Annotated in this window: 104 protein-coding genes, 1 tRNA gene, 1 other RNA gene and 1 pseudogene (2 of these 107 cut by a window edge); 47 read left to right on the top strand and 60 right to left on the bottom strand. The window is 49.3% G+C overall.

Annotation, left to right across the window (positions count from 1 at the left end; genetic code table 11):
• Positions 1 to 296, bottom strand: the 5' portion of a protein-coding gene (grcA, locus tag ACF8OF_RS07490) for an autonomous glycyl radical cofactor GrcA (RefSeq protein ID WP_004237002.1). It extends 88 nt beyond the left edge of the window; 296 of the gene's 384 nt are visible here — the first part of the coding sequence; the start codon lies at positions 294 to 296; its stop codon lies beyond the left edge, outside the window.
• 345 nt (positions 297 to 641) lie between these two features.
• Here grcA and ung point away from each other — a divergent pair, with 345 nt between their 5' ends.
• Positions 642 to 1340 (top strand): uracil-DNA glycosylase, encoded by a 699-nt coding sequence (gene ung / locus ACF8OF_RS07485; protein ID WP_279796252.1) that lies wholly within the window; start codon positions 642 to 644, stop codon positions 1338 to 1340.
• 55 nt (positions 1341 to 1395) lie between these two features.
• Here ung and grpE read toward each other — a convergent pair whose 3' ends face one another.
• Positions 1396 to 1974, bottom strand: coding sequence for a nucleotide exchange factor GrpE (gene grpE, locus ACF8OF_RS07480; RefSeq protein ID WP_349466080.1), 579 nt, complete (start codon positions 1972 to 1974; stop codon positions 1396 to 1398).
• Positions 1975 to 2074: 100 nt separating this feature from the next.
• Here grpE and nadK point away from each other — a divergent pair, with 100 nt between their 5' ends.
• The 4 genes from nadK (at position 2075) to ACF8OF_RS07460 (ending at position 6932) form a co-directional block, all read left to right on the top strand.
• On the top strand, positions 2075 to 2974 hold the full coding sequence (gene nadK, locus ACF8OF_RS07475) for an NAD(+) kinase (protein WP_025152040.1): 900 nt from the start codon (positions 2075 to 2077) through the stop codon (positions 2972 to 2974).
• A gap of 88 nt (positions 2975 to 3062) precedes the next feature.
• Positions 3063 to 4724: a DNA repair protein RecN gene (gene recN / locus ACF8OF_RS07470; protein WP_392496192.1), complete on the top strand. Its 1662-nt coding sequence runs from the start codon at positions 3063 to 3065 to the stop codon at positions 4722 to 4724.
• 122 nt (positions 4725 to 4846) lie between these two features.
• Positions 4847 to 5233: an outer membrane protein assembly factor BamE gene (bamE, locus tag ACF8OF_RS07465; protein WP_025152038.1), complete on the top strand. Its 387-nt coding sequence runs from the start codon at positions 4847 to 4849 to the stop codon at positions 5231 to 5233.
• A gap of 427 nt (positions 5234 to 5660) precedes the next feature.
• Positions 5661 to 6932 (top strand): MFS transporter, encoded by a 1272-nt coding sequence (locus ACF8OF_RS07460; RefSeq protein WP_262861241.1) that lies wholly within the window; start codon positions 5661 to 5663, stop codon positions 6930 to 6932.
• 85 nt (positions 6933 to 7017) lie between these two features.
• On the opposite strand, the gene ACF8OF_RS07455 is transcribed toward ACF8OF_RS07460, so the two are convergent.
• From ACF8OF_RS07455 to ACF8OF_RS07445, 3 genes are read right to left on the bottom strand one after another with little or no spacing between them, the layout of a single operon-like run.
• Positions 7018 to 8613, bottom strand: a complete 1596-nt coding sequence (locus ACF8OF_RS07455; RefSeq protein ID WP_392496190.1) for a UxaA family hydrolase — start codon at positions 8611 to 8613, stop codon at positions 7018 to 7020.
• A gap of 48 nt (positions 8614 to 8661) precedes the next feature.
• Positions 8662 to 9948 carry an MFS transporter gene (locus ACF8OF_RS07450; RefSeq protein WP_392496189.1) on the bottom strand — a complete coding sequence of 429 codons (1287 nt, stop codon included), beginning with the start codon at positions 9946 to 9948 and terminating at the stop codon, positions 8662 to 8664.
• Positions 9949 to 9997: 49 nt separating this feature from the next.
• Positions 9998 to 10891 carry a dihydrodipicolinate synthase family protein gene (locus tag ACF8OF_RS07445; protein ID WP_279796270.1) on the bottom strand — a complete coding sequence of 298 codons (894 nt, stop codon included), beginning with the start codon at positions 10889 to 10891 and terminating at the stop codon, positions 9998 to 10000.
• A 331-nt stretch (positions 10892 to 11222) separates the two neighbouring features.
• Here ACF8OF_RS07445 and ACF8OF_RS07440 point away from each other — a divergent pair, with 331 nt between their 5' ends.
• A complete protein-coding gene (locus ACF8OF_RS07440) occupies positions 11223 to 11996 on the top strand; it encodes an IclR family transcriptional regulator (RefSeq protein WP_349466078.1) in 774 nt (257 codons plus the stop codon).
• A gap of 360 nt (positions 11997 to 12356) precedes the next feature.
• Complete coding sequence (locus ACF8OF_RS07435) at positions 12357 to 14003, top strand: methyl-accepting chemotaxis protein (RefSeq protein ID WP_392496187.1); 1647 nt, start codon at positions 12357 to 12359, stop codon at positions 14001 to 14003.
• A gap of 372 nt (positions 14004 to 14375) precedes the next feature.
• Here ACF8OF_RS07435 and ACF8OF_RS07430 read toward each other — a convergent pair whose 3' ends face one another.
• The 3 genes from ACF8OF_RS07430 to smpB all read right to left on the bottom strand — a co-directional run bounded on the left by ACF8OF_RS07430 (position 14376) and on the right by smpB (position 16455).
• Positions 14376 to 15116 (bottom strand): protein NO VEIN domain-containing protein, encoded by a 741-nt coding sequence (locus tag ACF8OF_RS07430; protein WP_392496185.1) that lies wholly within the window; start codon positions 15114 to 15116, stop codon positions 14376 to 14378.
• A gap of 444 nt (positions 15117 to 15560) precedes the next feature.
• Positions 15561 to 15924, bottom strand: a transfer-messenger RNA (tmRNA) gene (gene ssrA, locus ACF8OF_RS07425).
• 48 nt (positions 15925 to 15972) lie between these two features.
• A complete protein-coding gene (gene smpB / locus ACF8OF_RS07420; protein WP_025153347.1) occupies positions 15973 to 16455 on the bottom strand; it encodes an SsrA-binding protein SmpB in 483 nt (160 codons plus the stop codon).
• Positions 16456 to 16755: 300 nt separating this feature from the next.
• On the opposite strand from smpB, the gene ACF8OF_RS07415 reads away from it, so the two are divergent.
• Together ACF8OF_RS07415 and ACF8OF_RS07410 are read left to right on the top strand one after the other, a co-directional pair.
• The gene (locus ACF8OF_RS07415; RefSeq protein ID WP_025153345.1) at positions 16756 to 17190 is read left to right on the top strand and encodes a type II toxin-antitoxin system RatA family toxin; all 435 of its coding nucleotides are present in this window, start codon (positions 16756 to 16758) and stop codon (positions 17188 to 17190) included.
• Positions 17183 to 17482 (top strand): RnfH family protein, encoded by a 300-nt coding sequence (locus tag ACF8OF_RS07410; protein WP_262860655.1) that lies wholly within the window; start codon positions 17183 to 17185, stop codon positions 17480 to 17482. Before ACF8OF_RS07415 ends, ACF8OF_RS07410 begins: the two co-directional genes overlap by 8 nt.
• 55 nt (positions 17483 to 17537) lie before the next feature.
• Here the strand turns inward: ACF8OF_RS07410 and ACF8OF_RS07405 are convergent, their stop codons facing one another.
• The 5 genes from ACF8OF_RS07405 to ACF8OF_RS07385 form a co-directional block, all read right to left on the bottom strand.
• On the bottom strand, positions 17538 to 18482 hold the full coding sequence (locus ACF8OF_RS07405) for a hypothetical protein (RefSeq protein ID WP_392496184.1): 945 nt from the start codon (positions 18480 to 18482) through the stop codon (positions 17538 to 17540).
• A 58-nt stretch (positions 18483 to 18540) separates the two neighbouring features.
• Positions 18541 to 21087: a fimbria/pilus outer membrane usher protein gene (locus tag ACF8OF_RS07400; protein ID WP_392496183.1), complete on the bottom strand. Its 2547-nt coding sequence runs from the start codon at positions 21085 to 21087 to the stop codon at positions 18541 to 18543.
• 52 nt (positions 21088 to 21139) lie between these two features.
• Positions 21140 to 21814 carry a molecular chaperone gene (locus tag ACF8OF_RS07395; RefSeq protein ID WP_392496181.1) on the bottom strand — a complete coding sequence of 225 codons (675 nt, stop codon included), beginning with the start codon at positions 21812 to 21814 and terminating at the stop codon, positions 21140 to 21142.
• 59 nt (positions 21815 to 21873) lie between these two features.
• Positions 21874 to 22392: a fimbrial protein gene (locus ACF8OF_RS07390; RefSeq protein ID WP_279800025.1), complete on the bottom strand. Its 519-nt coding sequence runs from the start codon at positions 22390 to 22392 to the stop codon at positions 21874 to 21876.
• Positions 22393 to 23154: 762 nt separating this feature from the next.
• Positions 23155 to 23682 carry a histidine phosphatase family protein gene (locus ACF8OF_RS07385; protein WP_262883265.1) on the bottom strand — a complete coding sequence of 176 codons (528 nt, stop codon included), beginning with the start codon at positions 23680 to 23682 and terminating at the stop codon, positions 23155 to 23157.
• A 357-nt stretch (positions 23683 to 24039) separates the two neighbouring features.
• Between ACF8OF_RS07385 and ACF8OF_RS07380 the strand changes: the two genes are divergently transcribed.
• The 6 genes from ACF8OF_RS07380 to ACF8OF_RS07355 all read left to right on the top strand — a co-directional run bounded on the left by ACF8OF_RS07380 (position 24040) and on the right by ACF8OF_RS07355 (position 28824).
• Positions 24040 to 24543, top strand: coding sequence for a GNAT family N-acetyltransferase (locus ACF8OF_RS07380; RefSeq protein ID WP_279800028.1), 504 nt, complete (start codon positions 24040 to 24042; stop codon positions 24541 to 24543).
• 37 nt (positions 24544 to 24580) lie between these two features.
• Positions 24581 to 25090, top strand: coding sequence for a DUF2569 domain-containing protein (locus ACF8OF_RS07375; RefSeq protein ID WP_392496178.1), 510 nt, complete (start codon positions 24581 to 24583; stop codon positions 25088 to 25090).
• A 15-nt stretch (positions 25091 to 25105) separates the two neighbouring features.
• Positions 25106 to 25546 carry an STM0539 family protein gene (locus ACF8OF_RS07370; RefSeq protein WP_262860647.1) on the top strand — a complete coding sequence of 147 codons (441 nt, stop codon included), beginning with the start codon at positions 25106 to 25108 and terminating at the stop codon, positions 25544 to 25546.
• Position 25547: 1 nt separating this feature from the next.
• Positions 25548 to 26360, top strand: a complete 813-nt coding sequence (locus ACF8OF_RS07365) for a DUF2145 domain-containing protein (protein ID WP_025153335.1) — start codon at positions 25548 to 25550, stop codon at positions 26358 to 26360.
• Between the two features lie 278 nt (positions 26361 to 26638).
• Positions 26639 to 28045, top strand: a complete 1407-nt coding sequence (locus ACF8OF_RS07360; protein WP_279800033.1) for a cytosine permease — start codon at positions 26639 to 26641, stop codon at positions 28043 to 28045.
• Entirely contained in the window at positions 28045 to 28824 is a 780-nt protein-coding gene (locus ACF8OF_RS07355) for a creatininase family protein (RefSeq protein ID WP_392496176.1), read from the top strand. Before ACF8OF_RS07360 ends, ACF8OF_RS07355 begins: the two co-directional genes overlap by 1 nt.
• A gap of 33 nt (positions 28825 to 28857) precedes the next feature.
• Here the strand turns inward: ACF8OF_RS07355 and ACF8OF_RS07350 are convergent, their stop codons facing one another.
• Positions 28858 to 29595, bottom strand: a complete 738-nt coding sequence (locus tag ACF8OF_RS07350; protein WP_279800087.1) for a phosphatase — start codon at positions 29593 to 29595, stop codon at positions 28858 to 28860.
• A 257-nt stretch (positions 29596 to 29852) separates the two neighbouring features.
• Between ACF8OF_RS07350 and ACF8OF_RS07345 the strand changes: the two genes are divergently transcribed.
• Complete coding sequence (locus ACF8OF_RS07345) at positions 29853 to 30515, top strand: HAD family hydrolase (RefSeq protein ID WP_262864678.1); 663 nt, start codon at positions 29853 to 29855, stop codon at positions 30513 to 30515.
• A 49-nt stretch (positions 30516 to 30564) separates the two neighbouring features.
• Here ACF8OF_RS07345 and ACF8OF_RS07340 read toward each other — a convergent pair whose 3' ends face one another.
• The 6 genes from ACF8OF_RS07340 to ACF8OF_RS07315 form a co-directional block, all read right to left on the bottom strand.
• Positions 30565 to 30855, bottom strand: coding sequence for a DUF5339 domain-containing protein (locus ACF8OF_RS07340; protein ID WP_274369244.1), 291 nt, complete (start codon positions 30853 to 30855; stop codon positions 30565 to 30567).
• A 147-nt stretch (positions 30856 to 31002) separates the two neighbouring features.
• Positions 31003 to 31458, bottom strand: a complete 456-nt coding sequence (locus ACF8OF_RS07335) for a GNAT family N-acetyltransferase (protein WP_392496174.1) — start codon at positions 31456 to 31458, stop codon at positions 31003 to 31005.
• 5 nt (positions 31459 to 31463) lie between these two features.
• A complete protein-coding gene (nifJ, locus tag ACF8OF_RS07330; RefSeq protein ID WP_392496293.1) occupies positions 31464 to 35018 on the bottom strand; it encodes a pyruvate:ferredoxin (flavodoxin) oxidoreductase in 3555 nt (1184 codons plus the stop codon).
• 118 nt (positions 35019 to 35136) lie between these two features.
• Entirely contained in the window at positions 35137 to 35379 is a 243-nt protein-coding gene (locus ACF8OF_RS07325) for a putative Se/S carrier-like protein (RefSeq protein ID WP_392496173.1), read from the bottom strand.
• On the bottom strand, positions 35376 to 36179 hold the full coding sequence (locus ACF8OF_RS07320) for an acyl-CoA dehydratase activase (RefSeq protein WP_392496172.1): 804 nt from the start codon (positions 36177 to 36179) through the stop codon (positions 35376 to 35378). The genes ACF8OF_RS07325 and ACF8OF_RS07320 overlap by 4 nt, the downstream gene beginning before the upstream one ends.
• Positions 36180 to 36188: 9 nt before the next feature.
• Positions 36189 to 37346 carry a double-cubane-cluster-containing anaerobic reductase gene (locus tag ACF8OF_RS07315; protein WP_262860639.1) on the bottom strand — a complete coding sequence of 386 codons (1158 nt, stop codon included), beginning with the start codon at positions 37344 to 37346 and terminating at the stop codon, positions 36189 to 36191.
• 247 nt (positions 37347 to 37593) lie between these two features.
• Here ACF8OF_RS07315 and ACF8OF_RS07310 point away from each other — a divergent pair, with 247 nt between their 5' ends.
• On the top strand, positions 37594 to 38019 hold the full coding sequence (locus tag ACF8OF_RS07310) for a VOC family protein (protein ID WP_262860638.1): 426 nt from the start codon (positions 37594 to 37596) through the stop codon (positions 38017 to 38019).
• Positions 38020 to 38045: 26 nt separating this feature from the next.
• Here ACF8OF_RS07310 and ACF8OF_RS07305 read toward each other — a convergent pair whose 3' ends face one another.
• Together ACF8OF_RS07305 and ACF8OF_RS07300 are read right to left on the bottom strand one after the other, a co-directional pair.
• Positions 38046 to 38477 (bottom strand): carboxymuconolactone decarboxylase family protein, encoded by a 432-nt coding sequence (locus tag ACF8OF_RS07305; protein WP_279800047.1) that lies wholly within the window; start codon positions 38475 to 38477, stop codon positions 38046 to 38048.
• A gap of 143 nt (positions 38478 to 38620) precedes the next feature.
• Positions 38621 to 38965, bottom strand: a complete 345-nt coding sequence (locus ACF8OF_RS07300) for a DMT family protein (RefSeq protein WP_262883274.1) — start codon at positions 38963 to 38965, stop codon at positions 38621 to 38623.
• 244 nt (positions 38966 to 39209) lie between these two features.
• On the opposite strand from ACF8OF_RS07300, the gene ACF8OF_RS07295 reads away from it, so the two are divergent.
• Complete coding sequence (locus ACF8OF_RS07295; protein WP_262860635.1) at positions 39210 to 39650, top strand: hypothetical protein; 441 nt, start codon at positions 39210 to 39212, stop codon at positions 39648 to 39650.
• A gap of 3 nt (positions 39651 to 39653) precedes the next feature.
• Here the strand turns inward: ACF8OF_RS07295 and ACF8OF_RS07290 are convergent, their stop codons facing one another.
• Positions 39654 to 40547 carry a LysR family transcriptional regulator gene (locus ACF8OF_RS07290; protein WP_072870792.1) on the bottom strand — a complete coding sequence of 298 codons (894 nt, stop codon included), beginning with the start codon at positions 40545 to 40547 and terminating at the stop codon, positions 39654 to 39656.
• A 94-nt stretch (positions 40548 to 40641) separates the two neighbouring features.
• On the opposite strand from ACF8OF_RS07290, the gene ACF8OF_RS07285 reads away from it, so the two are divergent.
• The gene (locus tag ACF8OF_RS07285; protein WP_392496171.1) at positions 40642 to 41178 is read left to right on the top strand and encodes a DMT family transporter; all 537 of its coding nucleotides are present in this window, start codon (positions 40642 to 40644) and stop codon (positions 41176 to 41178) included.
• 18 nt (positions 41179 to 41196) lie between these two features.
• Here ACF8OF_RS07285 and ACF8OF_RS07280 read toward each other — a convergent pair whose 3' ends face one another.
• Entirely contained in the window at positions 41197 to 42111 is a 915-nt protein-coding gene (locus tag ACF8OF_RS07280; RefSeq protein ID WP_392496170.1) for a DMT family transporter, read from the bottom strand.
• Positions 42112 to 42208: 97 nt separating this feature from the next.
• On the opposite strand from ACF8OF_RS07280, the gene ACF8OF_RS07275 reads away from it, so the two are divergent.
• A complete protein-coding gene (locus ACF8OF_RS07275) occupies positions 42209 to 43111 on the top strand; it encodes a LysR substrate-binding domain-containing protein (protein ID WP_392496169.1) in 903 nt (300 codons plus the stop codon).
• 11 nt (positions 43112 to 43122) lie between these two features.
• Positions 43123 to 43572: an aminoglycoside 6'-N-acetyltransferase gene (gene aac(6') / locus ACF8OF_RS07270; protein ID WP_392496292.1), complete on the top strand. Its 450-nt coding sequence runs from the start codon at positions 43123 to 43125 to the stop codon at positions 43570 to 43572.
• Between the two features lie 26 nt (positions 43573 to 43598).
• On the opposite strand, the gene ACF8OF_RS07265 is transcribed toward aac(6'), so the two are convergent.
• From ACF8OF_RS07265 to ACF8OF_RS07250, 4 genes are all read right to left on the bottom strand, one after another.
• Positions 43599 to 44159: an SMI1/KNR4 family protein gene (locus tag ACF8OF_RS07265; protein ID WP_392496168.1), complete on the bottom strand. Its 561-nt coding sequence runs from the start codon at positions 44157 to 44159 to the stop codon at positions 43599 to 43601.
• Entirely contained in the window at positions 44156 to 46330 is a 2175-nt protein-coding gene (speC, locus tag ACF8OF_RS07260; RefSeq protein ID WP_392496166.1) for an ornithine decarboxylase, read from the bottom strand. Before speC ends, ACF8OF_RS07265 begins: the two co-directional genes overlap by 4 nt.
• A 113-nt stretch (positions 46331 to 46443) precedes the next feature.
• Positions 46444 to 46977, bottom strand: a complete 534-nt coding sequence (locus tag ACF8OF_RS07255) for a GNAT family N-acetyltransferase (protein WP_262883281.1) — start codon at positions 46975 to 46977, stop codon at positions 46444 to 46446.
• Between the two features lie 91 nt (positions 46978 to 47068).
• The gene (locus ACF8OF_RS07250; protein ID WP_392496164.1) at positions 47069 to 47857 is read right to left on the bottom strand and encodes an SDR family NAD(P)-dependent oxidoreductase; all 789 of its coding nucleotides are present in this window, start codon (positions 47855 to 47857) and stop codon (positions 47069 to 47071) included.
• Between the two features lie 71 nt (positions 47858 to 47928).
• Here ACF8OF_RS07250 and ACF8OF_RS07245 point away from each other — a divergent pair, with 71 nt between their 5' ends.
• The gene (locus ACF8OF_RS07245; RefSeq protein WP_262883283.1) at positions 47929 to 48297 is read left to right on the top strand and encodes a MerR family transcriptional regulator; all 369 of its coding nucleotides are present in this window, start codon (positions 47929 to 47931) and stop codon (positions 48295 to 48297) included.
• Between the two features lie 6 nt (positions 48298 to 48303).
• Here ACF8OF_RS07245 and ACF8OF_RS07240 read toward each other — a convergent pair whose 3' ends face one another.
• A complete protein-coding gene (locus ACF8OF_RS07240; RefSeq protein WP_262883284.1) occupies positions 48304 to 49863 on the bottom strand; it encodes a methyl-accepting chemotaxis protein in 1560 nt (519 codons plus the stop codon).
• Between the two features lie 345 nt (positions 49864 to 50208).
• Here ACF8OF_RS07240 and ACF8OF_RS07235 point away from each other — a divergent pair, with 345 nt between their 5' ends.
• From ACF8OF_RS07235 to ACF8OF_RS07195, 9 genes are all read left to right on the top strand, one after another.
• On the top strand, positions 50209 to 51123 hold the full coding sequence (locus ACF8OF_RS07235; protein WP_262860627.1) for an effector binding domain-containing protein: 915 nt from the start codon (positions 50209 to 50211) through the stop codon (positions 51121 to 51123).
• A gap of 1106 nt (positions 51124 to 52229) precedes the next feature.
• Positions 52230 to 52466 carry a helix-turn-helix domain-containing protein gene (locus ACF8OF_RS07230; RefSeq protein WP_262860626.1) on the top strand — a complete coding sequence of 79 codons (237 nt, stop codon included), beginning with the start codon at positions 52230 to 52232 and terminating at the stop codon, positions 52464 to 52466.
• Between the two features lie 145 nt (positions 52467 to 52611).
• Positions 52612 to 53160: a type 1 fimbrial major subunit FimA gene (fimA, locus tag ACF8OF_RS07225; protein ID WP_262860625.1), complete on the top strand. Its 549-nt coding sequence runs from the start codon at positions 52612 to 52614 to the stop codon at positions 53158 to 53160.
• Positions 53161 to 53414: 254 nt separating this feature from the next.
• Positions 53415 to 54062, top strand: a complete 648-nt coding sequence (locus tag ACF8OF_RS07220) for a fimbria/pilus periplasmic chaperone (RefSeq protein WP_262860624.1) — start codon at positions 53415 to 53417, stop codon at positions 54060 to 54062.
• 43 nt (positions 54063 to 54105) lie between these two features.
• Positions 54106 to 56694, top strand: coding sequence for an outer membrane usher protein FimD (fimD, locus tag ACF8OF_RS07215; protein ID WP_262883286.1), 2589 nt, complete (start codon positions 54106 to 54108; stop codon positions 56692 to 56694).
• 7 nt (positions 56695 to 56701) lie between these two features.
• Positions 56702 to 57703 (top strand): fimbrial protein, encoded by a 1002-nt coding sequence (locus tag ACF8OF_RS07210; RefSeq protein WP_262860622.1) that lies wholly within the window; start codon positions 56702 to 56704, stop codon positions 57701 to 57703.
• Positions 57704 to 57714: 11 nt separating this feature from the next.
• Complete coding sequence (sfmF, locus tag ACF8OF_RS07205) at positions 57715 to 58248, top strand: fimbria assembly protein (protein WP_262860621.1); 534 nt, start codon at positions 57715 to 57717, stop codon at positions 58246 to 58248.
• A gap of 161 nt (positions 58249 to 58409) precedes the next feature.
• The gene (locus tag ACF8OF_RS07200) at positions 58410 to 58742 is read left to right on the top strand and encodes a DUF1971 domain-containing protein (RefSeq protein ID WP_262860620.1); all 333 of its coding nucleotides are present in this window, start codon (positions 58410 to 58412) and stop codon (positions 58740 to 58742) included.
• 7 nt (positions 58743 to 58749) lie between these two features.
• On the top strand, positions 58750 to 59091 hold the full coding sequence (locus ACF8OF_RS07195) for a DUF1869 domain-containing protein (protein ID WP_392496162.1): 342 nt from the start codon (positions 58750 to 58752) through the stop codon (positions 59089 to 59091).
• Between the two features lie 51 nt (positions 59092 to 59142).
• Here ACF8OF_RS07195 and ACF8OF_RS07190 read toward each other — a convergent pair whose 3' ends face one another.
• From ACF8OF_RS07190 to ACF8OF_RS07180, 3 genes are all read right to left on the bottom strand, one after another.
• Entirely contained in the window at positions 59143 to 59424 is a 282-nt protein-coding gene (locus ACF8OF_RS07190; RefSeq protein ID WP_004241818.1) for a GNAT family N-acetyltransferase, read from the bottom strand.
• Positions 59425 to 59441: 17 nt separating this feature from the next.
• Positions 59442 to 60374, bottom strand: a complete 933-nt coding sequence (locus tag ACF8OF_RS07185; protein WP_392496161.1) for a nucleoside recognition domain-containing protein — start codon at positions 60372 to 60374, stop codon at positions 59442 to 59444.
• A 226-nt stretch (positions 60375 to 60600) separates the two neighbouring features.
• The gene (locus ACF8OF_RS07180) at positions 60601 to 61296 is read right to left on the bottom strand and encodes a DUF554 domain-containing protein (protein ID WP_279800069.1); all 696 of its coding nucleotides are present in this window, start codon (positions 61294 to 61296) and stop codon (positions 60601 to 60603) included.
• Between the two features lie 562 nt (positions 61297 to 61858).
• Here ACF8OF_RS07180 and ACF8OF_RS07175 point away from each other — a divergent pair.
• Positions 61859 to 63793: a methyl-accepting chemotaxis protein gene (locus tag ACF8OF_RS07175; RefSeq protein WP_392496160.1), complete on the top strand. Its 1935-nt coding sequence runs from the start codon at positions 61859 to 61861 to the stop codon at positions 63791 to 63793.
• Between the two features lie 53 nt (positions 63794 to 63846).
• Here the strand turns inward: ACF8OF_RS07175 and ACF8OF_RS07170 are convergent, their stop codons facing one another.
• The 8 genes and pseudogenes from ACF8OF_RS07170 to ACF8OF_RS07135 all read right to left on the bottom strand — a co-directional run bounded on the left by ACF8OF_RS07170 (position 63847) and on the right by ACF8OF_RS07135 (position 73694).
• Positions 63847 to 64758 (bottom strand): hypothetical protein, encoded by a 912-nt coding sequence (locus ACF8OF_RS07170; RefSeq protein ID WP_392496159.1) that lies wholly within the window; start codon positions 64756 to 64758, stop codon positions 63847 to 63849.
• A gap of 157 nt (positions 64759 to 64915) precedes the next feature.
• Positions 64916 to 65842, bottom strand: a complete 927-nt coding sequence (locus tag ACF8OF_RS07165) for a hypothetical protein (protein WP_392496158.1) — start codon at positions 65840 to 65842, stop codon at positions 64916 to 64918.
• A gap of 114 nt (positions 65843 to 65956) precedes the next feature.
• Complete coding sequence (locus ACF8OF_RS07160; protein ID WP_392496156.1) at positions 65957 to 66226, bottom strand: PAAR domain-containing protein; 270 nt, start codon at positions 66224 to 66226, stop codon at positions 65957 to 65959.
• On the bottom strand, positions 66219 to 67151 hold the full coding sequence (locus ACF8OF_RS07155) for a hypothetical protein (RefSeq protein WP_392496155.1): 933 nt from the start codon (positions 67149 to 67151) through the stop codon (positions 66219 to 66221). Before ACF8OF_RS07155 ends, ACF8OF_RS07160 begins: the two co-directional genes overlap by 8 nt.
• Positions 67148 to 69733 (bottom strand): hypothetical protein, encoded by a 2586-nt coding sequence (locus ACF8OF_RS07150; RefSeq protein WP_392496294.1) that lies wholly within the window; start codon positions 69731 to 69733, stop codon positions 67148 to 67150. The genes ACF8OF_RS07155 and ACF8OF_RS07150 overlap by 4 nt, the downstream gene beginning before the upstream one ends.
• A 12-nt stretch (positions 69734 to 69745) precedes the next feature.
• Positions 69746 to 70381, bottom strand: a pseudogene (locus ACF8OF_RS07145) (toxin VasX); the annotation flags it as partial.
• Positions 70382 to 70434: 53 nt separating this feature from the next.
• On the bottom strand, positions 70435 to 71661 hold the full coding sequence (locus ACF8OF_RS07140; RefSeq protein WP_392496154.1) for a DUF4123 domain-containing protein: 1227 nt from the start codon (positions 71659 to 71661) through the stop codon (positions 70435 to 70437).
• Positions 71658 to 73694, bottom strand: a complete 2037-nt coding sequence (locus ACF8OF_RS07135) for a type VI secretion system Vgr family protein (RefSeq protein WP_392496152.1) — start codon at positions 73692 to 73694, stop codon at positions 71658 to 71660. Before ACF8OF_RS07135 ends, ACF8OF_RS07140 begins: the two co-directional genes overlap by 4 nt.
• A 904-nt stretch (positions 73695 to 74598) precedes the next feature.
• Here ACF8OF_RS07135 and ACF8OF_RS07130 point away from each other — a divergent pair.
• Positions 74599 to 74997, top strand: coding sequence for a DUF805 domain-containing protein (locus ACF8OF_RS07130; protein ID WP_392496150.1), 399 nt, complete (start codon positions 74599 to 74601; stop codon positions 74995 to 74997).
• Positions 74998 to 75173: 176 nt separating this feature from the next.
• Positions 75174 to 76316: a glycosyltransferase gene (locus tag ACF8OF_RS07125; protein ID WP_392496149.1), complete on the top strand. Its 1143-nt coding sequence runs from the start codon at positions 75174 to 75176 to the stop codon at positions 76314 to 76316.
• Positions 76317 to 76588: 272 nt separating this feature from the next.
• On the opposite strand, the gene ACF8OF_RS07120 is transcribed toward ACF8OF_RS07125, so the two are convergent.
• Positions 76589 to 76882, bottom strand: coding sequence for a helix-turn-helix transcriptional regulator (locus ACF8OF_RS07120; RefSeq protein ID WP_262860958.1), 294 nt, complete (start codon positions 76880 to 76882; stop codon positions 76589 to 76591).
• An 801-nt stretch (positions 76883 to 77683) separates the two neighbouring features.
• Positions 77684 to 77771: transfer RNA gene (locus ACF8OF_RS07115), tRNA-Ser, on the bottom strand.
• A gap of 191 nt (positions 77772 to 77962) precedes the next feature.
• Here ACF8OF_RS07115 and tusE point away from each other — a divergent pair.
• Positions 77963 to 78292 carry a sulfurtransferase TusE gene (gene tusE, locus ACF8OF_RS07110; RefSeq protein ID WP_004241806.1) on the top strand — a complete coding sequence of 110 codons (330 nt, stop codon included), beginning with the start codon at positions 77963 to 77965 and terminating at the stop codon, positions 78290 to 78292.
• A gap of 7 nt (positions 78293 to 78299) precedes the next feature.
• On the opposite strand, the gene ACF8OF_RS07105 is transcribed toward tusE, so the two are convergent.
• A complete protein-coding gene (locus tag ACF8OF_RS07105) occupies positions 78300 to 78578 on the bottom strand; it encodes an acylphosphatase (protein ID WP_262861172.1) in 279 nt (92 codons plus the stop codon).
• 202 nt (positions 78579 to 78780) lie between these two features.
• Between ACF8OF_RS07105 and hspQ the strand changes: the two genes are divergently transcribed.
• The gene (hspQ, locus tag ACF8OF_RS07100; protein WP_025153288.1) at positions 78781 to 79101 is read left to right on the top strand and encodes a heat shock protein HspQ; all 321 of its coding nucleotides are present in this window, start codon (positions 78781 to 78783) and stop codon (positions 79099 to 79101) included.
• A 45-nt stretch (positions 79102 to 79146) separates the two neighbouring features.
• Here hspQ and ACF8OF_RS07095 read toward each other — a convergent pair whose 3' ends face one another.
• Positions 79147 to 79560 (bottom strand): CoA-binding protein, encoded by a 414-nt coding sequence (locus tag ACF8OF_RS07095; RefSeq protein WP_262861173.1) that lies wholly within the window; start codon positions 79558 to 79560, stop codon positions 79147 to 79149.
• Positions 79561 to 79690: 130 nt separating this feature from the next.
• On the opposite strand from ACF8OF_RS07095, the gene ACF8OF_RS07090 reads away from it, so the two are divergent.
• Positions 79691 to 80149 carry a methylglyoxal synthase gene (locus tag ACF8OF_RS07090; RefSeq protein WP_262861174.1) on the top strand — a complete coding sequence of 153 codons (459 nt, stop codon included), beginning with the start codon at positions 79691 to 79693 and terminating at the stop codon, positions 80147 to 80149.
• 44 nt (positions 80150 to 80193) lie between these two features.
• Here the strand turns inward: ACF8OF_RS07090 and helD are convergent, their stop codons facing one another.
• Positions 80194 to 82248, bottom strand: coding sequence for a DNA helicase IV (helD, locus tag ACF8OF_RS07085; RefSeq protein WP_392496148.1), 2055 nt, complete (start codon positions 82246 to 82248; stop codon positions 80194 to 80196).
• 156 nt (positions 82249 to 82404) lie between these two features.
• Here helD and yccS point away from each other — a divergent pair, with 156 nt between their 5' ends.
• Positions 82405 to 84621 (top strand): YccS family putative transporter, encoded by a 2217-nt coding sequence (gene yccS / locus ACF8OF_RS07080; RefSeq protein ID WP_392496147.1) that lies wholly within the window; start codon positions 82405 to 82407, stop codon positions 84619 to 84621.
• Positions 84622 to 84668: 47 nt separating this feature from the next.
• On the opposite strand, the gene ACF8OF_RS07075 is transcribed toward yccS, so the two are convergent.
• Positions 84669 to 85280 carry a TfoX/Sxy family DNA transformation protein gene (locus tag ACF8OF_RS07075; protein WP_262861177.1) on the bottom strand — a complete coding sequence of 204 codons (612 nt, stop codon included), beginning with the start codon at positions 85278 to 85280 and terminating at the stop codon, positions 84669 to 84671.
• A 224-nt stretch (positions 85281 to 85504) separates the two neighbouring features.
• Between ACF8OF_RS07075 and sulA the strand changes: the two genes are divergently transcribed.
• Together sulA and ompA are read left to right on the top strand one after the other, a co-directional pair.
• Positions 85505 to 86011, top strand: a complete 507-nt coding sequence (gene sulA / locus ACF8OF_RS07070) for an SOS-induced cell division inhibitor SulA (RefSeq protein WP_279800763.1) — start codon at positions 85505 to 85507, stop codon at positions 86009 to 86011.
• 350 nt (positions 86012 to 86361) lie between these two features.
• On the top strand, positions 86362 to 87423 hold the full coding sequence (gene ompA, locus ACF8OF_RS07065; protein ID WP_262861179.1) for a porin OmpA: 1062 nt from the start codon (positions 86362 to 86364) through the stop codon (positions 87421 to 87423).
• 57 nt (positions 87424 to 87480) lie between these two features.
• On the opposite strand, the gene matP is transcribed toward ompA, so the two are convergent.
• Entirely contained in the window at positions 87481 to 87939 is a 459-nt protein-coding gene (matP, locus tag ACF8OF_RS07060) for a macrodomain Ter protein MatP (protein ID WP_279800764.1), read from the bottom strand.
• Between the two features lie 260 nt (positions 87940 to 88199).
• On the opposite strand from matP, the gene ACF8OF_RS07055 reads away from it, so the two are divergent.
• Both ACF8OF_RS07055 and fabA read left to right on the top strand, forming a co-directional pair.
• The gene (locus ACF8OF_RS07055) at positions 88200 to 89945 is read left to right on the top strand and encodes a Lon protease family protein (RefSeq protein ID WP_262861181.1); all 1746 of its coding nucleotides are present in this window, start codon (positions 88200 to 88202) and stop codon (positions 89943 to 89945) included.
• 86 nt (positions 89946 to 90031) lie between these two features.
• Entirely contained in the window at positions 90032 to 90550 is a 519-nt protein-coding gene (gene fabA / locus ACF8OF_RS07050; protein ID WP_025155194.1) for a bifunctional 3-hydroxydecanoyl-ACP dehydratase/trans-2-decenoyl-ACP isomerase, read from the top strand.
• Between the two features lie 68 nt (positions 90551 to 90618).
• Here fabA and rmf read toward each other — a convergent pair whose 3' ends face one another.
• The 6 genes from rmf to rlmKL all read right to left on the bottom strand — a co-directional run bounded on the left by rmf (position 90619) and on the right by rlmKL (position 98717).
• On the bottom strand, positions 90619 to 90786 hold the full coding sequence (gene rmf / locus ACF8OF_RS07045) for a ribosome modulation factor (protein WP_015422581.1): 168 nt from the start codon (positions 90784 to 90786) through the stop codon (positions 90619 to 90621).
• Positions 90787 to 91132: 346 nt separating this feature from the next.
• Positions 91133 to 91723, bottom strand: a complete 591-nt coding sequence (gene pqiC, locus ACF8OF_RS07040) for a membrane integrity-associated transporter subunit PqiC (RefSeq protein WP_279798160.1) — start codon at positions 91721 to 91723, stop codon at positions 91133 to 91135.
• Position 91724: 1 nt separating this feature from the next.
• Positions 91725 to 93374 (bottom strand): intermembrane transport protein PqiB, encoded by a 1650-nt coding sequence (gene pqiB / locus ACF8OF_RS07035; RefSeq protein WP_025155192.1) that lies wholly within the window; start codon positions 93372 to 93374, stop codon positions 91725 to 91727.
• On the bottom strand, positions 93364 to 94641 hold the full coding sequence (gene pqiA / locus ACF8OF_RS07030; protein WP_392496146.1) for a membrane integrity-associated transporter subunit PqiA: 1278 nt from the start codon (positions 94639 to 94641) through the stop codon (positions 93364 to 93366). Before pqiA ends, pqiB begins: the two co-directional genes overlap by 11 nt.
• Positions 94642 to 94674: 33 nt before the next feature.
• Entirely contained in the window at positions 94675 to 96594 is a 1920-nt protein-coding gene (locus ACF8OF_RS07025) for an ABC transporter ATP-binding protein (RefSeq protein WP_279798158.1), read from the bottom strand.
• 8 nt (positions 96595 to 96602) lie between these two features.
• On the bottom strand, positions 96603 to 98717 hold the full coding sequence (gene rlmKL, locus ACF8OF_RS07020) for a bifunctional 23S rRNA (guanine(2069)-N(7))-methyltransferase RlmK/23S rRNA (guanine(2445)-N(2))-methyltransferase RlmL (protein WP_392496290.1): 2115 nt from the start codon (positions 98715 to 98717) through the stop codon (positions 96603 to 96605).
• A 196-nt stretch (positions 98718 to 98913) separates the two neighbouring features.
• On the opposite strand from rlmKL, the gene ACF8OF_RS07015 reads away from it, so the two are divergent.
• A complete protein-coding gene (locus tag ACF8OF_RS07015) occupies positions 98914 to 99984 on the top strand; it encodes an MOSC domain-containing protein (protein WP_392496289.1) in 1071 nt (356 codons plus the stop codon).
• A gap of 132 nt (positions 99985 to 100116) precedes the next feature.
• Here ACF8OF_RS07015 and ACF8OF_RS07010 read toward each other — a convergent pair whose 3' ends face one another.
• The 4 genes from ACF8OF_RS07010 to pepN form a co-directional block, all read right to left on the bottom strand.
• Positions 100117 to 100662 carry a cell division protein ZapC gene (locus ACF8OF_RS07010; protein ID WP_025155187.1) on the bottom strand — a complete coding sequence of 182 codons (546 nt, stop codon included), beginning with the start codon at positions 100660 to 100662 and terminating at the stop codon, positions 100117 to 100119.
• 187 nt (positions 100663 to 100849) lie between these two features.
• The gene (gene pyrD / locus ACF8OF_RS07005) at positions 100850 to 101860 is read right to left on the bottom strand and encodes a quinone-dependent dihydroorotate dehydrogenase (RefSeq protein ID WP_392496144.1); all 1011 of its coding nucleotides are present in this window, start codon (positions 101858 to 101860) and stop codon (positions 100850 to 100852) included.
• 204 nt (positions 101861 to 102064) lie between these two features.
• Positions 102065 to 103294, bottom strand: coding sequence for a TPM domain-containing protein (locus ACF8OF_RS07000; protein ID WP_392496142.1), 1230 nt, complete (start codon positions 103292 to 103294; stop codon positions 102065 to 102067).
• Positions 103295 to 103571: 277 nt separating this feature from the next.
• Positions 103572 to 106190, bottom strand: a complete 2619-nt coding sequence (gene pepN / locus ACF8OF_RS06995; RefSeq protein WP_392496140.1) for an aminopeptidase N — start codon at positions 106188 to 106190, stop codon at positions 103572 to 103574.
• A 274-nt stretch (positions 106191 to 106464) separates the two neighbouring features.
• Between pepN and pncB the strand changes: the two genes are divergently transcribed.
• From pncB to ACF8OF_RS06975, 4 genes are all read left to right on the top strand, one after another.
• Positions 106465 to 107679 (top strand): nicotinate phosphoribosyltransferase, encoded by a 1215-nt coding sequence (gene pncB, locus ACF8OF_RS06990; RefSeq protein ID WP_262863013.1) that lies wholly within the window; start codon positions 106465 to 106467, stop codon positions 107677 to 107679.
• Between the two features lie 225 nt (positions 107680 to 107904).
• Positions 107905 to 109305, top strand: coding sequence for an asparagine--tRNA ligase (asnS, locus tag ACF8OF_RS06985; protein ID WP_262864344.1), 1401 nt, complete (start codon positions 107905 to 107907; stop codon positions 109303 to 109305).
• Between the two features lie 293 nt (positions 109306 to 109598).
• Positions 109599 to 110714, top strand: a complete 1116-nt coding sequence (locus ACF8OF_RS06980) for a porin (protein WP_279798152.1) — start codon at positions 109599 to 109601, stop codon at positions 110712 to 110714.
• Positions 110715 to 111074: 360 nt separating this feature from the next.
• Entirely contained in the window at positions 111075 to 112265 is a 1191-nt protein-coding gene (locus ACF8OF_RS06975; RefSeq protein ID WP_274369291.1) for an amino acid aminotransferase, read from the top strand.
• Between the two features lie 64 nt (positions 112266 to 112329).
• On the opposite strand, the gene ACF8OF_RS06970 is transcribed toward ACF8OF_RS06975, so the two are convergent.
• The 3 genes from ACF8OF_RS06970 to ldtD all read right to left on the bottom strand — a co-directional run.
• Positions 112330 to 112977 (bottom strand): MBL fold metallo-hydrolase, encoded by a 648-nt coding sequence (locus ACF8OF_RS06970; protein ID WP_392496138.1) that lies wholly within the window; start codon positions 112975 to 112977, stop codon positions 112330 to 112332.
• A gap of 38 nt (positions 112978 to 113015) precedes the next feature.
• Positions 113016 to 113564: a YcbK family protein gene (locus ACF8OF_RS06965; protein ID WP_025155178.1), complete on the bottom strand. Its 549-nt coding sequence runs from the start codon at positions 113562 to 113564 to the stop codon at positions 113016 to 113018.
• A 465-nt stretch (positions 113565 to 114029) separates the two neighbouring features.
• Positions 114030 to 115343, bottom strand: partial view of a L,D-transpeptidase gene (gene ldtD / locus ACF8OF_RS06960; RefSeq protein ID WP_392496137.1) — the 3' portion only. 420 nt of this gene lie beyond the right edge of the window; 1314 of the gene's 1734 nt are visible here — the last part of the coding sequence; the start codon falls outside the window, past its right edge — the gene reads right to left on this strand; the stop codon is at positions 114030 to 114032.

Here is a 115343-nt window from a genome sequence, read left to right as displayed (position 1 = left end):
CGGATAGTTAACTGCGGGTATTTTTCCGGATGGTTAACAGCATCTTCCAGAGTTTCACGACGCAGAACGTTCACGTTCAGGTGCTGACCACCCTCAACACGAACGGTAGGCTGAACCTGTAAATTCACTTCACGGTACTCGAAAGGACCTAATGCGGCACGGGAAACAACATCACCGTCTGCATATTGTTCTTTTGCACAGATGCAGCGTACTTCGTCTTTGCTGTCATCCAGCAGCCAGAAAGAGTTAACCAGTGCAGCGTTTTCGGATTTAGTAATTTGAATACCAGTAACCATGATGACCTCCGGGTGATTCGTTATCAATTTATTGATTGTCATTTAACTTGGAATATTGGTCTAACCAATGTCTCTGCATCTTATATACCAAGAATACAGGGGCGATTCTTTGATATATATCAATAAAAATCATATCAATTTTTAACCATCATGATAAAAGCCTGTTTTAAATCAAAATTTCATTTTGGCTATTTTCAGGTTTTTTTGCAAAAAATCAGCCGTTTTCGCACTGTCGTTGTGGATATCAGAACCGGACCCGCAAAAAAATCCCTTCTTATTTCCTAACAACGGATAAGTCAGGTAAGCTGAATGCAACTCTTGTAATAAATGAAGGATAACGACACGATGTCTGCATCACTGACCTGGCATGATGTCATCGGCCATGAGAAAACCCAGCCCTATTTCATTGAAACACTCCGTGTTGTCGCCCATGAGCGAGAAATTGGTAAGACCATTTACCCACCACAGAAAGATGTCTTCAACGCATTCCGTTATACGGCGCTGTCTGATGTGCGGGTGGTGATTCTGGGACAGGATCCGTACCACGGACCAAATCAGGCGCACGGCCTCTCTTTCTCTGTGCTGCCGGGTATTCAGCCGCCGCCGTCACTCGTGAATATGTATAAGGAACTGGAAGCGGATATCCCCGGATTTACCCGGCCAAATCACGGCTGCCTCGTCAGCTGGGCACAACAGGGGGTGCTGCTGCTTAATACCGTGCTGACCGTTGAACGCGGGCAGGCGCACTCTCACGCCAAACTGGGCTGGGAAACCTTTACTGATAATGTGATTGCGGCAGTCAATGCCCATTGCGACGGTGTGATTTTCCTGCTTTGGGGCGCACATGCCCAGCGGAAAGGCCAGTATATTGATCAGCAAAAGCATGTGATACTGAAAGCACCGCACCCGTCACCGCTGTCCGCACACCGGGGTTTCCTGGGCTGCGGTCACTTCTCAAAAACCAACGCCATACTGACAGAGCGTGGTCAGGCAGCCATCGACTGGCAGCCGGTGATCCCGGCAGAGCTTCAGCCCGGCGCATAGTACACAAACAAAAATGCCGCCTCTGCGGCGGCATTCCGTTGCGGATGAAAAATCCTTATTTAGAGACCATCACCATCGCCGGACGCAGCAGGCGACCGTTTAAGGTGTAGCCTTTCTGCATCACGTTCACCACATGGTTGGACTCGTGATCTGCAGCATCCACCATACTGATGGCCTGATGCACATCCGGATTGAACGGCACTTTGGTCTCTTCAACCACTTCGATACCGAATTTTTTCACCGCATCCAGGAAGGATTTCAGTGTCAGTTCCAGCCCTTCCAGCATACTTTTCTGTGCTTCATCTTCCGGATCCACCGCACTCAGTGCGCGCTCCAGGTTATCAATCACAGGTAATAATTCATTAGAAAAACGTTCTAATGCAAACTTATGGGCTTTTTCAACATCCTGTTCCATACGGCGGCGGTTGTTTTCAATCTCCGCTTTGGCGCGCAGCATGGCTTCGCGTTCCGTTTTACGGGACTCTTCCAGTTCATGCTCCAGCTCCGCAATACGGGCCTGTGCCGCTGCGGCAGCATCCGCCTGCGCCGTTTCCGGCTGCTCTGCTGCCGTGTTCAGGGTCTCCGCTGCATCTGCAACAGGTTCTTCGTGCGTTTTTTGTTCGTGACTACTCATAAAATCTCCGCGTATTTCGCAATAATCCTGATTCTTGTTTATTATGGGGATCAAACTCAGAGATTCAAGGGAATGGCGATTAAGTGAGGCTAAAACGCACATGCTGACGGACAATACCGCAAAAAACAAATCGTTCCGCTGTATCGGAATTGTCGGCCATCCGCGCCATCCTGAAGCGCTGGCAACCCACGAGCTGCTTTATCGCTGGCTGCTGAAAAAAGGTCTGCGTGTGATTGTGGAAAGTGATGTTGCCGCTGAAATGCGGCTGACTGATGCCGTCACCGGCACACTGCCGGATATCGGGCAACAGGCCGACCTGGTGATTGTGATCGGCGGGGACGGCAATATGCTCGGTGCCGCCCGGGTGCTCTCCCGCTATGGTGCGGATGTGATCGGTGTGAACCGGGGAAACCTCGGCTTTCTGACTGACCTCGCGCCGGACAATGCACTCCAGCAGCTCGACCGCGTACTGACCGGGGAATATCACGTCGAAAAACGGTTTCTGCTGGATGCCGGCGTACTCAGCCCAAACGGTAAACTACGCCGCAGCACCGCGCTCAACGAAGTGGTACTGCACCCGGGAAAAGTCGCACATATGATTGATTTTGAAGTCTATATTGATGAGCGCTTTGCATTCTCCCAGCGTTCCGACGGCCTGATCATCACCACCCCGACCGGCTCCACCGCCTATTCGCTTTCCGCGGGCGGGCCGATCCTGACACCGAATCTTGATGCTATCGCCCTGGTGCCGATGTTCCCGCACACCCTCTCCTCACGGCCGCTGGTGATCAGCAGTCACAGCACCATTACCCTGAAATTCCCGCAGACCAACATTGATTATGAAGTCAGCTGTGACAGCCAGATAGCGCTGCCGATACAAGAAGGGGACGTGGTCAGGATCAAACGCAGCAGCAAAACACTCGATCTCATACACCCGATTGACTATAACTATTTCAATACGTTAAGCACGAAACTCGGCTGGTCTAAAAAAATGTTCTGATTTTTTTCATTCCGCCTCTTTACCGGATACAAATCCTGATTATACTGTATGAAAAAACAGGTATGTGTATATCCACAGGAGAGGCGGCATGTTAACCCAGCTCACCATCAGTCAGTTTGCTATTGTCCGCGAGTTAGAAATAGACTTCCGCGCCGGTATGTCTGCCATCACAGGAGAAACCGGTGCCGGTAAATCCATTGCCATTGATGCACTTGGTTTGTGCCTCGGCAACCGCGCGGATGCCAATATGGTGCGCCCCGGCGCCAACCGTGCTGATATCTGCGCCCGCTTCTCCCTGAAAGATACCCCTGCCGCCCGTCTCTGGCTGGAAGAACATCAGCTGGATGATAATCAGGAATGCCTGCTGCGCCGCACCATCAACAGCGACGGACGTTCCCGTGGTTTTATCAACGGCACAGCCGTACCGCTGTCACAACTGCGCGAGCTCGGCACACTACTGATCCAAATCCACGGACAACATGCCCACCAGCATCTGCTGGAAAGCAGCCACCAGAAAATCCTGCTGGATACCTACGCTAACCAGGGCTTACTGCTCGGTGAAATGAAAAAAGCCTGGCAACAATGGCACAATGCCTGTCAGGCACTGGCGCACTATCAGCAGCAGGCACTGGAACGTGAAGCCCGTCAGCAGCTGGTTGATTATCACCTGAAAGAGCTCGGTGAATTTGAACCCCGTGAAGGGGAATTTCCGGATATTGATGCAGAATATAAACGCCTGGCGAATGCCGGTCAGTTTCTGAGCCTGAGTCAGGGCACCTTAAACATTCTCAGTGAACATGATGAAAACAACATCATCAGCATGCTCAATCATGCCCGTCATGAACTCAGTGAACTGATCTCCCTGGATGAAAGCCTGTCTCCGTTACTGAACATGCTGGAAGATGCTGCCATTCAGGTGGATGAAGTCAGCAATGAACTGCGTCACTACAGTAACCGGGTGGATCTCGATCCGAACCGGCTGTATGAACTCGAGCAACGTATCTCCCGTTACATCAGCCTGAGCCGTAAACACCACACTACACCGGAAGAGTTATATGTCCTGTATGCACAGTTGCAGGAAGAGCAGCAGATGCAGCAGGAAAGTGAACAACACAGCGAAGAGCTGAGCCGCGAAGCGGAACAGTATTATCAGCAGGCGCTGACAATAGCACAGCAGTTACATATGGTCAGAGAACACTACGCCGCTGAACTGAGTGAGCTTATCACACAGAGTATGCACCATTTATCGATGCCGCACGGCCGCTTTACCGCCGATGTGATTTTTACCCCGGAACAACTGAGTATGGATGGCGCAAGCAGAGTTGAATTTAATGTCACCACCAACCCGGGACAACCTCATCAGGCACTGGCGAAAGTGGCATCCGGCGGGGAGTTATCCCGTATTGCATTGGCAATTCAGGTGATCACCGCGAAGAAAATGGACACACCGGCACTGATTTTCGATGAAGTGGATGTGGGGATCAGCGGTCCGACAGCCGCTATCGTCGGGAAACTGCTGCGTGAGCTGGGCGAATCCACGCAGGTCATGTGTGTGACTCACCTGCCGCAGGTTGCGGGTTGCGGACATCAGCACTACTTTGTCAGCAAACACACCAACGGCACGGAAACCGAAACCGCCATGCAGTTGCTGGATAAAAAAGCGCGGGTACAGGAACTGGCCCGGTTACTTGCCGGTGCTGCCGTTACCAAAAATACCCTTGCCAGCGCAAAAGAATTGCTGGCAGCATGACAAACAAGCTGATTTCATCTAACTTTTATGCGATCCTGCGGTCATAGAAAAATGTAAAGGTTTTCAATTTGATTATTGTCGATTATCATCGTCACAAAGAATCCTAAAGGAATGAAATCACCATGCGTTGTAAATTGCTGATTGCCGCAACGACATCTTTGTTGCTGTTAACTGCCGGTTGTTCCACTCTGGAGCGTGTTGTTTACCGCCCGGATATCAACCAGGGTAACTACCTGACACCGGCAGACGTGGCGAAGATCCAGAAAGGAATGACCCAACAGCAAGTCGCTTATACACTCGGTACCCCGATGTTACGTGACCCGTTCGGAACACAGACCTGGTACTATGTCTTCCGTCGCGAACCGGGCCATGAGCCGGTGAAACAGGAAACACTGACACTGGTCTTTGACTCCGCCGGTACACTGAGCCAAATCACGAACACCGATTACAAACCGGATGGCGGTGACGAAACAGCAAGTGAAATCGCCAGTCAGACTGTCACTGACTGATTCTCTGTGGTCACGCTGAAACAACGTGTGGTTAGTAACAAAAACCCGCTGATACATTATGGATTAGCGGGTTTTGTTTATTTATCTGTTCCGGTTTGGTGCTACCAGCTTATTATTATATCTCGTGCCCGCAACACCCAACCCATTAGTTAAGTTTATAACGAATAATTATTCATAACCATGACTTATCACTCTCTGCTATTTTTGCTGTTCCGCCCTGGTAATAATCATGATACTCAAACATTACTTTGCTTATATTTCCGTAAATTAGCCGGAGACAGTTTACTTCCCGGGGTAGTCACATTAAAAAATAGATATAAATCATTAATATAATTAACTTTTCAGAAATATCTCACTGACCGATAGTATCGTGCTAGTATTCACGATTATTTCATTTTCACGCATGTTTATAAGTAAGGTTAATGGCATGTCTAATCGCTTAAAGCTACAGGACGGAAAAACGCTGACTCTTGCGTCTTTGGGTGGTGCGCTGGAATTTTACGACTTTATCGTATTCCTCACCTTCGCACCCTTTTTGCAGACACTCTTCTTCCCGAGTGACTCACCGCTGCTTTCGAGCATCATGACCTATCTGACCTACGCGGTCGCTTATTTTGTCCGCCCGCTCAGCGGCGTAATAATGGCACATTTCGGTGACCTGATTGGCCGCAAAAAAATGTTTATGCTTTCCCTGTTCCTGATGGCGATCCCGACTCTGCTGATCGGCCTGTTGCCGACCTATGAGCAGATTGGCTATGCCGCACCGGTACTGCTGCTGCTGATGCGTCTGTTGCAGGGTATCGCATTAGGCGGGGAAGTACCGAGTGCCCACGTCTTTGTCACCGAGCATGTCCCGCAGAACCGTATCGGTCTGGCGAACAGTATGATTGCCAGCGGCCTGACATTCGGTGTGGTTATCGGTCACTTCGCGGCTTACCTGATTTACACTAATTTCAGCAATGACCAGATCTTAAGTTTCGCATGGCGTTATCCGTTTATCTGCGGCGGGGTTTTAGGTCTGATTGCCGTGTATTTACGCCGCTATCTGCGTGAAACACCGGTATTCCTGGAAATGAAAAAGCGCAAAGAACTGATTGATATGCCAATCAAAGAGGTATTAAAGAGCTATAAACCGGCCACTATGATCTCTATTCTTGCCACCTGGCTGCTGACCACCGGTGTGGTTCTGGTTGTCCTGGCACCAAACCTGATGAAATCCGATATCTTTAAAATCGACCCGGAATTTGTCAGTAAAATTGCGATCCTCGCCACCGTCATGAATATGGCCGGCAGTATTATCGCGGGGATTGTGTCCGACAAACTCGGCATCCGTAAAACCGTTGTGATATACAGCATCCTGCTGGCTGCAACCAGCTACGCCTTCTTTAATTCCCTGGGCAGCGGTGACCACACCACTATCGGCTTCCTGTATTCCCTGGCCGCCCTGTTCTTAGGTCTGGTTGCCTGTGTGCCGATTATTATCATCAAACTGTTCCCGGCCAATATCCGCTTAAGCGGCATCGGGTTCTCTTATAACATCGGTAATGCCCTGTTCGCCGGGCTGACCACCTTCACCGTACCGGTCATTGCCGAACATGTTAACCCGATGTTTATCGCCTATTATATTCTGTTCCTCTGTGCTCTCGGCTTGTTTATCAGTTTCTGCCTCGGCAAAAAATCCATGAAGTTTTATGTCTGATAACCATATCTGATAACAACGCACAGCAATAAAAAAACGGGGAATAATCCCCGTTTTTTTATTTACCTGTATGGCAATACGCTTTTTATAAATCCAGTGACCGCTTCCACAACAGAAAATCAAACTGCTCCAGACGGTCCGCTTTCACCTTATATTCCCCGCCCGCCGTTTCAATCACCCGCTCAAACAGCCCTTTACTGATTTCCGGTAATGGCACACCGTCTATTACCGGCCCGCAGTCGTAATCGATCATGTCTGACAGGCGCTGCGCGATGGCACTGTTGGTGGAAATCTTGACTACCGGCACGATAGGGTTTCCCGTTGGCGTCCCCAATCCCGTGGAAAAAATAACGATATTGCACCCGGCAGCCACCAGACCGGTCACGGCATCCACATCGTTTCCCGGTGTACAGACCAGAGACAAACCGTGATCCGGCATCGGTTCCGCATAATCACACACCGCAGTGATTGGTGATTTTCCGCCTTTTTTTGCGGCACCGGTTGATTTAATTGCATCTGTAATTAATCCGTCTGCAATATTTCCGGGACTCGGGTTATCCGCGATAGTGGTGTTAAAGAAGTTCGCGGTTTTCTCATATTGCCCCATCAGATCGAGGAATTTCTTCTTATCCTCAACGCGGATGCAGCGCTTTACCATATCCCCTTCCGCACCACACAATTCCGGGAATTCCGCCAGACCGGAAGCGCCGCCGAGCGTCACCAGCCAGTCCGACACCAGCCCCATCGCCGGATTGCCGGAAATGCCCGAAAACCCGTCAGATGCCCCGCACTTCACACCGAGCTTAAGATAAGACAGCGGTACATCCGTGCGGCTCTGAGGCTTCACCGCTTTCATACACTCATAGGTTTGCTTCAGCGCGGTCTGCATCATCTCTTCTTCGCTGTTCCATTCCTGCTGCCGGAAATAAAGCGCCGGTTTATCAAACGCCGGATTACGTGCCGCCAGCGACTCTTTGAACATCCTGCGCTGTGCTTTTTCACATCCCAGACTAAACACGGTAATACCGATCACATTCGGGTGATCTGCATACGCCGCCAGTACATCACACATGGTTTTACTGTCAGAAGTGGCACCACCGCAGCCGCTGGTCACCGTAATACAGCGCACACCTTCAATATGCGGAAACAGTTTAGGTTTTGCAGTCTGCGCCTGTTCACCGGCGGTCAGATCGAGAGCGAAGCTTTTCAGGCTGTTATTGGTGTAACCCAGCGCCTCATTCAGCGCATCCGTCAGTTTGGTGACATTGCGGTTTTCACAGAACACCAGCGGGAAAATCAGCCAGTAATTTGCCGTACCTACCCGGCCATCATCACGGACATAACCTTTAAATGTCCGCTCCTTCCAGGGCGATACATCCGGGATCTGCCATTCATAATTTCCGCTCTCCTCCAGTGACACCGGGGCGGCATAATGGCGGATATTATCCACGGTAATCACTTCCCCGCAGGCAATCGGTTTTGTTGCTTTCCCGACAGCGGTTCCGTACATGGAAACAATACCGCCTTCCGGTACCGCTTCCAGAGCAAACTTGTGTTTGGCTTTCACATCTGTGACCAGGGTGATTGATTCATCACCCCACTGACAGACCTCACCGGCATATAAATCCTTCAGTGCCACGATTAAATTATCGGTTTCATCAATACGTAATATCTTTTGCATAACTCACCTTCCGGTTATTACCGCCAAAATAACGGCAATGAATCAGGGTTATTTTTGTGTGTTCTTTTTCAGTAAGGCAATCAGGAGCGCACAGCCGGCAGTGATCACCGCAAGTGTGATAATCCCTGCCGTATTACTGTTCATCAGTTTATCCATTTCCACACGGATAATCGGTGCGAGGAAAGAACAGAATGCCCCCATGGTGGTACAGAACCCGATACCGGCAGCCAGCGCCGGGCCGCTCAGTAACTGCGGCGGGAATGTCCAGAATACCGGCTGCACCGACAGGAAACCGACGGCGCTGAGACACAGTGCGGCGATCGCAAAGACCGGGCTGGCAAAGGCGGATAATGCCAGGCCAACTGCCGCCGCCAACATACACATCACAGAGATAGCCACACGGCGCGACGGATTTTTATCCGCCAGGCGCGGGATGTAATACACACCGAACGCCGAGCATGCCCACGGAATAGCCGCCACCAGAGACGCTTTAAACCCGAGACTTTGTCCCATCAGGGAAGCCACCTGCGACGGCAGGAAAAACATCAGCCCGTAGACCGAAATCTGGATGGTGCCGTAGATAAGTGCCAGATGCCAGACCCTGATATTTTTCAATGCGGACAACACCGACGTGGTTTCTGTTTTCGCATTCTCACTGGCCAGTTGCTCTGTCAGGGCTTTCTTCTCTTCCGCTGTCAGGAAGCGGGCTTTCTCCGGGCTGTCATCCAGCCAGAAAAAGGCGAAGATCCCGATAACAACCGCCGGTAAACCTTCAATCACAAACATCCAGAACCAGCCCGGACGTCCCATCCAGCCGTGCAATTCCAGCAATGCGCCGGATAACGGCGAACCGAGTGTAAGTGCCAGCGGTACGCCGAGAACGAAAATACCAATCACCGAGCCACGGACTTTATTCGGGAAATAGATAGAGGCCAGCAATAAAATCCCCGGATAAAAACCCGCCTCACCCAGTCCCAGCAGGAAACGCAGCACAATAAATTGCGTCTCGTTGGTCACGAACCCGGTCATTGCGGATAACACACCCCAGATAACCGTTGTCATACTCAGCCACTTTTGTGCGCCGATTTTATTGAGGATCAGGTTCGCCGGGATCCCGAACAGAGCATAAGCAGCGAAGAAAATCCCCGCCCCCAGTGCAAAGGCGGAATCGGACAGCCCGATATCCAGTTGCATAGCATCTTTTGCAAAGCCCACATTCACACGGTCAATAAATGCCACAAAGTACAAAATAAACATCAGGGGTACTAAACGCTTCCACGATTTTTTAATCGCGGAATTTAAAGCAGGATTGTCATAAGCTGTGATAGTCGCCATGATAATATTCCCTGTCGGTAAGATGTTCTGTCGTTATAATCAGGAAAAATCAGCGTGCTGTTTCAGCATCCGCCAGTATCTGCATCAGCTGTTCAGTCTGCTCCGCATTCAGGCGGCTGAATGGCGCTGTGCAGTAGTCTGACTGAATAATGCCCCGCATCTGTAAGGCTTTTTTAAAGGTCGGGATAAACGGTGAGTGCACGCCGTAAACTGCCATCAGCTGATCCACTTTGCGCTGATGTGCCGCTACAGCAGCCATATCACCCTGTGCAAATGCCGCCATCCAGGAAGCGAAAAACTCAGGCACAATATTGGATAACCCGCCGATACAGCCATTTCCCCCCGCCAGCACAACATGGGCGAAGTTATTGTCATAACCGGCATAAACCTCAAAATGCGGGATCTCTTTTTTTACCGTCTGAATAATCTGCGACGTATGTAATGTATCGGGGATCGTATCTTTCAGCCCGATAATATTCGGATAGCGATCCGCCAGACGCAGACAGACCTCCGGCGACACCGAGTAACCGGTACGTTCCGGGAAGTTATAGATAAAAATATTGGCTGATGTTTTTTCCGCAACCGCACTGTAAAACCGGTAAACACCCTCATCATCCAGCGGGAAATAGTACGGGCTGATAATCATGACCCCGTCCACGCCCTGCTCATGGGCATAGTTCGCCAGCGCGGCAGACTCATTCACATCCGGGCGGCTGGTCCCGGCATACACTTTCATTTCCCCTTTGTCATAACTGCCGCATAACCTGATCAGTGTTTTTGAGCTGTCCATATCCAGTGAAAAAAACTCGCCGGTACTGCCCATGACCACAAATCCGGAAACATGTCCCTTCAGCGAGTCATACACCTGCTGGTTTTGTTCCGTATCAATCCGGCCTTTATCATCAAAAATTGTTACCGCCGGTGTGATGTAACGGCTTTCCATACCTACATTGTTCATATATACAAACCTCGTTAATAAATAAAAACACAAGTAAGTAATCATGAAACTCTGAGTGAGTCAAATTTTGTACAACTGCTGAAAAAAACAGGCTAACAGACTGTTTTTATTGTCGTTGAAAACACCATTTGCGGAAAAAACCGATCCGGATTGCGGTTATTTATTATTTATCTGTGAGGAGAAGCACATTACGGGGACAATAAAGCGGATTGCCGTGACACCGGCGGGCAATGTCACAAACGGACACCCGGACATGATTTACTTAGCGGGGCTTTGTACCTAGAATAGCGTCATAAACTGTCAGGGAGGTGAATTGATGTCAACGGAGCATATGCCGACAATACGGGTGTTAGAAGTACTCAGTGTTCTGGCGGCAGAAAACACCGGGATTTCCCTCACGCAGCTGTCCGGGAAAACCGGGATATTAAAAGGCACGCTTTATCCGATTCTGAAAACCCTGGCAGAACGCCGTTATATTAATTATGACGAAAATACCCAGCTTTATTTTCTGGGTATCGCCTGTTCAATTCTTTCCCGCTCCTTCTTTGAAAAATCCTACTGGCTGAAAATGGTTCACCGCGAGATGAATAACATTGTCAATGAGTGCAACGAAGTGTGCCAGATGGGAATATTAGACGGTCCGGATGTGCTGTATATTGATAAAGTACAATCTGCACAGAAAGTTCAGTTAGTCTCCAATATCGGCACCCGCTTACCGGCGGTTTATTCGGCATTAGGTAAAGCGATGATATGCCATTACAGCGATGACGATATTCTCCGCCTATATCCTGACGGTTTTACCCCGCTGACAAAATACAGTATCACCACTATTGCTGAATTACGTCAGCAGCTGGAAGATGTCAAAATAAATCATTACGCCACGGACAACCGGGAAATAAACGAAGAAACCCGCTGCTATGCCGTTTCATTACGTCAGCGCAATAAAATTATCGCCGCCATCAGTGTCTCCGTCCCGGCATTTCGCAGCAATGATGAAAAAAACAACCAGATTATCAGTGTATTACTCAGCAGCCGTGAACGCATCGAGCAGGAATTGAATACATTGCAGGATGTGGAGTTTTATCAGTAAAGAAGAATAAACGTAAATTATCTTACAGACAAAAATAACATTCGATACCAACAAACTCATTGATGGTCATCGCTGTACCTTCCGACTGCTCCGGAAAAACATCCGGAGTTTAGTTATTCATTGATATTAAACAAAAAAACAGACCAACAGCAAGGTGTTTATCAAACAAACCTCCATATGACCGGGCTGTTTTTCTGCTGCCCGCACCGTTTTTCTACAGCCGGAAAAATAAAATAACAGTGAATAACAGCATAATCCATTTACTTATCAACAGATGGGAATGATATAAATGATATTCATTATATTATAAAATAACACATCCGGGTTTAAAATGAAACATTGATGCAAAGAGAGAAACAAATGTTCAGCCGTTTGAAAATCACAACAATTTTGATTACAACATTACTTATATTTTGTGCATTGCAGCTATTAACGAGTGGTTTATTTCTTAATACCATGCAAAATAACACAACATCCTTTAAACAATTACATAACCTGAGCTCACGTGACAATCTGCAATCCAGTGTCTGGTCAGAGTTATTAAATACCAGGGTATCACTCAATCGGGCACTCATTGATATCGTTACCAATGATAATAAATTAAACGAATCGTCAACGCAGTTATTAAATGATGCGATTAAAAATCTGAAACAAGCTGAACATTACTGGGCACTCTTCGATTCACTGCCAAGTCACTCAGGCACAAAAATACAAGAACTGGAAGATGCCTATAATCAATATCACACAACACTGACCCAACTTATACAATTGATACGCAATGGTGATTTCGCCGCTGCAATATCACAGAATACACAAGCCAGTCAGGATATTTATCAAAAACAGTACACTATTTATAACCAGTCGAATAACCATTTTATTGAAGGCGTGGTAAAAGAAGATAGCGAATCCGATGCGCGGTCAAAATGGATACTGGCCACCATGCTCTGTATCATTCTGCTTATTGTAATTGGTATCTGGGCAAGTATTAAGCGCACACTGATTACACCGCTGAATAACGTGCTTGACAATATCCGGCATATTGCCGGAGGAGACCTGACCAGAACCATTAATATGGCCGGTTGTGATGAAGTCAATAAGCTGGCTGATACTCTGCGCTATATGCAGGGTGAACTGGCAGGGACAGTCAGTAATGTCCGTGACGGCGTTAATGCGATTTACAACGGTGCCAGTGAAATTGCGGCCGGTAATAATGACCTCTCTTCACGGACCGAACAACAGGCTGCGTCTCTTGAAGAAACCGCCGCCAGTATGGAAGAACTGACCGCGACTGTTCGCCAGAATGCTGATAACGCCCGTCAGGCCAGTCATCTGGCATTAACCGCCTCTGAGACCGCAGAGCGCGGCGGAAAAGTGGTGGATGATGTTGTGGATACCATGCGCGGCATCGGCGATAGCTCGAAGAAAATTGCCGATATCATCAGTGTGATCGACGGTATCGCCTTCCAGACCAATATTCTGGCGCTGAATGCCGCCGTGGAAGCCGCCCGTGCCGGTGAACAGGGACGCGGGTTTGCGGTTGTTGCCGGTGAGGTGCGTAACCTGGCCCAGCGCAGTGCGCAGGCTGCCCGGGAAATCAAAACCCTGATCGAAGATTCAGTCGGCAGAGTCGATACCGGTGCGGTACTGGTTGAGCGCGCCGGTGAGACGATGAATGAAATTGTCAGCGCCGTCACCCGCGTCACCGATATTATGAGCGAGATAGCGTCCGCCTCGGATGAACAAAGCCGCGGGATTGACCAGATTGGTGTGGCGGTGACAGAAATGGACAAAGTCACCCAGCAGAATGCCGCGTTAGTAGAGCAGTCAGCAGCGGCAGCCGCATCACTGGAAGATCAGGCGAGCAAACTGACTCAGGCAGTGTCTGTATTTCATATACAGTCCGGAGAACTGAAGAACAGCATTAAAACCAGCACTGTAGTACCGTTACAGCGACCCGATATTAAAAAACCAACAGATAATTCCGATGATGACTGGGAAACCTTTTAATGTCTGCAAACTAAAATAAAAAAACGGAATTATTACTGCATTTTACCTGGTACTACTGAATGACTTCCGCCTCTGTTTGCCCATGTTTCATGGGCATTTTTTTAATGGTAATCTGTCCCGGTGATTTAACGGATTACTTTATAAACAAAAAAATAATCAATTTTTTGTTGAGATACTTACACAGGTAAAAGTGTAACTATATTATATTAATATAAGTAATCAGCACTATGACTACGTCAGCAACAACAATTGAAAATTGGTGAACTTCGGATCAAGATTTCTTTGAGTAATACTTTTCTTATTAGTTGCCGCAATTTTGCAAAGGAAAAATGAGTATAAGCCAGACTTTTACATTCTGTCTTAACAGCCTCATCATACCTGCTTTGTTGTACACTTCCAACATAGCGTATCAAAATTAAACATATTTTCCATTTCATCAGTGGTTAACACTGATAATTCCGGATTGATTAATGCATTTGTAACAATCGCTAAACGCCATAACGGGTCGACGGATTTATTTCGTTCATTTCTTGAAAGAAAAAAACACTGTTCCTCAGATGAAGTACCTTTAACTTCAATTTTTAATATTTCTTTTTTGTTTTCAATAAATAAATCATAACCATAATTATTTTTCTGATGATCGGTAACTGTGTAACCAAGCTCCTGATAATAAGTTGTAACAAGATTAATTGCTGCTAACTCTATTTTACGTCTGGTTTCCGAATCCGGAAACTCAGGAGATGAAATTTTAATATCAAATTGTTCACGTGGAGATAAAAACAAGATCCCATCAACCTTACTTGCCAGTCTATGTTTTCTATGCTTCTCAATCACATCAATATCTTGTACATATTTATCTGCTTTAAATTCACCTAAATACTTCCAGGAATTCACAGCTTGTTTAACATAAACAGGAACATACTGTTGTTGTCTGATGAATAACATTGCATTTGCTATGATCCGTGGCCCTTTACCAACTACTATTATTTCTGGTGCTTCAGGATTTAAACTTGTCTTAATAGCTAACCCTTTTACTATATTACCTTTTGTACGAATATAAGAATCACCACCAGCCAATTCTTGAGCAAGTTCATCTGTCGTTAATGTTTTCAAAATCCCTCCAATTCTAAAATAGTAAATATAATGCCCGTATTTAGCTAATTTGTAACGTAACTAAAAGCAGCTGAAAATGCACTTATTATTTGCTGTACTTTATATTTCAGCCAACACATTTTCACTTGACTCAGCCGGTATCAATTATAAGTGAGGTAAGTATATCACGCTTGTTAAGATGACAAAACTTAGTATACCGCTATACCTAATTACACTGTAAGCACACTCGTTTTAGTTCCGCTGCTTTTGAGATTTCGTTATTTTCTGCTATTAGACAATATTCTTCCAATATCATATTATTCAGAATAATCATGCCAACATCGTAGCTATCAGAACCAACACCGCAAGCTAAAGGATAAACTCACTTAGTAAAAAGCAATGGACGATAAGTGGACACTTGATAAGACAAAGGGGTTACGCTTTCGCGTAACCCCTTGTTTTATTTGGTGGAGCTGGCGGGAGTTGAACCCGCGTCCGAAATTTCTACACCTTCGGTACTACATGCTTAGTCTGGTCTTTACATTCGCTTGCCAGCTGCGGACAGACACGCCACTAACAAACTAGCCCGATTCGTTTTAATGCTTTCTCCCCGGGCAGGAAGTCCACACGATCTCTTTTGGGTTTGACCTCTCTTGATCCCCGTCCTAAGAGCGGAGGCTAGGGAGAGAGGGCTCTGAGCAGGTTATTAAGCTGCTAAAGCGTAGTTTTCGTCGTTTGCGACTATTTTTTTGCGGCTTTTATCGTGGCCAACCGCCCCACGGCATGCACCTTGGGTTTCGCAAATCCCGTCGAATCCAGAATCAGCCCCAAGTTGTGAAACACAGTATATCAGAAAATCAGTACGGAATACCAGTACTTAACGTCCTGCGTGCTTCATAATTCTTGCTTTGTCTAATTTCCACTCACGTTCGCGGATGTCATCCCGTTTGTCGTGTTCTTTCTTACCTTTGGCAATGCCGATTTTGACTTTGCACCAGGCGTTTTTCCAGTACAGCGACAGTGCGACCACCGTATGTCCGTCACGGTTGATTTTGCCGTACAGGCTGTCCAGTTCACGCTGGTTGAGCAGCAGTTTGCGTGTCCGGGTCGGGTCGCAGACAACGTGGGATGATGCCACGCTGAGCGGTGTGAAGTTGGCACCAAACAGGAAAGCTTCGCCGTCACGGAGGATGACGTAGCTGTCCCCCAGGTTGGCTTTACCTGCACGTAATGATTTGACTTCCCAGCCCTGCAGCGCCAGACCAGCTTCTATCTCTTCTTCGATAAAGTAGTCGTGGCGGGCGCGTTTATTCAGCGCGATAGTGGCAGAGCCTGGTTTGTGAGCTTTTTTCTTTGTCATAATGTTCACTATTATACGTTATGCACACCCGAAATAAATTGCTTATTTATCCGTCGCACGGTAAATGCTGATATTTTAAGCGCCGTTACGGGTTTTCTGTCCCTGTACGCTGTTTTTAACATGTCAGCGGGATTTGGCAAGTGCTTTTTGTGACAAACATCTTTGTTGTCATTAAGATACATTCTGTCATCAGTACGTGCCGCATTGTGCATTTATCTCCGCGCCGCAGCACAGTATAATACGATTTGACAGGCGGCGATAATTTCCGCCGTTTCGTGATTTTTGACCGCAGGATATGTTATGCCGCAAATTAGCCGCTCCGCACTGGTTCCGTTCAGTGTGGAACAGATGTACAACCTTGTGAATGATGTCCGTGCGTATCCGGAATTTTTACCGGGTTGCGTGGGAAGCCGTATTATCAGCCATGATCAGGATGAGATGACTGCGTCGGTGGATGTGTCCAAAGCCGGTATCAGTAAAACCTTTGTCACCCGCAATCAGCTGACCAGTAATGAGTATATCCGTATGCAGTTAGTGGAAGGCCCGTTCCGCAAACTAATGGGCGGCTGGTCGTTTATTCCGCTGAGCCAGGATGCGTGCAAAGTTGAACTGAATCTGGATTTTGAGTTTACCAATAAACTGGTTGAGCTGGCTTTCGGTCGTATCTTTAAAGAGCTGGCCGGTAATATGGTGATGGCATTTACCAAACGGGCAAAAGAGGTTTACCGTGTCTGATATTTCCGCTGAAGTCTGCTACGCCCTGCCGGATAAACAATTTCTGATCCCGGTGAAAATAAACGAAGGGGCCACCGTGGAGGCCGTTATTCTCGCATCCGGTATTTTATCATTGCGGGATGATGTGGATTTAACAAAGAATAAAGTCGGTATTTTCAGCCGCCCGGCAAAACTGACCGATATTGTCAGTGATGGTGACCGCGTGGAAATATACCGCCCGTTGATTGCGGACCCGAAAGAAATGCGCCGTAAACGGGCGGAAGAAGCCAGCCGCAAAAAGAAAGAGGGCTGATCACCGCCCTTTCTGACGGATCATGACGGGAAAAATGCGGATATCAGTCCATCCGTCAGTCAAAACGGATAATATATTCCGCTGTTCCGGAGAATTGACCGGGCTCAATCCGGCTTTTCAGTTTATAGATATATGCCGTAACAGAAGCGTTTAACTGTTTTTGCATATTGCCGAGATACACCTTGTTCCCCGCCGTAATTTGTTCATCATTATAATAAAGCGCAAACCCGATAGCCGGGTTCGTTGAGGCAATAATCGCCCTGTCTGCCAGTGCAAAGCGTGTTGCCTCACTTAATACAATCGAAGCACGTTTGGTTGTTTTATCATTGCTGCAACTGACTGAAATCGTATTATCAGCGCGGATAGCTGTTCTGCCCGTTTCGGCCGGAAAATCTGACAGTTCCAGATTATTGAAGTCATAGACTATCTGCGGGGTATTAATGACACATGTTTCAACGGTATCAATATTAGCCGATAATTTAAGTCTTGCGATCGTTTCATGCCGGTTGTTCTTTATGAGTCCGGCCTGTGCTGACGCTAACCTCAGCGGTTCCGGATTATCTGTTGCGGCATAGACAGAAATTAATGCGCGGGGAATGTACACAAATCCGTTCCGGTTTTCGACTGAAAAAGTCCCTCCCTGTGACGTATAGGGCTGCACGCCGTCCAGACGGACAGAATAGGCATAATCTTTATTGAGGTAATATGCAGGTACGCCGTTAATCATCCGGAAAAATGCCGGTGGTGAATCACTGTCCATCCGGGTTGTTACCAGCCGTAATTCCTCATAAGCGCTGTTATTACAGGCAGAAATACCATCGACCTGCAATACATCCGTCGCCAGTAATGTACCGGCGCTGATTTTACCTTCAATACGCGCCTGCAGATGGGATTCTGCCGTTTTAAGCCCGGACTCAGTGTTAGCGCAATCCGCCATCGCCTGTGCTGACACTATCAGTAATACCGGCATCAGCCAGTGATGTTTATTATTCAATGTCATTCTGACTCCCTTTAATGCTGTTTACCTGCTCTGGCTGCCGGTTCCGTAATATCCCCGGTCAGCGGCAAACCGCATCGAAAATATAAAATCCGTTTACTTTTTGTTTCCCGCTGACATTATAAGAAAAGCGGCAGTTATACTGATTTTTATCTCCCCAGGTCACGCCGATATCATCATTATCTTTTGCGCCGGTGAGATATAATCGTCCATAGTTACTGACATAAGCGCGATCATTATCATTGTCATTTTTCACATAAGCACCAAACGGAATGAGCTGACCGTCTTCGCCCCGCAGGGTAACCAGAATTTTTGTTCCGATAGCCGTTTTATAATCAAGCAGAACAACGGCACCGCGGGTCGGGTATATTTCTTTTATCGTCGTTTCCACTTCGGCATTTTCCGGTAGTGTAAGACTATCGATCCGGATGCTGTTATTACGATAAGGAATGAGATTCGGCACAATCGCCAGACCGGAGCCGTCTGTCGTCACACCGGGATTGTTAAGAATATGGATACCTTCTGCCCCCGGTGTATATACCAATCCGTTGGTATCACCCAGCGGCCGTGATAATGTAGCCCCGTAACCACTCATCACAAGGGAACCGTTCAGGCCATAAGATATCTGACGGTTGTCTTTCTTATAGGAATAACCGGCATTGACATCACCATAACGCCCTTTATATTTACCGTACACACTGCCGTAATTTCCGTTGCCCTTGTTACCGTATCCCTGCTGAACGTTCCACGAAAAGTTTTTGTCATCCGGGAGTATACCGCCGACCCCGACGTAATTATTAAAATTACCGTCTTTATTATAGGAGGCACCATAGGTTATCCACTGATCTTTAAAACGCCCCTCCAGCGGAATACTGATATTAACAGACACAACGTGGTCATTATGACGCTCCGTTTCAAAAATATCAGTCCGGTAGTTTTTTCTGTTGAGCGAGTTTTTATAATAGGCGTAATTGACACTCAGGCTCACCCTGTTGAATACATTGCTATAACCAATATTGTAAGAATCAACACTTTTTTCCTGATTATTATAATATGTGTTGTACGTCTGGCGGGAGACCGATGCATTCAGGGTACCAAATTCATCCGGTAAACTCTGGGTCACGGATAATTCTGATTGTCCTTTGCGCATCAGATATGCCGATGTATCCGCCCGTCCGCTGTAATAATCAAACATATCGGTCATGGTGAGATAATCACCACTCATATAGCGATATCCGGCAAAACTGATACTCGTGCCGGTATCTTCCAGTGACTTTGAGTAGCGGACACGAAATACCCTGCCTTCCATACTGTCAATGGCGTCCGGTTGTGCCCGGGTAAACATAATATCCGTTGCTATCGCACCCACGACCGGAATATTCATACCGATACCGGCATCATAGGCCTGATAGCGGGAGGCCACCTGAACACCACCGAAAATAGTGGTATTGCCGGTTAATCCGTAGAAGGCATCTGCCTGAACAAATTTTGTTTTATTACCGGTCCCCTCTGAAAGCCCGTAATTATTCATTCTGTACTGTGCAGCCGTAATACTGTATTTATACCGGCTCTTGCGCTGCATGAAATTAAGTGAAGAAAAAGGAACAACAGAACGAAATTCGCTGCCGTCAATACCTTTGCGGACAACGTATAAATTTTCGCCGCTGTTCAGCGGAATAACATCGCTTAACTCATAAGGTCCTGCCGGGACATTAGTCCGGTAAATAACATAACCGTTCTGGTATACCTCAATCGTGGAATCTGTGGTTGCCACACCACTGATAACCGGCGCATAGATACCGGCATATTGCGGATACATCTGATCATCAGACCACAGTTTTATTCCGCGAAATGAAACGCTGTCAAAAACGTCAGAATCCGAAAAGTTATCACCAACCAAAAAATTACTTTTAATTGATCGCAGCGGACGCTCAATATAGTTGAGCTGACTTTCCCACTTTTGATGATCACCCGCCCTTTTGTTCCATGTACTGCTGTTACGGTAACGCCAACTGCCGAGATTCACACCGGAACGCAAATTCAGATAAAAGGAGTCGTCTGTATTATTATTGTTACTATTGGTCAGATGCAGACCGGAGAAACTATAATCAGTGAAAACAGCGGGAATACCGTCATCCCACAGTAACTCCTGGCGGGCATCCAGCGCTTTCTGATCAAAAGCCACCTGCGGCATACTGAGATATAACCGGTTCATATTCCCTTTAAATTCAGCGTCCGCTCCCGGAATACCACTCAGGTCAACACAATCCCCGGATTGATCCGGTAACGAATAATATTCCGGCTTTATGCCGTAGTCCGCTAATTCGGTATCTGTAAAGCAAGGCCGCAGTTTATGGGTATTTTTGTCGCTGTAGAAAAGAATTTCCTGCGTATTGACATACTTGTCATTCAGATAGATATCCACCCGGTAGGTTCCGGGTATAAACGATGATTTTTCAAACGCAGACAAATCAACATTAAGCGCTTCGCCGGACGGGGTGGTAAGAAAATCAGGATCAAAATAGTCGTCGGCTCCTGCCGTGCTGATGCCTGATAATGCAACTATCAGAATTGAACTGTAACGCCATGTTCTTTCTGATGATTTCATAATAATATCTCCATGAAAATCCCTATCATGAAAAGAAAATTTTATTTAAAAATCACAAATCGGCCTTAAATAGATTCAACTTCCCTAAATCATCAATAAATGTGTAGTTTACCGCGGATGGCTTTTTATTATTTTTTAACGGAATGAACTCTGACGACTCCGGACGGATATAACTCGGGGATTCCAGAACAACATCATTAACCTTAACTTCACTGATGTTAATAAAATATTTTGTCGGATTTTTAAACTCCAGCTTTCCGTCAACATATCTGACAGTCACTTTTTTAAAGACATCCACCGAATCAGAAAAGGATAATGATTTTGGTCTGTAAATTATTTTAATTCTGTTGTTAACCGCAAATGTCAATTTGTTTACTTTCAGGTTTTTATCCGTTGACGGAATAAATTTCACATTCAGCCAATACAGTGACTCCCGATCCGCCGGCAGATTTCCGACCATCATAACCCGCAGGCTGCTTGATGTATTACCTTCCAGTTTAAATAATGGTGGTGTTATTACAAATTCATTACTTTCTTTATCATTCTCATCCAGAATCCAGCTTTGGATAAGATAGTTTTTATTATCTTTGTTATGTGTACTTACACTTCCTTCATTTTTACCATCACTGATAACAACACGGGTTGACCCCAGATATATATCTGCCATGCTGTTACTGACAAAAATGCATGAAAAGATAAGTGTAACTATCTTAATTAAATTAATCATGACTCCACCTGAATACAATTAACAGGGCAGACACGTCTGCCCTGTAGTATATATACCTGTTAGTTATACGTGATAGTATAATCTACTGATGCATCAATAGTACCTGCATCCACTACATTTGCAGTGCTGACCAGATATGGGGCATATTCAAATTTAGCCTTACCGCTGGTAATTGCCTGTGACGTGATGAAACCATCAACGCGGCGATTAGCATTTGTTACTTTATCTTTTAAAACAATAACCAGGCCTTTAGCCGTGGTCGCGGTTTGTTTCAGATTAATTTCAGCCGGGCCATTACGATCGTTAGCCGTTAATGCCAGATTGGCTGTATTACCTGTACAATCCGTCAGATCAAGGACAACGTCTTCGCTGCCTTGGATTTCTGTACCAATAGTCTTGAATACGCTCGCATCATGCGTACCCATATCAATGTAAGAATCTTTGTTACCATTATTAACTTTACAGGTAGATGCGTTAATCTTTCCGGTAAAGTAAATTGTACCTGTGTCTTCCGCAAATGATGAAGCACTGAATAACAAAGCAAGAGCAGCTGGTAAAACAGCATATTTAAGTTTCATAATACTTCCTTTTATAGAAATTAACAGTAGTAATTTACAACTCCATTTTTAATTCCGGCTAACCGCCGCAAACTAATCATTAGCTGTGTGCATAGAAATATTAACATCAGATATATCACCTGATGACATCAAATAACCTCTATTATATTTATTAGTCATTTTATTTTATGCTATTAATTTTTCTCTCCGGATGTAACCTTTTACAAAAATAGCACCCATTTGGATTTAACAAACACTACCATCTATTTTCCGTGTCAGTCCAGCGTAATTTCAGCGATAATATTAAATCAGTATTCATACTTTGCCATTACATTAATATTAAACTAATCTAATGTTACGGATATACAGTGTAAATAGTGCCAGATTTATTATTAATAAATGTCATTCATTAATACAAATGACAATAAAATACACTTACCATTAAGATACAAAGATCAACGTACTGATTTATAATGAAAAAGTATTGTTTATATATTCTTTAACGATGCAGCGGTTGTGATTTAAATGTAAAAGGAAACCAAAAACTACGTATAAATTTTAAACACCGATTAATACCCGCAGATATAATTCATTACATTTAATTTTAGCTTTCCGGAATAATCGCCGCCCGGATATGCCTTGCGCAGGAAAACCAGGTTCACACATTGTAAATTAAGGGAAAATGACACCCATTATTAAGATTTATCTCACCATCAGAATAATCATCATGACGTCATTAATTCATAGTAAATACGTAATTTTTCATCATCATACTCACACGATTCAGGAATAATAATCGTTCAGATTGTTCAGTCCCTGTGTCTCACGGGTAAATGCAATATTGATTTCCCCGTTCTTTCTGATAATCGTCAGCACCCACAGGCTGTCAAAATCATCACGCGGCCAGGCCGGTATACCGGCGTAATCCCCGCCGGTCTGTTTCAGAATATCCCTCACGACCCTGATCAGATTATCATGCTCCCAAACCACAAAGACCGTATGGCGGTGATGGGCTTTATCCAGTAATGCATCGCGAAGCGCTTTGGTTTCTTTGGCGTGAAATTCCAGATGCACCGGCAGAGATAAGCGGATTGCCACCGGGGTTATGGTCTGAAGGGAGCGCAGCGAATTGCCGAGCTTGCTTTGTTTCGGCGCAGCAGCATACAGCGCATCCGCCCTTCCGTAACGAGTGATCAGAAGATCGGCCAGCGCCAGCGCACGGTGTAATCCCTTGCCAGTTAACTGACCACTATCATTGTCCGGTTTTTCGCCGTGGCGCAGAAAAACCAGTGTCTGTACTGAATGAGTCATCTGCCTGCTACCTGATTTACAGAATACCGATTTAAGAAACCGGATGTCCATGACAATCCTTATTGTTTCCGGAAACAATCAGTGTAATCGCCCGCCACCGGTTAGCCTACTTTTTTACATGAATTTTTATTTTTCAGAGAAAATACATTTTCCTGTTTATGTCAGCAGGTTACTCCGCTTATTTTATCGTCACCTTTCATTCACGGAGAGTTTGATCAGTGAAAAATAAAATAACAGGAAAAAACACGGCGGCACCGTTTTTACGTTCCGGATAACACTTTTCATCCCGTTGACGGATACACTGTATTGATGCCATTAATAAGGGAATATAACAGTATTACATCAAGGATATTATCTATGCGTCAGATTACCATCCGGTTAGCCGACCCTTCGGATGCAGCAGCGCTGTGTGACATGCATCAGGACTTTACCGCCTGCGCCAATACGTTACAGATGCCGTACACTTCGCGGAAATTCTGGGAACACCGGATGAGCCAGAGTGATCAGTCAGCCACCCGTCTGGTCGCTGTGGTTGACGGCGTGGTGGTCGGGCTGCTGGGCATTAATCAGAACAGTAATCCCCGCCGCCGCCATGTGGTTAATTTTGGTATTACGGTCAATAAAAACTACCGCAGGCAGGGTGTCGGCAGTGCATTAATGCAGGCCATGATCGATTATTGCGATAACTGGCTGGGTATCCGCCGTATTGAACTGGAAGTGTTTGCCAATAATCCGGACGGTCTGGCCCTGTATGAAAAATTCGGTTTTCAGCGCGAAGGGATTGCCCGCGATTATGCGTTCCGCGACGGGCGTTATGTCGATGCGATTCTGATGAGCCGGATAAACGATCAATCCAGGTAACCGGATAATCCGGAAAGATGAAAACGGAAAATAGCGTATGGAACATAAATGGGTCTGTATTCAGTGCGGGGAAAAAGAGATTCCGCAATACGCGGAATATTGTGATGAGTGCGCGGAAAAACAGATGTCACGGATCGGCGGCTGGCTGTGGCTGCCGTTAATTACGCTTTTTCTGTCACTGGGTGCCGGTGGTTACTCGCTGAGTGAGTGGTATGATTTATATCAGCAAAATGCGGGGTTTATTCCTGACCGCGTATTGCAGGTCATGTATATTAATATTGCTTTTACCATACTGACCATGCTGCTGATACTGATAACGCTGTATTATTTCTTCAGGCTCTCCCGTTATCTGCCGAAGCTGTTTATTGCCTTTATTCTTTTTGCCATTGCCTCGGAGGCCATTCAGGAAATAGTGCTGGTTAATCTGCCGGATGTTAATGTGGACTTCACGCTTTATTATCCGCTGATAAGATTGGTGATTTACGCTATTATCTGGATCTCGTATTTTCTGGTGTCAGAACGGGTAAAAAGAACCTTTATTCATTAAATCAAGGGAAACAGCATGAATAAGTTTATTTTTCCGGCAATATTATGTGCCGCCACACTGGTCACACAGCCTGCGAATGCAGGTAAACTGCCGGATAACCCTTATTTATCGACAGCGGCAGTCAGTAGTGTGCTCAGTGCCGCCAGCTCTGTGATAATAAGTGCTGTCATTTTATCGCCGGTTATTTTGCCTGCACAACTGAGTGTGGAGTCTGTGGAAAACAATAAAAAAGAAAAAGTGACCACTATCACCGGCAAAACCGATAAAAATGAAGATGTCGTGCTGCTGGTCGCCACTGAAAAGCTGGAGAAAATACCGGTGAACCCGGGGGATAAACTGGCAATGGAACCGGCGGAAAAAGGCCCCGGTGCGTACCTGAAAAAGGACGGGAAAATTATCACTCATATGGTGAATCAGGATGATCGTGAATTAACTCATCAGGAGAAGATGCCATAATATGCGACTGCTGAAATCCGTTTTTGCGGCTGCCCTGCTTACTGCGTCCGGCCTGGCATACAGCAGCAGTCAGAACTGTGCGGATAAATCTCCGCCCACGCCGCAGGAAGCCGCACAGCGCACCGCACAAGCCAAAGTGCTGAATGACTGGCTGGAGAAACAGGGTGACCGGGTCGTCCTGCTGGTCCGTCAGGGTCAGGCGCTGAGTGACTACGGGCTGAGCTTTTCCCATGCCGGTTATGCCGTGCGGGAAAGAAACGGTACCTGGCGGGTGTATCACAATCTCAACACCTGCGGTACTGCGCAGTCTGAATTGTGGATCCAGGGGCTTTATCAGTTTATTGATGATGAACTGGCGGGAAATACCGTTGCCACCCTGCACTTCCCGCCTGCCTTACAGTCTCAGTTGCTGAAAGTGTTGCGTGATCCGGAGCTGCGCAAAGCCCTGCACAATCCGGCTTACAACATGGTGGCACATCCGTTTGCGACCGACAGCCAGAACTCCAACGGCTGGGTACTGATGGTATTTGCCGCCGCCCGCTCTCCGGGTGTGAATTCCGTTTCTGCCGGGGTAAACTGGCTGAAATCAGAATTCTATATCGGCTCCTCCGCCGAGGCCGGGCTGGTCAAACGGGCACTGGCAGACAGCCTGATGCCGCATATGTCCACTGACGGGCAGCCGGTCACCGGGATTGTGACCTTTAACTCCGGCGACAGCCTGCTCGGGTTTCTCAGCCGTTACGGCAAATTCCGGGTTGAGTGCAGTCACGGCAGCTTCGGCAGTGCCGTCTGTATGGTGCCGCTGCCGGAATAATGACTACCCCCGGTTATTTTATATCCTGCTGCCATTATTTCTGATGGCAGCATTTTTCGTCGCTTTTTTGTTCCCCTTCCCGTTTATGTGATTTCCCGCCCCGCTTTTACCGCCAACCTGTCCGTTATATTAAATTTTCTTTTCCTTTTATTTTCATTAATTTAGTTGCAAACAATGACTTTACCGGGCTAATAATAAATCATAACAAGAGCATGCCTTTTATTTTAAAAACACATTTAGCGGCAACTGCCAACACCACGTAAGACAGGGGAAACACCATGAGCAAACACGAGACGTCATCCGCGCCTCCGGCGCATGACCACGATTTTATGTTTACGCCCATACCGATGACACACCGCCGCGAGACCTGGAAACAGGTGCTGGTCTGGATAGGCTTCGGGTATGTGGCAACCGGGTTATTTATCGGCGGCGCACTGGCCGGGGCCAACGGCGGGCCGGGAATGTCATTTCCGATGGCGCTGCTGGCTATCGCCATCGGGATGGGATTGTTGTTTATTCTCACCTCGCTGCTCGGCATTATGGCGCAGCGCACCGGGCTGAGCCTGGCGCTGATCAGCCGTTTTTCCTATGGCCGTTTCGGTGCGAACCTGCCGATGATTGCTATGGGGCTGCTGACCCTCGGCTGGTTTGCGGCGATCACCGGGATGGTCGGGGATATCTGGGGCACGTTCCTGGGCAATCCCAGCGGGATCATCGTCTTTAACCCGGCTGAGCACGGCTACAGCGGTGTGCCGATCACCCTGGAAGTCTTTCTTTCCTGTGTCGTCGCCGGCCTGTTGTTTACCTACACCTCACTGCACGGCATGAAAGGGCTGGAAATTATCGCCATTCCGGTATCGCCGATTATTATGATTATCGCTGTGATCACCGGTTATGCCATGTTGCAGGAAGGCGGCGGATTATCGGTCTTTATTGAGAATTCTAACCGTAATGAAGGACTGATGCTCTCCACCGCGATCACCATGGTCGTCGGCAGCTGGATTGCCGGGGCGGTGATGGGTGTGGATCTGTTCCGCTTTAATAAGAGTATTTCTGCGGTATTCTGGGGATCGGCTGCCTGTTTTATTTTCACCAACCCGCTGCTCAATGTGGTCGGTTATATCGGCACCATGACCGTCGGGATGCCGAACTACATAACCTGGATGATTGAAAAAAGCTTCCTGCTGGCACTGATCGGGGTGATCACCTGGACACTGTCACTGTGGACCACCAATGACGCGGAACTCTACTGTAACTCGCTCTATACCGGGCCGGTACTGGATTCCGTCGGGATAAAGGTCAATAAAAACGTGCTGATCCTGACCACCGGGATTATCGGCACCGTGCTGGGCGCTATCGGTTTTTACCAGATCTTCTTTGCTGATTTTATTAACTATCTCGGCATTATGGCACCACCGCTGGCCGGGCCGCTGCTGGCGGATTACTACATCACCCGCAAATGCCGCTACGACATCACGCAGATTAACAGTCAGCCGAAATACAATTATGCCGGGGTGATCAGTGCGCTGGCCGGGATGGCTTCCGGTCTGGTGATGGCACTGAACAACATTCTGTCTGACTGGCCGACCGGCCTGCTGGCATTAGTGATTACCGTTATTATTTATCTGATATTGCATCCGCTGCTGGCGGCAAAAGCCACCTCACCGGCCACAGGGAGATCATAATGAAAAAAGTCTATCTGAATGAATTTACGACTGAAGAACTGAAAAACCGGTTCGATAAGGGCGAAATCGACAGCGCCATTACCATTTTCGGCAGTTGCGAGAGCCACGGCCCGCATCTGCCGCTCGGTCCGGATCTGTTTGTGCCGGAAGCCGTTGCCCGCCGTGCGGCACAGCGTTTGTCCCGCACGATTGTGGTACCGGGTGTGCCGTTCGGCACTTCCGCGCACTATAACGGCACGCCGATGGCGATTAACATCCGCTTTGAAACCGTCATTGCGATTGCGGAAGACATGTTTGAGAGCCTGATTCAGTATGGCATCAAACACATTTTTGTTTTCAATGGTCACGACGGGAATATTCCGTCTCTGGATATCGCGCAGCGAAATGTCAAAGCGCGCCATAAAGATGTGGTCTTTGCATTCCTGCCGGCCTGGTGGTCCGTACTCGGCGCCCGTCTCGGGGAGAATTTCTTCCGTGAATGGAACGGGCTGGGGCATGGCGGTGAGGGGGAATCCTCCATTACCGCTGCGGTGTGTCCGGATCTGTGCGACCTGAGCAAAGCGGTACGCCAGATGCCGGAGGACAGCATCCGCCACGGCGATAATGTGCAGATTATGTGGGATATCACCGAGGTTTCAGTGACCGGTGCGACCGGCGACCCGACTTACGCCAGTATTGAGAAAGGTGAAAAAATGCTGAATGTCCTGACTGATCTGGTGGTGGAAAGTATTGAAGCGCTGGAAAAAACTAACTGGAATTATGATTTACGCGCTAAGTAAACAAAGTGATGCCCCGCAATGCGGGGCATTTTTTCAGAGTCCGGCAAATTCAGGGATTGGCGGCCGTCCGTGTGATTCCAGAAAATCCAGTACCCGGCGCGGTGTCACATTCAGGATACGTGCTTCCGGAAACTCAATCTCCCGCAGCATGGTCACCACCCGCTCAAAATTACCCAGATAACCGGCATAATGCGAATCTGAGCCCAGCGAAATCCAGCCGCCGTGGTCACGCACCGCTTCGGCAATCGCACGGCAGTTTTTCTCACTGCCCGCCCGCGAATGCAGAAATGAGGAGTTATTCATCTCCAGCGCCACATTGCACTCTTTTGCCGCCTGCACCACCGCCTGAATATCCAGCGGGTATTTCGGGTTTCCGGGATGGGTGATAATCTGCACTTTTCCACTGCGGATAGTCGCAATCATGGCTTCGGTATTGGCGGCCTGTCCCTGCGGCTGCAACACCGGTTCGTGAAAACCGGCGAGAATAATATCCAGCTGCTGCGCCATTTTATCCGTGCAGTCCGTTTCTCCGGCCTGATTTTTAATATTGGCCTCAATACCGTACAACAGCCCCGCGCCGTTAATCATGCGCGGCAGAACCGGCATATTGGAAAAATGCCACGGATGCGGCCCGTCCGCCATGTCCGGCCCGTGGTCAGTGATCGCAAACAGGGTTATTCCCTTCTCCGCCGCTTCGGTGAAATATTCACGGACGGTACTGTAAGCATGGGTACTGGCAACCGTATGGGCATGTAAATCAACCGGATATATCACTCTGCTCTCCTTTCTGCAGTTAAGCACCTCTTAACCCTATCAGATTCTGAAACGGGTCTTCAACCCGGCGCACGAATTAACACACTGGCGGGTGTCAGGGTTATCATCCACTTTTTCCGTTCTGCAACAGATGTTCAATCCGCGCGGGCAGTTCCGGATGGTCTTCAGCGGGACAAGCCGGGCAGATGTCTCCTTTTGCCGGAAAAAATGCTAAACTCTGCACGATCACCTATTTAACCGGAGTATACCTCTTTATGCACGCATCCACCCCGTCAGAAAAACCGGTGTTATCCGTTTTTGATTTTGACGGCACGCTGACCCGCCGTGACAGTTTTGTTCCTTTCCTGCGTTTTGCCTTCGGGAAACGTGTTTTTTCCCTGCGGATGCTGCGCCTGGTTCTGCCGACACTGCGCTGCTTCTCTCGCAAACTGACCCGCGACGAACTGAAAGAAGTGCTGATCACCACCTTTCTGACCGGTACCGATGCCCGCTGGGTGGAAAAGAAAGCACAGGAATTTTGTGAACGTTACTGGCATAAGATGATGCGCCCGGAAGGCCTGCGCGCGGTGGCAGCGGAAATTGCATCGGGTGCGGAAGTCACACTCTGTTCGGCATCCCCGGAGCTGGTGCTGAAGCCGTTTACAGAGCGGCTGGGGATCAAACTTATCGGCACTCAGCTGGAAGAGAAAGACGGGATTCTGACCGGAAAAATCAACGGCAACAACTGCCGCTGCGGTCAGAAAATTGCCCGGCTGCAGCAGGTATACGGCGATTTATCCGCCTACCATATGCGTGCCTGGGGCGATTCACGGGGAGATTATGAACTGCTCTATGCCGCAGGCGAACCTCACTGGCGTCATTTTCACCGCAATCCGGCGAAATATGAAAAACGCCGCAAACAGTTTTCATCCCGCTGAAAACAAAAACGGGCTGTATCGTACAGCCCGTCAATAATTACAGCGACCATTATTTCGGCATTTGCTGTTCCATCATGGCTTTAGCCTGCGCTAACGCCTCAATACCCTGCTTACAGGCTGTATCCTGTGCATCGGCAGGTAATTCCGTAAACTGTTTTTTGGAATCAGCATACTGCTGCTTCATGGTATCAACCTGACCTTTCATTGCATCATTTTTAGCCAGCAGTTCCATATATCCATCAACCTGTTTAAAGTAATCTTCACAGGTGGCAGATAATTGAGCGGAAAATGCAACGGAAGAAAGTGATAACAACCCGGCAGCTAAAATTAACTTTTTCATTAAACATCCCTTTAATATATTGTTATTGAGCCTGTAATGTAATCGTTAATATTTTAACCCGCTATCAGTTTGCTCTTAATCCCCCTCTCCCGGGAGCGGAAAATATATCCGGGAAAATAGTTTCAATATGATTAATAATTAATATTGTTAATCTTTTTTACAACTCAGTCTGCGGAAATAAAACCGTTCCGGATCACCGTCATCCAGATTATCCACCTGCCCGCTGAGCACAAAACCCTGACGCAGCAGCAACGCCTGCATACCGGTATTTGAGGTATTCACGGAGGTAAACAGTTTTTCTGTCCGGCACTGCTGCTGTAATGCCACCAGCAATGCACTGCCGATCCCCTGCCCGCGCAGCGCCGGATCCACCATCAGTAACTCAATAAACCCGCAGCCGAAAAAGTGATAATGCAGCACGCCGTAACCGGCAATTTTGCCTTCACGCCGCAGCACAAAACAGACCTTTTGTTCAATCCAGCGGCGGATCGCCTCACACCGTTGCGGCTCCTGTGCCGCAACGGTATCAAGCGCAATTAACGCCGCGAGATCCTGTTCCGTTGCCGGGGATATCTCCCCGGCGCTCCGGCTATTTGTCATCATGACGTTCAGGCGTCCTCCTGCACCGTGCCGGTTCCGGCCTGTTCCGGTTTCTGTGACGCTAACAGTTCCAGCAGTGCATACTGTTTTACCGTCCGTTGTTCCGCTTCTTCTGCCAGAACAGCGGCTCTCGCCGGATCACTGCTGCTGAGACGGTTAAAACGCTGTTCCTGATGCATCACTTCCGCCAGGGATTGTGACGGCGGACGGGAGTCCAGCACCAGCGGTGCTTTGCCGGTGCCTTCACGGCGCGGATCAAACCGGTACAGCGGCCAGAACCCGCTGGCGGTCAGGGCTTTCATCTGGTCGTAACTGAATGCCAGATCATAGCCATGCTCCTCACACGGGCTGTAGGCAATAATCAGCGACGGGCCGGGATAGGATTCCGCTTCCTGAATCGCTTTCACGGTCTGGTTCATCTGTGCGCCGATGGCTATCTGTGCCACATACACATTGCCGTACATCATCATGGATACGCCCAGATCCTTGCGGGATTTACCTTTCCCTTCCTCTCCGAATTTGGTGACCGCCCCCATCGGTGTGGCTTTTGACTGCTGGCCACCGGTGTTGGAGTAACACTGGGTGTCGAGCACCAGCACATTGACATTCTCACCGCTGCTCAGCACGTGGTCGAGCCCGCCGAAGCCAATATCATAAGCCCAGCCATCACCGCCGATCAGCCAGACGGATTTCGGCAGAAGGTAATGTGCATCCTCTGACAGCTCACGGGCACGCGGATCCGGGTTCTCCGCCAGCAGTGTCTGCAGTTCCGTGATAGCCGCACGTTTTTCATCCGCAGACAATGCCTCATCCGTCAGCCGCTGCTGTAACTCATCCGGCAGTTGTGCCGCAAAGGTCATCAGCAGACGTTTCACCCGTTTTTTATGCTGATCCGCTGTCAGGCGGAACCCCAGCCCGAATTCGGCATTGTCCTCAAACAGCGAGTTGGCCCAGGCCGGACCGCGTCCCTCTTTATTGGTGGTGTACGGCGTGGTCGGCAGGTTGCCGCCGTAAATGGAGGAGCAGCCGGTGGCATTGGCGATCAGCAGCTGTTCGCCGTACAACTGGGTCAGCAGTTTGATATACGGTGTTTCACCGCAGCCCGCACAGGCGCCGGAGAATTCAAACAGCGGCGTGATAAGTTGTGATGTCCGGATATCAATGCGCTCAAGCCGGGATGCAGGGGTGTCCGGCAGTTGCAGGAAGAAATCAAAGTTGGTTTTTTCCTCTGCCAGATGTGCCAGCCGCGGCTGCATATTAATGGCACGGATGGACGGATCCTCCCGGTCTTTCGCCGGGCAGACCTCATAACAGAGATTACAGCCGGTGCAGTCCTCCGGGGCGACCTGAAGGACATAATCCATTCCTTTCATATCGCGGGATTTGACCGGCAGACGCTGCAATGTATCCGGTGCGGCGCTGAACTCTGCGGGATCGGCCACTTTGGCGCGGATAGCCGCATGCGGACAAGCCGCGACACAGTAGTTGCACTGGGTACAGAGAGACGGTTTCCAGATGGGGATCATCTCCGCGATATTGCGTTTTTCCCAACGGGTGGTGCCGGAAGGCCAGGTTCCGTCCGGCGGGAATGCCGATACCGGCAATGCATCACCGCGCCCGGCCAGCATCATGGCAGTGACAGTTTTGACAAAGTCCGGCGCGTTATCCGGCACAACCGGCGGACGCGGCAGACTGTGCGGATCCACTGCCTGCAACGGCACGCGGTTCAGGGCTTCCGGGGTGCGGGCTATCGCCATCAGGTTATCCTGAACGACACTTTCCCCTTTTTTGCTGTAGCTGCGGATGATTGCCTGCTGTAAATATGACTGAATTTCCGCCGCCGGTAACAGAGCGGTCAGATGGAAAAACGCCATTTGCATAACAGTATTAATCCGCGCACCGAGGCGGCATTCACGGGCAATACGGTAGGCATTGATGACATACAACTGTGCCTGTTTTTCTGTCAGAATAGCCTGAACATCCTGCGGGATATGGTGCCAGACCTCATCCGCCGGATACGGGCTGTTGAGCAGGAAAATCCCGCCCGGCGCCAGTTTTTCCGCCATTTCATATTTGTCGAGGAACTGCCACTGATGGCAGGCAATAAAATCCGCCTGCCGGATCAGATAAGTAGCGCGGATCGGTTGTTCGCTGATGCGCAGGTGAGAAACGGTAAGGCCGCCCGCTTTTTTCGAGTCATAGACAAAAAAGCCCTGCGCATAGTTATCTGTGTGACTGCCGAGGATCTGAATGGCATTTTTGGCGGCTGAAACCGTGCCGTCACTGCCCAGCCCGTAAAACAGCGCACTGAGGCGGTGTGTGACCGGCAGCTCCGCCGGAACCGGTGTCAGGGACAACCCGGTGACATCATCAATAATACCGGCTGTAAAGCGGCGTTTCGGCGAAGTTAACGTCAGTTCGCGGAAAATCGCCATCACACAATCCGGATCAAACTCTTTGGATGACAACCCGTAGCGTCCGCCGATAATGCGCGGCAGCTGCGCCCGTTCCCCGTTCTGATATGCTTCGGCAAAGGCGGTCATCACATCCAGATAGAGCGGCTCTGCCTGGGCACCCGCTTCTTTGGTCCGGTCGAGCACGGCAATGTGCTGCACACTGTCCGGAATGGCATCGAGGAAGTGCGGTGCGGAGAATGGCCGGTAGAGATGCACTTCCAGCACACCGACTTTTTCGCCCTGGGCAATCAGTTTGTCCGCCACTTCCTCCGCCGGACCGGCGGCAGATCCCATCAGGATAATCAGGCGCTCTGCCTGCGGGTGTCCGTAATAGGTAAACGGCTGGTAATAACGGCCTGTCACCTCACCAAATGCGGTCATTGCATCAGTGACATGCTGATAAACCGCGTCATACCACGGGTTAGTGGCTTCGCGGGCCTGGAAATAGGTATCCGGATTGGCGGACGTACCGCGTATTACCGGATGTTCCGGCGATAGTGCTCTGTCGCGGTGAGCGCGGATCGCCTCTGCCGGGATCAGTTTGCTCAGCTCTGCACGGCTGACCGCAATAATTTTGTTCATCTCATGAGAGGTCCGGAAACCATCAAAGAAATGAATAAACGGCACGCGGCTGTTCAGCGTGGCTATCTGTGAAATCACCGCAAAGTCCTGAGCCTGCTGGACGCTGTTGGCGCACAGCAGTGCACAGCCGGTCTGACGTACTGCCATCACATCCGAGTGATCGCCGAAAATAGAGAGCGCGTGGGTCGCAACCGTCCGCGCCGCCACATGCAGGACAAACGGGATCAACTGTCCGGCAATTTTATACAGGGACGGGATCATCAGCAGCAATCCCTGAGAGGACGTGAAAGTCGTCGACAGTGCGCCGGTCTGAAGTGCGCCGTGAACGGTGGCAATGGCTCCGCCCTCCGACTGCATTTCCATCATGCGCGGGACATCGCCCCATAAATTGGGTTCCCCGGTTGCGGACCAGTGGTCAGCATATTCGGCCATGGTGGAACTCGGGGTAATAGGATAGATGGCGATCACTTCATTCAGCTGATACGCCATCCGCGCCACCGCCTGATTGGCATCAGTGGTGATCATGCTATGTATTTCGTTGCTCACAATAAGACCCTTCATTTTTATTATTTTTTACAACATATCAGAATAAAAAATGCCGGATTATCGTGATTGTGGTTTGTTATCTGTCTGTAAGCGCGGTTTACACCGCTACTGTCAGTACATATTCCGCCACTTCACAACGATAAATTTCCGTGACCTGAGGACGGTCGCGCAGTGCCGGAAGTGAATCATCACTGACACTGAGGCGGATCCCCAGACCACAGGCTTTGCCCAGTGACGGCGGGATGTCCGTCACGGTGAAAGGCTGCCCCGCCGCCGTGAGATGCTTGCGCATCGCCACCACACCGAGCATATTTTCAAATAAAATCAGGTAGTCATTCATGAGCGGAGGTCTCCGGAAGTCACGGCTGCCTGTTTCTGTAACTGACGGATGCCGTAAATGGCTGCACCGATGGCACCGGCAAACTGCCCGTCCGGATGTGTGATCACCTCCGCCCCCAGGTGCTGTGAAAGCCGCTCACAGAACGCCTGACTGCGGCTGACCCCGCCGCTGAACAGCACTGACGGCACGGTACTCAGCCGCTTGGCAAATCCGGCAGTACGTTGTGCCATTGAATTCACAATGCCCGACAGAATCGACTGCGGCTCCACCCCGGCAGATCGCAGACTGATCACTTCCGATTCGGCAAAGACCGTACACATGCTGGAGATAGCATGCGGTTCGATCCCGCGGATGGTGTCATCCACCGCCGTGATATCAGTACCGAGTGTCCGGCTGATCACATCCAGAAAACGTCCGGTTCCGGCAGCGCATTTGTCGTTCATCAGAAAATCCGTGAGGTGCCCCTGCCCATCAAGCCGGATCACTTTGCTGTCCTGGCCGCCGATATCAATAACCGTGCGGGTCTGCGGATGCAGCCAGCGCGCCCCGATCCCGTGACAGGAAATTTCCGTGACCTGTTTGTCCGCATAATCCGCCAGTTTGCGGCCATAGCCGGTGAGGGTCAGATACGGCCTGGTGTCGCATTCGCCGCAGAGGGTTTCCCAGGCTTCCAGAATCGCCGACTGCGGCCGGAACGGGGTCGGGATCAGGAAGCGGCGCAGGATCACGCCGCCGTTTTCATCACTGAACAAAATTCCTTTGGTGGCGGTCGAGCCCGAGTCAATACCGATACTCAGCATGACGCCTCCTTATAACATCTCAATAAAGGCGGCAATGCGGGTAGCAAGCTGACCGGTGTCAGAAGTGGAATAATCTGTCTCAATCGCCATATACGGAATATCGTGTTTTTCACGGATATGCCGGTTTATCAGCAGCGATTCCACTGCATAGGTGTGACAGGCCTGGAGGATCACATCAATCACCCCGTCCACCTGATAGTCCTGCACCATCTCACTGAGCATATTCAGACGCTGTGTGTTCGGTGATATGCAGGAACAACCGATAGCAAGGTATTTTTCGGTCAGGGCATCATAAACATCGGTCTGCGGATTTTCATCCACACACTGCTCAGTGGCTTTCGCCCCGGTGCAGTTTTCATAACCGACCACCCAGCCGCCGTTCTCTTCGATAATCCGCACCACTTTTTCCGCCGCTCCGCCAATCGGGCAGCCGGTGATCAAAATGCGCGGACGCGGATCCAGCCGTTTACCGGCGGCATATTCCGCACGCACTTTGGCGGTCAGCGTTTCCAGCTCGCCGATCAGGGCGCGTTTATCAAATTTGAAGGTGGCGCCATACACCACACTGAGAATCTCACGACCGGTCATGGCTGGCGGATTGAGCTGCCCGAGGCGGTAAAATTCGGTTAATGCACGGCGTTCGCGGTTACGCAGATCGATAGCATCACGGATCCCCTGCTCTGTAATTTCACAGCCGAATTGCGCTTCCAGCCGTTTCTGAAAACGGATGATCTCCGAGCGCCAGAGCGCGACAGATTCCGCACTTTCACTGTTATTCGGCAGTTGCATCACATGGACAGGTTTAAATTCCGCCATATATTCATACATTTTCTTTTTGCCGTCACAAGTGGTTTCACCGACGACGATGTCAGAAAAATAGAAGTAGGGGCATTTATCGGTTTTACCGAATCCGTAGCTGCTTTTGATCAGCGGACATAAGTTGCGGGGTAAGGTTTTTTCCGCTTCCTCAATGGTTTCATCACTGGTTGAACAGAGAGAGACAACCGCTGCACCGGCAGCCATGGCAATTTCCTGCGGCATAAAGGTGCAATAGGTTCCCACCAGCGGGATACCCTGCTCTTTCAGTTCCATGACAGTGAGAAAACCCTGTTGGCGGGCATCGGAGAAATCAGAAAAGATCGACGGAAGTTCTGTGACTAATGACATAAGTAGACCTACCATTATCATTATTAAAGTGTGGCGCCAGCGTAGACCTATTAATAATAAGGATAATTGAGGTAAATCATATTCAGGGTGAATACCCCTGACGGGACTAAATTAACGTGATCTTAAATCACAACGCCCGGCAACGGAATTATCTGGCACCTTGTGTTGTCAGTCAGTAAGCTTCAGGGTAATCATAAACCTGACTCAGACGTGCTGTTTATAACAGCCGGCTGCTGACGGAGGATATATGTTAACAGGAATGAATCATCTGACCCTGGCGGTCGCCGATGTGGATCGCAGCCTGCATTTTTACCATGATATTCTGAAAATGACGCTGCATACCCGCTGGAAATACGGGGCTTACCTGACCTGCGGGGAACTGTGGATCTGTTTATCGGCAGACCCGGAAATCATTCACCGGCCTATTCATCAGGGTTATACCCACTACGCTTTTACCCTTCCTCCCGAACAGTTTCCGGCCTTCCGCTCGCTTCTCGCCGCTCATCAGATAACACTCTGGAAACGTAACCGCAGTGAAGGGGATTCTGTCTATTTTCTTGACCCGGACGGGCATCAGCTTGAGGCGCATTCCGGCGGAATACAACAGCGGCTGGATGCCTGCCGCGAAGCACCGTACGAAGAGATGATATTTCCGGATAACACCGGCGAATAATCGCCGGTGCCGGTTGCTGTTATCCGCTACTGACGCAGACTGACAGCAATCCGGTTAAACGCATTCATCAGCCCGGCGGCAATTGTCAGATCACTCATTTCCGCATCGGAAAAATGTGCCTTCACACGCTGCCAGACGGCATTATCCGTATTTTGTGCAGATAACAGCGTGACGGACTCCGTCCATTCCAGCGCCGCCCGCTCGCGATCACTGAAACGTTCACTCACGCGCCAGCCCGCGAGTGCATCAAGTTTCTCCTGAACCATGCCCCGCTTACGCAGTGCCGCCGTGTGCATTTCCAGACAAAACGCACAACCGTTAATCTGGGATACCCGCAGATACACCAGCTCAACCAGTTCAGGAGATAACGCGCTGGTTTCCAGTGCATTTTTACAGGCAATCAGCCCCGCATACGCTGCCGGACTGAGTTTCGGATAAGATAACCGTAGTGATGACATAATAAACCTGCCTTGATCAGAATGAAAAAAGTATCCGGGAGACCGGGCACCACACCCGGTGATAACACCTGGTGATATAACCAGTCATCCCGCTATATTATGGATAAATTTACAGTATCGTTATCGTCATTGTGTGATGGCGGTTAAAACGGCCCTTTAAAAATAAAGAAAGCCCCGGCGGCGATAAATCCGAAGCCGACAAGGTGGTTCAGTGTGATGCTTTCACCCAGATAGGCGACAGAAAATACCATAAAGACACACAGGGTGATCACTTCCTGCATGGTTTTCAGCTCGGCGGCGCTGTAATACTGGTGTCCGATCCGGTTAGCCGGTACTGCCAGACAATATTCCGCCAGGGCAATCAGCCAGCTGAAAAAAATCACCGCAATAAGGGGTTTACCGGCAAACTTCAGGTGTCCGTACCAGGCAAACATCATAAAAATATTTGAGAGAACAAGCAGAAAAACCGGGAGAAACTTCGCCAGCATAGGGAGATCCGTCAGTAAAAAATGATATCAGCCGCTATGTTACGCCGATCTCTGATAAACGGATATATCATCAGGATGATAGTTTCAGAAACTAACTTTCCCGTCATTTACTTATAAAATTTGTATTTTACACGTATTCAGCCCTTTATTCTTTCCGCTGATTTCCGGAAAATTGTACTGAACTGATTGTGCGGATAACCGCATCCCATTACACTTAATATTTGTGAAAACAATTATCGTGTTTATGCGTCTATTAACTTTCTTATTATTATCAGTCTGTTTATCCGGTTATGCCGCCGGAGGATCACTGAACGGCTATTACAAATGTGAGATTTCATCCGCCAGTTATCAGCGAAAACAGGGCGCAATGCGCGATTTTTATTTTCCGGATAAACAGCGTGAATCCGTCGTTCTGTTTCATAATGACCGCTTTACCGTGCTGGATACACAACCGTCCCCGTATCACTCCCCGGTACTGACGCCGATAAAACAGTTTGCCACCATGTCAAAGCAGGATTTACAGGAGATCGGCGAAGATACCCTGATTTATGCCGGCACCTTCAGCGGGCTCGCTTATTTCACACCGTCACAGCGGCGCTTTGTTTTCGGCTTAAATAAACGCGCCAGCGGTAATAACGGCTCGTTTCTGCTTGAACTGCAAAACTGCCGCCGGACAACGCGCTGAGCATCAGTCACACACCTGCATCACTGCTTCCCGCAGCCAGCCGAGTGCCGCGTCCCCTTCACTGCGCTGGTGCCATAACATCTGAAAACTGAGCGGCGCGATAGTCAGCGGCGGCGTAAATACCTGTAATGACGGGCTGAGTGTTTCCGGCAGAGCCCGCTGCGCCACCGTCAGGATCAGATCCGTGCCTTCCGGCAGCTGCGAGGCGATCTGCCAGTAAGGAACAGAGACCGCAATGCGCCGCCGATAATTGAGTAACTGTAACTGCCGGTCAATTTCATTGGCTTCATACGGCTTCATGCTCGCCAGGATATGCGGGTGCGAGAGCCAGTCCGCCATCGGCATCGTGCCGTTGGTGCAGTATTGTTTGTCCGCAACACTGACCATGGTGTCCGTAAAAACTGTTTTTGTGCGGAGAGTGTAATCTGTTGCCGTAAATACCCCGAATGCCAGGTCGAGACTGCCTTCCTGCAATTTTCCCTGCATTTCCTCGCGGCTGCCCTGCCAGATTTGCAAATCGACCTGCGGCGCGGCAGTCCGCAGATAACGGATTAATTTTCCGCTGAAAATCGCCGCCCCGTAATCGGACATAGCGATATTAAACCGCCGTGTACAATTTTCCGGCCGGAAATCCTGCTGTGCGATCAGGTCATCAAGCTGGCTCAGTGCCTGCGTCAGCGGCGCATACAGTGCTTCCGCCTTACCGGACAGATGATAACGGCCCTGTCTGCGGATAAGCAGCGGATCCTGAAATAAATCCCGCAGCTGGTTCAGTGTGTGGCTGACAGCAGGCTGGCTGCGGTGCAGAGACACCGCAGCCCGGCTGACATGGCGTTCACGCAGCAACGCATGCAATGTAACCAGCTGATTTAAATCTAATTTCTTTATATTATTCATGGTGCGAATAGTACTCTATAAAATTGATCATTTCCGGTTCTGCCGGGGATCACCTATGATTGATGTTAATAAAACGTTAACCAGGGAGGCCACTATGTCAACCTTATCATTATCTGCTATTGCTTTGATTGTTTGTGCTTTTTTTGCCGGTGCCATTGTACCGGTACAAGCGGTCAGCAATGCCGTGTTAGCACGCCATCTGGGTCATCCGTTATGGGCCAGCCTTATATCATTATTAATCAGTATTATTGTTTTAGCACCGTTATTATTTATTTTTAAAGTGCCGAAGCCGGTACTGAGTGCGGATTTACTGCATCAGCCGTTCTGGATCTGGATCGGCGGTATTGCCGGCATGCTGTATCTGACCTCCGCCCTGATCCTGGTACCGAAAATCGGCGGGATAACCTTTTTCGTGGTGGTGATTGCCGGTCAGCTGGTCATTTCCGCGCTGATTGAGCATTTCGGTCTGTTCGGAATGCCGAAACAGCCGGTTCAGATAGCCAAACTCGCCGGTATCGGCCTGGTGGTGGCGGGTGTGCTGGTGATGCAGTTTGCGGGTGAAAAAAAGCCCCGCGATACTGACAGCGGGGCAGGAAATGCAACTCAAGTCGAACAGACAATAAAAAGATAGGTTTGGTTTCCCGGAATATTACTGCACAGCTTCAGCGTCCTTCTCCGCTTCCGGGCGGCGCGAAGGGCGCTGTAATAAGAAGACACCACTCATAATCAGCACCATCGACAGAATCTCTGTCACACCGAGCTGCTCATTGGCGGCCAGGAACCCGACAAGCAGTGCCACCACTGGTGGGATGTAAGTTACGGATGAGGCCACCACCGCCCCCAGATTCAGGATCAGATAGTAATACGTCAGATACGCCACCCCGGTACCGAGCAATCCCAGCCCGATAATCAGCCCGAGGCTGGCGGTGCTGTCCTGTGCAATCGCGGTAATGCCGGTAAACGGTGTGATGCAGGCAAGGATCAGCAGCGCAAGGCCAATCTGATAAGTTGTCAGTGCCAGCGGGGCAATCTGTTTATCCGCGAGGAATTTTTTGGCGTACACAAAGGAAATCCCCACACTCAGTGATCCCAGGATCATATAGCCCACCCCGGCGAGACTGATACTCTCCCCGCTGACCTGCCACGGCTTGGCGATCAGAATCACGCCGGCAAAGCCGAGCATCAGCCCGCACAGACGCATTACCGTAATTTTTTCCTGCCGCAGAAAAATCGCCGCGACAATAAACGAGAACAGCGGAATTGCCCCGCTGAGTACGCCGGATACGCCGGAGAGCAGTAATGAGGTGCCGGAGGCAAACGCCCAGTAATAAATCACCGTGGCCAGCAGCGCCATCACCAGGAAATGTCCGGTGTATTTCAGATGTTCACGGCGTACTGCTTTCTGCATCCACGCCATCACCGCAATCGGCACAAAACCGCATAACACCCGTAAAAAGACAATCTGTACCGGCGAGATCCACTCACTCGCCTGGCGCATAAAAATAAAATTGGTGCCCCAGATTATCCCGAGGAACGCGAAGGCTACTGCCGTTTTACTGTTCATATTATTGCTACCCCTTTTTCTGATGGGGCTATTGTTCTGAATCCCGGGCTGTGCTACAACCGATTTAAATTACCTTATGAAAGAGAAAAACTATTTCATGAACCGTTATCCGCCGATGAAAGCGTTGCTGGCCTTTGAAGCCAGTGTCCGCCTCGGCAGCTTTATCAAAGCAGCAGAATCCCTGCATGTCACGCCGGGTGCGGTCAGCCAGCAGATAAAAAAGCTGGAGGACGAACTGGGCGTGATGCTGTTCGTGAGGGAAATCCGCAAGCTGACGGTGACAGAAACAGGACAGAAATACTATCGCTTAATTCAGCCTGCGCTGGAACAGATCCGCGCCGCCGGTGAGACAATCCGCTATGCGGCGCGTCATACCCTGACCCTGTCCATGCCGCCCGGGCTGGCCTCCAAATGGTTCTCCCCCCGGATGAGTGATTTTGTCCGCACCTTTCCCGGGCTGGATCTGCACCTGAATGCTACAGCTGCCCTGGTCTCGCTGGAAAAAGATAATGTGGATCTGGCTGTCCGCTATACGGATTTATCCCGTACGCAACCGGTACGGGTACTGTTGTCTGACGCGCCCTGCCGTCTGTTTTGCCATCCCGCTTATGCCGCACAGCTGTCACTGCACAGCCCGGCAGATCTGAAAAATGCGGTACTGCTGCACACTACGCTCTATCCTTACTGGGACAGCTGGCTGGAACACTATGCCGGGATAGCATCCGGCGGCACACCGTTTACCGCCGGGCTGCATTTCGATCAGTTCTTACTGGCAATTGATGCGGCGGTGCATCAGCAGGGTATTCTGATTGCCAACGATTTCCTGCTGGAACATGAGCTGGCACAGCAGACGCTTATTCCTTTGTTTCCGGCACTGACGCTGCATTCCGGCAAGGGATTTTATCTGCTGCATAACCGCCACAGTGCCGATCAGGCGATGATCAGTGCCGTCAGTGACTGGTTTTGTCATGCATTTGCTCACACTGCGGAGAACACATAATGGAATTCGTGATGATTAAAAATAAACTGGCTGTTCCGGAAACTACCTGGCTGGCACTGCGGCAAAAATTATGGCCGGACTGTCCGCCGCAGAAGCACAGGGATGAAATCCGCGATATTATCCGCAATCCGTCACTGTGTGCTTTTTTCCTCTGTACCACAGACGGGCAAACTACCGCGTTTGCGGAAGCCTCTGTGCGGACAGATTATGTTAACGGCTGTACCACATCACCGGTTGCCTATCTTGAGGGGATTTATTGTGAGGAAAGCGCACGGCGGCAGGGATTTGCCGGGCAACTGATTGCACAGGTGAAACAGTGGGGAGCTGAAAACGGCTGCCGCGAACTGGCCTCCGATACCTCACCGGATAACACCACGTCGCAGTTGTTACACCGGGCTCTCGGGTTTACCGAAACCGAGCGGGTGATCTTTTACTGTCAGCCACTGCTGCCGGAGAAATAATCCCCCGGCAGCAGATTAAACAGCCATTACTGCGGTGTTTTCCGGCCCTGCTCCGCAATCCGCTCCATCATCTCCGTCTGGCGTTCTGCCAGACCACGGATTTGTTCCTCATAGCATGCGGTAAAGTCCGCTGGCAGCCGGGTGATTTCACCTTCCGCAACTTCAACCGGGGTGCCGGATTTATCCAGCCCCCAGATGATATTGCCGTCACCGACCACTTTCATCAGCGGCAGTACACCGGTGACGTCGTAATCCGCCAGCCGCTCACAGGCCGCCGTGACGGATGCCCACTCCGGCAAATCGGGGGTATCAAATCCGAGCAATACCACACCGCGCCAGAACGTCCATGCCGGTCCGACAGAATAGAGTTCCGCTTCCGGCCAGAATTCCTCCCGGGCCATCACACACAGACCGTTAGTGCGCTGACAAAATGCAGAGCAATACGCCGGTACCGGTACGCCGGTCAGTGTCTCTGCTGCTGCGATAGCCTGCGGTTCCGGTGCCGGGGCGGCAACCACCTGAAAATAGTCGCTGTTGAGATCTTCCAGAATTTCCCATATACGCTGATGAAACTGTTCTGCTGTCATTGTCCTTCTCCCTGCTGATGGCGGATAACGCAGGCATACACACGCTGGTGTCCGCTGTCATCCTGTTCAATATACGCCCCCTGCAATTCCGGCGCGAAGCCCGGAAAGCGATCGGCGGTCTCTTCCAGCGCGAGGAAATAGCGCTGAACCGGGGCTTCCCAGACTTCCCCCGGCACCACACACAAGACACCCGGCGGATACGGCAGAGCCCCTTCCGCCGCGATACGTCCGGCTATCTCTGACACAGCAACCCGCTCTGTATTGCCGCGGACAAATTCAGTATGTGCCGCTTTCGGCGACATCCGCACCGCCGGAAAGCAGCGGCGGCGGAACATCTCTTTCTGGCGCTGTTTAACATTATGTTTCACAAACAGATCGTGCATTTCCTGACACAGCTGCCGCAGTGTGTATCCCGCATAACGCGCCGGATAAGTACGGCACAGTGACGGCAGAACGGTTTCCAGTGCCGCGTCGTTGTCCAGTAATTGCTCAAACCGGGCAATCTGCCGGATCAGCCGCTGCATTTTTTCCGGCGTTTCTGCCGGGGTCAGTAAAAACAGAATCGAGTTCAGGTCACATTTTTCCGCGACAATCTGATTTTTGCGCAGGTAATACGCCAGAATCGTCGCCGGAACACCGAAATCGTCATATTCCCCGCTGCTGACATCCACCCCGGGGGTGGTCAGCAATAATTTGCAGGGATCGACAAAATACTGATCGTCCGCATAACCCTCAAAACCGTGCCAGCGCTCTCCCGGCACAAAATTGAAAAAACGCCGGTCTGCGGCGATAACACCGGTTTCCGCCTCTTCCCACGGCCGGCCGTCCACAGTATCGGGGATAAAGGGACGGATATGCTGACAGGTGCGCAGCAGCAGTTTACGGGCTTCAATCCCTGTTCTGACACATTCCGCCCACAAACGCCGTCCGGCGGCGCCCTCATGGATTTTCGCATTCACATCCAGTGCGGCAAACAGCGGATAAAACGGGCTGGTGGAGGCATGCATCATAAAGGCATTATTCATCTGCCGGAAGGAAACATAGCGATCCTGCCCTTTGATATGTCTGTCTTTTTTGTGGATCTGGGATGCCTGAGAAAACCCGGCCATCTGTTTGTGAACAGATTGGGTCACCAGTATTCCCGGGTCGTTTTCATTCAGTTCCAGCAGCATCGGCGAACACATCTGCATCACCGGGATAAACTGCTCATAGCCGACCCACGCGGAATCAAACAGAATGTAATCACACAACGGGCCGATGCTGTCCACCACCTGACGGGCGTTGTACACCGTGCCGTCATACGTCCCCAGTTGGATCACGGCCAGGCGGAACGGGCGTTTATTGCCCGCTTTTTCCGGTGCAGCCTCTGCCGCCAGCGCCCGCAGATAATCCTCATCAAAACAGTGTGCATCGATGCCGCCGATAAAACCGAACGGGTTACGCGCCGCTTCCAGATAAACCGGCGTGGCACCTGCCTGGATCAGTGCGCCATGGTGGTTGGATTTGTGATTATTGCGATCGAATAACACCAGGTCACCCGGTGTCAGCAGAGCATTCAGTACCACTTTGTTGGATGAGGATGTGCCGTTGAGCACAAACCAGGTTTTGTCCGCATGAAAGACTTTCGCGGCATGCTGTTGCGCGGCCAGCGCAGCCCCTTCGTGGATCAGGAGATCCCCCAGCGCGGTATCTGCATTGCAGAGATCAGCCCGGAACAGTGCATCACCGAAATAGTCGGTAAACTGCTGCCCGGCGGGATGACGGCGGAAAAATTCCCCGCCCTGATGGCCGGGGCAGGCAAAAGAGATATTCTGCTGCGCGGTATAGTGTTTCATCCGCCCGAAAAACGGCGGCAGCAGGCTCTCTTCATAGGATTGTACCGCACGCAGAAGTGTGTCACAGACGGTATGGCGGTCATCACGGCGGAGATCGATAACCCCGCTGATACCATCCGGCACCGTCTCTGTTTCACCGTCGCTGAGCACCATAAAAACCGGCTGGCTGAAGCCCTGTTGCCGGATCCGCGCCAGCTGGCCGTTGCCGGTATCTGCCGGTGCCACCAGACACACGGACACCGCCGTGAAATCACACTCACTGAGAGAAACCGTTTCAAACGGGAGATCCGGCATGCCGCTGAGCAGCACACTTACCGCACATTTTTTCTTGTTCATGACAACCCTGCAAAGTCATCCCCGCAGACAACAGGTGTCAGCAGAGTACAGTACGGAAACCGGCAGGCAGACCGCCGGAAAAGCGGTCATCATAACATGCGGTGAGCCGGGCGCTACAACAGATTTTCCGGCATAATGTGATGGATAAGAAAGTGTTTAAATTGCTGATATTCTTCCGGATTAATAACCTGCGGATAACTCAGGATCACCAGCTCATGCGGCGGAAATTCCGGGCGGTAAGCCGGGTGATGATGAACATAGTCATTAACGGCAAAACCACAGTGCTGATAAAAACGCAGACGGCGTTGCGCCACCTCATCCGTCAGCGGATCAATTTCCAGAACAACCCGCTGTTTCTCCTGACAAAAAAGCGATAACGCCCGCTGCCCGATCCCACTGCCGCGCATCTGCGGCGCAATAGCAATGTGCTCAATATAAAACAGGGAACCAATCTGCCAGCAGCCGGTAAATCCGGCAAAGCGGTCATTATCCCTTATCTGATACAGATAATAGCCGGGCTGTGAAAACAGTTTATCCCGCCCTGCCCGCGTGCGCTGTTCATGCAGCGGAAAAGCGGATTCATACAACGGACGAATATCATCGAGCACCGGATCAGCCGGTGAAGTAACCGGAAGTAATTGCAGCATAAAAAAGGTATCCAACCTGAAAAATGAGAATTACCTCACATTATCAGTAACGCCGGGTGACAGCAATCATCACGGCTGTACCCGCTGAATCTTATGAAGTAACGTTCTGATTTGACCGGCTGTTTTCCGCATGCGGGAAGCGGGTATCCGCCAGCTGAAAGCGGAAATCATCGCGGTCAATCATGCCGGTGATACTGTCCGCGTCATACAGTTCAAGCGCAAATGCGGCCATTTCGTCACTGGTGTGATAACGCCCGAAAGCCCGGTCATAATCATAAGAATCGGTATTATTTGCCACCTGACCAAATTCGGTCTGTGTGGCAGCCGGTGCCAGCACTTTTGCCCGCAGTTTTGCCCCGCTGCGGATAAGCTCACGTGCCAGCCCTTCGGTATACGCACTGACAAAAAACTTCGTGGCGCAATAAGTCACCGCTGAAGGGACAATCGTATAACCGCCCGCCGAACTGATATTGATCAGCTGCGCACCTTCCGTATGCTGATAATCCTGCACATACAGCGCCGACAACACCATCAGGGCATTCACATTCAGGGCCAGCATTTTCTCCGCTTCCGCCACCGGCTGCTCTGCCACCCTGCCGTAGTAGCCGAAACCGGCATTATTAATCCACGCAATGATATTCAGTGCCGATAACGAGTGATACAGCGCCGCCGCATTGCCGGGCACGGACAAATCACACACACGGATTTCTGCCGTGATCGCCGGGTTCTGCTGCATCAGTTCCGCCTTCAGTGCCCGCAATGCATCCTCACGCCGCGCCACCAGCACCACATTATTTCCCCGGCGTGCAAAAGCAGCCGCGATTGCCCGGCCGATACCGGCACTGGCACCGGTGATCACCACATAATTCTGATTGTTCATACACACCTCCTTTGACATTGGTCTGCGGAGCGTAAAAGATAGAGTTCACTCGAGGTCAAGAGGTTTTTTGTATGCATTATTCCATCAGCGCGTTTTCTGCCTTAACCGGTTTCAGTATCCATACCCTGCGGTTTTATGAAAAAGAAGGTATTTTGATCCCGCAGCGCCGGGCAAATAATCACCGCTGTTATTCCGCCCGTGATGCGGAATGGGTGACGTTTATCACACGACTGAAAGAAACCGGCATGCCGCTGAAATCGATAAAACATTATGCAGATCTGCGGGCGCAGGGAGAGGGGACGGCACAGGCGCGTATGGATCTATTGCTGGCACACAGCGGGGCATTACAGCAGCAGATAGCGGTGCTGAATGATCATTTTCAGCACCTGGAAAGAAAGATAGATTACTACCGTGATTTACTGACCACGGCAGCAATCTGAGCCGCGTCAGTCTGTGGCGCGGAGGCGGAATTTCTGTACGGAGTTTTGCAGTGCCAGTGTCTGTAATTCCAGCCCGGCAGCCGTTTCAGAGACACTGCTGACCAGCGAGGCATTCTGCTGGGTTACCGTGTCCATCTGGGTGATTGCAGTGCCGATCTGCAGGATCCCTTTGGTCTGCTCCTCTGACGCAATGGCAATTTCTTTCATGATCGCTGTCACTTCACCGGAGGCGCGGACAATTTCCTCCATGGTTTCCCCGCCGCCGGCCACCAGCGTAATACCCTGATCGACGCGGGATACCGCATTCGCTATCAGCCGTTCAATCTCTTTGGCGGCATCCGCGCTATTACTGGCCAGTGTCCGCACCTCACCGGCCACCACCATAAAACCGCGTCCGTGAACACCGGCCCGTGCTGCTTCAATCGAAGCATTCAGCGCCAGAATGTTAGTCTGGAAAGCAATACTGTTGATCACATTGGTGATTTCAGCAATTTTCCGTGAACTCTCAGAAATTTCGTCCATGGTGCGGATAACAGCGGCGATCATTTCATGGCCCTGATGCGCCGTTGAAGACGTGACTTCCGCCAGTTCGCTGGCATGATGCGCGTGATCCGCATTCAGTTTCACTGTCGCGGTGATCTCTTCCATACTCGCTGCCGTTTCTTCCAGCGCCGCTGCCTGCTGTTCGGTACGGGAGGAGAGATCGGTATTGCCGCGTGCAATCTCAGACGCACTGTCACGCAGGGTATCACTGCCTTCGCGGATAGAACTCACGGCGTCCCGCAGACTGTCCTGCATTTCGCTGAGCAGCGGGAATAATTTACCGACACAGTTGCGTCCGGCGGCGTCACTTTCCACCGGCCGGCTGAGATCACCTCCGGCAATACGGCGGAAATGCTGACGGACATTATTCAGCGGGCGCTGCATCATCGTCACCAGATAACGGTCAGCGAAAATCAGGATCAGCAGACCAAACAGTGTGCCGCTGATAATCACAATCCGTGTGGTCGTCATCAGGCCGTCCACAAGGGCACGGGTCTGTTCGATCCGCGCCTCTGCCACCTGCGTGAACTCAACGCTGACAGTACCGAATTCTTTACTCAGCTGCGGGGTGACATCATGGGACTGTTTGCGGTAACCCGCCTGATCCCCCCGCTCCGCCAGCTGCATCTGAATCTTAACCCCCTCATCATAGAGCGCCTGCCAGCGGGCAATGACCCTTTCTGACATCTGCACATCCATCGGCCCCGGAGAAATCCGTTTCATTTCCGCCAGGTGCAGCCCCATATTTTCCATTGCTTCCGCAGACGGTTTTAAATCCGGTATTTCCCCTTCCGCTTTTTTCTGCATTTCACGGTTCAGTCTGGAAATAAAGCGAAAATACTGATCATTTCCCTGATTCAGTACCGTCAGCTGCCGGACGAGCTGACGGTCGGTCGCATTGCCGTCAGACACTCTCGACAGTGACCAGTCACTGTAAAAACTGACACATCCGAGTGTCAGACACAAAATACCGAGTATCGACAGCATGACGAACCGGATGGATAAGTTTCGAAGTAACTGCATACAGTTTCCTTTAAGGGGTGACAACATAATCTGGCGCCATACGGATACTGTTATCGGCAGAAAATTCAAAAGTTATAATTTTTTGTTATTTTTTAAAATTTTGTTGTTTTTCAGGTTAATAGCTGCCCGTTTTTCGCCGGATCACGATAATTTCCCGGTCAGCAGTCACAAAATCACATAAAAAAAGACAATTCCTGATAAAAAAATACAAAGCGGGGTGTGCTGCATACAGATATTTACACTCCTTGCGGATATAAAAGATAAATTCATTTAATATTATAAGGTTAACTTTTTTTATCGCCCGATAACTGACTGAGCGATATCACTCTCTGCCGGTAATAAAAAATGAACATAGACGGACTTCGCGGAAGTATTATTCAGAGTCTGGTTTTGTGGATTGAGCAAAATCTGGAATCCGATTTATCGCTGGATATCATTGCTGCACGGGCGGGGTATTCCAAATGGCATTTACAGCGTTTATTTAAAGAACATACCGGTGTGGTGATCGGAAAATATATCCGCGCACGGCGTTTATCCTGTGCAGCCAGAGCATTGCGGATCACCCGCAGCAGCATCCTCGATATTTCGGTAAAATACCGCTTTGACTCACAGCAAACCTTCTGCCGCGCCTTTAAATCACAGTTTAATACCACCCCTTCCGCTTACCGCAAGAAAGCGGGCTGGGACAGTAACGGCTTTTGTTTTCCGCTGCAGGCAAAGAGCCCCGTTCCGTTTCAGCCGGAACTGACCAGATTACCGGAAATACAGTTAACAGGCTCCCATCATTATCACCGGAAAAACCTGTCAGACTGGCAGACAGAAAACCGGAAATTCCGGCGTGAATTCTGGGAGACGTTTTTTAAGGAAGTGGATATTATTCCGGCGGATTTGTATGCCATGCATGCCCCGTATGAATCGACCGCAGATAATATCAGTTATGCCTATACCACAGCCGTCATGCCGTCGGTATTGTCAGCGGACAGTATCCGCCGTGCATCACTTTCTCCGGTAACCTTACCCGGCGGAGATTATCTCAGAATTACCATTGACCCGGCCACGCTGAACGATCTTCCCGGCGATTACAACACGATTATTCATGCCGCTTATTCCGGCACACTGGCAGAAATGAACCTGCTGCGCAGACGGGGCCCGGATATTGAGCACTACAAACTGCTGCCCGCAGAGCGGCATGATGAGTTTATTGCCAACGGCTTACAGTATGTTGAAGTGATTAATTACTACATCCCGGTCATGCTGTAACAACGCATTACGGACAGTCACGGTGAATACCGATACCGGCAACATTGCTTCCTGTATAGCCCGGTATCATCGGTTATTCCCCGTTCAGAATGAAAAATGGTGACATTTCCGTCCTTCTGTTTTTATCGCGCCCCCCGGAAAATCTAAAGTCTTCCGGATAAATGCCGATAATACGCTGTAACCCTGCTATAATGTACAATTCAACATCATGATTCGCATGATATTTCTGCATAACGCAACATATTCTGTCTTTTTTATCAGATAAACTATTATTGAACCTTAATTTACTCGCGATACGTGTTATTTTACATTTACGCTTTAAACTTGTGAACAGGCACATTGTGGTAATAATTTGTAATATCTCAGGTGTTTCGCATTTAAACAGCCATAACACCATGAAATGTAATGATTTTTTAATTTTACATTATGAAATATATGTTTTTATTATGTATATTTTATGTTTGATAATATGGGAAAAGTCATAATTTTAGTAATTTTGATATATTATTTGTATTAGTGATGTATTTATGGAAAATAACAAAAAACCCAAACAGTCCATTTGTCTTATTATTCATGATTTTATAGTTATTAATTCTGCGTTATAACCAGTTTTCGATTTTTTATTAAAAAACAACAATTTTGATTAAATATTAATTAAATTTTTTATTTGTTTACAATCAATATATTAACGTATATTTTATAAATAAATAGTCATAACAGGGGATAAATAAAAGTAACCGGCATTTACAAAATAATTAACATTTACACAGAATTCATATTTACTTATTTATCAATATATTACAAAATAGGTAAAAAACTAAAGACCACGAATTTTAAACACCCCTGAAATTGTTAACACTCAAAAAAGATTACAACGATCAAAAAATCGTTATTGATAGTTTTTACCTTTCAATAATTGCTCTTTGATCGTTATAACTAACTTTACTTAGCACCTGTAAGCGCTAATACTTAATCCCGAAATGCAACTGCGATTTTCCTGCCCTATTTTATTATGACGGAAATCGGGTCTGTATTATCTGATTAGTTATTCAGAATACCTTGCATATTATTCCCATAAGAAACCCGGTAATTTTTGAGTACGACTCATGATGAATATAAATAAAGTTGTTGGAGAACAGATCAGAGCACACAGAAAAGAACAGGGATTATCCGGTTCAGAATTAGGTGACAAATTAAAATTAAGTCAGCAGCAGGTTTCACGCTATGAGCGCGGGGAATGCAATATTCCGCTTGACATGCTGTTTACTATTTCACTGGTTCTGGAAGTGCCTTTTGTCAAGCTGTTTGGTGATCTGGATAGCAGCCGGGATTATATATATTAATTTTAGTATTTCACATTTTTTCATTTCTGGTACACACAACACTCAAATTGTATCTGAAGATTAACCTCTTCAGATGTAGTGGTTTACTATTCTGTTGAGATAGTAAAATTTGAAGATGGCGTTTATTTTTTAGGAATTCAGTATTATGAAATTAAATATTATTGGTGCATCTGTTGTATCCGCTTTATTATTTTCCGCTGCGGCATCTGCTGCAGATCCGGTTATTGTAAACGGCGGCAACGTTCATTTTACCGGGGAACTGGTTAACGCAGCCTGTGCAGTCAGCACTGAAAGCAGCAACCAGACTGTTGAATTAGGTCAGTACCGTACCGCTAAATTAGCGGCGGCCGGCGACATGACAACACCGGTTCCGTTCAAAATCAAACTGGTTGACTGTGACCCGACAGTATCCGCCACTGCGGCTGTTGCCTTCGCCGGCCAGAGCATGGATGGTGATGCTACATTATTAGCAGTAAATTCAGGTACAAACGCACCTGCTGCTCAGAATGTCGGTATTCAGATTTCTGACAGCACCTCTGCCATTTTATCACCAAACGGCAGCAAGTTCTCTGCAGCAAAAACACTGAACGAAGGTACTAACGTATTAGACTTCTCTGCACGTTATGTTGCCAAAGGTGTATCCACACCGGGTCAGGCAAATGCTGATGCCACTTTCGTTGTTAAATACGAATAATCAATTACCGAACGTAATTAATTAAGTAAATAAAAACTCTCTCTGTACAGAATTATGTTTTCTTAATTCTGACGATGGATTGTGCCTGCAACAGGGAGCAGAGAGAGTTTTATATATCACCGGTTGTGCTGTAAACCACCCCGGATAATGAAATACCATACTCTATGCGTTATTTCTGACAGAGAATATTAAGAGGTCCATCTGTGATTTTTAATTATTTAAAAAATAGTGCATTGATATTGTTTTTCACTCTGATGTCAGGATTTGCTTATTCAGCATCAAATCAGAACTCAGGCATTGCACTCGGTGCCACCCGGATTATTTATCCGCAGGATGCCAAACAAACGTCTCTTTCTGTGATTAACCACAGCCCGAAAGAACGTTTTTTGATCAACTCATGGGTTGATAACGACAAGGGCAAGGAAAAAGATTTCGTTATCACGCCGCCATTATTTGTGATGGAACCTGCCAGCGAAAATATTCTGCGGATTGTTAACCTGGCTCAGGATCTGCCGAAAGACAGAGAATCAGTTTTCTGGCTGAACGTAAAAGCGATTCCGTCCGTGGATAAAGAATCACTGGAAGGAAAGAACGTGCTCCAGCTGGCTATTTTGTCGCGGATCAAATTATTTGTCAGACCGGTGAATTTACCCATCCAGACCGAAGATGCAGCGGAAAAAATCACAATTACACAGAAAAACGGCGCAATTACGATTGATAACCCGACGCCGTATTACACCACCTTCGTCAATATCATGTTAGACGGGCGTCCGCTGGACAATGTCATGGTTGCACCATTCAGTGCCCATCAGATTGCCGGTAAAAACGGTCGCACACTGACTTATCAGACCATTAATGACTATGGCGGACTGCGCAAACAGCGCGACGTGAATCTGAATTAAGACATTCTTTATTTTATTGTTGTCATGCAGGGAACAGGGTGAAATGAGTAACATCAAAAAGGTTTTCACACATACGCCGGTTTATTTTGCTGTGCTTGCAGCCGTTACGTGTTTTTTCCCTGCGGGAACGGCCGGTGCGAAGCCTTCCTTCAACGCCGCATTTTTAACCGATGACCTGTCTGACGCGGATGTCTCTGATTTATCCCGCTTTGAATCAGGCGGCTATCAGCCGCCCGGTACTTACCTGGTTGAATTGTCCGTTAATAATGATTTTGTCTCCTCCTCTGAGATCACGTTTACCGAACTGAAAAATAAAGAGGGTGAGCCTTATTTATTCCCCTGCTTCAGCGCAGATACCATTATGGGTTTCGGGGTAAATATCGCCCGTCCGGAGGAATTAACAGAACAGGATAAGCAGTGCTTTCCGTTTACCGAAAAAATTCCCGGCTCAGAATATCACTTTGATTTTCAGAAACAGCGGCTGATGCTCAGCTTCCCGCAGGCCAGTCTTTCCGGACAGGCACGCGGCTATATTCCGCCGGACAGATGGGAATCCGGTATTCCGGCGCTGTTTATGAACTATTTCGCGTCCGGGAATAATAACTCGGACAATACCAGCAGCTACTACGTGAACCTGAACTCGGGGTTTAACCTCGGTGCATGGCAGTTCCGTCAGTCCAGCTCCTGGAATTACAACAAAAGTAAAAACGCCAGTAACAGCCAGTGGCGCAGCCTGATGAACTATGTTCAGCGGCCGATCATTGCCCTGAAAAGCCAGCTGGTTATCGGTGACGGCAACTCGGACGGCAGTGTCTTTGACTCTGCCGGGTTCCGTGGTGTGCGGCTGTTTTCTGTCGATAATATGTATCCAGACAGCCAGCAGGGCTATGCCCCGACCGTGCGCGGTATGGCAAAAACGGATGCCAAGGTGGTTATCCGCCAGAACGGCTATGTTATTTACCAGGTGTATGTCCCGCCGGGCCCGTTTGTCATTAATGACTTAAACCCGGCGACCTCCAGTGGTGACTTACAGGTGACCATTGAGGAAAAAGACGGTACTCAGCAGCAGTATGTTGTGCCCTACTCCACACTGCCGGTGCTCCAGCGTGAAGGCCGGGTGAAATATGACGTGATGGCCGGGGAGTTCCGCAGCGGGAACAGCAACCAGGATAAACCGAAGTTTGTCCAGGCGACACTGCTCGCCGGTCTGACACGTGATATTTCTGTTTATACCGGGACCCAGCTGGCTGACAAATATAAATCAGTCCTGATCGGGGTCGGTCAGAATATCGGCCGTTTTGGTGCTTTCTCCTTTGATGTCACCCATGCAAACAGTGAACTGGCGGACGGCTCAAACCACAGCGGACAGTCATTCCGTTTCCTGTACGCGAAATCCCTGAACACCACCGGTACCACGTTCCAGTTATTGGGTTACCGCTATTCCACCAAGGGCTTCTATACCTTAAACGATGTCGCGTATAAACAGATGTCCGGGTATGAATATGCGCCGGACGGCGAGGATGGTGATACCAGCAAGCCGATCATTATTAATTATCACAACCTGCTCTATAACAAAAAAGGGCGTTTTCAGGTCAATATTTCGCAGTCATTTGATCAGTACGGCTCACTCTATATATCCGGTAACCAGCAATCTTACTGGAACCGCAGCGGTAAGGATGAGTGGTATCAGGCCGGGTATTCCAACAGCTGGAACGGGATCAACTATTCCGTGTCCCTGAGTACCACCAAAGCGCTGGAACTCAAAGAGCGCGATAACATGCTGTCGGTGAATGTGTCCGTGCCGTTCTCGTCATTCTCGTCGCGTAACGCGCGCAGTAATGATGCCTTTAATAACGCCTACGCCACCTTCTCGGCCACCAATAACTCCGGCGGGCGGAACGCTTACCGTGCCGGTGTAAACGGCACGCTGCTGGAAGGCAGAAACCTGAGCTATTCCGTCTCGCAGGGGCATGTCAGTCAGCAGGGTTATAACGGCTCGGCCGGTCTGGATTATCAGGGCACCTACGGCGATTTCGGGATCAGTTACAACTACGACCCGGATCAGAATCAGCTCAACTACCGGGCCTCCGGTGCCGTGCTGCTGCATGAAAACGGATTGACATTCGGCCAGTCAATTAATGATACCACCGTGCTGGTCAAAGCACCGGGGGCTGCCGGTGTGGCGGTGGAAAACTACACCGGGGTGAAAACGGACTGGCGCGGTTACGCCATCATTCCTTATGCCTCGGCTTACCGGAACAACCGTATTGCGCTGAATCCGGATTCATTCAATGACAATACGGAAATCAAAAATAACGTCCAGAACGTGGTACCGATCAGCGGAGCGGTTGTCCGTGCCACATTTGATACCAGTATCGGGATCCGGGCGCTGCTCTCGCTGACCCACAACGGCAAACCCATCCGCTTCGGCAGTATGGTGCAGGAAACCGGCTCTCAGATCAGCAGTATCGCTGATGATGACGGACGTGTGTATTTAACCGGCCTGCCGCTGACCGGGAAATTACTGGTGCAGTGGGGGAATCAGCCGGGTGATCAGTGTACTGCGGATTATGATTTTACCCGTCAGGAAATCAAAGGGCCGTTACTGCGGACCGCGCTTGAATGTAAATAGAGAGTTAATGATGAAAAAGAGATATGCAATCCCGTTATTAATGGCATTTTTACCTCTTCCGGCGCTGGCTGTGGTATGCAGTAATGCGGCGGGCGGAACCAGTGAGGTCTTTTACGATCTGACCGACAGCTTTACCTCCGCCAATAACCAGGTGGGTCAGGTAAAAGTATTAACCAAAAACTTCAGTGAACGGGTTGAGGGAATATGCCCTGTTCACTCCGGCAATAACCGGACAATGCGCAGCTATGCCGCCAATATGCCGGTGGTGGAAACAGAAGGACGGTATAAATACCTCCAGCTGAATGACTATCTGCGCGGGGCAATGAGTATTACCGACAGTTCCGCCGGTACATTTTACCCGCCGCAGGACTATGTTCTGATGGGTACACACCCGAACGTGACCAAGGGAAAACCGTTCGGTATTATGGACAGTAATTTTACCTTCCGCCTGAAAGTCACCCGCCGTTTCGTTGACCAGGTGGTGATCCCGAAAAAGACCTTATTTACCGTCTATGTCACGACCGCAAATACCGACCCGCTGAGCACGCCGGTTTATACCATCAGCTACAGCGGCATTATAAATGTGCCGCAGCAATGCAAAGTCGGCGTTAACGATATCGTGGTGATTAACTTCGGTAAAATCGGTTCGCAGTTATTCAGCCAGGCCGGTGCCGGTAATAAACCTGCCACCGTGAATAAAAAACTCGAAAATATCGCGATCCAGTGTACTAACGTGGAAGCGAAAGCGTATCTGACACTGCGTATCGAAGCGGAGAAAGTAAACGGCAATATGATTGTCTCCGATAACCCGGATGTCGGTTTTATGGTCGGTGATAAAGACGGTAAAGCACTAACGCCGAACAATATCGGCAGTGTTATTCCGTTCCAGCTTGACGGTGCCGGTTCTGCCCGGACAGCCATTACCGCCTGGCCTGTCAGCGTGACCGGTAATAAACCGAAAGAAGGTGTTTTCCAATCCCGCGGTTATTTACGCGTAGACTACGAATAACAGGCACGGCAATGAAGAAACACATAAAACAGAGACTCCTTTCCCTGCTGTGCGGTGGTCTGCTGATACAGTCAGCCGCCGCCTATGAACTCGGCCGGGTGAATATTGAGTTGTCCGGTGAGATTGTTGCTTACAGCTGCGGGGTTGAAGTTTCCCAGGCAAATAAAAAAGTTGAGCTGGGGCGCTGGGCTCTGAAGAATTTCCGCGCCGCCGGTGATAAAACACAATCCATGCCGTTCAGTTTTCAGGTCCGGAACTGCCCGCCTTCTTCTGCCGTCACCTTTGTCTTCAGCGGTAAGAAAGATAAACAGGACAGCTCACTGCTGGCAATCAATGAAGGGGCAAGTGCGGCGGGCTCTGTGGCGGTGGAGATCCTCGACAGTCAGAAAAACCGGCTGCCGATGGAAACCAAAAGCCCGAAAATTGCCATGGATATTAACGGCAACGGTCAGGCACAGTTTTATGCCAACTACATCGCCACCGGTAACCGCCCGACCCCCGGCATTGCTGACGCGGATGCCACCTTTATGATTACTTACGACTAATCCCGCCTCTCCTTCCCGGCGCCAGCCCTGCTGACAGCCTCCGGCTGTCAGCGGGTAAATCGTGCGGTTTCCCCTGAAGTTGCATCTGAAATACTTTTTAAATTTTGAAAAGTATTTTAAGATTGGATCTTAATCATCTGTTTGACTTCAGGAGAACACAGATGGAACGCATCATCATTCCGACAAACTACATTCATATCCGGAGCACGCCGCTCTGGACCAAAGAAACGGCACCGGAATCTATCTGGCAGAGGCATCTGGATAAAGGTACCCGTCAGGGCGTTTATCCTAAACTGTCTGTTATGCAGGGCACCATTATCTACTATGCCTATGCGGATGAAACCAGCCCTGAACCAACGGACACTCTGGTAATAGAGGCCGGGCAGTTCGGTGTTTTTCCGCCGGAAACCTGGCACCGGATAGAAGCGGTTACTGACGATACGGTGTTTAATGTTGATTTTTATGTCGCCCCAGAGATCCTGACCGAGGAGTAACACAATCATGAACGACGAAAACAAAGGCTTTTTATTAACGCTGATCAATGAAGGTAACGGCCAGAAAGCGGAGAAACACTTTCTGAATCCGAAAAAGTTATATATCCCTGAGATTGCGGCAGAAGAAATCGCGTTGCTGGTCAGTGAATTAGACGACAAAGAAAAAATTAATGATGCGGCACTGATGGTCACCATGACCAATAAGAATAATGGTGTGTCAGTGGATAAAGACGTGGATTCCGCCGCTGAGTTAGCCGATGCTGAAAACGCGGCGCAAATCGTCAAGGATCTGATTAATATTATCCGCGGCTACGATATGGATGAAGAAACCAATATCTGCGGATGGTAACTGTTCTGTCTGTGCCGGAGGAAAAACCGGTTTCCCCTCCGGCATTGTGCATTATCCGGCGTGACGGATATCGTCATACTCACGGGTTTTATCAAACACGCTTTTGGCAAACGGACAGAGCGGAATAATTTTCCGCTGTTCACGACGCATTTTCTCAACCACCGCCGCAACCAGCTTATTACCGACTTTCTGCCCGCGCAGGCTGTCATCCACCATGGTATGGTCAATAATCGCCAGATTATCCCCGGTATACACAAAGGTGATTTCCGCTATCCGGCTTTTGCCGTCCTCAGACAGAATATAAAAACTGGTTTCATCTTCACGAATATCCATCACTTATCTCCTCCGGCTTAAAATAATACTATATGCAAAACCGTGCGGATGAGAATACCGATCAGTGCTGCCGGGATCACATAACGGAACAGACGGACAAACCGCGAACTGATACCGAGAAAAATGCCGATCCCCGGTAAATCAAATGTCTGGATGAGTAAACCGGCAGATGCATTAATCTGATTGGCGGTTACCGCACCCTGCTGTACCAGGTCAGAAATCACCCCGAAATAGGCGGTTCCCCCGGCCACACATTTCACCAGGGCGGGCAGCACAAAACTGTCCGGAATATGCACCATATTCAGTACCGGCATCAGAATATGGTGCAGCCATTCAATCACCCCGGCGGCCTGCATTAATCCGACAATGGATAATGACAGGATCAGCATCGGGATAGCTCCGAGTGCCAGACGGATAGCATCCGCCCCCGCGCTGTTGATAACCGACAAAATTCCCTGATTATTCTGCTCCGCATCCGGCAGCGGCTCTGAGCTTGCGGTCTCTGTCGCCGATAACCGGCGGCCGGTGACATACCAGGTAAAAGCCGCCGCACACAATCCCCCGGCAACAGAAACAATAATGGACGTTGTCCAGTGCAGCCCGAACGGCATCAGCGGATAAAACACATTCCCCTGCCCCATAGCAAAACACATTGCCAGGGTTGCCGCCATATGGCGATCAGATACCCCCCGCTTATCCATAATCGCGAGTGTTGCCAGCGGTGCGGCAAAACTGACAAAGTTTATCTGGATCAGCGCAAATGCACTCATCCCGGTTAAGCCGAACGGTTTGAGTAAAGGTGCCAGCCAGCGGACAATCACATCCAGCACGCCTCTGACAGAGAGGTATTTCATTATGATCAGCATCACGACCATAATCGGTAATAAGGTATAAAGCGCGACATCAACGGAGGATTTCCCCGCTGAAATGATAATACTGATGACATCCATGGAATAAATACGGAAAGTAACTGAATCGGTTTTCCGGATTATAACCCTGAGATTTGAGAAGTAATTCAATTTTTTGAAGTGGCTCAAATACAGCAGATAACAACAGCCAATCCTGTATTTTCCGGTAATTTATTCAGCCGGATGTTATTTTGCGGGATCAATAACCAAAAAATAACCCCGCATGATCATTCGTTGTTATCGTTCACCGCTATCCTGATGATTTAAATCATAAATATGACCAGAGCAGTGACAGCGGCATTACCAGTATCAGCGCAGGCAGCAGGTTAATCACCGCAAACATTTTAATACCGCAGATCCGAAGCCCGGTTGCGATCAATAATACCCCGCCCGCAGCGGTAAAATCCGCCATCATAGCCGCTGTGGTAAACGGCATCAATAACGCACCGCTGCCCGCCAGTGCCAGCTGAATAATCAGCATCGGCGCGGCAATAACCGACACCGCAATACCCAGTGAACAGGCAAATATCATCGCGGTGAAAAAATCCATAAAAGCCTTGGTCAGCAGAACGGTCGGATCTCCGGTCATGCCTTCATGCATCGCCCCGAAAATCCCGGTACCGCTGACACAGAACAGGAATATCAGCACCACATAGTTTTCAATAAAACTTTCCTGTGCCCCGCTCCGTACCGGAAGCCGGTTTTTTATTTTACCGGCCACCGCATTGATTTTATTTTCCAGGCAACACAGTTCACCGATAACCGCCCCGAGCAGCACCGATAGCACCATCACCGGCATATTGGCGCATTTTATAATCAGCAACACCCCGATAGCGAGTGATGCCAGCCCGAATACGGACGGCATGGATATCCGGATACGTTCCGGCAACCGGTGGCTCAGCCCTGCCCCGGCAATTCCGCCAATCAATACTGCGGCGGCATTAATAAAAGGTCCGGTAACCAAACGTTACTCCTGCTTTTTTTATCTGGATCTTATGATTATACGGAACCGGTACCATACTGTACGTGTACCTGCCCGCAAAACAGGCGCAATAAAAAGCGGGTATTAACGCAGATATGACGTCAGGCCGTACTCCGGAAAAACCCGGCTGAAGACCACCTCAAATGATGAATAACCCCTCATTTTTGCTGTTAATTCTGTCAAAATCACTAAATGAATATTTAAAAAAAACAATAACAATATGAAAAATAAAAAATATATTTCTGATAACAGGAATGAATAATAACAGTAACATAAAACAAGCAATTTCATGTGTTGTATATTCCTGTTATAAAAAGAAATCATCTTATCTTTCACTTAAAAAAACACCATAAGGAAATAATTTTCAGCAAAGTACCCTATTCTGACTGACAGCTTTAGTTCCGTTTTTTATTCAGAGAGTCTCTGCAATAGTAAACCCGGGGCAGCTCAGCCAATAACCGGGCAATCGTTAAAATATAGCAGGACTCTGCTCAGACCAGCCAAATTTATAGTATATGTAAATTTATTATTTCCGGAGTTTTTTATGCGTTGGTATCCGTCCCGTATTTCAACTCGTCTGACGATCGGTGGTATTCTGCTCCTTGCTGTCACCACGGCGATTATTATTATTGTTATGCTGTGGCGCGGGCAGCCCCGTGTGGTGGAAATTAATACCGCATTAATTGAAGAAACCGGACATGGCCTGACCTCCAGAGTCAGTACCATTTTATCTCACACCGGCGGAAATACTGTCAGCCTGGCGCGCATGGCAGAGGTTTTGCCCAATGATGAGGCGCTGTACCGTTATATCCCGCCTAATCTGATTGAAAGTAACAGCCTGATCACCGGTGGCGGGATCTGGCCGGAACCGGGGGCATTCACGCCCGGAATTGAGAAACGCAGCTTTTTCTGGGCACGAAATCCGGCCGGGGAACTGGTCTTTTCTGACGAGTATAATAAAGACAGTACCGATAATTATCATAATGAAAGCTGGTACCAAAATGCACAGGACGAATCGACAGAACGCTGTTTATGGTCAGATGTTTACAGCGACACGGTTTCCGGTGTGAATATGGTAACCTGCAGTGTGCCGTATAAAACGGGCGGGAAATTTTCCGGTGTCGTCACAACAGATATCCGCCTGGATAATATTGCCGCCATTATGCAGCAATACGGCAACAGCACCGGCGGCTACGCCTTTGTGACAGACCGTCACGGGCAGCTGATTTATTTTCCCGGTTATGACAGTAAAAAATTTAAAACCTTTGATGAGCTGGCCGCCCAATCCGGCTGGCTGGCACCGGTGGCTGCAGGCCTGAAGCGGCAGGATTCTGAGCAATCCGCTCCCGGCAGCATCCGCATTGATCACGACGGACAGCTGAATACATCGTCACAGGTGATGCTGTTCCCGATGGCGGATACCGGATGGGTTATCGGCCTTGCCACGCCGGAAAGCCGGGTAACCGGTCTGGCGAACATCATGATGCAGGATGTGCTGGAAGTCCTGCTGCCGGTTATGACGCTGTTATTGCTGGGCTCCTGGTTAGCAGTCCGTCGTCTGATCACCCGCCTGAATGAGACATATAACGCACTCGATGATATTGCCCGCGGAGAAGGCGATCTGACGAAGCGTATGGCGATAGCCGGTAATGATGAAATATCGGATATCTCACGGGCATTCAATCTGTTTGCGGACAAAATATCATCGATGCTGCTGACCGTACGCAGCAGCAGCGCTGTTGTCGCGGAAAATACCGTCAGTCTGGCCGATAATAATAACGAGTTATCAGTACGGGTGACACAACAGGCCGCAGCCCTGGAGCAAAGTGCGGCGGCAATGGAGGAGCTGAATGTCACCGTGCGTCAGAACAGTGACAACACACACATGGCCGATAAACTGGCAGAAACCACCGCACAAACCGCAAGCCGCTGCGGGGATATGATGCATAATGTTATATCAACAATGAGCAATGTCAGTACGTCATCCGGGCGGATGTTTGACATTGTGTCAGTCATCGACAGTATCGCATTTCAGACCAATATTTTGGCCCTGAATGCGGCGGTAGAGGCTGCGAGGGCGGGTAATTCAGGCCGGGGTTTTGCCGTTGTTGCGACTGAAGTCAGGTCTCTGGCTCAGCGCAGTGCCCGGGCAGCCCGTGAGATTAAAGTTCTGATTGACGAGTCTGTTCAGAATATTAAAACAGGCAGCAGTCAGGTGCATGAATCCGGTGAAACACTGAATCAGTTGGTGGAGGATGTCCTGAAAGTCAGACAGCTGATGAGTGATCTCCGGGTTGCGGGAGAGGAACAAAGTAAAGGGCTGGCTGAGGTTACCATGGCAGTCACCGAAATGGATACCACCGTGCAGCAGAATGCCACTTTAATTGATAATGCCGTCTCGCGGACACAGCTTCTGAAAAGTGAAGCAGAACAGCTCGCACAGATGGTCTCCGTTTTTAAATTACCGGAAATACACTGATGTTATGAATATATTTTCCGGCAGAGAACACCCTGCCGGGAAATATATTCTGACTACGCATCAGAAACCGTCTCTTTATCCAGCATACCTACTGTATTCGCTATTTGGCTGTCAGCATCCGCCGGGGGATTATAGCCGCCAAAATAAAGTGTCAATGGCTCACATTCGAAATCATGATCTGTAATGGCATCACGCCCTTTTTGCATATACGTGTTAATGAAATTAATAAATGCATTATTTTCATATTTCTCACTGAGAAATAAGCTACTGTGATCGGATGCATTCGGTTGAAACAAAATCGTGTCCAGTCTGTTTTTTTCGGTATTAAACGAAAACAATTTTATAAATAAATTATTATTTGGTGTTGCATATCCGGCATCTTCATAGCGGGCCATATAGACTTTGTTATTTTCCCATGTATACAAAATTTGACGTGTTCTGTCTAAGACTAAAATGGGGTAAGGTCCCCAAAAAGCCGATTTACCCGTAATATACAGGCAATAACCAAATCCTAATGCCAGTAGTATCGTTAAATATATTGAATACTTTGTTCCTGCATAAAAATTCCCGGAGTAGTAAGATATTAAATAATCAAATACGCCGGGTTCTTTATCAAAAAAAGGACGATACCGTTCTGTACCCTCAAGTGGATCTCTTGAGTTTTCATCATACTCTTTATATATTTCAACATCTGAAATAAATGACTCATAATTTGAATAATGACTCTCGAAAAAAGAATTCATCAAAAAAATAAAAGTAGCAAAGACAACTAAAAATAAAGGAATTGAGACAACCTTTCGATGCTTAAAGTTAGTGGACTTTATTTGACATTTTTCCTGATTTATCTTCAGCAAATACGGGCTGTCTTCCGGGGAACCCGTAAAACGACAGTCTTCCTGGTAAGACGTAATTTTTTGCGTTTTTAGCTTAGCCGGGAACATTGTTCCCATAAAAAATTCAAACATTACAAAGTCCCTTGATCAATAAAATCTGATAAACAATCAGTCATACTGAATATGACGATAAAAAAAGAATCCGGTGTTGCTTCCGGCGACTTACCCCGCCGCGACCAGCACTCATCCGCCGGAACATCCGCATATCGCTTTACAGGCATTCACCTGACTACGCATGACGTTGCTTCCTGTTATCCAACTTTGCCAGAATTTGTGTAACCTGTTGTTCAAAATCGTCCGGAAGCGGATTTTTACCAAATGACAGGAATGGTTTACGCGCCTGATAATCCGAGGCTGAAACAGCATCACGTCCCTGCTGCATATAGGCATTGAGGAATGTAATAAAACGGTGGTTTTCGCTGTCCGTACTGGTCAGAAAAGCCGAATAATGCGAGACATTCGGCCGGAAGAGAATTGTTTTCAGTTCACCGGATTTCTGATCAAGACCATAAAGTTTAATAGCGGGCATTTTACCGGCTAACCCGATTTGTGCCTCTTCATAACGGGTTACATATACTTTTCCCATACCGTAGCTGTACAGAATACCCCGTTGTCTGTCAGCAATAAGGTGTGCCGGAGGAACAAAGAAAGCCAGATACCCAAATAACCATAACGCCCCCGGGAATAGGATAAGCCAGCCTATAACAAGATATTTACTATATTGGCTATTCGTGAAAAACACGCCTGAATTATACGCTAAAATATAATCATAATAACTTATATCTCGACTACCGAAGTATGGTTGATAGAGCTTAACATACCTTAATGTCGCTTCATCTAAACCTGGCTTATCACCATACTTTCTTTCCACCTCTTGAACTCGATGCTGAAAGTATTTTTTATACTCCATATGGCTATCAATAAAGTTAAACATTGTATAACACGCCATAATCAATATAGCGATAAAAAAAGGAATTGTGTTAGTTAACTGACTGTTACGCTGCGGTGAATTAATCACACAACGCTGCTCATTCACAGCATCCAAAAACACCAGTTTACGGGGGGCTAAAGGGTCATCATAGGTGTGACTTTCCCCGGTTAATAATGTTGTCTCCAGCTGCTCAGGATGCCGGGTTGCGGTATATAAACGGGTCATGCGGTACCTTCTTCGTCAATACAACCATCGAGGTTAAACGGGGAAATATCCCCGTTACCCCGGCCATCACCGTAAACAGACGGAACAGAATATTTTTCGTTCATATCTCTGTATTTAACCCGCCGCAACCAGCAGGCACCCACCGGAACATCCGCATGTCACTTTATGACCTTCCAGGGCAACCGGTATGCCGTTTATTTTTATCAGACTGTCACCTTCCGCGATTGTCCCCGTCTGCTTACACGACGGGCAATATACCGGGTCACCCACACAGGCAATACCTTCAGTTTGTTTCGCAACAGAGGAGCCCCGGAGAACGGTACCTCCGGTATTGGTGGTGTCATTTTTTAAAATAATCTTACGGCCATTCACAAGACTACGCATGACGTTGCTTCCTGTTATCCAACTTTGCCAGAATCTGCGTAACCTGTTGTTCAAAATCATCCGGAAGCGGGTTTTTGGCAAAACAAAACAACGGATCACGTGCCTGATAATCCACGGATGAAACGGCATCCCGTCCCTCTTTCATATACTTATTTAAAAACGTAATAAAACGGTAATTTTCGGTATCCGTGCTCATTAAAAAACCGGTATAGAACGAAACGTTAGGTCTGTAAATATGGGTACCTAACTTTCCGGTTTCCGGATGAATATAGAATAATTTAAACGCCAGCATTCTGCCTGCAAAACCAAACTGTGCATCCTCATAACGCACGGCCATCACAATCCCGTCCACATAGGAATACAGGATGCCCCGCTTTCGGTCTGCTACCAGCCAGGTCATCGGAACAAAAAAACTCAGAGAACCTACGATATATAATCCCCCCGGAAAGAATATTAACCATCCGATAATGAAATATTTATCGTATTCACTGCCAATAAAAAATAGTCCTGAATTATATGCCTTAGCATAGTCCCACCAGCTAATTTTTTCTTTTCCAAAAAAAGGTTTATATTTTTCAAAATATTCCGTTGTAAGCTTGTTAATTTTTATAACACTCTTATCAAGATACCTTTCTTCGGCATTTAATACATTCTCTTCAAATGTATGCTTTTTTACATTATGCTTTTCAACAAAGGTGAATAAAGTATAAAACATCATCACCAGTAATACCAAAAATACAGGTACTGTGTTAGATTTCCTGCTGTTAACTTGTGACGATTTAATCCGGCATTCCTGCTCATTGAGACTTTGCAAAAAAACCAGATCCTTCAGCGGTAACGGGTCATCATAAGGATAATTTGCATCCGCCAAACGTGAGGTTTTCAGTTGTGACGGAAACCTTGATACTGTAAACGGGTTACTCATTCCATTCCCTTATCATCAATATAACCATAAATTTTATCCTGTAAATTACCTTTGCGGTAACGCAGCGGCGCAATATCCCCTTTTATACGGTCAGTCAGGTAATACCAGTGAACAGACGGCACGGAATTATTTTTTAACGGGTCACCGCTATGTGTTCCCGCATCAACCTTAAAGCTGAATTTAAATTCTCCCGCACGCAACGATGTGTTCTGAAGGGCTGTCATCAGCGCCTGTTCAAAGGCCAGGTCAAAGGCCTGGTTAAAGATATGATTATCGGACGCGATATACTCGAATCCTTTACGCCGGAGAATGATATCCGGTTTCGGAGGAAGATACTTTACGGGCATCTGAGACGCATACATTACTGTTTTTTTTAATTTTACCAACTGATATTCAATATCCGAGAGGCCGCACTGAAAATTAGCCAGCCTGAACTGATAATGTATCACATATGTCGTCGGGAGCTGACCAGCTTTTGCTTGCGGTTGCGCGGTAATTTTTACTTGCGGCGTAAAAAAGAAATTTAAAAACTCCTGCAATTCCATTTGGTAATATGCCGTATATTTTTCAAAATTTTTGATATACTTATTTAATTGATCATATCTATCTATAGGCCTATCAATATCATCGTTATCTTTGGTCAGGTACCCCCCTGCAAAGTATTTATCGCCGTTTCCCCAGAAACAATTTTTCAGCAACTCATCAAAATCATCTGTTTCGAATATATAATATATGATGGCACTGCCAATCAGTGCTGCTGTTGCGATAAGGACAATTTCCCACGCATAAAGGGTAGCAAACCGTATTATCGGGTTGGTGCTGAGAACCGCAGCCCCCTCGATAATGGCGTTAGCCTGACCGACACCCGCCACACCAATACTCAGAGCAAGGGTTGCCACCGCTTCCGTAAATTTTGCCCCGGCGGTCACATGGTTTTTTTTATCCAGTTCAGCCATACATTCGGCTATAGGTAATGCTGCGCCCAGCAGCGCAACAAGATAACCGAGACTCTTGACAGTCCTTTTAGCCCATACGGATTTGGGTTCCGGTAAATGGATTTTCATTAAAATATGCCGGAGAGGCGGGTAAGTGACCCGTTTCATATAAAGCCCCGCCGCCTGACGGGTCTTGATAATACCTTCAGTCGTTTTGACCAGATTCACAACGATCTGAGTCCGTAAAATATTTACCGCGCCGGTATTCAGCGGGTTATTTTTATCATAATCCGACATTTTATTAGCCGCCTGAAGTTCCAGAATACCCGTCAGCAATGAATAAAGTGACAAACTTAACTTCAGCGTGTTTTTAAACGTCTCTTTATCAACCGGCAGCCCTGTTGACGCATAGTGATACTGAACCGTATTAATCGCATGTGTTACTGCAGGGCTTCTCAGTTTTTCATCCCAGTTCAGTAATGTCCTCATCTGACCAACTGTGTTTTTAAGGGGAGCGGCCTTTCCGTTCAGGGAATCCATCCAGCCCATAAACTGTTTTCCGGACATGGGCTGCAGCGTCTTAGTATTTACCCGGAGATCAAAGAAACCCAGAAAAGCAGGTAAGACTTTTCCCGCCAAAAAATCGATGCCAGCCTGCGTGATGTGACGTGAACGTCCGATATTTTTTTTTAACAGAGCATGGGTTTCTGTAAACGCATACCCTAATGCATCCCAGCCAATCAAAAGCACCGACTCCAGTGACGGAAGCATTTTTTCTTTGAAAAAATTCATTCCGCCTTTTCTCAGTTCTTCCTCACTGAGTAAATTGACCGCGATATCACATAGATTCTTCCAGAGTTTCCCTTCCGGTTTATCAACCGAAAACATCAGGCTTAAAACCTGCTGCCCTGATGCTGAGCTTTTTAACGGCGACAATAACTGTTCATGAAATTCACTGTAGCGTCGAACCTCCTCAAAAAACGCAAGGTGCCAGAAATCCGTCTGTGCGTATTGTTCCCGGATTAAAAAAACATGGTCAGTATAATTTTTAATGCCGCCTATTTTATCCGTTATCGCAGGATTCGTTAAAAAATCCCCATACAGATGGGCGATATTTTGCTGAATTTGCTCAAATTTTTTATATCCCGATTCAATTTCAGGCCAGTAGGTTTGCCAGCCCTGCATATCAATATTATCTAAAAATTGTTCATTCAGCCGGTGCCCGGCCCCCGTTTGTGCAATATCAGGATGATCCAGATGCATTTTAATCGTTGAGAGGTAGTGACCGATCTGATTAGGGTAACGCCAGTGATGCTGAAATGCGGCGTACATCGCAGTAACGAAAGAATAGAATGCCAGGACATCTTTTTGATACCCCACCGGGTCGTGCAATATCACCAGGCTGCTTTTCTCATTCTCATCCAGTGAGGCTTTCACCTGTGCAAGCAGCGTTTCAGAGCCTTTCGATACGTCAGGGGTATTAGTTATTTCAGCAAAATAATGACCTTTGGGTAAGTCTGAACCTATTTCTTTTGCCTGTTTCGCAAATGCGGCAAACCTGTGTGATTCCTCCTTATATTCCTCCACCAGATAATCAATATGCTCTTCATGTAATTCAAGTGCATAAGGGTTATCATTAAAATCCACCAGATTGATTTCCTGCATAAAGGATGCGCGGAATGCAGGGTCAGCCGTCAGCTTGTTCAGTGTATAATCGGGTAACGGAATATCACTGAAAAAAAACCGGGCACGGATAACATCTTTTTTTATCGCCAGATAAGGATAATGAGGAAACTGTTCTTTCAGTTCCCCGGTCAGGGATTCGGTATCATATACCCGGATATAAGGTATAAAATATTCGTCGGCATCTCCGCCGGTCACCGCCTTTTCTGCTTCAGCGGAGTTATCATTTTCATCATAAACCTGACCATTGTGTGTATAGGTGATGGTATGCTTAAAAATCAGCAACTGCCCCCGGGTATCGGTCCGGGTCGGGAATTCCCCCTCCTCAAACACATAGACCCATCCTGAACGTAACAGCCGGGCACTGAATCCCTTCGTGTCCTCAAGGGTACACACTTCAGGCTCGTACACCTCAATATCCGGTTGTGCAGGGCACAGTTCCAGCAGTTTCTTAACCTCCGGCGGCATCGCTGCCACGGCATTTTTATCACCCGATAAATTCGAATAGGCATAACGCACCGGATAGACCGGACGGTGCTCATTCTCACACGGGCAAATCACCGCATCTGCCGGTAAATTGCGCGGCGCGGCCTGATTAACCGCCTCCACCATTTTACGGAGGTGTTTCTCTTCCGGAGTTAAAACATCAGAACTGACATGTTCAGTCATACGGGGACTCCCTGCGCCTGTATACAAAAGGCATAACAATGATAGTTAAATAATACCTGGTTGTGCTGATAAGGCCGTGCATGCTCACAGGCACGTTCCCAGAGCGCGGTATCGTGACGGCACAGATAACGGGCGGATAACCGGTACATTAACGCCTGCATCCGGGTGACTCCCGCCAGAAAGCTCAGGTTGGCTTCACGGATAAGATAACTGTCGGAGACGGTTTCACCGCCGTCCTGTTCCGGCGCGGACCCGGCCCCGTGCTGCTCAATCAGCTGCCGGGTTTTTGCCAGGGTACTCATCAGGGTCAGCCGGGCATAATGGCCGTAAAGCCGCTCATTGATAAACAGCGCTTCGCGCCGTCCCGTACCGGTAACACCGGCAGAAAAGGTGATGGTCACCCCCTCCGGATATGCCGGGCTGTACCCCGCAAAAGCCGTCACGCCCCCGGCGACACTGAGCAGCTGCCCGTGTGTCAGTGATTCAGCAAAGGGAATAAAATGGCGGACATCATAAAACCGGAAAAAACTCCAGCTGCCGGTGACCTGATTTCGCAGATACGTCATCCTGCGTAACTGCCGGTGCATTTCCGGAAAGGGTTTGCTGCTGCTGATAAAAAACCCGGCGGCGGCTTTATCCGGCAGGTTCTGACAATGAGCCAGAAACTGTTTCCCCGCACGATCCGCACGGATTTGCACCAGATACGGCGCACGGTCGGCAAGACTTTCCTGCGTTTCCCCCTGATACAGCGACTGCCACGGCAGGTGAGTGCCGAGCAGCACCGGAACAAGGTGCTGTCCGGTCTGACGGTGATATTCACCGCTGTCGATCACCGCAAAAAGCGGGATCCCCGGGATAAACCCCGGCGGGCCCGGCTGATAATGAATATCACCGTTTTCCGACGGCAGCGGACAGGTCAGATTATGTTCACCGGTTAATACAGCGGGGATCCCCTCATCATGCTGGCGGATAACCTGCCGCAGTAACGGTAACTCCGGCTGCTGACTCTCCCCGGCATACGCTGTCAGCGGCTCCAGGGTATCGTACTGAGCGGCACTGTAGTGTTCCGGCTGGGCTGAAAAATACCGGCGCATATTGCGGATGGCCTGATCCCTGTCCGCCCCCGCCACGGCCATTACCCCACTGAACTGCATGTCATCCCGGGTATAGCGGCACTGCGCCACCCAATACGCCCGGAAAACAGCCTGAGAGACCGGCATCATGACGTCCCTTTCTTCACGGCTTTTGCCCGGCAGTCTTCTGCCAGCGGCAGCCCTTCATTCACCGCTGCTTCCGGTAAAACAACCGTTCCCGGCGCACCTGCGGCGATTGACACCGGACCTTTCAGGGTAATATTTCCGGTGATCGTGACGCCCTGCCCGTCCAGCTGAATAGAACCGGCTTTTCCTCTGATAAGAACAGTGTCGCCTGCCTGCAGCGTATGCACCCGGGTGTGCGTGTGAATGCCGCCTCCGGCGGTTAATGTATAATCGCCCTGCACAACACTCTGTTTGTTTTCACCCACTTCCTGAAAATGCCCGGCCCGGATCACTTCTTTCCAGCTGTTATCAATCCGGGTCATACGGTCTTTACCTATCTGCTCAAACTGATTCACACCGATGTTCAGCGTCTGCTCATTCGTGACATGAATAAATTCGTCATGACATACCTCGTGCTTACGGTCATTCACCACGGTATGCACCTCATCATGTCCGATATGCTGAGTTTTGTTGTGGTTAATATGGATGTTATTATCCCGCTGGGCATGGAGGTAAATCTCTTCACTCCCGTCTTTATCCTCAAACCGCAGCTCGTTAAACCCCTCCCCCTTATGGGTTTTGGTACGGAACGTGGTGCGGGTTTTCTCGACCGGCAGGGTCAGCGGCGGGCTGTTGCGCCCGTTATACGTGCAGCCGGTGATGATCGGGCAATCGATATCCCCGTTAAGGTAAGAAATAATCACTTCCTGCCCGATACGCGGGATCGACATAAACCCGAAACCGTCCCCGTTCCAGCCGTGGGCCACCCGTACCCAGCAGGAGGCGCTGTGATCCGGCCTGCCGCGCCGGTCCCAGTGAAAACGGACCGTGACAGCGCCATCAGCGTTGGTATAGATTTCCTCCCCCGGCGGCCCGACGACCGTTGCCAGCTCGTTACCGTCAGCGGTCGGTTTATAGCGGAACGGCGGACGCCATTCCTGAGCGCCCGGGATAAACTGCACGGTATTACTGAAGGTGGTACCCTCACCGCCGCTGTTGTCCGCCAGGGGCTGCACACCCCGGTGACTGACACTGATCACCTGCCACGACTGATTCATGGCTGCTGACGGGTGGTTTTTCAGGGTAAAGAGTTTACCCGGCCTCAGCGCAAAGCAGTTGGTGCCCGCACTGCCGGTCTGACGTTCATTCTGGGATTGCTCATAGCGCAGCATCGTAAAGTAACCGCCCTGCTCATCCTGCTGAAAACGGCCGTAGCTTTCAAAGGTGGTGTGTTGCCGGTGAACATCCCCGGTCAGCTGATGTTCAAGGGGATAGGAGGGATTCTGCGGGTTGTAATCTTTGTGGATCTGAATATCACCGCATAACTGTTCAGCATAGCGCCAGGAGAATGCCGTGCTGTCGCGGGTGTCTGTATCCGCCTGCGGGTTGTAGGTCAGGTGAATACCCGCTGTCATGCCGAGATGACTGTCACTGTAAAACAGTTTCGGGCCTTCCTCGGACCAGAAGTTAATCCCTTCCTCAAAAGCCAGACGACACCAGAAATCATAAGCGGATTCCCGCTTCTGGGTGATGTAATCGCGCTTACCGTGCAGTGCGCCGTCATAAAATTTCAGGTCATTTTTGACATGCGCCTCATTCAGCAGGGTGGCGAGGACTTCCGGTACGGATTGCTGGCGGAAAATGCGGCTGTCCTGATTGAGCGTCATGATCCACATTTCCGGGCGGATAACAAACTGATACCAGGTTTTGTTGCCGTCAGTATTACCCTGTTCGGCGGAAGCCAGCAGCCCCTGCACGGTACGGACCTTAACACCGTTGCGGATGACTGTCAGTGAGGCGGCAGAACCGAGACAGGCCTGAAAATCGACTGACGGCAGCAGGCTGACGGCAGAAACGGATAAGGAAAATAAGGCAGAAAGCGTTTCATCCAGGGTGAACGCGGTCACCCGGAAAGTGTTTTCCGGCAGCCGCCCGATTTTACAGGTAAAGACCAGTCCGGAATTGCCCGGTAGCAGATCAGAAAGAGAAGGAACCACAACAACTCCGTACAGTAACAGTCACGGACAGTCGTTACCCGGACGTCCGCAGAGAGAACAAAAACGATCCGCCCGGATAATGGCCGGACTATATTGACAGTACTTCGACTGACGCCCACCTGACATGCCTGCAACTGCATGCTGTTATCAGTCAATACACATGGTGCTGAACCGCGGGATAATAAATTTCACTTATCGATCTGTAAAGATCCGGAGGAAAGTCCGAACCTCACAGAATGAGTGACTCAGGTCAATGCAATCCCAAAAAACAGAATATCAGACTACTCATTAATCCAATTAAGACGTTGGCGATGTAATAATCCGGAATATAAAAATGACAAACCATCCTGTTTTTTTAAGATAACGCGATAACTCACTGTAAATAATAAATAAAATAAACTTTTCTTTGGTGAACACAGAAATAAAATATGTAACAAAATAAAAAATCGCTATAACAACATGAATAATAACAATAAAAATAAAGTATCATCAAAACCATACAAACAATCCGTGCTTTCCGCTCTGCCGCAGGCGACATAACCGGATAAAAACATTATATTCTGCTGTTTTATTTTTATTTCACTATGTTATGCCATTCCTGAATCAGCCACGGCGATACTGCCAGTCCCTGTATCTGCGGGTCGTTTCCCTTTGAACTCACTTGCGGATATTGCTTCTCATGAGGAAGCAATCAATAACGTGCGTATTTTTCACTCTGGCCATTTTTGCAATAAGCTGGGGAATGGTGCAATTTTAATGCGAGATCTTAGATCTGAAGTGTGCTGATATTTTCCTTTTTTACTAATACAATTAGTATTAATATAATCTTACATTAAAATAATTTACATCTGATTACTCATTATATATATTGCCGCCCCTTATAATTTCAGGTAATGATAAATATATGGATTGGTACTCAGACGCTATTAATATTAACTACTTTAACTTTAAAGGCAGAGCCAGACGAAAAGAGTATTGGATGTTTGTCCTGATTGATACTGCAATTATCGTTTCTCTTTATCTTGCTATACTTTATTTTTCAGATCTTTACTCGCGGGATTTTAATGCCATTGGTTTTGTATTAACTGTGTTCTTTGTGATTTATATCATTGTGACGTTTATTCCCTCTCTTTCAATAACAGTCCGTCGTTTACATGATACCGGCAGATCAGGCTGGTGGTTATTGGCCTTATTAATACCCTTTGGTGGTATTATTATTTTTGTATTTTCTTGTCTGGATAGCCATCCCGGGGACAACAGATTTGGCCCGAACCCTAAAACTAATCATCCTGTTGCACCGTAAAAACCGGATGGCGTATTAAATATTCCCTGTATAAAACGCCCCGGCAATAATCTGTCCGTCTCCGGACACTATCAATAATGCCGGTAATGAATTAACAAAATATAACACCCATAAGTAAAATAGTTAAAGATGGCAGGCTATTAATGCCATGTCAGTAATATCTATCTGGAGTAAAAATGAAAGTTGCCCATCTGATTAACCTCTCCGGTTTTGGTGGTGTTGAAAAACGCTTTTCTATGTTTATAGAGAATAGTCAGTTTGATAACACAATTATATGCTGTAGTAACAGAATTGATGACAAAATATCTGACTTATTTGACGATAAAAAAATTACCTTCGCTAACAGAATTTTTAACAACGTCAATATAAAATACCCGACTGCCTTACGAAAAAAAGTCCTTATTGCCAGGATAAACACGTTACAGCCTGATATCTTAGTCATATGGGATTTCATGCCACGTATAGACCTGAGTGAAATAAAATGTAAGAAAATATATTATGATTGCGGATGCGGGTGGCGATATCCGCAAAATAAAAAAACAGATGACTTTTTCAAAAATATCGACAGCGTTATATCCAACAGCAACGCGTCTAAAAGAATCATCCAGTTGCGATATAATTTCAATAAGGATATCAACGTTGTTCTCAATAGGCTGAATATGCCGATATCACCGGAGCCGAGAGAAATATCTGATGAAAAAATTGTTCTCGGGACCGCATCAAGACTGGTTGGGATCAAAGGTATCGGGATATCCATACTGACGGTAAAAGAACTGCTAGATAATGGCGTTAATGCATTCCTGGTTATTGCTGGTGCCGGTGACAACAGGAAAGAACTTGAGAAGCTCACAGAACGTCTTTCACTACAAAAAAATGTCATATTCATGGGTTATCAGTCTGATATGACTGATTTTTATGATGAAATCGATATATACCTCAGTACGCCGGTGACTGAAGCTTTTGGCCTTTCCTGCATCGAGGCAATGTCTCATGGGATCCCTGTTATATATCCATTGATTGACGGGCAACCGGAAGCTATTAAAAATGAATATAGCGGTATAGCCATAAAACCGACTCTCTTACCGGATGAGTATAAAGAAAAAACAAATATCAATATTGACTTTCCCTATGATGTCTATGATCCGACTGATGATAAATTAACATCAATTAAACTTATATCACCTTCTGATTGTATGGATGCGATTCACCATATCATTAATAACTATCATGAACTGAGTAAAAACGCCCTTGTATGGTCAGAAAATACGATGGATTTTCCGTTTTTTATTAATGAGTTTGAATCAGCAATCGTCGGTTGAGCACGATAAAAAAACCTGCTCAGTGAGCAGGCTTTGCGATGGATTATCCGGGGATAAAACCCTGGTATTTGACAGGGTATTTAACCTTTGTTTAAGTTTATCCCGTTACTATCACTAAGATTGTTCTTATATCAGATTCAATCACTTTTCTTACTATTATTCCAATTTATACCAACTCTTTCAGCCCGTTTCCCCCACGGTTTCGGGCTATTTTTTTATACCATTAACTCAGCACTGAGCGTCTTCGCATGCCGGGAGTTGATTACGTTAAACTAATAAGACTGATACTCATTATGGAATAGCATTGGATCCATATACATAAGTGATGCTTTTGTCTGAGAAAAATCCTCAGTTTCCGGTTCCGGGAATAAAGCCTCATAAGGAACACCAAATATATTTATTATCTTAAATACAATACTGGCATCTATTTTATTGATTCCCCGCTCATACCTTGATATCTGTTGCGGGGATATTCCCAGCTGATTTGCTAATGCTTTCGTTGTCATACCGTTACGGTGTCTTAAGCTGCGGATATTCTGACCTACAATAAAATTTATATCTTTCACAATGTCTCCTAATCAACACCTATTAAGAGTAATCCATGCCGCGATTGACAACAAACAAAACGACCAGAAACTGATCAAAATATCGCTTTTGTTTAGCTTTTATTTAATTTAAGGTTACATTTTCTTACTGTTTCATCCTGCATGATTGACCCGCCGCCTGCTTCTGATGTCAGCACCGCCCGTTCAGATGAACCATTAACCGTGAAATGGTACCGCGCGTCACCATGATAAAAACACGGCAGAGAAAAACGGATATGGTTATTTTTAAATTCAGAACACGCATTTTATGTTAGATTTTAGCGAAAATACTCTGTATATTTGTAATTGCATTATTTAGTGCGACCATTTTACTTAAAAGCTTATGTTTTTCATGCCGGTTGCGTTTAACCGGCTTTTTTATGTCTGTGGTTTCTGTTGTTCAGAAGAACCAAACATATGAGCTATCCGGACATCCCGGAGAACTGAGTTATCCCCCTCTTAGTGTGTTCAGACCGTTCCGTTTCCGCACCAGAAACCGCGCTTACCTGCCCCGACAGACATCACGTTGCTGCACCATACCCGACGGAGCACTGTCACTACGGACTGATGTGCGGGGTGATATGGCTTGATATAGCATTAATTCTGATTTGACGGGAATACGTGTTACTGAGGAAAATGGCGATATAACAGCGTGCAAAAGTACGAAAATTTTCTGCTGCAGGGTATTCCGGAGAACCCGCAGAGTACCTTCGGATTTTTTCGGATGAAAGTCTGATTTACCGGGGGTTGAGGGACTTCAGAAGACGCAGGAAGACGTGAAGATGGCGGAGGAGGAGAGATTCGAACTCTCGGACGGTTTCCCGTCGGCGGTTTTCAAGACCGCTGCCTTAAGCCGCTCGGCCACCCCTCCGCAATGACGAGCACTATAGTCCCCTCCCCGTCCCTTGTAAAGTCCCGGATTGTCTGAATGCCGGAAATTTAGCCATTTCTCAATGTGTTAGCTGATTTTATCATCACAATTACCGCTTTCTTTCTTCTGATGCTTGGGATAGCGGCAGATTTTTGCTACATTTTCATTCTCATTTTCAGCAGGTTCAGATTATGTTTGTGTTTGAAGGGCGTGAAATCGCCACAGATCCCCACGGCTATTTACTCAATGTGCAGGACTGGCAGGAGGCTATGGTGCCGCTGCTGGCTGAACAGGAAGAGATTACCCTGACAGAGCAGCACTGGGAAGTTATCCGCTTTGTACGGGATTTTTATCTGGAATTTAACACCTCACCGGCTATCCGTATGCTGGTGAAAGCCATCACACAGAAGTATGGCGAAGAGCGCGGGAACAGCCGTTATCTGTATCGCCTGTTTCCGAAAGGCCCCGCCAAACAGGCAACAAAACTGGCCGGGCTGCCGAAACCGGTGAAGTGTATCTGACCACCGTTTATTCGTGACGGACACGGAATAGTGTAACGTCCCTGTAATCGCAGGGCGTTGCGATAATCTCCGTCACTTTCGCCCCCGGCGGCCCGCCCGCTTCCAGCCACGCGGTCATGCCGTCCAGCACACTTTCATCACCATACGCCTCAATTTCCACGCTGCCATCCTGACGATTGCGGACAAAACCGGTCACATTATGGCGTTTTGCCCAATAAAACGTTTGATAACGGAAACCGACGCCCTGAACACGTCCGTATACGGTAAAATGTCGTCCAATCTTCATTATGTCGCTCCTTTTTCCGGAAATATCACTATATTTATCTGTATCACTGTCCGCAGGTTGTAATTTTATCCACACCCCGATAACCTGAAATTGTCAGCTGTTGCTGATTGCAGTGATAGGAAACAACTATCTGTTAAGGGATTGAATCTGTCATCAGTACCCCCCATATTAGTAACAGAGCAAAGTTTCTTCGGAGGTGATTATGATGATTTCAAGTAAGTTCGGTATCGGACAACAAGTCCGCCATAAGCTGCTTGGCTACCTGGGCGTGATTGTCGATATTGATGCTGAATACTCACTGGATCAGCCGGAAGAGGACGATATCGCATCCAATATGAACCTGCGCTCTTCGCCCTGGTACCACGTCGTGATGGAAGACGATAACGGTGAACCTATCCATAGCTATCTGGCAGAAGCCCAGATCACCTATGAGATGGATGAAGACCACCCCGATAACATCACAATGGATGAGCTGGCTGAGTCCATCCGTAACCAGTTACTGTCTCCCCGGTTGCGCAATTAATACACGAACAGCCCCGCCACTCACATGCCGGGGCTTTATTTTTGCTTACTTTTCCAGACCCAGACGCGGGATCTCAATTTTCGGACAGCGATCCTCAACAAACAGCATCCCGGCATTTTCTGCCAGCGCTTTCGCCTCACTGCTGATAATCCCCTGCTGCAGCCACAGCACTTTCGCGTTTATGGCTATCGCCTCTTGTGCAATACCCGGCGCGGCATCCGCATTCCGGAAAACATCCACCATATCCACCGGCTCCGGAATATCGGCCAGCGAACCATACACCAGCTGCCCGATCAGGGTTTTTCCCGCCAGTTTCGGGTTCACCGGAATCACCCGGTATCCCTGCCCCAGCAAATATTCCATCACATGATAAACAGGGCGATCCGGTTTATCACTCGCACCGGCGACAGCAATTGTTTTTACCTGCTGAAGAATACCGGTCAGAAATGTGTCATTCATAGAAGCCTCTTTTATGATCCTGCGCGACAATCTGAGTTATAGCATACTGAATTGAAAATCACCTGTTGGCGGAACGCTTTTTTTCGCTTATGTTATTGAATAACATTTATTCGCCGGAAAAGAGAGCGTTATGGAATCGACCACCCGAGTACTGACCAGGCATAAAAAAATCGCCCTTGTGGCTCACGATCACTATAAAACCAAATTACTGGCCTGGGTTCAGCGCAATCTGGCTAAATTAGAAAGCCACGAACTGTTCGCCACCGGTACCACCGGTAAGCTTATCAGTCGTGAAACAGGACTTGAGATCACCGGCATGCTGAGCGGGCCGATGGGCGGGGATCAGCAGATCGGCGCAATGATTGCGGAAGGCAAAATTGATGTGCTGATTTTTTTCTGGGATCCGCTCAATGCCGTGCCTCATGACCCGGATGTGAAAGCCCTGCTGCGTCTGGCGACCGTCTGGAATATTCCGGTGGCGACCAATATGTCCACCGCCGATTTTATTATTCACTCGCCGGATTTCGACAATGATGTGGATATTGTTATTCCGGATTACCACCGCTATTTAAGTGAGCGCACTCAGTAACGGCGTTTTGCGGCGGTGGTGACTGACCGCCGCCGCTTTCCTGTTCAGGGCTTTTTCACCCGGCTGACGCCCATATCCGCCAGTTCTTCCGCGAAGCAGGACGGAGAATCTTTGTCATACAACAGCCAGACCTGTTTTTTTGCCCGGGTCAGCGCCACATACATCAGGCGGCGCTCTTCCGCATGCATAAATTCCTCTTCCCGCGGCAGTAATCCCTGCTCAATGACCGATTCCCGCGCCGCCGCCGGGAAACCGTCCCGTTCATCGGTCAGCCCGGTAATAATCACGTAATCCGCCTGCTGACCTTTTGAGGCATGCATCGTCATAAACCGGATATTAAGATGCGGCCAGCGGGTAGCCGCTACCGACAGAATCTCCGGTTTAAGGTGGTGATAACGTGCCAGGATCAGAATCGTCTCTGCTTCGGTCACATAACCGCTCATTTTATTCAGCAATGCTTCCAGCTGGCTGTCCGGCAGTAACAGAACCGCTTTTTTATCCCCTTTCATCAGGCTGTTCAGCGGTTTGGTCAGCTGCTGCGGGTTACGCTGAATAAAGCCGTTGGCAATTTCCCCGATACGGCTGTTAAAACGGTATGTGGTGTCCAGCGCACACTGCCCGCCCTCACCGAAGACCGCGCTGAAATCCGTGGTCAGTGTCAGTTCCGCACCGCTGAAACGGTAAATGGCCTGCCAGTCATCACCGACAGCAAACAGTGTGGTCTGCGGATTCTGAGCCCGCAGCGCGTGGATCAGTTTTGCCCGCAGGGGTGAGATATCCTGGAATTCATCCACCAGCACCGCTTTCCACGGCGAGATAAAGCGCCCTTTTTCAATCAGGTTCACCGCCTGATGGATAAGCCCGGAAAAATCTGTCGCTCCCTCGTCTTTCAGGGCACTTTTCCAGGCTTTTAAAAACGGGGCCATCAGTTTGATTTGTTTTGTGAATTCGGGCGCGATATCCGGCGGGGCGGATTCAATCATCACTTTCTGGCTGCCGCCGTTCATGCGCATCAGGCTGAGCCAGCGGTCAATCCTCGGCACTATGCGGCGGCACAGAGTTTCATCTTCCCAGTATTCACCCTCATCCACCAGCCAGTTCATACTGCCGCTGATAAGTTCGCGCCAGCCTTTTGCCTGCGCTTTTTTCTCACGGCACTGCGTCTGCCAGACCGATTTAATCAGTTCATGACGGGCGGCTGTGTCGCTTTCCAGCGTACTGATAACCGGCGATTTATTGGATGCCTCGCGGATAATATGCAGTGCGAGGGCATGAAAGGTTTTACTGCGAATCTCTTCTGTATGCAGACAGGTGCGGATCCGTTCATTCATTTCGTCCGCCGCCTGCCGCCCGAAGGCCAGCATCAGGATCTGATCCGGCTGTGCCTGCTGACGGCGCAGCAGCCAGCCTGCCCGCGCCACCAGTACCGAGGTTTTACCGCTTCCGGCTCCCGCCAGTACCAGCACAGAAGGCTCACCATTGACCACCGCCTCACTCTGCGACGTATTCAGCGGGGAGGATTCCACATTGGCAAAGAAATCCGCATAGGTTTCAAGGCATTGTTCTGTCCATTCACGGTTGCGCTGACGGCGTTTTTCCCCGGTGTGACTAAGCCAGTCCAGACAAAACTGATATGACTGCGCACAGTTATCAAAATTGAGCAGACGCGCCCGGGGCAGCGGCAGTGCCGCAAAGGCGTGCAGAATGTTGTTATGCAGTTTCTGACTTTCCGGCTGTGTCAGCCAGCGATCGGCCTGAATCACCGCCTTAATATCACTGACCTGTTTATCCAGCACCCCCGCGCTGACCACGCTCATTTCATCACTCCAGCGTGACCAGATATCAGTAACATACTGATAAAACGCCTGAGTTTCCTGCCACTGGGTACCGTGCAGACGCACAACCTGCTCATCCGGCAGTTCAAACTCCAGTTCGCCCCAGACGATACCGCGTTTACATTGAATATTGATTAACTCATTGAAAGGAATAACATACCGGTGTTTTGCCCCGCTGACTTCGATACCTGCGTTAAGTAACCGCACGCGGTTGTAAGGATGCCGGGCCAGTGTCTGCCCCATTTGTGTTGATTTTAATTCCATGTGTTCCGCACCGTTACAAGATTGAAATCAATATGTGATAAAACCAGATGTGGTAAAACGTATGCCAGCGCCATACCATTATCATATTACAGGAAAGACACAATTAGTTTACTGCCAAATTCCCGTTAAGGGTATTTCTGACTCACTGAGGTTATTGTGCTTGCAGCGTTTTCCGGCTTCAGCCGGTATATTTATAACAGCCATTTTCTTTATTATTTCCGCATTCTGATTGCGCTGACAGGGACCACACTGGTGCCTTGGCTGCTGCACATGCCGCCGAAGGTGACCATTGCCCTGACGCTCGGGATGGTCGCCGCCGCACTGACAGACCTGGATGACCGGCTCGCCGGGCGTCTGCGTAATCTGTTTATCACGCTGATCTCTTTTTTTGTCGCGTCTGCGTCAATTGAACTGCTGTATGACCACCACCTCCTGTTTATGGCAGGTCTTGCGGTATCAACCAGCGGGTTTATTCTGCTGGGTGCGCTCGGGCAGCGTTACGCCACCATTGCCTTCGGGGCACTGCTGATCGCGATTTACACCATGCTGGGAAAAAACCTGTTTGATGACTGGTATCAGCAGCCGCTGTTACTGCTGACCGGGGCGGTCTGGTACAACCTGCTGACCCTGACCGGGCACCTGTTTTTCCCTGTCCGTCCTCTTCAGGATAATCTCGCCCGCTATTATATGCAGCTTTCTGATTATCTGGAGGCAAAAGCGAACCTGTTTGATCCGGATATCGAAGAGGATTATCAGCAATCCGTCTTTGAACTGGCGATGGCAAACAGCGCGCTGACGGAAGCGATGCATCAGGCGAAAACCACGCTGTTTTCCCGCCTGAAAGGCGATCGCGGACAACGCAGTACCCGCCATGCCCTTCATTATTACTTTGTCGCCCAGGATATTCATGAGCGGGCAAGCTCATCCCATATCCAGTATCAGAATTTAAGTAATGAACTGCGTTACAGCGACATTATGTTCCGCTTTCAGCGGCTGATGACCATGCAGGGACACGCCTGCGCCGCTGTTGCACAGGCCATTTTGCAGCGCCGGAAATATCACCATAACCCGCGTTTTGAGCGGACATTTTCGTATCTGGAAAACTCCCTCAACCTGCTGGAGCAGCAAAAACCCGGCAACAGCAGTGTCATGGCTCTGCGCCATCTGCTGACCAACCTGCGCGGGGTCGATTCCCAGCTGAAAGGGCTGACCGCAGAGCAGACGCAACTTCCGGCAGAAAAGATGCAGGAAGATGCGCGCCTGTCCAACGAAAACTTACAGGGACTGCGTGATATCTGGGCACGGGTCCGGCAGAACCTGACGCCGCGATCCGCGCTGTTCCGCCATGCTATCCGGATGTCGCTGTTACTGTGTGCCGGTTACGCCATCATCCTGACCTTTGATTTAACCCGCGGTTACTGGATTATGCTGACCAGCCTGTTTGTCTGCCAGCCGAACTACAGTGCCACACGGCGCCGCCTGATGCTGCGTATCACAGGGACACTCGCCGGGATCCTTATCGGCCTGCCGATCATGTATTTTGTGCCGTCTTATGAGGGACAGCTTATTCTGATGGTACTGTCCGGGCTGATGTTCTTTGTGTTCCGTACCAGTCAGTATGCCCAGGCCACCATTTTTATCACCCTGCTGGTGCTGTTCAGTTTTAACCTGCTGGGTGAAGGGTTTGATATCGCCATTCACCGCATTATTGATACCCTTATCGGCTGCGGACTTGCCTGGTTTGCCGTCAGTTATATCTGGCCGGACTGGAAATACCGCCAGCTGTCGCTGGTGATCGACCGCACGATGCAGGCAAACGGCCGTTATCTGGAACAAATTCTGCAGCAGTATTACAACGGTAAAACTGACAGCCTGGAGTACCGGGTTGCCCGCCGTGATGCCCATATCAGCGACGGGGAATTTGCCTCGGTGGTGGCGAATATATCCTCAGAGCCGAGCAGTTACCGCACATCACAGGATGAGGCGTTCCGCCTGCTTTGCCTCAATCACACGCTGCTCAGTTATATTTCCGCGCTCGGGGCTCACCGTACCAAACTCACGGATGACACTATTCTGCGTCTGCTGAATGATGCTATCCGCTATATTGAGGCCGCCCTGCAAAAAGGACACCGGGAAGATTTACAGATTCAGGCTATTGCTGATGCACTCGCACAGCGCCTGGATAAATGTACCTGTGACAATAACAGCACCGAGCAACTGGTGCTGGAGCAGATCCGTCTGTTACTCAGCCTGACACCGGACATTACCGGGCTTATCCGGCAGATCAATGATAAAGAGCATAACCGGCAGCCTTCCGCCGGACGGTTCCGCCGCAAAAAACAGACTGCGGAGAAAGAAACACCGCACAGCTGACTTCGGCTCCCGGGGAAAAACGCATTTCCCCGGGATGACTGAGCTGTTTAGTTCAGCCTGCCGTGCCAGTGGATAAGATCCTCCCGCAGTGCTTTTGGTAATACTGCACTGTGGCACCCCTCAATGGCTCCGGCGATAGCAAACAGTAACTTCAGCTCATTCTGCGGCCGCGCTTTGACCTTCAGAAAACTCGCTTTGGCGCCCAGTAAATAGAGATCATCCACCCTGCGGATCCCTGCCTGCCATAAACGACGTTCCAGTGCCCTGTCCACATTCGGCAGATCTTTAATCCGCGACGGCAGCTGCTGACGTGACTGTGCATGTTCCCGCGCATGCAGGTAGGTCTGGTAAAAAAGAAACTCACACTGCTGAGGGCACTGCCATACCGCATCCGGTACGCGGTAGTAGTTAATCCGCATCGGCAGGATCCGCTTGGGATACGTGAACCGGTCATTCAGTTCCAGCCGGCAGAATAATTCGCGGGTGGCTTCTGTGCTTTTCAGCCAGAGCTGGCTGTTGGCTATCAGTGCGAACGTGACGCGGTCAATGGATAATCCCATACACCCGAACTGTGATTTCAGGCGGATCCGGCCGAACGGCTGTGTGCTGTGTTGAAGACGATCAAACTGAACATCTGACAATTTCAAATAATCCTTCATATTATCAGTCCTTTGAAAGCAGGTTAAACGTATCGTTGTGTCATTCCCTGACTGAGCTCAGCTGTCGCCACAAAATAAGGAATGTTTCTCCGATTGCCAACGATAAATTCGTATTTGTATCCGGCAAACCTGAATTTTGCGAGTTGTATGGAAAAAATTTACTTGATCTGAGTAGAATTGGATTATACTGTATACATATACAGTATCACTATGTGAGGTTAACTATGCGCCAGCAGGCAACCCGGGAATACATCCCTGTAACACCGGCATCTGTGTCATCCACCCTTGCGGGGGACCACCGTCCGGCCGGAATGGTCAGCGAACTGGTTTATCGCAATAATGATATCGTCCTGACTCATATTCTGCTTCCTTTATTACGTCAGCTTGCCGGGGAGTCCCGCTGGCTGTTATGGCTCTCTCCGGGCGCAAAACTTAACCGTACCTGGTTATCGCAGAATCAGCTGCCGGGTGATAAAGTCATGCAGTTGTCCCGCATTCCGGCAATCAACAGTGTTGCCGCTATGGAGAAAGCGCTCGCCAGCGGTAACTACAGTGTGGTTCTGGGCTGGCTGCCGGCACTGACTGAGCAGGAGAACGCCCGGTTACAGCGCGCTGCGGAACAGGGCGGCTGCCTCGGCTTTATTATGCGCCCGCAGGAATGGCATCATGACAGTGCGCCTGTTACACGACAACTGAATACATTACAAATTCACTCTTTCCCTTATCATTAAGGAAAATTAAGAATATTCTCAGCTTTTTTTACATGCCCGTATCATTTGCTCTGCTTAATTAATAAAATTACACTATTTCAACGTGTTAAGTTAAATATCCAAAGAAATTGACTATTTTGTATGTTTATGAATCAGTACAGTTTTTTACATTTTTTTAGTCGAATTCCGCAGGACAGGCTTGTAACTTTTAAAGTTCGCTGTAGACTTTACACCGTTAAGGTAGTGCTTAAAATTCCCTGTTGGGAGCTATTTACTAAATAGCGCACATAATCCCTGACTATTTTTAAAAACCAAAGGCGAAAATAAGGCTATTTAAGCCAGAGCCAATTTGGATGATAACGAGGCGTAAAATGAAAAAGACAGCTATCGCAGTAGCAGTGGCAGTGGCAGCTTTCGCAAGCGTTGCGCAGGCAGCTCCAAAAGACAATACCTGGTATACCGGTGGTAAATTAGGTTGGTCTCAGTATCAGAATACCGGTAGCACTATCGGTAACACCGGTCCGACTCATAAAGATCAGATCGGCGCTGGTATCTATGCTGGTTATCAGCACAACCAGTACATGGGCTTTGAATTAGGTTATGACTGGTTAGGTCGTATGCCTTACAAAGGTGACGAAAATAACGGCGCATTCAAAGCACAGGGCGTTCAGCTGACTACCAAACTGAGCTATCCGGTAATGGATGACTTAGATGTCTATACCCGTCTGGGTGCAATGGTATGGCGTGCTGATTCCAGCTACTCCACACCAGCTAACCGTACACAAACCACCAATAACGACACAGGTGTTTCACCTCTGTTCGCACTGGGTACTGAGTACGCAATCACCCGTGATATCGCAGCTCGTGTAGAATATCAGTGGATCAACAACATCGGCGATAAAGAAACCACGTTAGCACGTCCTGATAACGGCATGCTGAGTGTTGGTGTTGCTTACCGTTTCGGTCAGGATGAAGTTGCTGCACCAGTTGCAGAACCAGCTCCGGTTGTTGCACCAGTTGTTGAGAACAAACGTTTCACCCTGCGTTCAGACGTTCTGTTCAACTTCAACAAATCTACTCTGAAAGCTGAAGGTCAGGAAGCTCTGAACCAGCTGTTCAACGAACTGGCGTCAATCGATCCGACTCAGGGCAACGTCCTGGTTATCGGTTACACTGACCGCATCGGTTCCCAGAACTACAACCTGCCACTGTCTCAGAAACGTGCACAGAGCGTTGTAGATTACCTGGTCGCTAAAGGCATCCCTGCCGGCAGCATCCGTGCAGAAGGCCGCGGTAAAGAAGATCCTGTCACTGGTAACAAATGTGACAACATCAAACAGCGCGCTGCTCTGATCGAATGTCTGGCTCCGGATCGTCGTGTTGAAATCGAAATCCAGGGCGTAACTGAACAAGTCACTCAGGCTGCTCAGTAAGTTCTGATTCGGTTGCATGATGCAATGAATTGTATAAACCCCATCTCCGGATGGGGTTTATTTTTTGTCTGTTCCCAGCAGGCTTTGCAGATCTTCCTTCAGTGATGTTATCTTCGTCGCGTACTTTTCTTTGCGTTCCGCATCTTCCAGTAACTGCACAATCGTGTCTGATAAGGTACTGCCGCGCCGCTGTGATAACGCGGACAACCGCTGCCAGACCAGAAACTCCAGATCAACCGATTTCTTGCGGGTATGCTGCTGCTCGGCATTAAAATGACGCTTGCGCCGTGCGCGGATAGTCTGGCTCATCCGGTTTGCCAGTCCCGGCGCCATGTGTTTTTGTATCCAGGCGGTCACTTTTACCGGATGTGATTCCAGTTTCAGTAACTGCGCCACCGCCTCTTCTGCCCGGCTTTTTTCCGTATAACGGGTGATCGCCTCACCTTCACGGTATTTTTTGACCAGATAGGCCCACTTCCAGCCACATTCAAGATTCTCTAGTTGCTGATATTTCATGATTTTTCTCAGTGACAGGGTAACACAGACATAAGCATAGCAATATTCGCCGTAAAAAACCGCCCCCCGGCACAATTCTTTCCTGTCAGTACGGGGAAAAATAAACGCCGCGAGGATAGCTATCCGGCCTGCTTACGCGCTACAATGTCCCGCTATTTTCGTTACTATTCAAAGGCGGTGCTGATAACCGCACACTGCGGAGAGCGCCAGATCCTGCCGCAACGATTAAATCCGACATTATCAAAAGCAGACAATACCGAGTGAATATTAAACAGCTGACCTGGCAGGCATTACTGCCTGATGAAAACAGTTACCGCACCATCCTGCAAACCGCGTCTGAACTGCCTGCTCAGCAGGCCGGTATCGTACAGCCGCGTTTGCAGGAAAGCCTGTCACTTTTCAGCCATCCGGCGGCAAAACGCCGTTTTATGCTGGTCAAAAGTGACGAAAGCGAGTGTTATCTGAATACGATAGCGCAATTACTGCCGCCGGAAATCAGAGTCCGGCAAAAGCGTACCATGGGCGGAGAGTACCACTTCGATAATCACAGGTTTGTCTTTACACCGGCGGATAACGGTCACTTTAGTGCTGTACAGCCGTTCGCGGTCTGTGACTGGACAGAACCGGAGCAACTGTTCGGTCAGGTCTATACTCATCATCAGCACGTGCAGTTGCAGCCCGGCATCATTCATCAGGTCAATGGCGGCTTTCTGATCATGTCCCTGCGCAGCCTGCTCGCACAACCACTAATGTGGCTGCGTTTAAAGCAGATGGTCTGCTCACAGCGCTTTGACTGGCTGGCACACACCGAACAACATCCGCTGCCGTTCCCGGTTGACAGCATGCCGCTTGACCTGCGGGTCATTGTGGTGGGCGATCGCCTGAGCCTGGATGAGTTTATGCTCTCTGAGCCTGAACTGAGCGAAGAAGCGTTGTACGGTGAATATGAATTTGATTACCAGCCGGAAGAAACAGAACAGCTGACCGTCTGGTGTCAGTTTGTTAACGGGCTGCTGAAACAAAATCAGCTGCCGCCGCTCAGTGCTGACGGCTGGTATGAACTGCTCCGTCAGGGCATGCGTTTTCAGGAAGATAAAAAGACCCTGCCGCTCGACCTGACATGGCTGACCACCCTGCTGCGCGATGCCGCCACCCTGCTGCCGGCGGATACGATTACGGCTGAAGCACTGCGCAAAATCAAAGATAACCGCAGCTGGCGGCACGGCTATCTGGCCGACCGCGGGCTGGATGAGATTCTTCAGGGTCAGGTATACATCCAGACTCAGGGCAGTGTTGTCGGCCAGATCAACGGATTGTCCGTTCTCCAGTATCCGGGGCACCCGGAAGCGACCGGAGAGCCCTCCCGTATCACCTGTGTGGCACATATCGGTGATGGTGAGTTTGTTGATGTCGAGCGCAAATCAGAGCTTGGCGGTAACATTCACGCCAAAGGCATGATGATTATGCAGGCTTACCTGATTGCGGAGCTTAAACTGGAGCAGCCGTTCCCGTTCTCCACCTCCGTGGTCTTTGAACAGTCCTACGGCGAAGTGGATGGTGACAGCGCCTCTCTGGCTGAGCTGTGCGCCCTTATCAGTGCCCTCTCCTGGCAGCCGGTTGACCAGCAGATCGCCGTGACCGGCTCTGTTGACCAGTTCGGGTTTGTGCAGGCTATCGGCGGCGTGAATGAAAAAATCGAAGGCTTCTTCCGCCTGTGTCAGGCCAGAGGGCTGACCGGTAAACAGGGGGTAATTATCCCGTCCGCCAACGAGCGTCATCTGGTGCTGGCGGATGATGTGGTTGAAGCCGTACGTCAGGGTGAATTCCACATATGGACGGCAGGCCATGTCTCACAGGCAGCCTCACGCCTGATGAATATGCCGTATTATGAAGAAGAAGGTAATCCGTCCGGAGAACACTTGTTAGCTATAATTCAGGATCGGATTTTTCTGGCAAATAATCAGGATAAACCAAGAAACTCGTGGTTTTCCCGCTGGTGGAAATAACACAATTTTTATCTGATCGGACTTGTTCAGCGTACAAGTGTAAGCTATTGTGTAGCCTATCTGATAAACAAGGCAAAGATTGAGTTATGGTCGCAAAACAAGAATCCTACACAAAGCAAGAACTTGAAGCCTCAGGACGGGGCGAACTCTTTGGTGAAAACGGGCCGCCGCTGCCATCCGGCAACATGCTGATGATGGATCGCGTCATTAAAATGAGCGAAACCGGTGGTCATTTTGATAAAGGCTATATCGAAGCTGAGCTGGATATCAAACCTGAGCTGTGGTTTTTCGGTTGCCATTTCGTCAACGATCCGGTCATGCCGGGCTGTCTGGGTCTTGATGCCATGTGGCAGTTAGTCGGTTTTTATCTCGGCTGGCTGGGCGGCGAAGGGAAAGGCCGTGCTCTGGGTGTGGGTGAAGTGAAATTTACCGGTCAGGTTCTGCCGACCTCGAAAAAGGTCACCTACCGCATCCACCTCAAGCGTGTGATCAACCGCAAACTGATCATGGGTATCGGTGACGGCGAAGTCTTTGTTGATGATAAACTGATTTACACCGCAACCGACCTGAAAGTGGGTCTGTTCAAAGACACCAGCGCGTTTTAATCTTTCCTGCCGTGGTGTTATCTGTAAAAAACCTCCGCACGCGGAGGTTTTTTATCCTTCAAACCGGGTTACGCAATGACCGCCCTTTTATCGATGGCCTCGCGCCAGCCTCCCAACCAATGAGAACGTTCGTCAATTTTAAGATACGGGCAACTCTCTTTAGAACGTCCTAAAATACCCGCCTGATAACCTTTGGTTAATGCTCTGGCTAAACGATCACGCTTTTGTCTTTTCATGCCGTTACTTCCCTCATGTTATTCAGTGCTGAAAACAGGTTGATTTTTATTCAACCCATAATAGAAATACGCTTTCGGGGCAGAGTTTGCAAGTAAAGAAGATTCAGGGTGTGTCAGTCCCGCTTTTCATAAAAATACACAATGAAAACAGGGCTGTTATTTTGCCTGCGTAATCAGATTATTAGTTTTCAGGGGACAGTAACGGCCTTCAGAAGGATATACCAGGCGGAATAAGAATCGTTTTAGCGATCAGCAGATTAAGCGGATGAATGTGGCGTGTTTCACAAATTTGTCATTTTAGTGACAATTCACTCTCTGCACCGGTGTACAGAGAGTGAATCTGTCATTACTTACGCAGCTCGTCAGCCACCGATTTTGATACCTGCGCCCAGCCTTCACCCAGTGTGCGTACCAGCGCCGGATAGCCGTTTTCCGCCTGTTCCAGTACCAGATTAAACGGATGGCGGATAACCGCGTCACCGTGGGTGTAAATCCAGCTGCCCGCCACAATCACTTTGCCGTCATAACGACCGTGGAAACCGGTGACCGTGACAGTCAGGGTATCCGGTTTGTTTTCCAGCGGCTGCACTGAAACCAGCCTGTCCGGCAGTGCCTGACTGAGTTCCGTCGTCATCACCTCCAGCAACTGCTGCTCCAGCGGACCTGCCCATAAGTTAGTGCTGCCGATATTGTATTCCACATCACTGGTCTGATAGACAATCCCGGCATTCCCCAGCACGTCCCCGAGCGTGATACGCTGGATCCATAACTGCGGATGACGGTCATCAGCGGCGGTACTGCGGAAGCTGGTCTGTTCACTGCTGCTGTCTGCAGCCACCACCACCGGCAACTGATAATACTGTTTGACCGGAGTGCTGCTGCACCCCGCCAGTACAAAAACGCCCAGGAATGCCAGTGCTTTTGTCAGTTTTTTCATCTTAATTCTTCGCCTTCTTAGGTTGCGGATCCGCCTGCGGCGCGGCTTCAAAGACCAGAGCATTACTCTTGTTATTCAGGGTACGTAATACCGGCTGTAATTCACGCAGAACCTGATCCAGACGCTGCATATCATCAACCAGTTTGTTGTACGCCGGTGAGCCCGGCTGGATCCCCTGCATACTGCGGTTCAGTTCACGCAGTGTGGCCTGCATGTCTTTCGGCAGCGCTTTGAACTCTTTGCTGCTGAGTAACACATTCAGCTCAGACAAGGTTTTCTGTGCTTCCGCGATGGTTTTTTCGCTGGCACGCAGTGTTTCTGTCGCCTGTTTCATCATCGGTTCAATCGGCATGCCGTTGATTTTATCCAGTGCCGCCAGCACTTTCTGTTGCAGCTGCACCAGGCCACCGCTGGTGGTCGGCAGAATGTCATAATCGGCAATCGTCATCGGCGCTTTCCAGGCCGGCTGATCCGGATAGAAATCAAGATCGACATACAATGCACCAGTCAGTAAGTTACCGGATTTCAGAGAAGCCCGCAGCCCCTGCTGTAATGCGGTTTCCAGTTCCTGTGCCAGTTTGAAGTCTTTACCCACATCTTTCTCGAAACGCTCGGGCTCGATATGAATCAGAACCGGGATACGGAAATCCTGATCAAATGTCTGTCCCAGTCCTTTGGCATAAAACGGAACCTGTGCCACGGTCCCGAGACGGATACCACGGAATTCCACCGGTGCCCCCGGAGACAGACCCCGCACGGAGTCAGAGAAGAACAGCAGGTAACTTTTATACTGGGTATACAGTGAGTTTTGTGTGCTCTTCTGATTATCAAACAGCTTAAACAGGGTTTTCGGATTGACTTCCTCACCCGGCTGCCAGCCATCCGGCACATCAAAACTGACGCCGCCGCTGAACAATGTGGAGAGCGAACCGACCTGCACACTCACGCCCTGTGAGGACATGTCAAAGGCAATGCCGCTGTCCTTCCAGAAGCGGGCATTGGTGGTGACCAGTTTGTCATAAGGCGCGTTGATAAAGAGCTCATACTGCATCTCGCGCTCGTCGAGATTAAACTCTGCCGTTTCCACAGAGCCGACACGATAACCACGGAACAGCACCGCATCCCCCGGATTCAGCTGCCCGGCCTGCTGACTGGTTAATATCACGCGGATCCCTTTGGCATCCGGAGAGGCCAGAGGCGGTGAATCGAGCAATTCAAATTCATGACGTTCGCCGCCGGTATTGGCAGGCTGCACCTGAATATACGCCCCGGACAGCAGAGTACCCAGCCCGGAAACCCCTTCACGGCCGACTGTCGGTTTCACCACCCAGAAAACGGTATCTTTGCGCAGAACGTCTTTCATCTCTGCGTTCAGGCGGGCTTTGATGATCACGCGGCTGTAGCTCTGATCCAGCATGACGCTTTCAACCACGCCGACATCCACGCTGCGGCTTTTGATTTTGGTTTTACCGGCTTCAACCCCTTCCGCGTTATAGGTGATCAGGGTGATCTCCGGTCCCTGCCCGCGAAAATGGCTGATAAGGATCCAGGCACCAATCAGTACCGTGACGATGGGAATTATCCAGACCGGTGACCAGCTTTTCAGTTTGCTGACCTTCGCTTCTGTCAAATCATCAGTTTTATCGTTCAACCTGAGGCTCCTTAGCACTCTCCGCCCGTTTTTTTTCAAGCCGATCCCACGTCAGGCGCGGGTCGAACATTTCGGCGGCAATCATTGTCAGAATGACCACCATCGCAAATAAAATCACACCGATATCCGGATAGATACTCATCAGACGCCCCATCCGCACCAGTGCCGCCAGTACGGCTATCACAAACACATCAATCATGGACCAGCGTCCGACAAACTCCACGATTTCATAAATAAAGTGCATCCGGCCGGGATCACGCCAGCCGTGGCCTTTCGCATCCAGGCACAGCCAGCCGATGGCCAGCATTTTCAGGCTCGGCACCATGATACTGGCGATAAAGATCACCATCGCCACCGGATAAGAGCCATCCCCCCACAGCAGAATCACCCCGGCCATAATGGTTGAGCCGAAATCACTGCCGAGGGATTCGGTGATCATAATCGGCAGCAGGTTTGCCGGGATATATAAAATCAGCGAGGTAAACAGCAGCGCCACGGTCAGTTGTAAACTGTTCGGCCGCCGCGCATAACCCCGGCTGCTGCAGCGCGGACACTCATGCATATCTGCCGGCAGAATCGCCTGGCAGGTACCGCACAGCCGCACCCCCTGACACAAACCGCCTTTTCCTGCCTCCAGCGCCACCGGCAGCGGCGGACGCGGTGCAATCCGCTGCCAGACCCAGTGTTTATCCAGGCACTGGAATGCCCGCACCTGCATCACACAGAACAGACAATAAGGCAGAAAACTCACGCCCAGCCCGATATCCCCGTACGCCATCAGTTTCACGAAACTGACCAGCACACCGGCGAGGAAAATTTCCGCCATACACCAGGCCCGCAGCCGGAACAGCAGGCGCGTGACCGGAATGGCCAGCGGAGGCGGCAGACGGATCCCGCTGCACAGTAAGGTAATAGCAAGCAGGCAGAAGGCAGGTACCGCCAGCACAAATCCCATAAAGAACAGTGCCAGCTCACCGTAGTTATCCCCGAACATCACTGACGGGATCTGATAAAGCGTAATTTCGCTTTCAATACCCGCCACTTTCATCGAGACAAACGGAAACATCCCGGCGAGCACAAACATCACCAGGCCGCTGAGGGCATACATCAGCGGCTGACGGCGCGGTTCACGCCAGCGGGCGGCCAGGTGGGTGTGGCAGCGCGGACACTCAGCTTTGGTTCCCCGTTCCAGCTCAGGGATTTCCACCACCAGGTCGCACTGCGGACACAACACCGTGACTGATTCATGTGAATGATGAGCACACACTGTTTCGTTATTTCTCCAAAATCACCGGCGGGATCAGTTCCCGCTCTGCATGGCTTCCAGCGTCTGCCAGCGCTCAAACGCCTCTTCCAGCGCATGCTCTTTCTCTGCCAGCAGTTTCAGCACATTATCTGTTTCATCATGCGGCTGGTTAAAGAATTCAGGCGCACTGACCTGACTTTGCAGTTGCTGAATTTCCTCGTCGAGGGATTCCAGTAATGACGGCAGCTGTTCAAGTTCCCGTTGTAATTTATAACTTAATTTTGCAGATGTATTTGCTTTTTTAATGTTATCTTTACGTTTTTCTTCCGCCGCTTCCGGTTTCGCCGCTTTCGCCGCCGGGGCTTTCAGCGACTGAACCTGTGCCCGCTGCTGCTGTGCATCAAAGTAACCGCCGACAAAACGCCCGATAGTACCATCGCCTTCAAAAATCCAGCATTCGGTCACGCAGTTATCAACAAACTGACGGTCATGGCTGACCAGCAGGACAGTGCCCTGATAGTTATCCACCAGCTCTTCCAGCAGTTCCAGTGTTTCGACATCAAGGTCGTTGGTCGGTTCATCGAGGATCAGCAGATTGCTCGGTTTCAGGAATAATCTTGCCAGCAGCAGGCGGTTGCGCTCCCCGCCGGACAGAGCCCGCACCGGTGTTCTCGCCCGTTTCGGGTGGAACAGGAATTCCTGCAGATAGCCCAGTACATGACGCGGTTTACCGTTGACCAGCACTTCCTGTTTGCCTTCCGCCAGGTTATCCATCACGGTTTTATCCGGATCCAGCGCCGCCCGGTGCTGATCGAAATAGGCCACTTCCAGCTTGGTGCCGATATGCACACTGCCCTCGTCCGGCTGTAAATCACCAAGCATCAGTTTCAGCAGCGTGGTTTTACCGCAGCCGTTCGGGCCGACGAGGGCAATTTTGTCCCCCCGGTTTACCTGGGCACTGAAATGACTGACCAGATTCTTACCGTCAATACCATAACTGATATCATCGATTTCAAAGACGATTTTGCCTGAACGGGTCGCCTCTTCCACCTGCATTTTCGCTTTGCCCATCACCTCACGGCGTTCCGCGCGTTCACTGCGCAGGGCTTTCAGCGCCCGGACACGCCCTTCATTACGGGTACGGCGGGCTTTAATGCCCTGACGGATCCAGACTTCTTCCTGTGCCAGTTTGCGGTCAAATTCCGCATTCTGCATCTCTTCGACACGCAGTGCTTCTTCCTTGGCCACCAGATAATCATCATAACTGCCCGGCCAGGAGGCTAATTTTCCGCGATCCAAATCGATAATCCGTGTCGCCATATTGCGGATAAAGGAACGGTCATGGGAAATAAAGACAATGCTGCCGCTGAAGTTTTTCAGGAAGCCTTCCAGCCACTGGATGGTTTCGATATCCAGGTGGTTAGTCGGTTCATCCAGGAACAGCACTTTCGGCCCGCAGACCAGTGCTCGGCCGAGTGCCGCTTTACGCAGCCAGCCACCGGACAGTGCGGATAATTTTTCATCTGCCGGCAATTCCAGGTGTGCGATCACATCCGCAATCCGGCTGTCGAGCAGCCATAAGTTCTGCGTGTCTAAGATCTCCTGCAATTCCGCCATTTTTGACAGATTTTTATCGCTCGGATCACTTTCCACTAATTTTGAGATCTGATGATATGCCTTGATATGCTGTGCCTGCTCCGCCACCCCTTCGGCAACAAAGTCAAACACCGTGCCTTCCACATCACGCGGCGGATCCTGCTGCAGACGGGCAACAATCAGATCCTGTTCATAGATAACCGTACCGTCATCCAGCGGCTGCTCTTTGGTCAGCACACGCATCAGGGTAGATTTTCCCGCCCCGTTGCGTCCGACCAGGCAGACACGCTCATTTTCTTCGATATGCATCTCCGCATTTTCCAGCAGCGGAGCATCACTGAATGCGAGCCAGGCGCCCGCCATATTAATCAACGACATAATTTCTGTTATTCCTCGCCTGCGTGGCGGATAAGCCAGCAGTTATGGATCTGACGGTTACGGGCAAAATCCTGTGACTGTGTTTTGGCGGTAATTTCCTGAGCAACCAGCCCCAGTGCATCCATACCGTCCTGATCTAATTTAAAACCGCGTTTGTTGTTGGAGAACATCAGCGTACCGCCGCGGCGCAGCATACGTTTCAGATGTTTCATCAGGCTGATGTGATCACGCTGGACATCAAAGGTATCTTCCATCCGTTTCGAGTTGGAGAATGTCGGCGGATCGATAAAGATCAGATCAAACTGTTCCGGAGTCTGCGCCAGCCAGCTCAGGCAATCCGCCTGGATCAGACGGTGCTGTCTGCCGCTCAGGCCGTTGCTTTGCAGATTGCGCTCCGCCCACTCCAGATAGGTGCGTGACATATCCACGGAGGTAGTGCTGCGCGCGCCGCCGAGACCGGCATGAACCGTTGCCGAGCCGGTGTAGGAAAACAGATTGAGGAAGTCTTTACCTTTGCTCATCTGTCCCAGCATTTTGCGGGCAAGACGGTGATCAAGGAACAGGCCGGTATCCAGGTAATCAGTCAGGTTAACCCATAACTGTGCGTTATACTCTTTCACCAGGAAACTGTTCTGTTTCTCCGCCAGTTTTTCATACTGCTGTTTGCCTTTCTGGCGCTGACGGGTTTTCAGGATCAGCTTGTGCGCCGGTAACTCCAGCACGGCCAGTGTCGCGCTGATCACATCGAACAGGCGCTGACGCGCTTTGTTCGGATCCACGGTTTTCGGCGGTGCATATTCCTGCACCACCACATAATCCGCATAACGGTCAACCGCGACATTATACTCAGGCAGATCGGCATCATAAAGGCGATAACATTCGACGCCTTCCTGTTTCGCCCATTTTGCTAATTTCTTTTCGTTCTTACGCAGACGGTTGGCAAAATCTGCCCCGATATCCTGCGCCGTTGCCGGTGGTGTGTCACTTAACTGATAGTTTTTCTGCACACAATCCAGCGGGCCGTTTTTCGCCTTGAATTCACGCTCTGCACGCAATTGCAGGCTGCTGAGCAGTTCCGGGGAAGCACTGAACAATGACAGGCGCCAGCCCGGGAAACGGGTTTTTACCACACGGCCAAACACACTGTGCAGGGCAATCAGCGCCGGTTCGCTTTCCAGACGCTCACCGTACGGCGGGTTGGAAATAATGGTGCCTTTCGGGCCGTCCGGCAGCGGATTTTCCAGTTTGGTGGCATCTTTCTGCTGAAAAGTAATCAGTTTATCCACCCCGGCGCGGCGGGCATTGGCGCGGGCCATATCCAGTACACGTTTATCAGTATCAGAACCGAAGAAACGGGCGGTTGCACTGATCAGACCGGCATTGGCACGTTCACGCGCTTCAGCACGGACAGATTCCCAGACTGCTTTGTCATGGCTGCACCAGGCTTCAAAGCCCCAGTGGTGACGGTTCAGGCCCGGCGCGCAATCAGAGGCTATCATTGCCGCTTCAATCAGCAGGGTGCCGGAGCCGCACATCGGATCGACCATCGGGGTCTCTTTCTGCCAGCCGGAACGCAGAATAATTGCCGCCGCCAGGTTCTCTTTCAGCGGAGCCTGACCAGCCAGTTCGCGGTAGCCGCGGATATGCAGGGAATCCCCGCTCAGGTCGATTGCCAGTGAGGCTTTTTCTTTATTGAGATAGACATTGATACGGATATCCGGCTGCTGTTTTGCCACATCCGGACGCGTGCCGGTTTTGCGGGTAAAGCTGTCAACGATAGCATCTTTGACTTTCAGTGCGCCGTACTGACTGTTGCGGATCTCATCGTTAGTCCCGTTGAAATGCACGGCAAATGTCTTGTCAGCGGAGAACACCGATGGCCAGTCAATGGATTGCACCGCGAGATAAAGATCCATGTCACTATAGACATTAAACTCATTCAGCGGTAATAAAATACGGGATGCCAGACGACTCCACATCAGACACGTGTACATCGTACGCGGCTGCGCCCGGAAGTGAACGCCACCCTGCGTAATACTGAGATCCTCAGCGCCCAGTGTCGCTAATTCATTTTTTAAGAGTTCTTCGAGCCCGCGGGCGGTGCTGGCAAAATACGCGTTCATCATGGTTTACCGTTGAAATAAAAAATTGGAGCGCATTATAGCGGATCCGGGCGGTAAATCATAAAATTGACGTTCACCTTTTTCCGGATAAACCGGGATGCCATTGTGGTATTACTGATAATAACGAAAAGAACGGATAACAATGACGACAACACCCATCACCCTCTCCCGTTTATATACCTTTCCTGTGAAGTCAATGAAGGGTATCCGCCAGTCTCAAAGCCATGCCGGCGAAACCGGACTGAGCTTTGACCGCAATTTTATGATAACGGATGAGACCGGAAAATTTATCACCGCCCGCCGTTATCCGCAGATGGTGCTGTTTACCCCGGTGCTGCTGAGTAACGGAATTTACCTGCGCAGCCCGGAAGGCAGCGGTGCCACGATCCTGTTTGAGGATTTCCGTCCCGATCACCTGCCGTGCGAAGTCTGGGGAAATCATTTCACCTCGCTGCTTGCGCCGGAAAAAATCAATCAGTGGCTGTGTCAGTTCTTTGATATCCCGGTACAGCTGCGCTGGCTCAGCCCGCAATCCACCCGCCGGGTAAAAAAATTCCCGGATACGGCGGTGTCGTTTGCCGATGGTTATCCTTATCTGGTGGTAAACGAAGCGTCTTTCCGCGAAGTGCAGCGCCGCTGCGGTGCCGGTATTAAAATTGAGCAGTTCCGCGGCAATATTATTGTCACCGGTGCGGAGCCGTTTGCGGAAGACCGCTGGAAAACCATTCAGGTCGGTGATGTGGTGTTTGATCTGAAAAAACCGTGCAGCCGTTGTATTCTCACGACCGTCAGTACGGATAAAGGCATTAAGCACCCGGAAATGGAGCCGTTCCACACCCTGCAGACCTTCCGGAAAGCGGCAGAGAATGATGATGTGGATTTCGGCATGAATGCCATTGCCCGCAACAGCGGCGTGATTCAGGTCGGTGATACCGTCACCGTACTGGAAACCCGTGAGCCGCGTCAGTATCAGGAGCAAATCGTTGAGAAAGTGCAGGCCGCCCCTGCACAGCCGGAAACGGCTCTGGAACTGACATTCAACGGAAAATTGTACCCGGTGAATAATCAGCATGTCTTACTGGAGCAGCTGGAAGGCCATCAGGTCAATATTCCGTACTCCTGCCGGGCCGGTGTCTGCGGCTGCTGCAGAGTCACACTGGTCTCCGGTGACGTCACTCCGCTGAAAGCCGGGGCAATAAAAGAGAACGGTGATATTCTGGCGTGCAGCTGTGTTCCGAAAACCAATATTACGATCCGCCACGGATAACTGAAAAAAATACCCCCGGCAGATAAACCACCGGGGGTATTTCAGCTAAATGGATCACTTATTAACAATAAGGATCCATTGTGGATCATGTAACATTACCCGATCCTGATAATGATCGTTTACCGGACAGCCTCAGACAGCTCTGTCCATTAATAAACGCCGTGTTACCGGGGTTCTTGGCAATAAACGATCATTCATGATCTTGATCGGATCACAAAAACACATGCTCCGATCGTGTAATTCAAGTACCGGATCAACCAGCAGACATAAACTGGCACTTTCCCCTGCTTCCGCCACAATAAAGTTGCTGCGCTGACGATTGTTACCCGCCACCACTTCAACCAGCTGCCCCTGCTCCGGTTTTGTCATTGCGCAAAACAATGAAAAATACCAGCTCTTCGGCATTTGCGGCTTTAAAAAACGCGATGCAATTAACGCATTCAATGTTAATTCAGCACACTGTTGTGCCGGAATATCTAATTTTTTAATCTGTTCTTCAAAGATAAAAAATAACGCGGCATCATCAACAGAAAACGGGCTGTGACACCGTGCATACGGTGCCAGCAGGCGTGGTGCAAAATGGGAGCGGAATACCATTCCGTTGGCAAGATCCAGCATAATACGCTCATGCGTATCATCGTAATACCACTGCCATTGATCGTCAGGTTTTATTTTCATCTGATCACATTCCCGGCTAATACCTGATTAGCGATTTATATTTTTACTACACATTAAATAAAATAATTAAAAGTAATTGTTTACTTTAACGTGCATTGCCTGCCAGTCACAATTTTTCAGGCAACATCTGAAAATATAGAAGAAACAGGGGGAAAAATAAACCCCCTGACAGGAATAATAGTGAAAATTACAGGCTATTTACAATATTTTTTATTAATTTTGGCCCGTGGTAGATAAATCCTGAATAGATTTGGATCAATGATGCACCTGCGTCCATTTTTTCCCGGGCGGCAACGAGGGAATCTATTCCGCCGACACCGATGATCGGTAATTTTCCGTTCAGCTCTTTCGATAATAAACGGATAATTTCCGTGCTCTTACTCTGCACCGGACGGCCACTTAATCCGCCGGTTTCATTGCAGTGATTTAATCCCTGTACTAATGAGCGGTCTAATGTGGTATTGGTGGCAATCACACCATCAATATTATGGCGAATCAGACTGTCAGCGACCTGAATTAATTCTTCCTCTGTTAAATCCGGGGCAATTTTCACCGCGACAGGGACATATTTTCCGTGTTTCTGATGCAGTTCCTGCTGCTTTATTTTTATTGCTGACAGCAGGTCATCCAGCATATCGCCGTATTGCAGTGTCCGTAATCCCGGGGTATTCGGTGAGGAAATATTAACAGCGATATATCCGGCATGGGTATACACTTTATCCATACAAATCAGATAGTCGTCTTTCCCCTGCTCAACCGGCGTATCTTTATTTTTGCCGATATTAATTCCCAGAATACCACCGAAACGAGCCTGTTTAATATTTTCAACCAGGTTATCCACCCCGAGATTATTAAATCCCATCCGGTTAATTAACCCTTCTGCCTCGACAATACGAAACAGACGTGGCTTATCATTTCCCGGCTGTGGTTTCGGGGTGACCGTACCGACCTCAACAAAACCAAAACCCATGGCGTCAAACGCGTCAATACATTCACCGTCTTTATCAAGACCGGCGGCTAATCCGAGCGGGTTTTTAAAAGAGAGTCCCATGCACTGAACGGGTTTGGTAGCGACATGCTGCTGAATAAGAAAACGGAAAGGAGAGCGGGAAAGACGTTTAAGCTGGTGAAAGGTGAATTCGTGGGCACGTTCCGGATCAAGGCGGAACAGAGCCTTCCTGACTAGCGGATAATACATCTTAAATACCTTTTGCTATAGATATGTGTTTTCGGCACAACACGCCGTACCGGGCAATTTCTCTGTAACAAAATAGGTCGTGAATCATAGCTGAAACAGCGGGAGCCTATCTCAGGCGGCTATAATAGGTGAAATGCGTCCGTTCTGCACGGCTTTTTTACGCAGTATATGACGCACACTTTTTGTGCGCCATATACTGTCAGATTACCAGCGACCGGATGCCCCGCCGCCCCCGCTGCGTCCGCCGCCGCCGGATGAGGATCGGCTGCTGCCGCCGCTGTAACCACTGCCGCCGCTGCGGAATCCGCCGCCGCCGCCGCGACCACCACGACCACCTCCGCCTCCGCCTCCGCCCCCTGATTTAACAATGCCGAGATAGTTGCCGATGCCCATAAACAGACCTAATCCGCCCCCGCACAGCAGTGCAAAAGCCGGGCTGCCGCCGTACGACAAACCAAAAATAAACCCGAAAAGCGTGCCGACAGCACCAAAGCCGATGGCCATACGCATTTTTTTTGTTTTCACCACTTTTCCGATCAGCCAGATAGCCCCGCCCAGGCAGAGCAGAAACAGGAAAACGACGGCGATAAACATCGTGAAAGTGAGGACGATAACCAGCCAGAACGGCAAAATTTTCAGGAACAGGAACTGACTCCAGCGCGGTAATTCCTCACAGAGAAAATCTTCCCCGAAATGGATACCGTTTCCGGCCGGGTTATTAAAGCCCCCGGCGTACCAGGTCAGATAAAGAATAATGGCGATCGGGATCGCGGCTTTCAGTTTAAAACGCTTCACCATGCCATACAGGAAAGCCACCCACAGATACGCACTCGCCGCCAGTACCACACCGAGGACAATATCGATCCAGCCAACGGGCTCTGCCTGTTTGGCGATAAAAAATGCCGGCGTGGTGACCGGCGGCAGCGGTTCATTACGGACTTTGGCAATCAGGGCATCAACGGTATCATTAATACCACCGGCATAATTCCCCATTTTAAAATTCGGAATGAAATAATCATTAAGGATACGGTTTGCCGCCGCATCACTGACCGCCCCTTCCAGCCCGTACCCGACCTCAATCCGCATCGCGCGGTCATCCACCGCCACCAGCAGCAAAATACCATCATCGATACTGATACGCCCCAGCCGCCATTTGTTAAAGACTTTTTCCGCATAACTTTCAATATCACGCGTTCCGGTCGTTTTCACAGTCAGTACCGCAATCTGTGCGCCGGTCCGGGCCCGCAATGTATTCAGTTTCTGCTCAATACTGCTGCGCTCAGCATCGGTCAGTAATCCGGCGGTATCAGTCACCGCCCCCTGCATACGGGGAAATGTCTCCGTCTGAGCAAATGCCGTCACAGCAAAAAACAGTAAAAACAGGGAAAACAACCCCTGTAACCAGCGACTGCACCGGTTTATTTCATTTCTCATCACGAAATCCTTTCTTTTATATACAGGTCGTCATTGGCCTGAGTTTACCGTATCCGGTAAAAAATAACGCCCTGTTACTGTGACAATATATTGCAGTACAAAAAAAACACCTCCGGAGAGGTGTTTTGTCTGTATCAGCTTCAGTGAAGTCGCTGACAGCGGGCAAAAACGAAAAGTCGCTGTAAATACCTCCCTGTACGCTCATGCGCGTCATCCATGACGCGCATGCTTTTCGTTTCTCTGCCCACTATCGCTCCTTTATCCGCAAAAGCAATGATCAATTCTCATCCAGTGCCTTGGTGATTTTCTCGAACAGATCACCGGAGAGATTATCCAGCCCTTTCAGACGCAGCAGTGCATCACGCATTTTGCTCTGACGGTTATCGTCATAACGTTTCAGGCGGATCAGCGGCTCGATCAGACGTGATGCCACCTGCGGGTTACGGCTGTTCAGATCACAGAGGATCTCCGCCAGGAATTCATAGCCTTTACCGGACTTATCATGGAACGCTTTCGGGTTATTCATCACAAACGCACCGACCAGTGAGCGCACCCGGTTCGGGTTCGCCATAGTGAAAGAGCGGTGGGTGAGCAGTGATTTCACATTATCCAGTACATCCGCATCCGGACGGGTGGCCTGAAGCATAAACCACTTGTCCATCACCAGACCATCCTGATGCCATTTGTTATCGTAATCCGCCAGCAGGTTATCGCGGCACGGCAGCACAGCTTTCACCGCCGCCGTCAGCGCCGCCAGGGAATCGGTCATATTGTCGGCCTGCGCATACTGCTGCGACACACGCTTATCTGCCTGTGCTTTGTCCTCATCCAGCGCCAGATAGCCCAGACAGACATTGCGCAGATCGCGTTTTGCAATATCCGCATGATCGATTTGGTATGCCCCGGTTTTCATGCTGACATACACCGCATATAACTCATCTGCCAGTTCACGGGCAAATGTACCGGCAATAAAGGTCATTACCGCATTGATCGCATCCGGATCCACCACCGGGAACCATTCCGCAACTTCGGTTTCTGACGGCAGGGTCAGAATCTGAGCCGCCAGCGCCGGATCGATCTGCTCATCAAGCAGCACCGCACGGAAAGCATCGGTTACCCCTTCCGGTAACTGTAAATCTTCACCAGCCTGACAGCGGCGGATGTTTTCCTTTATATGTAATGCCAGCAGAGACTGCGCGGCATCCCAGCGGGCAAATTCATTGCGGGCGTGCTGCATCAGGAATGCCAGCTGTGCATCGGTATACGGATAATCCACTTTCACCGGCGCGGAAAATTCACGGAACAGTGACGGTACCGGCTTTTCACTGACATCATCAAAGGTGAAGGTCTGCTCATCACGGGTAATATTCAGTACGGAATGAACCGGCTCCCCTTCATGGCGCAGCGGGATCACATCACCGTTGCTGCCGTACAGTTCGATATCAAACGGAATGTGCAGCGGCTGTTTGTCCTGCTGATCCGGTGTCGGCGGGGTCATCTGAGTCACATGCAGCTGATACTGTTTTTTATCCGCATCATAACTGTCACGTACCGTCACCAGCGGTGTGCCGGACTGGCTGTACCAGCGACGGAACAGAGTGAGATCGACATTCGATGCATCTTCCATCGCCTGCACAAAATCATCACAGGTCGCGGCGCTGCCGTCATGGCGGTGAACATAAAGCTGCATCCCCGCCTGAAACTGCTCTTCGCCGAGCAGCGTGTGGATCATGCGGATCACTTCTGAGCCCTTCTCATACACGGTCAGCGTATAGAAGTTATTCATTTCAATGACTTTGTCCGGACGGATCGGGTGCGCCATCGGACCGGCATCCTCGGCAAACTGAGCGGCACGCATCACGCGGACATTATTAATACGGTTGACCGGGCGGGAGCCGAGGTCGGAGCTGAATTCCTGGTCACGGAAAACGGTCAGCCCTTCTTTCAGGCTGAGCTGGAACCAGTCACGGCAGGTGATGCGGTTACCGGTCCAGTTATGGAAATATTCATGACCGATAACGGATTCAATCCCGAGATAATCTTTGTCTGTCGCCGTTTCATTCTTCGCCAGCACATATTTGGAGTTAAAGACGTTCAGTCCTTTATTCTCCATCGCGCCCATATTGAAGAAATCGACAGCCACAATCATATAGATGTCGAGGTCATATTCGAAACCAAAGCGCTCTTCATCCCATTTCATGGCATTTTTCAGGGAGGTCATCGCCCAGCCGGCACGATCAAGGTTGCCTTTGTCGACAAACAGTTCCAGCGCCACATCACGACCGCTGCGGGTGGTGAAAATATCGCGCAGCACATCAAAATCACCGGCCACCAGCGCAAACAGGTAACTTGGTTTCGGGAACGGATCTTCCCATTTCACCCAGTGTTTATCCCCGGATACCCCGGCATCAATCCGGTTACCGTTGGATAACAGATACGGATAACGGGCTTTGTCCGCCGTGATCCGGGTGGTGTAACGCGCCAGCACATCCGGACGATCAAGGTAATACGTGATATGACGGAAGCCTTCCGCCTCACACTGTGTGCAGAGTGCATCACCGGACACATACAGCCCTTCAAGTGCGGTATTTTCCGCCGGGCTGATTTCATTAATAATTTGCAGGGTGAATTGTTCAGGCACATTCTGAATGTGCAGCGAACCGGATTCTTCACGGTAATCTGACCAGACTTTGCCATCAATGGTCAGTTGCTTCAGCGTCAGCCCCTCACCGGCAAGTACCAGCTCAGAGGCGTTGTCATTCAGGCGCTTCACCTGACTGACGGCAGTCACCACTGTCGTCTGCGGGTCGAGCGCAAAATCGAGATCAATATGGGTAATGGTATAGTCAGGAGCCCGATAGTCCTGACGATACTTCGCCTGCCGCTGTTGTGTCATGATTTTCTCTTCACTGTTTTATTAAATGATTACAATTACGCTGTTCTTAGGCTCTCATAATTCAGGCGCCGTGGTAAACGAAATTTTAGCAGTTTGTGATACGCCCTGATTTCCTGACGGTGCGGTGCCGCATCAGATATGAATAAAATGTTAACAAATAATGTGATTGCACGCTGAACATCACGCACAGGGAAAATAACGTGTTACTATACGCAGACAATAGTAAGCTATAACCTGTTTAGGTTGATTGCTCCGTGAGGATGCTGAAAGCGCCATGAATTCAGAAGCAACCCCGATTATCACATCACTGCTGGATACCGATGCGTATAAGCTGCATATGCAGCAGGCAGTGTTCCATCATTACCGCTCAATTCCGGTGGTCGCGGAATTCCGCTGCCGGAGCAGCAAACGGCTGGGGCAGTACGCAGATGAACTGCGCCGCCGGGTGGCAATGATGTCAGAGCTGTCAGTCAGTGATGACGAGTACAACTATCTGGCCCGCCTGCCGTTCTTTTCGGCGGACTATCTCGCCTGGTTCCGTCAGTTCCGGTTTGACCCGTCACAGGTGGATATCCGCTGTGACAGCAGCGGTCAGCTGGCTATCCGTATCCGCGGTCCGTGGGTGGACGTTATCCTGTGGGAAGTGCCGCTGCTGGCGCTGATCAGTGAACTCGTTCACCGTCATGAATCACCGCAGGTCACGCCGGAAGATGCCGTTATCCGTCTGCGTGAGCTGGTGGCGCGTTTTTATCAGGATGCAGAGCAGGCCGGAATTGACCTCAGCCGCTTTAAACTGATGGATTTCGGCACCCGCCGCCGTTTCTCTTTTGATGTTCAGAAAGCCATTGTCACAGAACTGAAACAGCATTTCCCGTATCTGGTCGGCACCAGCAATTACCTGCTGGCGGAAGAACTCGATCTGGAGCCGGTCGGCACCCAGGCACATGAATGGTTCCAGGCACATCAGCAAATCAGCGCAGAACTGGCCAACAGCCAGCGCGCCGCTCTCCAGACCTGGCTTGATGAATATCCGGATCAGCTGGGTGTCGCCTTAACAGACTGCATCACCATGGATGCTTTCCTGCGCGATTTCGATGCTCCGTTTGCCCGCGCCTACCAGGGTCTGCGCCACGATTCCGGGGATCCGGTGGAATGGGGCGAAAAAGCGATTGCTCACTATGAAAAGCTGGGTATCGACCCGATGAGCAAAACCCTGGTCTTTTCAGACAACCTGGATTTCCGCAAAGCCCTCGCGCTTTATGCCCATTTCTGTGACCGGATAAACCTGGTGTTTGGTATCGGCACCCGCCTGACCTGCAATATCCCGGATGTTGAGCCGCTCAATATTGTTATCAAGCTGGTGGAATGCAACGGCAAACCGGTCGCCAAGCTCTCTGACAGCCCCGGCAAAACCATCTGTGAAGATGATGAATTTGTCGATAAACTGCGCCGCGCATTTGATATTCCCCACGTTCAGCGCGCCTGCTGATCCCGCCTTTTATACGCCATCCCCCGGAGAACAGAAAAAGACGGTTATTTTTTCTGTTTTTCGGGCGGTTAATCCCCAATTTCTGCTTGTTTCCTGAGAGTGAGCAAGTAACATAGTGAGATTGCCCGTTTGACGGCAACTGATGACTATTCTGTTACTCACATCTCAGAGGATGGCGGGTAACGCGTGTAACAGACCTATATATAAGAAGAGAGAGTTTCCACTATGAGCATAGCGCCTGTGGTCGATGTACTGCAAGGCCGTGTACCTGTTGACAGCGAAGTCACGGTACAGGGTTGGGTCCGTACAAGGAGAGATTCAAAAGCCGGGATCTCATTCCTCGCCGTCTACGACGGTTCCTGCTTTAATCCGGTACAGGCCGTCATCGAAAGTAATTTACCTAATTATAATGATGAAGTGCTTCATTTAACGGCGGGCTGTTCTGTCGAAGTCACCGGGAAAGTGGTTGCTTCCCCGGGTCAGGGACAAAGCTTTGAAATTCATGCCTCACAGGTTCGTGTGGTTGGTATGGTTGATGATCCGGATACCTACCCGATGGCGGCAAAACGTCACTCTGTTGAGTATCTGCGTGAAGTGGCACACCTGCGTCCGCGCACTAACCTGATTGGCGCAGTTGCCCGTGTCCGTCATACCTTATCCCAGGCATTACACCGTTTCTTTGATGAGCAGGGTTTCTTCTGGGTATCCACCCCGCTGATCACCACCTCTGATACCGAAGGTGCCGGTGAAATGTTCCGCGTCTCTACGCTGGATTTCCACAACCTGCCGCGTAACGACAAAGGCGAAGTGGATTTCAGCGAAGACTTTTTCGGCCGGGAAGCCTTCCTGACCGTCTCCGGTCAGCTGAACGGTGAAGCTTATGCCTCCGCACTGAGCAAAATCTACACCTTTGGTCCGACGTTCCGTGCGGAAAACTCCAACACCAGCCGTCACCTGGCGGAATTCTGGATGGTCGAGCCGGAAGTGGCGTTTGCCAACCTGGATGATGTTGCCGGTCTGGCTGAAGCCATGCTGAAATATGTCTTCAAAGCGGTTCTGGAAGAGCGCCGTGACGATCTCGAATTCTTTGCTGAGCGTATTAATAAAGAAGCCATCGAACGTCTGGAGCGTTTTGTCACTTCCGATTTCGCACAGGTTGATTACACCGATGCGATCAACATCCTGGAAAACTGCGGCAAAACCTTTGAAAACGAGGTGTACTGGGGCGTGGATATGTCCTCTGAGCACGAGCGTTACCTGGCGGAAGAACACTTCAAAGCTCCGGTTGTCGTTAAAAACTACCCGAAAGCCATCAAAGCCTTCTATATGCGTGAAAACGAAGATGGCAAAACCGTGGCAGCGATGGACGTGCTGGCACCGGGGATCGGTGAAATTATCGGGGGTTCCCAGCGTGAAGAGCGTCTGGACAAACTCGATGCCCGCTTTGATGAACTAGGTATGAATAAAGAAGATTACTGGTGGTACCGTGATCTGCGCCGCTACGGCACTGTACCGCATGCCGGTTTCGGTCTGGGTTTTGAACGTTTGGTCTCATATGTGACGGGTGTCTCAAATATCCGTGAAACCATCCCGTTCCCGCGTACCCCGCGCAGCGCCACATTCTGATTTTCATCAAAAATATTGAATGTAAAAAGCCGGCCTTCAGGTCGGCTTTTTTTATGTCTGGTGATCTTACTGTTCAAAAAGTTCCCAATTATTTACATTTTGAAATGCTTTCTTGCCATTTGTTACTGATTCTTCGTTTTTGTAGCACTTTCAGGGTAGATAAAATATTTTACCAATGGAACACTGGTCGCCGACACAGACGACACTAAACTCTCATAAATAGTTCCAAATTTTTTTCAGAACTATTTCTGGCAGTGGCAGGTGTCCGAATAACACCAATGAGGGTAATAATAATGAAACGCAATATTCTTGCAGTGGTTATCCCGGCTCTGTTAGTTGCTGGTGCAGCAAACGCAGCTGAAATCTACAACAAAGACGGCAACAAAGTAGACCTGTACGGTAAAGTTGACGTTCGTCACATGTTCGCTAAGTCTGATGACAACGGCGACAAAGAAGATGGCGACGATTCACGCGTTCGTTTCGGCATCAAAGGTGAAACTCAGATCACTGACCAGCTGACCGGTTTCGGTCGTTTCGAGAACGAAATCAAAACCAACAACGTTGAAGGCGACAACGCTAATAAAGTACGTTTAGCCTACGCTGGTTTCAAATTCGCTGAATTCGGTTCAATCGACTACGGCCGTAACTACGGTGTGGTATATGACACTGCAGCATGGACCGACGTTCTGCCACTGTTCGGTGGCGACACCATGGCTCAGACCGATATCTACATGACTGGTCGTGCAGCTAACCTGCTGACCTATCGTAACACTGATATGTTCGGTTACGTTGATGGCCTGAACTTCGCTCTGCAGTATCAGGGTGCTAACGACGAAAACTCAATTTCTGGTCGTGAAGGCGTTAAAGCCAATGGCGACGGTTACGGTTTCTCTACCGCTTATGACCTGGGCTGGGGTGTGACTCTGGGTGCTGGTTACTCTAACTCTGCACGTACTATTGCTCAGCAGAATGGTCTGGGCGGTGCTGATGGTAAACGTGCTGAAGCATGGAACGTTGGTGCTAAATACGACGCTAACAACCTGTACCTGGCCGCTCTGTACGGTGAAACCCGTAACATGACTAAGTACGGTAAAAATGATTTAACTGGTGCTGATTTCATCGCTAACAAAACTCAGAACATTGAATTAGTTGCTCAGTACCAGTTCGACTTCGGTCTGCGTCCATCCATCGCTTACCTGCAGTCTAAAGGTAAAGACCTGAACAACGGTACTAAAGGCAGCGAAGACCTGGTTAAATACATCGACCTGGGTGCTTACTACTACTTCAACAAAAACATGTCTGCAGTCATTGATTATAAAATCAACCTGCTGGACAACGACGACTTCACCCGTGGTTCACACATCAACACCGGTGACGTTGTTGGTTTAGGTCTGACCTACCAGTTCTGATTTAGCGTTTACGCTGAATTGAATACAAAACCCACGGTATACCGTGGGTTTTTTGTTATCTGTATATCCTTATTCATTCAAACTACAGGTTCGTTGGCTGCACTCAGCCAGCCGGGTCACATACTAATGTATGCTCCCCATCTGTCTTCCTTTGCCGCCTTCCTGTAACTTGAATGACGTTGGATATATAACCCGTTTTGTGATGTATTTTCATACAAACCTCAACAGGACGTCACCCACTTCACAAGATCTTCGTCTTTTTTCTGTAAACAGTTGGCAAATGATTTACAGGGAGTTAACCTGATAACCTTGTGACTGTCCTCTTATCCGCATTATCAGATACTATTGGGATCAACAACTATGTTTGAGAATATTACTGCCGCGCCTGCCGACCCGATCTTAGGTCTGGCTGACAGTTTCCGTCAGGACCCCCGTGAAAACAAAATCAATTTAGGTATTGGTGTTTACAAAGATGAAACCGGTAAAACACCGGTACTGAGCTGCGTTAAAAAAGCGGAAAAGTATCTGCTGGATAATGAAACCACGAAAAACTACCTGCCAATCACCGGGATCCCTGAGTTCGGGACAGTGACTCAGGCACTGCTGTTCGGTGATAACAGCGATATCATCACCGCCAAACGTGCCCGTACCGCACAGGCACCGGGCGGCACCGGTGCGCTGCGTATCGCGGCTGATTTTATTGCTAAACAAACCAGCGCAAAACGTGTCTGGATCAGCAACCCGACCTGGCCTAACCATAACGGTATCTTTGCCGGTGCCGGTCTGGAAATCTGCACGTACAATTACTATGATGCCGAAAATCATGCCCTGGATTTCAATGGCATGCTGGCAAGCCTGGAAGCGGCACAAGCCGGTGATGTGATCCTGCTGCACGGCTGCTGCCATAACCCGACCGGTATTGACCCGACAGCTGAACAATGGGCACAGTTATCTGTTCTGGTAAAAGAAAAAGGTCTGCTGCCGGTCTTCGACTTCGCTTATCAGGGTTTTGCGGCCGGTCTGGATGAAGATGCTCAGGGGCTGCGTATTTTTGCAAAATCCCATCCTGAGATGCTGGTTGCCAGTTCTTATTCTAAAAACTTCGGCATGTACAACGAACGTGTCGGTGCCTGTACTCTGGTTGCCGCTGATCCGGACACTGCCGATCGCGCATTCAGCCAGATCAAGATCGTGATCCGTACTAACTACTCTAACCCGCCGTCACACGGTGGTGCGGTGGTAACGACAGTATTGTCTGATCCGGAACTGAAAGAAGAGTGGATTCAGGAACTGACCACCATGCGTGAGCGTATCAAGCGTATGCGCCAGCTCTTTGTGAACACCTTGCAGGAAAAAGGCGCGAAGCAGGACTTCAGCTTTATTATCCGCCAGAACGGTATGTTCTCTTTCAGTGGCCTGACCAAAGAACAGGTTGCGCGTCTGCGTGATGACTATGCGGTATATGCTGTCAGCTCCGGTCGTATTAACGTTGCCGGTCTGACCCTGGAAAATATGGTTCCGCTGTGTGAAGCCATTGTCGCGGTGCTGTAATGTCGTTTTAGCCATAAAAAATGCCTGACGGTGTCAGGCATTTTTATTTCTGCAGGAATATTGCTTACCAGACCGGCTGCTCATCCTGTAAGAACGGATTGGTGCGGCGCTCTTCCCCGAGTGTGGACATCGGGCCATGGCCCGGGATAAAACGGTACTCATCCCCCAGCGGCAGCACTTTTTCTTTAATTGAACGGATCAGATCCTGATGATTACCGCGCGGGAAATCACTGCGGCCGACCCCCCCTCTGAACAGCACATCACCCATTGAGATCAGTTTGTCCTGCTTATCCACAAAAATAACATGACCCGGTGTATGACCGGGGCAATGCAGCACATCCAGCTCAAAATTGCCGACGGTGACCTTGTCGCCCTCTTCCAGCCACTGATCCGGGGTAAATGCACGACACGGCTCCACACCAAACATCTGGCTCTGCTGAGTCAGTCCGTCAATCCAGAATGCATCTTCCTTTTGCGGGCCGACGATCGGCACATTAAAGTGCTCTGCCACGTCAGCGGTTGCGCCGACATGGTCAAAGTGACCGTGCGTCAAAAGGATTTTTTCCAGTTTCAGGCCGCGTTGTTCAATTTCACGGATAAGACGCGGTGCTTCACCGCCGGGATCGACAATGGCAGCGGCTTTTGTTTCATCACACCAGATCAGGGTGCAGTTCTGCATAAAGCCGGTGACAGGAATAATATGATATTGCATGACACAAAACTCCGGTTAAAGCGGGTAATAACAACAGATTACCACGTTCTGACCGGTCCTGTATCCATATGAACGAAATTACTGGACGGATAATAGCCCACACCACCCGCCCGCATTTTCAGAGCAGCTTTGCGCACCTGACTTAACTGGATGCCCGGAATACGGAAATCCATTGCCTGACCACGGGTGTGATAACTTTTCTTTGCCACACCGGAGGTGGTTCTGCGCAGTTCATTGTTGGTGACCAGTGAACGGTAACCGGATACCAGCTGGATTGGTTTATTGATGTTCATCATCACCTGTAACAGATACATTTGATCAAACAGGTGCGGGTCAATCGTTTTAACTTTATTACTGCGGTGGTCGCGGAACAGCTTGTTCAGGCGGGCCAGTTCAGAGCGGTTATAACGTTTACCGTCAAAAAATTCTGCTTTTAAAAATTCACCGGTATTGAGGTTTTCAAACCGCAAAATTTTCGGCCGGGGTGTGGTCAGGGACGCAAATGCGTGATTCGGTAATAAAGCCAACCCCAGCGCCGCCGCACCAAAACCCAGCCATTTACGGCGGTTATTATCAATTATATCCATTGACGGTAATCACTCTTTATCTGATTAAATATTACATGGCCGGACAGCGATAATAGTGTTCACCGTTCAGACCCGCAGCGGATCGGTTTTGTCTATTTCTGTAAATTTTTGTCAGGTTATTTCAATATTAACGTCAATATGAAGAAAACAACAATAAACAAAACTGACCGTCTATTTTTTACCGATTCAATCCCCCGGAGTCAAATAAAAAAACACATTTTTACGCAGAAAGTAAACTCTGCCGACATTTTCGTGAACACCCGGTGTACAGCGGGTCCGATGCCGCATCCGCTGAGCTTTTGCCGCGCACTGCAATACGGCAAATTTAATCACTTTTAGTTAATTAACGGACTGACCGGATATAATATTGTGCCGTCCATTATTTTTATCCCGGCATGGTTTTCCGGTTAATTATATTTCAACAAAAAAGCCGTTTATTCTTAATAAATAAACGGCTTCATACGATCAGCTTTTTATCAGGAAAGGCGTGATATCCGTTAATTTATCAATACCTTTCAGGCTGCTGTCATCGTAACGGTAAATATCCGCGCGATATTGCGGGATATTCTCCGCATTTACCCAGGCAGTCTGATAATAGAGATAAACCGGAATACGGTTCGGGATAGAGACATAACGGGTACTGCCCGCTTTCAGTGCTCCATCCACGCGGGTTTCGTTCCAGCCCGCATCACCAAGGAGTATCGCCGCGAGATCTTTGGCTTTGTTCACCCGCACACAGCCGGAACTGATAGCCCGCATGTTTTTATTAAACAGGCTGTGGTTCGGGGTATCGTGCAGATAAATCGCCTCTGAGTTCGGCATATTGAATTTATAACGTCCCAGTGAGTTGGACGGGCCCGGTGCCTGGGTTATCCGGTAAGGGAAGTTTGACGGCGTGATAACGCTCCAGTCAATGCTGTACGGATCAACCACAGAGGCGTTGTTACTCCAGCCGTTATAGATGGTGTAACCACGACTGCTGAAGTAACTTGGATCAGCCCTGCCGCGCGGCACAACATCCTGACGGCTCATGGTCGGCGGAACCGTCCACGGCGGATTAATCACCACATTATTCAGGGCGCTGGACATAATCGGTGTTTTACGCTCAGCGCGGCCGACAATGGTTCTGGATTCCAGGATCAGATTATTATCCACATAGAAATACAGGGAAAAATCCGGAATATTAACCAGAATAGCGGTCGGCTCATTGTCCGGCGTAATACGCAGGCGCTGAATATTCACCGCCATAATGGCAGCCCGCATCTGTGGTGTCTTATTCAGCCACTCACGGGTCTGTTTGCCGATGATACCATCGGCTTCCAGGCCATGCTGCAGCTGAAACTGTTTAACCGCCGCCACCAGCGTTTTATCGTAAGCGGCACCGGCGCTCATCATGTCATTGGCAGAGATCAGATTAAAGCGGTGCAGGATCTCACGCAGTGCCCCGACGGATTCATGACTTTCCCCCGGACGTAATGTGCGGTTAATCACCATTTCCGGCCACGGCGCGGTATCCGCCAGCTCTGTCAGCATCGCTTTGCGCATCGGCTGATACATCTTATTCGCCGGTAACAGTGCGTCTGTAAATGCCGCCAGTGTGCCGTTATGTACCGCTGTATTCAGCCGTACCAGTGACGGGGCACTGACCGCCGCAAACGTGAACGGACGGGCACCGTACAGCCATTTATCGCCTTTGCTGCTCACGTTATCGAGGTAATAGAGATAACCCAGTGCCGCATCCGTTAAAATCATATCCCGTGCCAGCGGAGACAGATCCGG

Origin of the sequence: Morganella sp. TYF_1 (assembly GCF_043105645.1) — a bacterium.
Lineage (GTDB): Bacteria > Pseudomonadota > Gammaproteobacteria > Enterobacterales > Enterobacteriaceae > Morganella > Morganella morganii_B.
Note: the sequence above shows the minus strand (reverse complement) of the source record. Positions and strands in the feature narration are given on the sequence as shown.

Coding starts and splice junctions, on each gene's coding strand:
- ung (WP_279796252.1), top strand. CDS start 642: ATGTCTGCATCACTGACCTGGCATGATGTCATCGGCCATGAGAAAACC.
- grpE (WP_349466080.1), bottom strand. CDS start 1,974: ATGAGTAGTCACGAACAAAAAACGCACGAAGAACCTGTTGCAGATGCA.
- nadK (WP_025152040.1), top strand. CDS start 2,075: ATGCTGACGGACAATACCGCAAAAAACAAATCGTTCCGCTGTATCGGA.
- recN (WP_392496192.1), top strand. CDS start 3,063: ATGTTAACCCAGCTCACCATCAGTCAGTTTGCTATTGTCCGCGAGTTA.
- bamE (WP_025152038.1), top strand. CDS start 4,847: ATGCGTTGTAAATTGCTGATTGCCGCAACGACATCTTTGTTGCTGTTA.
- ACF8OF_RS07460 (WP_262861241.1), top strand. CDS start 5,661: ATGTCTAATCGCTTAAAGCTACAGGACGGAAAAACGCTGACTCTTGCG.
- ACF8OF_RS07455 (WP_392496190.1), bottom strand. CDS start 8,613: ATGCAAAAGATATTACGTATTGATGAAACCGATAATTTAATCGTGGCA.
- ACF8OF_RS07450 (WP_392496189.1), bottom strand. CDS start 9,948: ATGGCGACTATCACAGCTTATGACAATCCTGCTTTAAATTCCGCGATT.
- ACF8OF_RS07445 (WP_279796270.1), bottom strand. CDS start 10,891: ATGGAAAGCCGTTACATCACACCGGCGGTAACAATTTTTGATGATAAA.
- ACF8OF_RS07440 (WP_349466078.1), top strand. CDS start 11,223: ATGTCAACGGAGCATATGCCGACAATACGGGTGTTAGAAGTACTCAGT.
- ACF8OF_RS07435 (WP_392496187.1), top strand. CDS start 12,357: ATGTTCAGCCGTTTGAAAATCACAACAATTTTGATTACAACATTACTT.
- smpB (WP_025153347.1), bottom strand. CDS start 16,455: ATGACAAAGAAAAAAGCTCACAAACCAGGCTCTGCCACTATCGCGCTG.
- ACF8OF_RS07415 (WP_025153345.1), top strand. CDS start 16,756: ATGCCGCAAATTAGCCGCTCCGCACTGGTTCCGTTCAGTGTGGAACAG.
- ACF8OF_RS07405 (WP_392496184.1), bottom strand. CDS start 18,482: ATGACATTGAATAATAAACATCACTGGCTGATGCCGGTATTACTGATA.
- ACF8OF_RS07400 (WP_392496183.1), bottom strand. CDS start 21,087: ATGAAATCATCAGAAAGAACATGGCGTTACAGTTCAATTCTGATAGTT.
- ACF8OF_RS07395 (WP_392496181.1), bottom strand. CDS start 21,814: ATGATTAATTTAATTAAGATAGTTACACTTATCTTTTCATGCATTTTT.
- ACF8OF_RS07390 (WP_279800025.1), bottom strand. CDS start 22,392: ATGAAACTTAAATATGCTGTTTTACCAGCTGCTCTTGCTTTGTTATTC.
- ACF8OF_RS07385 (WP_262883265.1), bottom strand. CDS start 23,682: ATGACTCATTCAGTACAGACACTGGTTTTTCTGCGCCACGGCGAAAAA.
- ACF8OF_RS07380 (WP_279800028.1), top strand. CDS start 24,040: ATGCGTCAGATTACCATCCGGTTAGCCGACCCTTCGGATGCAGCAGCG.
- ACF8OF_RS07375 (WP_392496178.1), top strand. CDS start 24,581: ATGGAACATAAATGGGTCTGTATTCAGTGCGGGGAAAAAGAGATTCCG.
- ACF8OF_RS07370 (WP_262860647.1), top strand. CDS start 25,106: ATGAATAAGTTTATTTTTCCGGCAATATTATGTGCCGCCACACTGGTC.
- ACF8OF_RS07365 (WP_025153335.1), top strand. CDS start 25,548: ATGCGACTGCTGAAATCCGTTTTTGCGGCTGCCCTGCTTACTGCGTCC.
- ACF8OF_RS07360 (WP_279800033.1), top strand. CDS start 26,639: ATGAGCAAACACGAGACGTCATCCGCGCCTCCGGCGCATGACCACGAT.
- ACF8OF_RS07355 (WP_392496176.1), top strand. CDS start 28,045: ATGAAAAAAGTCTATCTGAATGAATTTACGACTGAAGAACTGAAAAAC.
- ACF8OF_RS07345 (WP_262864678.1), top strand. CDS start 29,853: ATGCACGCATCCACCCCGTCAGAAAAACCGGTGTTATCCGTTTTTGAT.
- ACF8OF_RS07340 (WP_274369244.1), bottom strand. CDS start 30,855: ATGAAAAAGTTAATTTTAGCTGCCGGGTTGTTATCACTTTCTTCCGTT.
- ACF8OF_RS07335 (WP_392496174.1), bottom strand. CDS start 31,458: ATGATGACAAATAGCCGGAGCGCCGGGGAGATATCCCCGGCAACGGAA.
- nifJ (WP_392496293.1), bottom strand. CDS start 35,018: ATGATCACCACTGATGCCAATCAGGCGGTGGCGCGGATGGCGTATCAG.
- ACF8OF_RS07325 (WP_392496173.1), bottom strand. CDS start 35,379: ATGAATGACTACCTGATTTTATTTGAAAATATGCTCGGTGTGGTGGCG.
- ACF8OF_RS07320 (WP_392496172.1), bottom strand. CDS start 36,179: ATGCTGAGTATCGGTATTGACTCGGGCTCGACCGCCACCAAAGGAATT.
- ACF8OF_RS07315 (WP_262860639.1), bottom strand. CDS start 37,346: ATGTCATTAGTCACAGAACTTCCGTCGATCTTTTCTGATTTCTCCGAT.
- ACF8OF_RS07310 (WP_262860638.1), top strand. CDS start 37,594: ATGTTAACAGGAATGAATCATCTGACCCTGGCGGTCGCCGATGTGGAT.
- ACF8OF_RS07305 (WP_279800047.1), bottom strand. CDS start 38,477: ATGTCATCACTACGGTTATCTTATCCGAAACTCAGTCCGGCAGCGTAT.
- ACF8OF_RS07300 (WP_262883274.1), bottom strand. CDS start 38,965: ATGCTGGCGAAGTTTCTCCCGGTTTTTCTGCTTGTTCTCTCAAATATT.
- ACF8OF_RS07295 (WP_262860635.1), top strand. CDS start 39,210: ATGCGTCTATTAACTTTCTTATTATTATCAGTCTGTTTATCCGGTTAT.
- ACF8OF_RS07290 (WP_072870792.1), bottom strand. CDS start 40,547: ATGAATAATATAAAGAAATTAGATTTAAATCAGCTGGTTACATTGCAT.
- ACF8OF_RS07285 (WP_392496171.1), top strand. CDS start 40,642: ATGTCAACCTTATCATTATCTGCTATTGCTTTGATTGTTTGTGCTTTT.
- ACF8OF_RS07280 (WP_392496170.1), bottom strand. CDS start 42,111: ATGAACAGTAAAACGGCAGTAGCCTTCGCGTTCCTCGGGATAATCTGG.
- ACF8OF_RS07275 (WP_392496169.1), top strand. CDS start 42,209: ATGAACCGTTATCCGCCGATGAAAGCGTTGCTGGCCTTTGAAGCCAGT.
- ACF8OF_RS07265 (WP_392496168.1), bottom strand. CDS start 44,159: ATGACAGCAGAACAGTTTCATCAGCGTATATGGGAAATTCTGGAAGAT.
- speC (WP_392496166.1), bottom strand. CDS start 46,330: ATGAACAAGAAAAAATGTGCGGTAAGTGTGCTGCTCAGCGGCATGCCG.
- ACF8OF_RS07255 (WP_262883281.1), bottom strand. CDS start 46,977: ATGCTGCAATTACTTCCGGTTACTTCACCGGCTGATCCGGTGCTCGAT.
- ACF8OF_RS07250 (WP_392496164.1), bottom strand. CDS start 47,857: ATGAACAATCAGAATTATGTGGTGATCACCGGTGCCAGTGCCGGTATC.
- ACF8OF_RS07245 (WP_262883283.1), top strand. CDS start 47,929: ATGCATTATTCCATCAGCGCGTTTTCTGCCTTAACCGGTTTCAGTATC.
- ACF8OF_RS07240 (WP_262883284.1), bottom strand. CDS start 49,863: ATGCAGTTACTTCGAAACTTATCCATCCGGTTCGTCATGCTGTCGATA.
- ACF8OF_RS07235 (WP_262860627.1), top strand. CDS start 50,209: ATGAACATAGACGGACTTCGCGGAAGTATTATTCAGAGTCTGGTTTTG.
- ACF8OF_RS07230 (WP_262860626.1), top strand. CDS start 52,230: ATGATGAATATAAATAAAGTTGTTGGAGAACAGATCAGAGCACACAGA.
- fimA (WP_262860625.1), top strand. CDS start 52,612: ATGAAATTAAATATTATTGGTGCATCTGTTGTATCCGCTTTATTATTT.
- ACF8OF_RS07220 (WP_262860624.1), top strand. CDS start 53,415: ATGTCAGGATTTGCTTATTCAGCATCAAATCAGAACTCAGGCATTGCA.
- fimD (WP_262883286.1), top strand. CDS start 54,106: ATGAGTAACATCAAAAAGGTTTTCACACATACGCCGGTTTATTTTGCT.
- ACF8OF_RS07210 (WP_262860622.1), top strand. CDS start 56,702: ATGATGAAAAAGAGATATGCAATCCCGTTATTAATGGCATTTTTACCT.
- sfmF (WP_262860621.1), top strand. CDS start 57,715: ATGAAGAAACACATAAAACAGAGACTCCTTTCCCTGCTGTGCGGTGGT.
- ACF8OF_RS07200 (WP_262860620.1), top strand. CDS start 58,410: ATGGAACGCATCATCATTCCGACAAACTACATTCATATCCGGAGCACG.
- ACF8OF_RS07195 (WP_392496162.1), top strand. CDS start 58,750: ATGAACGACGAAAACAAAGGCTTTTTATTAACGCTGATCAATGAAGGT.
- ACF8OF_RS07190 (WP_004241818.1), bottom strand. CDS start 59,424: ATGGATATTCGTGAAGATGAAACCAGTTTTTATATTCTGTCTGAGGAC.
- ACF8OF_RS07185 (WP_392496161.1), bottom strand. CDS start 60,374: ATGGATGTCATCAGTATTATCATTTCAGCGGGGAAATCCTCCGTTGAT.
- ACF8OF_RS07175 (WP_392496160.1), top strand. CDS start 61,859: ATGCGTTGGTATCCGTCCCGTATTTCAACTCGTCTGACGATCGGTGGT.
- ACF8OF_RS07170 (WP_392496159.1), bottom strand. CDS start 64,758: ATGTTTGAATTTTTTATGGGAACAATGTTCCCGGCTAAGCTAAAAACG.
- ACF8OF_RS07165 (WP_392496158.1), bottom strand. CDS start 65,842: ATGACCCGTTTATATACCGCAACCCGGCATCCTGAGCAGCTGGAGACA.
- ACF8OF_RS07160 (WP_392496156.1), bottom strand. CDS start 66,226: ATGCGTAGTCTTGTGAATGGCCGTAAGATTATTTTAAAAAATGACACC.
- ACF8OF_RS07155 (WP_392496155.1), bottom strand. CDS start 67,151: ATGAGTAACCCGTTTACAGTATCAAGGTTTCCGTCACAACTGAAAACC.
- ACF8OF_RS07140 (WP_392496154.1), bottom strand. CDS start 71,661: ATGATGCCGGTCTCTCAGGCTGTTTTCCGGGCGTATTGGGTGGCGCAG.
- ACF8OF_RS07130 (WP_392496150.1), top strand. CDS start 74,599: ATGGATTGGTACTCAGACGCTATTAATATTAACTACTTTAACTTTAAA.
- ACF8OF_RS07125 (WP_392496149.1), top strand. CDS start 75,174: ATGAAAGTTGCCCATCTGATTAACCTCTCCGGTTTTGGTGGTGTTGAA.
- tusE (WP_004241806.1), top strand. CDS start 77,963: ATGTTTGTGTTTGAAGGGCGTGAAATCGCCACAGATCCCCACGGCTAT.
- ACF8OF_RS07105 (WP_262861172.1), bottom strand. CDS start 78,578: ATGAAGATTGGACGACATTTTACCGTATACGGACGTGTTCAGGGCGTC.
- hspQ (WP_025153288.1), top strand. CDS start 78,781: ATGATGATTTCAAGTAAGTTCGGTATCGGACAACAAGTCCGCCATAAG.
- ACF8OF_RS07095 (WP_262861173.1), bottom strand. CDS start 79,560: ATGAATGACACATTTCTGACCGGTATTCTTCAGCAGGTAAAAACAATT.
- ACF8OF_RS07090 (WP_262861174.1), top strand. CDS start 79,691: ATGGAATCGACCACCCGAGTACTGACCAGGCATAAAAAAATCGCCCTT.
- helD (WP_392496148.1), bottom strand. CDS start 82,248: ATGGAATTAAAATCAACACAAATGGGGCAGACACTGGCCCGGCATCCT.
- ACF8OF_RS07075 (WP_262861177.1), bottom strand. CDS start 85,280: ATGAAGGATTATTTGAAATTGTCAGATGTTCAGTTTGATCGTCTTCAA.
- sulA (WP_279800763.1), top strand. CDS start 85,505: ATGCGCCAGCAGGCAACCCGGGAATACATCCCTGTAACACCGGCATCT.
- ompA (WP_262861179.1), top strand. CDS start 86,362: ATGAAAAAGACAGCTATCGCAGTAGCAGTGGCAGTGGCAGCTTTCGCA.
- matP (WP_279800764.1), bottom strand. CDS start 87,939: ATGAAATATCAGCAACTAGAGAATCTTGAATGTGGCTGGAAGTGGGCC.
- fabA (WP_025155194.1), top strand. CDS start 90,032: ATGGTCGCAAAACAAGAATCCTACACAAAGCAAGAACTTGAAGCCTCA.
- rmf (WP_015422581.1), bottom strand. CDS start 90,786: ATGAAAAGACAAAAGCGTGATCGTTTAGCCAGAGCATTAACCAAAGGT.
- pqiC (WP_279798160.1), bottom strand. CDS start 91,723: ATGAAAAAACTGACAAAAGCACTGGCATTCCTGGGCGTTTTTGTACTG.
- ACF8OF_RS07025 (WP_279798158.1), bottom strand. CDS start 96,594: ATGTCGTTGATTAATATGGCGGGCGCCTGGCTCGCATTCAGTGATGCT.
- rlmKL (WP_392496290.1), bottom strand. CDS start 98,717: ATGAACGCGTATTTTGCCAGCACCGCCCGCGGGCTCGAAGAACTCTTA.
- ACF8OF_RS07015 (WP_392496289.1), top strand. CDS start 98,914: ATGAAGGGTATCCGCCAGTCTCAAAGCCATGCCGGCGAAACCGGACTG.
- ACF8OF_RS07010 (WP_025155187.1), bottom strand. CDS start 100,662: ATGAAAATAAAACCTGACGATCAATGGCAGTGGTATTACGATGATACG.
- pyrD (WP_392496144.1), bottom strand. CDS start 101,860: ATGTATTATCCGCTAGTCAGGAAGGCTCTGTTCCGCCTTGATCCGGAA.
- ACF8OF_RS07000 (WP_392496142.1), bottom strand. CDS start 103,294: ATGAGAAATGAAATAAACCGGTGCAGTCGCTGGTTACAGGGGTTGTTT.
- pepN (WP_392496140.1), bottom strand. CDS start 106,190: ATGACACAACAGCGGCAGGCGAAGTATCGTCAGGACTATCGGGCTCCT.
- pncB (WP_262863013.1), top strand. CDS start 106,465: ATGAATTCAGAAGCAACCCCGATTATCACATCACTGCTGGATACCGAT.
- asnS (WP_262864344.1), top strand. CDS start 107,905: ATGAGCATAGCGCCTGTGGTCGATGTACTGCAAGGCCGTGTACCTGTT.
- ACF8OF_RS06980 (WP_279798152.1), top strand. CDS start 109,599: ATGAAACGCAATATTCTTGCAGTGGTTATCCCGGCTCTGTTAGTTGCT.
- ACF8OF_RS06975 (WP_274369291.1), top strand. CDS start 111,075: ATGTTTGAGAATATTACTGCCGCGCCTGCCGACCCGATCTTAGGTCTG.
- ACF8OF_RS06970 (WP_392496138.1), bottom strand. CDS start 112,977: ATGCAATATCATATTATTCCTGTCACCGGCTTTATGCAGAACTGCACC.
- ACF8OF_RS06965 (WP_025155178.1), bottom strand. CDS start 113,564: ATGGATATAATTGATAATAACCGCCGTAAATGGCTGGGTTTTGGTGCG.